The 114346-nt window shown below is 71.5% G+C and carries 104 protein-coding genes and 2 tRNA genes (2 of these 106 only partly in view); 44 read left to right on the top strand and 62 right to left on the bottom strand.

Annotation, left to right across the window (positions count from 1 at the left end; genetic code table 11):
• The 3 genes from ACT01A_RS02255 to ACT01A_RS02265 form a co-directional block, all read right to left on the bottom strand.
• Positions 1–848, bottom strand: the 5' portion of a protein-coding gene (locus tag ACT01A_RS02255; RefSeq protein ID WP_445150617.1) for a DUF4394 domain-containing protein. The gene continues 241 nt to the left of window position 1, outside the view; only the first 848 of its 1089 coding nucleotides appear in the window; it begins with the start codon at positions 846–848; its stop codon lies beyond the left edge, outside the window.
• Between the two features lie 75 nt (positions 849–923).
• Entirely contained in the window at positions 924–3632 is a 2709-nt protein-coding gene (locus ACT01A_RS02260; protein ID WP_445150618.1) for a hypothetical protein, read from the bottom strand.
• 9 nt (positions 3633–3641) lie between these two features.
• The gene (locus ACT01A_RS02265; RefSeq protein WP_445150619.1) at positions 3642–7160 is read right to left on the bottom strand and encodes a hypothetical protein; all 3519 of its coding nucleotides are present in this window, start codon (positions 7158–7160) and stop codon (positions 3642–3644) included.
• A 1488-nt stretch (positions 7161–8648) separates the two neighbouring features.
• Here ACT01A_RS02265 and ACT01A_RS02270 point away from each other — a divergent pair.
• Entirely contained in the window at positions 8649–10892 is a 2244-nt protein-coding gene (locus ACT01A_RS02270) for a putative bifunctional diguanylate cyclase/phosphodiesterase (protein ID WP_445150620.1), read from the top strand.
• Between the two features lie 21 nt (positions 10893–10913).
• Here the strand turns inward: ACT01A_RS02270 and ACT01A_RS02275 are convergent, their stop codons facing one another.
• Positions 10914–11765 carry an NAD-dependent epimerase/dehydratase family protein gene (locus ACT01A_RS02275; RefSeq protein WP_445150621.1) on the bottom strand — a complete coding sequence of 284 codons (852 nt, stop codon included), beginning with the start codon at positions 11763–11765 and terminating at the stop codon, positions 10914–10916.
• Positions 11762–12487 carry a sugar phosphate nucleotidyltransferase gene (locus tag ACT01A_RS02280; protein WP_445150622.1) on the bottom strand — a complete coding sequence of 242 codons (726 nt, stop codon included), beginning with the start codon at positions 12485–12487 and terminating at the stop codon, positions 11762–11764. The genes ACT01A_RS02275 and ACT01A_RS02280 overlap by 4 nt, the downstream gene beginning before the upstream one ends.
• Before the next feature lie 67 nt (positions 12488–12554).
• Between ACT01A_RS02280 and ACT01A_RS02285 the strand changes: the two genes are divergently transcribed.
• From ACT01A_RS02285 to ACT01A_RS02295, 3 genes are read left to right on the top strand one after another with little or no spacing between them, the layout of a single operon-like run.
• Positions 12555–13937 (top strand): phosphomannomutase/phosphoglucomutase, encoded by a 1383-nt coding sequence (locus ACT01A_RS02285; RefSeq protein ID WP_445150623.1) that lies wholly within the window; start codon positions 12555–12557, stop codon positions 13935–13937.
• Positions 13934–14923: an MBL fold metallo-hydrolase gene (locus ACT01A_RS02290; protein ID WP_445150624.1), complete on the top strand. Its 990-nt coding sequence runs from the start codon at positions 13934–13936 to the stop codon at positions 14921–14923. Before ACT01A_RS02285 ends, ACT01A_RS02290 begins: the two co-directional genes overlap by 4 nt.
• 2 nt (positions 14924–14925) lie before the next feature.
• Positions 14926–15378 carry a GNAT family N-acetyltransferase gene (locus ACT01A_RS02295; RefSeq protein ID WP_445152787.1) on the top strand — a complete coding sequence of 151 codons (453 nt, stop codon included), beginning with the start codon at positions 14926–14928 and terminating at the stop codon, positions 15376–15378.
• Here ACT01A_RS02295 and ACT01A_RS02300 read toward each other — a convergent pair.
• A complete protein-coding gene (locus tag ACT01A_RS02300; RefSeq protein WP_445150625.1) occupies positions 15375–16025 on the bottom strand; it encodes an MOSC domain-containing protein in 651 nt (216 codons plus the stop codon). The genes ACT01A_RS02295 and ACT01A_RS02300 overlap by 4 nt on opposite strands.
• Positions 16022–16984 (bottom strand): glycosyltransferase family 4 protein, encoded by a 963-nt coding sequence (locus ACT01A_RS02305; RefSeq protein WP_445150626.1) that lies wholly within the window; start codon positions 16982–16984, stop codon positions 16022–16024. Before ACT01A_RS02305 ends, ACT01A_RS02300 begins: the two co-directional genes overlap by 4 nt.
• A gap of 166 nt (positions 16985–17150) precedes the next feature.
• Here ACT01A_RS02305 and ACT01A_RS02310 point away from each other — a divergent pair, with 166 nt between their 5' ends.
• From ACT01A_RS02310 to ACT01A_RS02340, 7 genes are all read left to right on the top strand, one after another.
• Positions 17151–18464 carry a hypothetical protein gene (locus tag ACT01A_RS02310; protein WP_445150627.1) on the top strand — a complete coding sequence of 438 codons (1314 nt, stop codon included), beginning with the start codon at positions 17151–17153 and terminating at the stop codon, positions 18462–18464.
• 102 nt (positions 18465–18566) lie between these two features.
• Complete coding sequence (locus ACT01A_RS02315) at positions 18567–19724, top strand: sensor histidine kinase (RefSeq protein WP_445150628.1); 1158 nt, start codon at positions 18567–18569, stop codon at positions 19722–19724.
• Positions 19721–20326, top strand: a complete 606-nt coding sequence (locus ACT01A_RS02320; protein ID WP_445150629.1) for a response regulator transcription factor — start codon at positions 19721–19723, stop codon at positions 20324–20326. Before ACT01A_RS02315 ends, ACT01A_RS02320 begins: the two co-directional genes overlap by 4 nt.
• On the top strand, positions 20317–21561 hold the full coding sequence (locus ACT01A_RS02325) for a zf-HC2 domain-containing protein (protein WP_445150630.1): 1245 nt from the start codon (positions 20317–20319) through the stop codon (positions 21559–21561). Before ACT01A_RS02320 ends, ACT01A_RS02325 begins: the two co-directional genes overlap by 10 nt.
• Before the next feature lie 155 nt (positions 21562–21716).
• Positions 21717–23195, top strand: a complete 1479-nt coding sequence (locus ACT01A_RS02330) for an aldehyde dehydrogenase family protein (RefSeq protein ID WP_445150631.1) — start codon at positions 21717–21719, stop codon at positions 23193–23195.
• Positions 23196–23265: 70 nt separating this feature from the next.
• Positions 23266–24696, top strand: coding sequence for an MFS transporter (locus ACT01A_RS02335; protein ID WP_445150632.1), 1431 nt, complete (start codon positions 23266–23268; stop codon positions 24694–24696).
• Between the two features lie 5 nt (positions 24697–24701).
• A complete protein-coding gene (locus ACT01A_RS02340; protein ID WP_445150633.1) occupies positions 24702–25277 on the top strand; it encodes a TetR/AcrR family transcriptional regulator in 576 nt (191 codons plus the stop codon).
• Here the strand turns inward: ACT01A_RS02340 and ACT01A_RS02345 are convergent.
• The 4 genes from ACT01A_RS02345 to ACT01A_RS02360 all read right to left on the bottom strand — a co-directional run bounded on the left by ACT01A_RS02345 (position 25241) and on the right by ACT01A_RS02360 (position 28016).
• Positions 25241–25582 (bottom strand): TfoX/Sxy family protein, encoded by a 342-nt coding sequence (locus ACT01A_RS02345; RefSeq protein WP_445150634.1) that lies wholly within the window; start codon positions 25580–25582, stop codon positions 25241–25243. The genes ACT01A_RS02340 and ACT01A_RS02345 overlap by 37 nt on opposite strands.
• Positions 25579–26136, bottom strand: a complete 558-nt coding sequence (gene pdxT, locus ACT01A_RS02350) for a pyridoxal 5'-phosphate synthase glutaminase subunit PdxT (RefSeq protein WP_445150635.1) — start codon at positions 26134–26136, stop codon at positions 25579–25581. Before pdxT ends, ACT01A_RS02345 begins: the two co-directional genes overlap by 4 nt.
• An 11-nt stretch (positions 26137–26147) precedes the next feature.
• The gene (gene pdxS / locus ACT01A_RS02355; protein ID WP_445150636.1) at positions 26148–27032 is read right to left on the bottom strand and encodes a pyridoxal 5'-phosphate synthase lyase subunit PdxS; all 885 of its coding nucleotides are present in this window, start codon (positions 27030–27032) and stop codon (positions 26148–26150) included.
• A 96-nt stretch (positions 27033–27128) separates the two neighbouring features.
• Complete coding sequence (locus ACT01A_RS02360; protein ID WP_445150637.1) at positions 27129–28016, bottom strand: MurR/RpiR family transcriptional regulator; 888 nt, start codon at positions 28014–28016, stop codon at positions 27129–27131.
• A 264-nt stretch (positions 28017–28280) separates the two neighbouring features.
• Between ACT01A_RS02360 and ACT01A_RS02365 the strand changes: the two genes are divergently transcribed.
• Positions 28281–29405, top strand: a complete 1125-nt coding sequence (locus ACT01A_RS02365; protein ID WP_445150638.1) for an FUSC family protein — start codon at positions 28281–28283, stop codon at positions 29403–29405.
• Here ACT01A_RS02365 and ACT01A_RS02370 read toward each other — a convergent pair.
• The gene (locus tag ACT01A_RS02370) at positions 29402–30445 is read right to left on the bottom strand and encodes a diguanylate cyclase (protein ID WP_445150639.1); all 1044 of its coding nucleotides are present in this window, start codon (positions 30443–30445) and stop codon (positions 29402–29404) included. The genes ACT01A_RS02365 and ACT01A_RS02370 overlap by 4 nt on opposite strands.
• A gap of 103 nt (positions 30446–30548) precedes the next feature.
• Here ACT01A_RS02370 and ACT01A_RS02375 point away from each other — a divergent pair, with 103 nt between their 5' ends.
• Complete coding sequence (locus ACT01A_RS02375; RefSeq protein WP_445150640.1) at positions 30549–31589, top strand: lysylphosphatidylglycerol synthase domain-containing protein; 1041 nt, start codon at positions 30549–30551, stop codon at positions 31587–31589.
• 28 nt (positions 31590–31617) lie between these two features.
• Here ACT01A_RS02375 and ACT01A_RS02380 read toward each other — a convergent pair whose 3' ends face one another.
• The 4 genes from ACT01A_RS02380 to ACT01A_RS02395 form a co-directional block, all read right to left on the bottom strand.
• Positions 31618–31872 carry a hypothetical protein gene (locus ACT01A_RS02380; protein ID WP_445150641.1) on the bottom strand — a complete coding sequence of 85 codons (255 nt, stop codon included), beginning with the start codon at positions 31870–31872 and terminating at the stop codon, positions 31618–31620.
• 110 nt (positions 31873–31982) lie between these two features.
• Positions 31983–34337, bottom strand: coding sequence for a bifunctional diguanylate cyclase/phosphodiesterase (locus ACT01A_RS02385; RefSeq protein ID WP_445150642.1), 2355 nt, complete (start codon positions 34335–34337; stop codon positions 31983–31985).
• Positions 34338–34410: 73 nt separating this feature from the next.
• Positions 34411–36588, bottom strand: a complete 2178-nt coding sequence (locus ACT01A_RS02390) for a methyl-accepting chemotaxis protein (protein ID WP_445150643.1) — start codon at positions 36586–36588, stop codon at positions 34411–34413.
• A 45-nt stretch (positions 36589–36633) separates the two neighbouring features.
• Positions 36634–37641 (bottom strand): HD-GYP domain-containing protein, encoded by a 1008-nt coding sequence (locus ACT01A_RS02395; RefSeq protein ID WP_445150644.1) that lies wholly within the window; start codon positions 37639–37641, stop codon positions 36634–36636.
• A 179-nt stretch (positions 37642–37820) separates the two neighbouring features.
• On the opposite strand from ACT01A_RS02395, the gene ACT01A_RS02400 reads away from it, so the two are divergent.
• Genes ACT01A_RS02400 through ACT01A_RS02415 form a run of 4 tightly spaced genes read left to right on the top strand, consistent with a single transcriptional unit; the run spans position 37821 to position 40671 of the window.
• The gene (locus ACT01A_RS02400) at positions 37821–39533 is read left to right on the top strand and encodes an NAD-binding protein (RefSeq protein ID WP_445150645.1); all 1713 of its coding nucleotides are present in this window, start codon (positions 37821–37823) and stop codon (positions 39531–39533) included.
• Positions 39530–39748 carry a DUF4287 domain-containing protein gene (locus tag ACT01A_RS02405; RefSeq protein ID WP_445150646.1) on the top strand — a complete coding sequence of 73 codons (219 nt, stop codon included), beginning with the start codon at positions 39530–39532 and terminating at the stop codon, positions 39746–39748. Before ACT01A_RS02400 ends, ACT01A_RS02405 begins: the two co-directional genes overlap by 4 nt.
• Before the next feature lie 20 nt (positions 39749–39768).
• Entirely contained in the window at positions 39769–40143 is a 375-nt protein-coding gene (locus ACT01A_RS02410) for a cupin domain-containing protein (protein WP_445150647.1), read from the top strand.
• Between the two features lie 9 nt (positions 40144–40152).
• Positions 40153–40671 (top strand): carboxymuconolactone decarboxylase family protein, encoded by a 519-nt coding sequence (locus ACT01A_RS02415; RefSeq protein WP_445150648.1) that lies wholly within the window; start codon positions 40153–40155, stop codon positions 40669–40671.
• On the opposite strand, the gene ACT01A_RS02420 is transcribed toward ACT01A_RS02415, so the two are convergent.
• The gene (locus ACT01A_RS02420) at positions 40640–40870 is read right to left on the bottom strand and encodes a DUF3253 domain-containing protein (RefSeq protein ID WP_445150649.1); all 231 of its coding nucleotides are present in this window, start codon (positions 40868–40870) and stop codon (positions 40640–40642) included. The genes ACT01A_RS02415 and ACT01A_RS02420 overlap by 32 nt on opposite strands.
• A gap of 102 nt (positions 40871–40972) precedes the next feature.
• Complete coding sequence (locus ACT01A_RS02425; RefSeq protein WP_445150650.1) at positions 40973–41443, bottom strand: hypothetical protein; 471 nt, start codon at positions 41441–41443, stop codon at positions 40973–40975.
• 171 nt (positions 41444–41614) lie between these two features.
• Here ACT01A_RS02425 and ACT01A_RS02430 point away from each other — a divergent pair, with 171 nt between their 5' ends.
• Together ACT01A_RS02430 and ACT01A_RS02435 are read left to right on the top strand one after the other, a co-directional pair.
• Positions 41615–42088 (top strand): hypothetical protein, encoded by a 474-nt coding sequence (locus ACT01A_RS02430; RefSeq protein WP_445150651.1) that lies wholly within the window; start codon positions 41615–41617, stop codon positions 42086–42088.
• Between the two features lie 48 nt (positions 42089–42136).
• Positions 42137–42307 (top strand): hypothetical protein, encoded by a 171-nt coding sequence (locus tag ACT01A_RS02435; protein ID WP_445150652.1) that lies wholly within the window; start codon positions 42137–42139, stop codon positions 42305–42307.
• A gap of 3 nt (positions 42308–42310) precedes the next feature.
• On the opposite strand, the gene ACT01A_RS02440 is transcribed toward ACT01A_RS02435, so the two are convergent.
• Together ACT01A_RS02440 and ACT01A_RS02445 are read right to left on the bottom strand one after the other, a co-directional pair.
• Positions 42311–42652, bottom strand: a complete 342-nt coding sequence (locus tag ACT01A_RS02440; RefSeq protein WP_445150653.1) for a DUF1883 domain-containing protein — start codon at positions 42650–42652, stop codon at positions 42311–42313.
• A gap of 76 nt (positions 42653–42728) precedes the next feature.
• A tRNA-Ile gene (locus ACT01A_RS02445) sits at positions 42729–42802 on the bottom strand.
• A gap of 49 nt (positions 42803–42851) precedes the next feature.
• Here ACT01A_RS02445 and ACT01A_RS02450 point away from each other — a divergent pair.
• Together ACT01A_RS02450 and ACT01A_RS02455 are read left to right on the top strand one after the other, a co-directional pair.
• Positions 42852–43217 carry a hypothetical protein gene (locus tag ACT01A_RS02450; protein WP_445150654.1) on the top strand — a complete coding sequence of 122 codons (366 nt, stop codon included), beginning with the start codon at positions 42852–42854 and terminating at the stop codon, positions 43215–43217.
• Positions 43217–43627, top strand: coding sequence for a CoA-binding protein (locus ACT01A_RS02455; protein ID WP_445150655.1), 411 nt, complete (start codon positions 43217–43219; stop codon positions 43625–43627). Before ACT01A_RS02450 ends, ACT01A_RS02455 begins: the two co-directional genes overlap by 1 nt.
• On the opposite strand, the gene ACT01A_RS02460 is transcribed toward ACT01A_RS02455, so the two are convergent.
• Positions 43624–44583, bottom strand: a complete 960-nt coding sequence (locus ACT01A_RS02460) for a hypothetical protein (protein ID WP_445150656.1) — start codon at positions 44581–44583, stop codon at positions 43624–43626. The two genes, ACT01A_RS02455 and ACT01A_RS02460, sit on opposite strands and share 4 nt — an antisense overlap.
• Before the next feature lie 106 nt (positions 44584–44689).
• Between ACT01A_RS02460 and ACT01A_RS02465 the strand changes: the two genes are divergently transcribed.
• Positions 44690–45409 carry an SDR family NAD(P)-dependent oxidoreductase gene (locus ACT01A_RS02465; protein WP_445150657.1) on the top strand — a complete coding sequence of 240 codons (720 nt, stop codon included), beginning with the start codon at positions 44690–44692 and terminating at the stop codon, positions 45407–45409.
• Positions 45410–45428: 19 nt separating this feature from the next.
• On the opposite strand, the gene ACT01A_RS02470 is transcribed toward ACT01A_RS02465, so the two are convergent.
• Complete coding sequence (locus ACT01A_RS02470) at positions 45429–45899, bottom strand: hypothetical protein (protein WP_445150658.1); 471 nt, start codon at positions 45897–45899, stop codon at positions 45429–45431.
• Positions 45900–45975: 76 nt separating this feature from the next.
• On the opposite strand from ACT01A_RS02470, the gene ACT01A_RS02475 reads away from it, so the two are divergent.
• From ACT01A_RS02475 to ACT01A_RS02495, 5 genes are all read left to right on the top strand, one after another.
• Complete coding sequence (locus ACT01A_RS02475; protein WP_445150659.1) at positions 45976–47028, top strand: LLM class F420-dependent oxidoreductase; 1053 nt, start codon at positions 45976–45978, stop codon at positions 47026–47028.
• 53 nt (positions 47029–47081) lie between these two features.
• The gene (locus tag ACT01A_RS02480) at positions 47082–48224 is read left to right on the top strand and encodes a glycosyltransferase (RefSeq protein WP_445150660.1); all 1143 of its coding nucleotides are present in this window, start codon (positions 47082–47084) and stop codon (positions 48222–48224) included.
• Positions 48225–48328: 104 nt separating this feature from the next.
• Positions 48329–48574: a hypothetical protein gene (locus tag ACT01A_RS02485; protein WP_445150661.1), complete on the top strand. Its 246-nt coding sequence runs from the start codon at positions 48329–48331 to the stop codon at positions 48572–48574.
• A gap of 23 nt (positions 48575–48597) precedes the next feature.
• Complete coding sequence (locus tag ACT01A_RS02490; RefSeq protein ID WP_445150662.1) at positions 48598–48885, top strand: hypothetical protein; 288 nt, start codon at positions 48598–48600, stop codon at positions 48883–48885.
• 71 nt (positions 48886–48956) lie between these two features.
• A tRNA-Asn gene (locus tag ACT01A_RS02495) sits at positions 48957–49028 on the top strand.
• Positions 49029–49074: 46 nt separating this feature from the next.
• On the opposite strand, the gene dnaG is transcribed toward ACT01A_RS02495, so the two are convergent.
• Positions 49075–51030 (bottom strand): DNA primase, encoded by a 1956-nt coding sequence (gene dnaG, locus ACT01A_RS02500; RefSeq protein WP_445150663.1) that lies wholly within the window; start codon positions 51028–51030, stop codon positions 49075–49077.
• Positions 51031–51153: 123 nt separating this feature from the next.
• On the opposite strand from dnaG, the gene ACT01A_RS02505 reads away from it, so the two are divergent.
• The 3 genes from ACT01A_RS02505 to ACT01A_RS02515 are packed head-to-tail and all read left to right on the top strand — an operon-like array spanning position 51154 to position 52630.
• The gene (locus tag ACT01A_RS02505) at positions 51154–51663 is read left to right on the top strand and encodes a hypothetical protein (RefSeq protein ID WP_445150664.1); all 510 of its coding nucleotides are present in this window, start codon (positions 51154–51156) and stop codon (positions 51661–51663) included.
• A 32-nt stretch (positions 51664–51695) separates the two neighbouring features.
• Entirely contained in the window at positions 51696–52058 is a 363-nt protein-coding gene (locus tag ACT01A_RS02510) for a TA system antitoxin ParD family protein (protein WP_445150665.1), read from the top strand.
• On the top strand, positions 52055–52630 hold the full coding sequence (locus ACT01A_RS02515) for a zeta toxin family protein (protein ID WP_445150666.1): 576 nt from the start codon (positions 52055–52057) through the stop codon (positions 52628–52630). Before ACT01A_RS02510 ends, ACT01A_RS02515 begins: the two co-directional genes overlap by 4 nt.
• Here the strand turns inward: ACT01A_RS02515 and ACT01A_RS02520 are convergent.
• The 4 genes from ACT01A_RS02520 to recO all read right to left on the bottom strand — a co-directional run bounded on the left by ACT01A_RS02520 (position 52627) and on the right by recO (position 57740).
• Positions 52627–53670 (bottom strand): deoxyguanosinetriphosphate triphosphohydrolase, encoded by a 1044-nt coding sequence (locus tag ACT01A_RS02520; RefSeq protein ID WP_445150667.1) that lies wholly within the window; start codon positions 53668–53670, stop codon positions 52627–52629. The genes ACT01A_RS02515 and ACT01A_RS02520 overlap by 4 nt on opposite strands.
• 70 nt (positions 53671–53740) lie before the next feature.
• Positions 53741–54418: a sulfite oxidase-like oxidoreductase gene (locus ACT01A_RS02525; RefSeq protein WP_445150668.1), complete on the bottom strand. Its 678-nt coding sequence runs from the start codon at positions 54416–54418 to the stop codon at positions 53741–53743.
• A complete protein-coding gene (gene ppdK / locus ACT01A_RS02530; protein WP_445150669.1) occupies positions 54406–57003 on the bottom strand; it encodes a pyruvate, phosphate dikinase in 2598 nt (865 codons plus the stop codon). Before ppdK ends, ACT01A_RS02525 begins: the two co-directional genes overlap by 13 nt.
• An 11-nt stretch (positions 57004–57014) precedes the next feature.
• Positions 57015–57740, bottom strand: a complete 726-nt coding sequence (recO, locus tag ACT01A_RS02535; RefSeq protein WP_445150670.1) for a DNA repair protein RecO — start codon at positions 57738–57740, stop codon at positions 57015–57017.
• A gap of 27 nt (positions 57741–57767) precedes the next feature.
• Between recO and ACT01A_RS02540 the strand changes: the two genes are divergently transcribed.
• On the top strand, positions 57768–58028 hold the full coding sequence (locus ACT01A_RS02540; protein ID WP_445150671.1) for a glutaredoxin domain-containing protein: 261 nt from the start codon (positions 57768–57770) through the stop codon (positions 58026–58028).
• Here the strand turns inward: ACT01A_RS02540 and mutM are convergent.
• From mutM to ACT01A_RS02600, 12 genes are all read right to left on the bottom strand, one after another.
• On the bottom strand, positions 58012–58854 hold the full coding sequence (mutM, locus tag ACT01A_RS02545; protein ID WP_445150672.1) for a bifunctional DNA-formamidopyrimidine glycosylase/DNA-(apurinic or apyrimidinic site) lyase: 843 nt from the start codon (positions 58852–58854) through the stop codon (positions 58012–58014). The two genes, ACT01A_RS02540 and mutM, sit on opposite strands and share 17 nt — an antisense overlap.
• Positions 58855–58970: 116 nt before the next feature.
• Positions 58971–59600, bottom strand: a complete 630-nt coding sequence (locus ACT01A_RS02550) for a hypothetical protein (RefSeq protein WP_445150673.1) — start codon at positions 59598–59600, stop codon at positions 58971–58973.
• Between the two features lie 2 nt (positions 59601–59602).
• Positions 59603–59983, bottom strand: coding sequence for a hypothetical protein (locus tag ACT01A_RS02555; RefSeq protein ID WP_445150674.1), 381 nt, complete (start codon positions 59981–59983; stop codon positions 59603–59605).
• A 142-nt stretch (positions 59984–60125) separates the two neighbouring features.
• The gene (locus tag ACT01A_RS02560) at positions 60126–60923 is read right to left on the bottom strand and encodes a hypothetical protein (protein ID WP_445150675.1); all 798 of its coding nucleotides are present in this window, start codon (positions 60921–60923) and stop codon (positions 60126–60128) included.
• Entirely contained in the window at positions 60920–61489 is a 570-nt protein-coding gene (locus ACT01A_RS02565; protein WP_445150676.1) for an RNA polymerase sigma factor, read from the bottom strand. The genes ACT01A_RS02560 and ACT01A_RS02565 overlap by 4 nt, the downstream gene beginning before the upstream one ends.
• 64 nt (positions 61490–61553) lie before the next feature.
• The gene (locus tag ACT01A_RS02570; RefSeq protein WP_445150677.1) at positions 61554–62726 is read right to left on the bottom strand and encodes a phosphopentomutase; all 1173 of its coding nucleotides are present in this window, start codon (positions 62724–62726) and stop codon (positions 61554–61556) included.
• Positions 62727–62744: 18 nt separating this feature from the next.
• Complete coding sequence (locus tag ACT01A_RS02575; protein ID WP_445150678.1) at positions 62745–63269, bottom strand: hypothetical protein; 525 nt, start codon at positions 63267–63269, stop codon at positions 62745–62747.
• Positions 63270–63370: 101 nt separating this feature from the next.
• The gene (gene xerD / locus ACT01A_RS02580; RefSeq protein WP_445150679.1) at positions 63371–64309 is read right to left on the bottom strand and encodes a site-specific tyrosine recombinase XerD; all 939 of its coding nucleotides are present in this window, start codon (positions 64307–64309) and stop codon (positions 63371–63373) included.
• A 46-nt stretch (positions 64310–64355) separates the two neighbouring features.
• The gene (locus ACT01A_RS02585) at positions 64356–64760 is read right to left on the bottom strand and encodes a hypothetical protein (RefSeq protein WP_445150680.1); all 405 of its coding nucleotides are present in this window, start codon (positions 64758–64760) and stop codon (positions 64356–64358) included.
• A 40-nt stretch (positions 64761–64800) separates the two neighbouring features.
• A complete protein-coding gene (locus ACT01A_RS02590; protein WP_445150681.1) occupies positions 64801–65355 on the bottom strand; it encodes an NUDIX domain-containing protein in 555 nt (184 codons plus the stop codon).
• Positions 65352–66491, bottom strand: coding sequence for a M20/M25/M40 family metallo-hydrolase (locus tag ACT01A_RS02595; protein ID WP_445150682.1), 1140 nt, complete (start codon positions 66489–66491; stop codon positions 65352–65354). The genes ACT01A_RS02590 and ACT01A_RS02595 overlap by 4 nt, the downstream gene beginning before the upstream one ends.
• A complete protein-coding gene (locus ACT01A_RS02600) occupies positions 66488–68185 on the bottom strand; it encodes a CTP synthase (protein WP_445150683.1) in 1698 nt (565 codons plus the stop codon). Before ACT01A_RS02600 ends, ACT01A_RS02595 begins: the two co-directional genes overlap by 4 nt.
• Before the next feature lie 36 nt (positions 68186–68221).
• On the opposite strand from ACT01A_RS02600, the gene msrB reads away from it, so the two are divergent.
• The gene (msrB, locus tag ACT01A_RS02605; protein ID WP_445150684.1) at positions 68222–68644 is read left to right on the top strand and encodes a peptide-methionine (R)-S-oxide reductase MsrB; all 423 of its coding nucleotides are present in this window, start codon (positions 68222–68224) and stop codon (positions 68642–68644) included.
• 237 nt (positions 68645–68881) lie between these two features.
• On the opposite strand, the gene ACT01A_RS02610 is transcribed toward msrB, so the two are convergent.
• Genes ACT01A_RS02610 through ACT01A_RS02620 form a run of 3 tightly spaced genes read right to left on the bottom strand, consistent with a single transcriptional unit; the run spans position 68882 to position 72528 of the window.
• Positions 68882–70414 (bottom strand): Calx-beta domain-containing protein, encoded by a 1533-nt coding sequence (locus tag ACT01A_RS02610; RefSeq protein WP_445150685.1) that lies wholly within the window; start codon positions 70412–70414, stop codon positions 68882–68884.
• A gap of 32 nt (positions 70415–70446) precedes the next feature.
• Positions 70447–72102: an FAD-dependent oxidoreductase gene (locus tag ACT01A_RS02615; RefSeq protein WP_445150686.1), complete on the bottom strand. Its 1656-nt coding sequence runs from the start codon at positions 72100–72102 to the stop codon at positions 70447–70449.
• A gap of 57 nt (positions 72103–72159) precedes the next feature.
• On the bottom strand, positions 72160–72528 hold the full coding sequence (locus ACT01A_RS02620) for a hypothetical protein (protein WP_445150687.1): 369 nt from the start codon (positions 72526–72528) through the stop codon (positions 72160–72162).
• 218 nt (positions 72529–72746) lie between these two features.
• Here ACT01A_RS02620 and ACT01A_RS02625 point away from each other — a divergent pair, with 218 nt between their 5' ends.
• The gene (locus ACT01A_RS02625) at positions 72747–75020 is read left to right on the top strand and encodes a hypothetical protein (RefSeq protein ID WP_445150688.1); all 2274 of its coding nucleotides are present in this window, start codon (positions 72747–72749) and stop codon (positions 75018–75020) included.
• A 13-nt stretch (positions 75021–75033) separates the two neighbouring features.
• Here the strand turns inward: ACT01A_RS02625 and ACT01A_RS02630 are convergent, their stop codons facing one another.
• The 3 genes from ACT01A_RS02630 to ACT01A_RS02640 form a co-directional block, all read right to left on the bottom strand.
• Positions 75034–76455: an SDR family NAD(P)-dependent oxidoreductase gene (locus ACT01A_RS02630; RefSeq protein WP_445150689.1), complete on the bottom strand. Its 1422-nt coding sequence runs from the start codon at positions 76453–76455 to the stop codon at positions 75034–75036.
• Positions 76456–76521: 66 nt separating this feature from the next.
• Positions 76522–78105 carry an outer membrane protein assembly factor BamB family protein gene (locus ACT01A_RS02635; protein WP_445150690.1) on the bottom strand — a complete coding sequence of 528 codons (1584 nt, stop codon included), beginning with the start codon at positions 78103–78105 and terminating at the stop codon, positions 76522–76524.
• Positions 78106–78227: 122 nt separating this feature from the next.
• The gene (locus tag ACT01A_RS02640; protein ID WP_445150691.1) at positions 78228–78767 is read right to left on the bottom strand and encodes a hypothetical protein; all 540 of its coding nucleotides are present in this window, start codon (positions 78765–78767) and stop codon (positions 78228–78230) included.
• 144 nt (positions 78768–78911) lie between these two features.
• Between ACT01A_RS02640 and ACT01A_RS02645 the strand changes: the two genes are divergently transcribed.
• The 3 genes from ACT01A_RS02645 to ACT01A_RS02655 all read left to right on the top strand — a co-directional run bounded on the left by ACT01A_RS02645 (position 78912) and on the right by ACT01A_RS02655 (position 81217).
• Positions 78912–79445 carry a hypothetical protein gene (locus ACT01A_RS02645; protein ID WP_445150692.1) on the top strand — a complete coding sequence of 178 codons (534 nt, stop codon included), beginning with the start codon at positions 78912–78914 and terminating at the stop codon, positions 79443–79445.
• A gap of 90 nt (positions 79446–79535) precedes the next feature.
• The gene (locus ACT01A_RS02650; protein ID WP_445150693.1) at positions 79536–80606 is read left to right on the top strand and encodes a hypothetical protein; all 1071 of its coding nucleotides are present in this window, start codon (positions 79536–79538) and stop codon (positions 80604–80606) included.
• Between the two features lie 56 nt (positions 80607–80662).
• Positions 80663–81217, top strand: a complete 555-nt coding sequence (locus ACT01A_RS02655) for a dihydrofolate reductase family protein (protein ID WP_445150694.1) — start codon at positions 80663–80665, stop codon at positions 81215–81217.
• A gap of 266 nt (positions 81218–81483) precedes the next feature.
• Here the strand turns inward: ACT01A_RS02655 and ACT01A_RS02660 are convergent, their stop codons facing one another.
• Positions 81484–81888: a MerR family transcriptional regulator gene (locus ACT01A_RS02660; protein ID WP_445150695.1), complete on the bottom strand. Its 405-nt coding sequence runs from the start codon at positions 81886–81888 to the stop codon at positions 81484–81486.
• Positions 81889–82094: 206 nt separating this feature from the next.
• On the opposite strand from ACT01A_RS02660, the gene ACT01A_RS02665 reads away from it, so the two are divergent.
• Together ACT01A_RS02665 and ACT01A_RS02670 are read left to right on the top strand one after the other, a co-directional pair.
• A complete protein-coding gene (locus ACT01A_RS02665) occupies positions 82095–82487 on the top strand; it encodes a hypothetical protein (RefSeq protein ID WP_445150696.1) in 393 nt (130 codons plus the stop codon).
• Between the two features lie 11 nt (positions 82488–82498).
• Positions 82499–83524: a hypothetical protein gene (locus ACT01A_RS02670; RefSeq protein ID WP_445150697.1), complete on the top strand. Its 1026-nt coding sequence runs from the start codon at positions 82499–82501 to the stop codon at positions 83522–83524.
• A 290-nt stretch (positions 83525–83814) separates the two neighbouring features.
• Here the strand turns inward: ACT01A_RS02670 and ACT01A_RS02675 are convergent, their stop codons facing one another.
• From ACT01A_RS02675 to ACT01A_RS02725, 11 genes are all read right to left on the bottom strand, one after another.
• The gene (locus tag ACT01A_RS02675) at positions 83815–84981 is read right to left on the bottom strand and encodes a cytochrome P450 (protein ID WP_445150698.1); all 1167 of its coding nucleotides are present in this window, start codon (positions 84979–84981) and stop codon (positions 83815–83817) included.
• Positions 84982–84988: 7 nt separating this feature from the next.
• A complete protein-coding gene (locus tag ACT01A_RS02680) occupies positions 84989–85861 on the bottom strand; it encodes a VOC family protein (protein ID WP_445150699.1) in 873 nt (290 codons plus the stop codon).
• A gap of 14 nt (positions 85862–85875) precedes the next feature.
• Positions 85876–86727: an NmrA family NAD(P)-binding protein gene (locus tag ACT01A_RS02685; RefSeq protein WP_445150700.1), complete on the bottom strand. Its 852-nt coding sequence runs from the start codon at positions 86725–86727 to the stop codon at positions 85876–85878.
• Positions 86724–88259 (bottom strand): bifunctional 3-(3-hydroxy-phenyl)propionate/3-hydroxycinnamic acid hydroxylase, encoded by a 1536-nt coding sequence (locus ACT01A_RS02690; RefSeq protein ID WP_445150701.1) that lies wholly within the window; start codon positions 88257–88259, stop codon positions 86724–86726. Before ACT01A_RS02690 ends, ACT01A_RS02685 begins: the two co-directional genes overlap by 4 nt.
• Before the next feature lie 3 nt (positions 88260–88262).
• Positions 88263–89270: a fumarylacetoacetate hydrolase family protein gene (locus tag ACT01A_RS02695; RefSeq protein WP_445150702.1), complete on the bottom strand. Its 1008-nt coding sequence runs from the start codon at positions 89268–89270 to the stop codon at positions 88263–88265.
• Between the two features lie 84 nt (positions 89271–89354).
• Positions 89355–89981, bottom strand: coding sequence for a TetR/AcrR family transcriptional regulator (locus ACT01A_RS02700; RefSeq protein WP_445150703.1), 627 nt, complete (start codon positions 89979–89981; stop codon positions 89355–89357).
• A 109-nt stretch (positions 89982–90090) separates the two neighbouring features.
• Entirely contained in the window at positions 90091–92946 is a 2856-nt protein-coding gene (locus ACT01A_RS02705) for an ATP-binding protein (RefSeq protein ID WP_445150704.1), read from the bottom strand.
• Positions 92947–93008: 62 nt separating this feature from the next.
• Positions 93009–96215 carry a hypothetical protein gene (locus ACT01A_RS02710; RefSeq protein ID WP_445150705.1) on the bottom strand — a complete coding sequence of 1069 codons (3207 nt, stop codon included), beginning with the start codon at positions 96213–96215 and terminating at the stop codon, positions 93009–93011.
• An 8-nt stretch (positions 96216–96223) separates the two neighbouring features.
• Positions 96224–98212: a PKD domain-containing protein gene (locus ACT01A_RS02715; RefSeq protein WP_445150706.1), complete on the bottom strand. Its 1989-nt coding sequence runs from the start codon at positions 98210–98212 to the stop codon at positions 96224–96226.
• 132 nt (positions 98213–98344) lie between these two features.
• Complete coding sequence (locus ACT01A_RS02720; RefSeq protein WP_445150707.1) at positions 98345–98953, bottom strand: hypothetical protein; 609 nt, start codon at positions 98951–98953, stop codon at positions 98345–98347.
• A gap of 198 nt (positions 98954–99151) precedes the next feature.
• Entirely contained in the window at positions 99152–99751 is a 600-nt protein-coding gene (locus tag ACT01A_RS02725) for a hypothetical protein (protein WP_445150708.1), read from the bottom strand.
• Positions 99752–100580: 829 nt separating this feature from the next.
• On the opposite strand from ACT01A_RS02725, the gene ACT01A_RS02730 reads away from it, so the two are divergent.
• Positions 100581–102587, top strand: a complete 2007-nt coding sequence (locus ACT01A_RS02730; protein ID WP_445150709.1) for a thioester domain-containing protein — start codon at positions 100581–100583, stop codon at positions 102585–102587.
• 46 nt (positions 102588–102633) lie between these two features.
• Here ACT01A_RS02730 and ACT01A_RS02735 read toward each other — a convergent pair whose 3' ends face one another.
• A complete protein-coding gene (locus ACT01A_RS02735; RefSeq protein ID WP_445150710.1) occupies positions 102634–103341 on the bottom strand; it encodes a L,D-transpeptidase in 708 nt (235 codons plus the stop codon).
• A gap of 159 nt (positions 103342–103500) precedes the next feature.
• Here ACT01A_RS02735 and ACT01A_RS02740 point away from each other — a divergent pair, with 159 nt between their 5' ends.
• Positions 103501–105300, top strand: coding sequence for a heavy metal translocating P-type ATPase (locus tag ACT01A_RS02740; RefSeq protein ID WP_445150711.1), 1800 nt, complete (start codon positions 103501–103503; stop codon positions 105298–105300).
• A gap of 39 nt (positions 105301–105339) precedes the next feature.
• Here ACT01A_RS02740 and ACT01A_RS02745 read toward each other — a convergent pair whose 3' ends face one another.
• Positions 105340–108138, bottom strand: coding sequence for a cation-translocating P-type ATPase (locus tag ACT01A_RS02745; RefSeq protein ID WP_445150712.1), 2799 nt, complete (start codon positions 108136–108138; stop codon positions 105340–105342).
• Between the two features lie 306 nt (positions 108139–108444).
• On the opposite strand from ACT01A_RS02745, the gene ACT01A_RS02750 reads away from it, so the two are divergent.
• Complete coding sequence (locus ACT01A_RS02750) at positions 108445–111579, top strand: hypothetical protein (RefSeq protein WP_445150713.1); 3135 nt, start codon at positions 108445–108447, stop codon at positions 111577–111579.
• Between the two features lie 48 nt (positions 111580–111627).
• Positions 111628–112017: a DUF2750 domain-containing protein gene (locus tag ACT01A_RS02755; protein ID WP_445150714.1), complete on the top strand. Its 390-nt coding sequence runs from the start codon at positions 111628–111630 to the stop codon at positions 112015–112017.
• Between the two features lie 306 nt (positions 112018–112323).
• On the opposite strand, the gene ACT01A_RS02760 is transcribed toward ACT01A_RS02755, so the two are convergent.
• The gene (locus tag ACT01A_RS02760; RefSeq protein WP_445150715.1) at positions 112324–113166 is read right to left on the bottom strand and encodes a universal stress protein; all 843 of its coding nucleotides are present in this window, start codon (positions 113164–113166) and stop codon (positions 112324–112326) included.
• Between the two features lie 58 nt (positions 113167–113224).
• On the opposite strand from ACT01A_RS02760, the gene ACT01A_RS02765 reads away from it, so the two are divergent.
• The gene (locus ACT01A_RS02765; RefSeq protein WP_445150716.1) at positions 113225–113392 is read left to right on the top strand and encodes a hypothetical protein; all 168 of its coding nucleotides are present in this window, start codon (positions 113225–113227) and stop codon (positions 113390–113392) included.
• A 5-nt stretch (positions 113393–113397) separates the two neighbouring features.
• Here the strand turns inward: ACT01A_RS02765 and ACT01A_RS02770 are convergent, their stop codons facing one another.
• Both ACT01A_RS02770 and ACT01A_RS02775 read right to left on the bottom strand, forming a co-directional pair.
• Positions 113398–113634, bottom strand: a complete 237-nt coding sequence (locus ACT01A_RS02770) for a hypothetical protein (RefSeq protein WP_445150717.1) — start codon at positions 113632–113634, stop codon at positions 113398–113400.
• A 2-nt stretch (positions 113635–113636) separates the two neighbouring features.
• Positions 113637–113960, bottom strand: coding sequence for a putative quinol monooxygenase (locus tag ACT01A_RS02775; protein ID WP_445150718.1), 324 nt, complete (start codon positions 113958–113960; stop codon positions 113637–113639).
• A 282-nt stretch (positions 113961–114242) separates the two neighbouring features.
• On the opposite strand from ACT01A_RS02775, the gene ACT01A_RS02780 reads away from it, so the two are divergent.
• A protein-coding gene (locus ACT01A_RS02780; protein ID WP_445150719.1) for a low temperature requirement protein A crosses the window boundary here: on the top strand, positions 114243–114346 show its 5' end (the start). Its footprint extends 1081 nt past the window's final position; 104 of the gene's 1185 nt are visible here — the first part of the coding sequence; its start codon is at positions 114243–114245; its stop codon lies off the right edge, out of view.

Below are 114346 nucleotides of genomic sequence, written 5' to 3' on the forward strand. Positions count from 1 at the left end.
AGGAAGCCGCGGCGGCGCAGGGCGTCTTTGACGGATTGGGTTGGGATGCGGACGGTGGCTTGTGGTGCCTTGGTGTCATCCGCGACCGTGCCGGTGGCGGCGATCGCGTTCAGGCGCGTGAAGAGGAAATCGGACTGCTGGCGTAGCTTGCCGGTGGTTGGGTTGTAACGCAGGAGGCGCGATTGCGTGGGCCGGTTCGGGAGGCCGGTGAGGATCCAGGAGGCCCCGTCGGCGGCGGTCGTCACGGCGGTTGCGCCGGGCGTGGGCACGGGGAGCTTGGCGAGGACGTTGGCGTTCGTGCCATCGAGTGCGACCAGCGTCTCGGCGGTCGGATCGACGCCGCGTAGGACACCATCGGCGCCCCGATCGGCTGCGACGTCGGCGTAGGGCGCCGCGACGTCGTTGACGATGGTGCGCGTGGTGAGGTCGATCGTCTTGTCGCGCCCGTTGGCGATCACGCGGACGGTCTTGCCGTCGGGCGCGACGCTCAGCGTGGCCGCGCGCGTGCCGGGCAGCAGCCGGGCGCCGAAGCCGCCGGCGATGTTGATCACCTTGGCGTGCGCCGCGTCGATCCCGTAGATCGTGCCGGTGACGCCGAGGCCGAGCAGCGCGCCTGATGGCGTCGGCATCGCGTCGAGTGCGACCAGACGCTCGCCGCCGGGCAGGCCAGCGATGTCGCTCGCCTCGCTGATGGCCGGGATCGTGTCGGAGTGGAAGGTGATGAGACGGTGCCCGCCGGTGACGCCGGCGAATCCGTCAGCAGCGCTGGCGGCCGTGGGGACGGCGGCACCGAGCGCGCTGGCCGCCAGGGCGACGGCCAGGAAGGAGGTTTGGGGAGAGGGGGTCATGCCCGTCTAACGAGCATGACCCGGCGAAGGCGACGCTCGACGCCTCTCCCCTTCCCTTTTGCCTTCCCGCCGGCGCTACCGCTTCTTCTTGGTCTTCTTGGTCTTGGCCTTGGCCTTCTTGCAGCCGTCGATCGTGGGCTTCGCAGACTGGGTCTCGACGACGCCGTTCTGGCCGGTGAGCCGCAGCGCGAACTTCATGTCGCGGCTGCAGGTCGACTTGCCCACGACCACCAGGATGCCGTGCTTTCCGCCGTTGATCTTCAACTTGAAGGACTTGATCGGCGCGTCCGGGAGGGCGTTGAACGTCGTCACCAGACGATCGATCGAGTCCACCTGCGAGCTGGCTCGGACGTCGATCGTCACGCCGTCGCCCGAGAGCGGGATCCAGAGGTTGGGCAACGTCGCGACGGTCCTGCCCGTCTTGGTCTTGCGACGGCCTTCGACGAAGTAGACCGGGCCCTTCAGCTCGTGCGGGAGCACCGAGCGGGCGGACGCCTGGCCGACGATCGAGGTCTTCGGGCAGTTGTACACCGCCGCCTGCTCAGGCTTGCAGAGCGCCTGAGCGTTCTTGGGCTCGAGGACGAGCGCGAGCGGCAGCTTCGCCTCCACCTTCGCCAGGTTCGTCCCGCCTGGCGACTGGGCTACCGAGGCTTCGAGCGATGGCGACGTGCCGTCCTTGGTGGACTTGCTGCCGCGCAGCTTGAACTTGAACTTCTCGCGGAGGTCGAGGTCACCGCAGCCGACGGGCTCGAACGCGACCTTCTGGTCGCTGGTCGCGCCACCGAGGGCGCCGAAGCTGCCGAAGATCGACCGCTGCTTGCACCCGGTCGGGTTCATGAAGAACTTCGGCCGGTCGATCGCCAGACGGATCTGCCGCATGCGCAGCGGGATGCCCTGGATGATCGTCGGCAGCGGATCGGACTTCACCGTGACGTGCGCGTCCGTGCGATCGACGTAAATGCCCGCACGGACCGTGACGACCCCGAGGTCAAACGGCCCAGCCTGGCCGGCGGTCGGCACGGCAATCGACAGGCCGAACGGCGCGCCGTTGTAGGGACCGGTCAGATACACGCCGCCGGTCAGCGACAGCGGCGTCGCCCCCGGGCCTGAGAGAGCCGTCACCGTCCCGATCCGGCTTGCTGCGGGGCAGGACCCGGCGTTGGCCGGGGCCGGCGCGCACTGCGGCACCGAGGCGATGTCGGCGAGCATGCCGGTCGGCAGCGACGTCTCGACGCGCTGCAGGTACGGCATCCCGTCGGAGCGGGTGAGGGTGAAGATGAACGGCGAGAACTGGCCGGCGGCCGGGTTCGCCGATCCTGCGGTGAACGACGGGGCGAACGGCTTGGCGGCGCATCCCTCGTCGATCGTCATCGGCGAGTCGAGGGACACCGGCGTAGACGAGGCCCACGACGTGAGCTCGACGTGCGTCGTGTAGTTGCCGCAACGCGGCGGCGTCGCCAGCGATGCGTTGGAACCGCCGGGGAACTCCACGCGCATGCGCGAGAACGGCAGCTGCGGCGTGTTGTCGAACGTCGCCGTCAGCTGACCCGTCGACGGGTCGAGGTCGACCTTGCCCGGCAGCTTGACGTAGAACCCCGGGCCCTTGACCGCGAGGTACATCGCGATCAGCGAGCGGAACGGGTTGTCGTTCTGCGTGGCGAGGATGACGTCGCCGATGAGGGGTTCGTCGAGCAACGGCGTGTCGATCGTGACCTTGCCGAGCTTGGAGGAGTTCGGGCAGGCTGGCGGGTCGTTGGTGCCGAGGCCGATCTGGGCGGGTGCGCAGGCGCCGAGGCCGGCGGCCGAGGACGGCGAGACCGACATGCCCTGCGGGAAAGTCATGACGACCTTGCGAACGTGGGCCGACGCCAGGCCATCGGGGTCGTCGCTCTGAGGCACCTTGAGGTCAACGGTGAGACCCGTGGGCGCGTCGGCGACCTTCGACAGGGGGAGCACGTCGATTGAGGGGGCGAACGCGAGGCGATCGCAGCCCTCGAAGGCCAGCGGCGTTCCTTCGATGTCGGTGGTCAGGGCGCGCGTGTCGAAGACGCCGAGGTGCTCCCATGTGTCGCCACGGGCGGTGAAGGACGCAGGCGTCGACGAGCACGAGGTCGGAGCGCTTAGGAACGGTACGCGCAGGGCTTCGGTGGCCCCGCCGCGCTGCGCGTCGTGGCGTGGATCGGCCGGAACGCCCCAAAAGGTGATGTCCGCGCTGACGAGCGCCTCCGCTTGGGGCAGCGCGAGACTGCCGGAGGAGATCCCGTAGTCGCCGGGCCGGACCCGCGCGTCGATGATGTTGACCACGCCGAGGACGTTAAAGCCGAAGCGCGCCGGCACGTCAGGCCCGTGGGCGATGTTGTAGATGCCCACCATGTGCTCCTCGGCCAAGTTCGCGCCAGCGGTGATGGCATGGACGATCCCGAGCTGGGAGGCGACCGGGCACTGCGCCCCCCCATTTCCTGGGTTGGCCAGGTCGACGGGGTCACACGTAGCGACTCCCGTGGGGTCGCCGACGAACCCGGGAGGCAGGTCGAGGTCGACCGAATGGACCGCCTCCGTCGGGCCCGCCGGAGCCGGCTCACCGCCGATGACCGGGCTGGGATCGGACGGCACCGCGATTGAGAACGTGAAGTCGGGATGCGCTCCGGCCTGCCGGGTGAACTGCCCGTCCGCACCGGTCAGAGAGACCCCAACGCGCTCAAATCGGAAGTCGGCCTGAGCGGTCGCGACCTGCGCGAGCATCAGGCTGACCAGCGACACCATCATGGCGATCTTGCGAGTCATGGCCATCACCTACTTGCCGAGGGCCCGGGAGAACTTGGCGGAAGAGGAGCCCCAGTCACCTGTGAGCGTGACCTTCACCGACACCTTGAACTTCCGGTGGGCCGACTTCAGCGAGCGCGCCTTCTGGGTCAGCGGGACCGTGATCGAGTAGGACCCCGTCTTGGCCACGTTGCGCACCGTCTTGACGACACGCGAGCCGCTGACCTGTACTCGCCCGTATTGGGTAACGCGGAAGCTGATGCGCAGGGACCGCGATCCGACGGTCACCTTCACGACCGTGAGACGGACGCGGGGCTGCGAAGGCTTTGCCTTCGGTGGCCCTCCAGGGCTGGGTGGGGCGACGACCGGTGGGCTCTCCACCGGCCCCGATGCCGCCTCCGCGCACTCGTTCCCGGCGCACTCACCCGTCGCCGACGGCGACTGACCGGGGAAGCCACCGCCGATGCGAGCGTCGTAGACGTCGATGGACTCGTCCGTGTCCTGACCGACGAGCGACTGAACGGTCGTGAAGAACACGTCGCTCCCGTCCGGCGTCGCATCGGCGAACCGCGCAGCGAAGTTGCCGTCGCCCGGGCTGATCAGTCGCAACTGGCCGTCCTGATACGCGTACACGTCACGTGACCCGTTGTGGTCGGCCGGGACCAGCCGCGCGGCGGTGTCGAAGAACATCAGCCCCCGGTCGTTGACCACCTGCGGGATGCGGTTGCTGACTGTCCTTACCGCTCCGGGGAGGCCTCTGTCGCGCCCGCCGCCGCTGCCGTCGGGCAGGCACGAGACGCACACGTCGTTCTGGGCTTCGGCGTCATAGAAGTGCACCGCCCCCGTCGGCGGGTCGACGTAGGCTAGGTACCGGCCGTTGGGGCTGGCGAAGCGCCGAAGGCCGAAGCCGTTGCCGGTATCCAACGCCGAGGGCGTGAACGTGTGCGACACCCCGTCGCGCCACGACTGCGAGCTGCCGCTGTCATCACGGAAAAGCACGGTGTTCGCGTCGTCGCCAACCCCGTAGACAGAGCCCGAACCCGTGTTGATCGCTTGACCGATGAGCTCGACGTCTCCGGACTGCGTGTCGACGCGGTACAGCCACGCGTTGTGGACGGTCGGTGGGTTGTCGGCCGTCAGCCGCCGCTCCGTGCGGATGATCGCATAGCGCCCATCGCGGCTAATGCCGTCGAGCTTGGCCTCCACCAGGGTGCCCGGTAGGTCGTCACCGCCGGCTTCCGCGACGGAGACCGGGGTCGTAGCACCGTTCAGGTCGTGGCGGTAGACCGCGCCATCGCCGTCGGCATTGTCATAGAACATGACGTTGCCGTCGTCGGAGACGAACCGCGACGTCAGCTCGCCCCCCGCGTTGGGCCGAACGATGGACGCGTTGGGCGAGCTCTCCAGCGTGAGCCCGCCGGTGCGTGACCAGCGGTACATCGCGGTCCCGGGCGCGCCCGGGAGGAGGCTTCTCGGGGAGATGAAGACGATCCAGCTGAAGTCCGGCGCCCCGGCCATGAACTGGTTCTCGGTCTGCAGGCCGGCCATGGCCACATACGCGCTCGAGCCCCGAGCCGTGCCAACCAGGGTGTAGGCGCCGGTGCGCAGGTCGGCAACGTAGTAGTTGCCCCCGCCATCCGTCGCGCCCGGAGCCAGTGCCCGGTTGCTGACCACCAGCGCATGGTCGAAGTCCGACGAGATGGCATGCGCGGACACGCCGACGATCGCGCGTGGCACGCTGAGCGGCGGATCGGTGGAGGTCCAGCGCAGCCAGTCCGAGGACCCTCTGCGGCTCAGGTACCGCGCGTTGACCAGCACGCTCGGGGCGTCCGTCGGCGCGGCGAGCAGGTTGTAGCTCGCAGCGGACCCGTCGGCGGCGACCTGGAAGCCGAACAGGCTGTTCACCACGCCGCCCTTCTTGTCGACCGGGGTTACCTGCTCATAACCGCGTGCCGGCGGATTCGCCGCAACCGTCGTGAACGTGCGGTCGGGCCCTTCGGTCATGCCGGCCGCGTTGCGGACCACGAGCCGGTAGTGGTAGGTCGTGCCGGGTGCTAGGCCCGTGATCGGACGGCTCACCGCGCGCGGTGTGCGGCTCGTCCCAGCCGGAGCCTCCCCGTCAACGGGGACACGGCTGCCGTACCCCGTGGTCGTCCCATACTCGAAGTGGTAGGTCGTCTGCCCGCCGTAGGTGTCGATTGTGCCGGTCAGCTCGGCTGAGCTGGTGGTGATCGCCGCCGCGGCGCCGGTATCGGCGCGTGGTGGCGCGAGGGGGCTGTCGAAGGACACCGCCGCCGCCGTGTTCTCGGTGACGACGCCGTTGACGTCCGTAGCCTGCGCCGCGACACGGATGCGCCAGGAGTTGTTCGCTCCGGCCGGCACGTCGTCCTCGATCGTCACCGTGCCGGTCAGGTTGTCGTGGCTGGCCACCCGGATCCACGGATTCCCAGGATCGATGGGATTCGACACGGGGTAGTCGCCACACGCCGCCGTCGCCGGGCAGTACTCGAACCACGCCGACGTCGACTGGCCGGCCGCCGCGATCTCTGCCGTGGCGTGCACGCCGGTGGCGGTGACGGTGGACAGGGAAGGAGCGTCCACACCAGGCTGATCGGCCGGGACAAAGGTGCTCGCGTTGGCATTGCCGTCGACCACGTAGATGCGATCGCTGCCGCCATCCCACGCGACGCCCTGCACGGCCTGCGCGGTCGGGAAGCGCGTCAAGAACTGCTCCGTCCCGCCTGCGTCAAAGCCCTGGAGATAGGTCTGGCCCTGTCGGTTAATCGCGACTACAACGTCCCCACTCTGCGGGTTGACCGCCGCGCCGACCGGTTGGCTTCCGTTCGCGAGCGACAGCGTTCCCAGTGGTGTGCCCGTCGAGGAGAACTGCCCAACTTGAGCGTTGTCGATGACATAGATCGTGCCGGTCGGTCCGGCCGCGATGGCGCCCAGGTCCTGGAACGCGCCGCCAGCGCCTCCGAAGGACGAGAGAAGCGACCCATCGTTGGCCGAGAGCCGCTCGACCAGCCCCGTGCCTTGGTCGGCGACCAGCAGGTCGCGAGTGACCGGATCGACCGCCAGCGCCCTCGGGGCCGGGGACAGAAGGGAAGGCGCGAAGGTTGGATCGAGGGAATAGGCGGGCGTCGGCGCACCGTCGGAGATGTGCTTCTCGAACCCGGCGCCCCCGATGCCGTTTGCGGACACGTAGAGGGAGCCGTCGACCGGGTCCGCTGCGACATCCTGCGGGTACAGCGACGTGGACACCGAGGTGAGGGACGTGCCGCCTAGTCCTGCGTCCGGTGCGTACACCGCAACCGAACTGCCGCCCTGAAGCACGCCCTGAATCGCCAGGAAGATGTTGCCGGTCGATTGCCCGACCGCGACTCCGCTGTGCTTGGCGTCGAACTGCTGGTCTCCGCCCCCGAACGAGGTCAGGTACCCATAGGAGTCGATGACGGTCGCTCCCCGGGCGACGGACACGAATCCACACGACAGCGACAGCGCAACGCCCACTACCAAAACCAAGCGGGCGCGCACCGCTGCGTCCACAGCACTGCGCATCATTCGACCCTTTTCCTTCGTGAAAATCAGCGCCGCGTCGACTTAGGCACCGGACGCGGAAGGGCGACACTACACACCGATGATTTCTAGAGTCAACCCTGTTTCCTCAGAGAATTATTTTGCAGCAAGTCAGCTCCCCTTGTTACTAAAATAAATCTACTACTAATGCTTATAGAATTCAGGTTGCCAGGCGGCCCACCTCTGATGAGATGGGCCGCCAACGGTAGAGTTACGCGACTCCAAGCGCTTCTACGCGGGATGGACGATCACGCAGTGCGAATGATGTGCGGACCGAGGCCCGAGCCCGTGAACGTGAACCGCAGATGGCTCAGGACCGCAGTGTCATTGTTGCCGGCCGGGCAAGTCGAACCAGTGACCCTCAAATTACTCGTAGTAGTGGTAGTCAGCGTATCCGCCGTAGCTCCGGGGTTGTCGGTGTAGATCGTGTGAAGCGATCCTTCGATGTGGCACAGCTTCTCGCCGCTCGAAGCAAGAGTCAGGCCACAAGTCACGTCAAGGTCCCCAGTCGTGACCGTAGTCACGGTGGGCTGCGCGGTCGCAGTGAACACGAATGCACAGGTGGTTTCCGTACCCGTGGCGCCGCAGTCGCTAAAAGTGACCGAGCCCGTAATGCCCGTGTAGATCGGGGTGACGAACGAGCCAGCGGTGTATGAGCCCCTGGCAGTCGACGTATTGCACGAGAGGTTAAGGCCAGTCGAAGACAGCGTCCCGGCCGGCGCCGTAGCGTCGAACGACCCGCTGCTAGTGACATGCCACGTCACCGCGCTGGCCGTTCCGGCCATAGCACTGACCACTGCTGCCACCGACGCCACAAGGACGACGAGGCGAGAGATCCTGCTCATGATGATGATCTCCTGATTTGGGTTTGAGAGTGCGACGCCAGGTAGGCGCCGCAGAACGACGGGCGCGTCGCTGCGCAGGACCCTCGCTACGAGGTCGTGCGTCTTCCCCCTCCACCGCGGTCAGACGTGCAGACCGCTCGCAACGCCCTTCCGATGAAGCATCCGGCGGGTTTGCGAGCCGCGAGGATCACACCGCGTGCGGCACAGGCCCTCCAGAGCCAAAGTGACAGGACATGCCAGCCGGCAACGAGCGGGTTCGCCCGAACGCCGTTCCTGTGCTAGGCGGTGCGTTGCGCGGTTTCAACGCGTGAGACGCCTATTTCCATATACGCTCTTGTTTAGTAATCGCTGAGTAACCCACACCGGATATCGCAATCGTGGTGCGCGCTCCCTGCCGGATCTTGCCGATCCGGCAACACGAACGTCGTACTGCTGACCGTCACAGAACCGTGTCTCGCGGCTCCCGCACACCCAATGTCCGTCCTGGCGCAATCGCGGTTGAAGAAAACCGCTCACCGGCCGATCACCCAATGGGGGGATGAATCGGATTCCGGCGACATCAGCACCACGGCTGTCTCAGCGGCTTACAGGCCGTAGGGCTCGGCTGTTCAACGTGCTGGTCGGTGCCGCCATCGCCCTGGCGGCGGCGGATCTCATGGTTTTGGCCGGTGTACGCCTGGCCTCCCCCACGATCGGTACGCAGGTGCTGCCGCTGGCAACGGCGTTCGTGGCAGCGGGATTGACGTTCGCGCGGGTGCTCTGGTCCAAGGGCGATCGGCTGCTCTGGATCCTGCTCGCCGCCGGGCTCACGGCGACGCTGCTCGGCGGGATCGTGTCGGCGATCGAGGGCAACCACGTCAACCACGCAGGGCTTCCGGATCTGCTGTGGCTGCTCGCCTACCCGCCGTGGTACGCGGCGCTGGTCGTCATCTCGCGCCACTATCTCGGCAACGCGCATAAGTCGTTCTGGCTCGATGGGCTGCTCATCGGGCTGGCCTCGGCGACCTACATCGCTGCCGTCTTCTTGGACGACCTGACCGGCCTCAACGACTTCACGTTGATGGTCAACGTCGCATACCCGGCGGCGGATCTGGCGCTGCTCGGGATCCTGTTCGGCACGCTGCTGATGATCGGCCGGCCGTCGCCGCAAGGCCTCGTCCTTGCCGCAGGCCTCACCTTCACCCTGGCAGCCGACACCTTGCGCGTGGTTTCCCTGACCGGCGGCCACCACGACGCCTCCGCCGCGATGGGCGTCTGCTGGTCGCTCGGGCTGCTTCTGCTGGCAACAGCATCATGGGCCCGTCCTGCTCCAGGCCGCATGCTGCCCGTCGGCGGCTGGTGGGAGCTGACGTCGCCGGCGTCGATCGCGACGCTCGCGGCCGCCGTCCTGGTCGTCGACCACTTCGACCGGATGCCGACCGCCGCGATCATCCTCGCGGCGGCCACGTTCGCCTCCGCGCTCGCGCGGCTGGTGTGGACGCTCCGTGAGGTCAGGTCGCTCGCGCTTCACAGACGCGAAGCTCTCACCGACGACCTCACCGGCCTCCCGAACCGCCGCGCGCTGTTCCGCGAGCTCGAGGTCCTGACCGCCGCCGGCGAGCGCTCATCGCGCCGCTTCGCGCTCCTCCAGCTCGACCTCGACGGCTTCAAGGAGCTCAACGACACGCTCGGCCACGCCGCCGGCGATGAGCTGCTGATCGCGATCTCGCGGCGGTTGGAGTCGGTCGTCCCGGGCACCCTCGCGCGCCTTGGTGGCGACGAGTTCGCCGCGATCGTCCCTGAAGGCTTTGACGCCCGCGCCGTCGCTGACCTCATCGGCGCCGCGCTGCACGCGCCGGTCGGGATCGAGGGCGTCGACGTGGCGGTCAACGCCTCGGTCGGCATCGCGCACTTCCCGCAGGACGCATACGACTCGCACGAGCTGGCCCGCCGCGCCGACGTCGCGATGTACGACGCCAAGCGTCTGGGCACGGTCGTCGCCGGCTACATGGCCGAGCACGACGACCACTCGCTTGACCGCCTCGCGCTGGCCACCGACCTGCGCAACGCCTTCCACCGCGACGAGCTGTGGCTGGCGTTCCAGCCGCAGGTCGACATCGCCACGGGCCGGATCTCCGGCGCCGAGGCGCTGATCCGCTGGAAGCACCCTCAAAGAGGCGACGTCCCGCCCGGGGTCCTGCTCCCCATCGCTGAGCGCACCGGCCTAATGCCGCAGCTGACGCTCTGGGTCCTGGAAGCCGCGGTCGCCCAGGCGGCGGCGTGGCGCCGGTCCGGGCTGGACATCCACGTGGCGGTCAACGTCTCCGCGATCGTCCTCGTCGACGCGACGCTGCCGGACCGGATCGCCGAGACCCTGGCGCGCCACGCGCTGACGCCGGAGAACCTCTGCGTCGAGGTCACCGAGGACGCGGTCATGCGCGACACTTCGCGGGCGATCGCGATCCTCAACCGGATCAAGGCCTCCGGCGTCGAGATCTCGGTCGACGACTTCGGCACCGGCCAGTCCTCGCTGGAGCAGCTGAAGAACGTGCCCGCGGACGAGCTGAAGCTGGATCGCTCGTTCGTCCTCGGGATGGTCGAGGACCCGCAGGACGCGGCGATCGTCGGCTCGGTCGTCGGCCTCGGCCGCGCGCTCGGGCTGCGGGTCGTGGCCGAGGGCGTCGAGACCCCGCAGGTCTGGCAGCGCCTGGCCGAGCTGGGCTGCGACGTGGCGCAGGGCTTCGGCCTGGCGCGCCCGATGCCCGCGGCGCAGTTCGAGCGCTGGGCGCGCGAGCCGAGTGACCGCGCCCGCCTGCTGGTGCCGCAGCTGCACACGTCGCGCGCGACGTGGCGGCCGCGGCGGCGCAGCGTCGCCTAGCGGCGGCAGCGCGACGGAGCCCTACAACAACGCCCGCAGGCCGTTAGCCAGCGGGATCATCGCGCGCCACCCGGTCGCCGCGGTCACCTTGGTGATGTCAGCGACGCGCGTCGTGCCGTCCTCCGGTCCTGACTCGTAGACCGCGTGCAACGGACGCGCGGTGATCGCCTCGAGCGTCTCGACCACCTCGCGCACGGACACCGGCACGCCCGAGCCGATGTTGTAGGCCTCGCCGGGCGTGGCGGCAGAGGTGTCCGCAAGCGCGAGCGCGATGAGCGCGCGGGCCGCGTCGTCGGCGTGCAGGAAGTCGCGGCGCGGCGTACCGTCGGAGCGCAGGCGTGGCGCGCGCTGCTCGCGGGCGGCGGCGACCAGCTCGGGGATCAGTCGCGTGGCGTGGCGGTCGCCGGGGCCGTAGACGTTGGTCAGGCGCGCGACGATCGCGCCGTGCTCGCGGGCCAGCTCATCAGCGCGCGCGTTGGTAATCGCGTAGGGCGAGACGGGCGCGAACGGGGTGTCCTCGCTCAGCGCGCCGTCGGCGGGGCCGTAGACCGCCAGCGTGCCACCGACGACGACGCGCGCGCCGCCCGATCCGGACGCGGCCGCCGCGCTGACCACCGCGCGGGTTCCGTCGACGTTGACCGCCCCGCCGCCGAGCGCGTCACCGGCCAGGTGGAAGACCACGTCGACGCCCTCCAAAGCCCGCGCGACCAGCCCCGCGTCGGCGACGTCGCCGCGGACGTCGGCTTCCGGGCCACGCGCGAGCACGATCACGCGATCGCCCCGAGCCCGCAGCGCGGCCACCAAAGCGCGCCCGATGACGCCGGTTCCGCCGGTGACCAACGCGGTGGCCGGGCCGGCGCCGCTTCCGCTCACGCCCACGTCCTCCACGGCGGCGCGCCGCTCGCCCAGAGGTCGTTCAGAAGGACCGCGTCCTTGTAGGTGTCCATGCAGTCCCAAAACCCGTCGTGGCGATAGGCCCGCAGCTCCCCGTCCGCCGCCAGGCCCTCCAGCGGCTCGCGCTCCAGCACGTGCTCGGGCGCGAGGCGCTCCAGGACCGGCGCGTCGAAGACGAAGAACCCGCCGTTGACCCAGTGCTCGCTACGGGGCTTCTCGCGGAAGCCGGTGACGCGATCCCCGGCGCCGCCGAGCTCCGTGACCCCGAACTGCAACTCCGGCCGCACGACTGTCATCGTCGCCGCGCCGTCGTGCTCGGCGTGGAAGGCGATCAGCGCGCGCAGGTCGACGTCTGCGACGCCGTCGGCGTAGGTGGCGCAGAACGTCCCGCCCTCCAACAGCGACGCCGCCGCGTGCAGCCGCCCGCCGGTCGGCGTGTCCAGCCCGGTGTCGACGCACCGCACGCGCACGTCCGCCGGCCACTCGTGCCCGTCCACGAACGCCGTGATCTGCTCGCCGAGGTAGCCGGTCAGCAACACGAACTCCCGGAAGCCCGCCTGCGCGTACAGGCGGATCACGTGCCAGACGATCGGCAGTCCGCCGATCTCCACCAGCGGCTTGGGAATCGTGCCGGTGTGCTCCTGCAACCGGGCGCCGCGGCCACCGCACAGGATCGCCACCGGGGGCATCGGGTCCGTCACGCGCGGGAACTCTGCCTGACACGGCGCGGCCACGCGGTGACGTGGTCGCCGACTAGGATTCCAGGCGATGAACGTCCCCTCTGAGATCTTCAAGGCCTACGACATCCGCGGCATCCACGGCGATCAGCTGGGGCCGGAGGCGGCCGAGCTGATCGGGCGCGCGTTCGCGCGGGTGATCGCGCAGCTGGAGGGCAAGGACACGACGGAGCTGCGGCTCGGGCTCGGGCGCGACATGCGGCTCAGCGCTCCGGACATGGCCGCGCGCTACCGCGCTGGGATGGTCGCGGAAGGCGCGACGGTGATCGACGCCGGCCAGGTCGGGACCGAGATGTTGTACTGGCTGGTCGGGTCGCGCGACCTCGACGGCGGCCTGATGTGCACCGCCTCGCACAACCCGAAGGCCTACACGGGCGCCAAGCTCGTCAAGCGCGGCGCGATCGCGCTGAGCGGCGACGAGGGGATCCAGGACATCCGTAAGCTCGTCCAGGAGGACGCGTTCGGCGAGCCGGCCGCGACGCCGGGCGAGGTCGAGGAGGTCGACCTCTACGAGGACTTCCAGGTCGCCGCGCTGAAGGCGATCGAACCGACCAACGTGAAGCCCTTGAAGGTCGTCGTGGACGGCGGCAACGGCATGGCCGGCCCGATGGCGGGCCCGGTCCTGCGCGGCCTCGGCCTCGACCTGGTCGAGACCTACTTCACGCCCGACGGCAACTTCCCCGACCACGAGCCCAACCCGTTGTTGGAGGAGAACCGCCAGTTCATCATCGACAAGGTGGTCAGCGAGGGCGCCGACCTCGGGATCGCCTGGGACGGCGACGCCGACCGCTGCTTCTTCATCGACGACACCGGTCGCTTCGTGGACGGCGACTTCCTCACCGCGATCCTCGCCGAGCACCTGCTGGCCAAGACCCCGGGCGCCGACGTGCTCTACGACGCGCGCGCCTCCCGGGCGGTGCCGGACACCGTCACGGCCGCCGGCGGCACGCCGCACATCAACCGCGTCGGCCACGCGTTCTTCAAGACGCGCATGCGCGACGAGGGCGCGATCTTCGGAGGCGAGGTCTCAGGCCATTACTACTTCCACGACTTCTACAACGCCGACTCCGGGACGCTCCCGGCGCTGTTGGTCCTGGAGAAGCTCAGCGTCGAGGGCAAGAAGATGTCCGAGTTGTTGGAGCCCTACAAGGCCAAGTACTTCATCTCGGGTGAGATCAACAGCGAGGTCAACGACGGCGCCGCCAAGATGAAGGAGCTGGAGGAGCACTACGGCAGCCAGCCCGGCGCGACGGTCACGCACGTCGACGGCGTCTCGATCGACTTCGAGGACTGGCACTTCAACGTGCGCCCGTCGAACACCGAGCCGCTGCTGCGGCTCACGCTGGAGTCGTTGGTCAGCGAGGCCGACATGGAGGCCAAGCGCGACGAGGTGCTGGGCCGGATCCGCGCGTGAGCGCTGACGACAGCATCAAGGTCCTCCCCATCCCGACGCCGTTCGCGGTCGGGCGGGTCAACACGTATCTGGTCGAGGACGACCCCCTGACGCTGGTCGACGCGGGGCCGAACTCCGGTACGTCGCTGACGACGTTGGAGGCCGCGCTCGCCGAGCACGGACGCAAGATCGAGGACTTGGAGCGGATCGTCCTCACCCACCAGCACATCGACCACATCGGGTTGGCGCAGATCCTGGCCGAGCGCTCGAGCGCTGAGGTCTGCGCGCTGGACGCGCTGGCGCCGTGGCTGGCGCGCTACGGCAGCGCGATGGAAGAGGACGACAACTTCGCCTCAGACCTGATGCGGCGCAACGGGATCCCGGGCGACGTCGTCGTCGCGCTGCGGGCCGTCTCGAGCTCCTTCCGCGCCTGGGGCTCGCCGGTGCAGGTAACGACGCCGCTGGCCGCCGGATCGACGCTCGGCTTCGCCGGTCGCACGTGGGAGATCCTGCACCGCCCGGGGCACTCGCCGTCGGACACCGTGTTCTTCGACGCAACCACCGGCGACCTGATGGCCGGCGACCACCTCATCAAGCACATCTCGTCCAACCCGCTGATCTCGCGGCCGCTGGACCTCGACGCCCCGGCGGATGCGCCGCGCCCGCGCGCGCTCATCACCTACCTCGAGTCGCTGCGCGCGACGCGCGAGATGGAGCTGCGCCAGGTCCTGCCGGGCCACGGCGAGCCGATCGACGACCACCGCACGCTGATCGACGAGCGCCTCGCCGGCCACGAGCGGCGCGTCACGAAGATCGCGGGGATCATCGCCGGCGAGCCGAAGTCCGCGTTCGAGATCGCCCAGCAGATGTGGGGCAACGTCGCGGTCACGCAGGCCTTCCTCACGTTGAGCGAGGTCCTCGGGCACGTCGACTTGCTGCTGGAGCGCGGCGAGGTGCGCGAGGTCGAGGACGACGGCGTCGTGCGGTTCGCGAGCGCCGCGTCGTGAGCATGCGGCGGGCGCGACCGGACGAGGCCGGCGCCGTCGGCGCGCTGGTCGAGGCCGCGTTCTCCCGCCACATCGAGGCCGTCGGCCAGCGGCCCATGCCGATGGACGACGACCACGCGGCGCGCATCGCCGCCGGCGAGCAGTACGTGCGCGACGCCGACGAGGGCTCCGGCGCGCTGGCGTCCTCGATCGTGTTGGTGGACAACGGCGACCACCTCGTCGTCAACAACGTCGCGGTCGCGCCCGCGTTTCAAGGCCATGGCCTCGGTCGCGCGCTGCTGGAGTTCGCCGAGTACGAGGCGCGCCGCCGCGGCTTCGCCGAGGTCCGCCTGCACACCAACGCCGCCATGGCCGACAACTTGGTCATGTACCCCAGGTTGGGCTACACCGAGACCGGGCGCGAAACGCAGAGCGGCTTCCACCGCGTCCTGTTTGTCAAGACGCTGGACGGCTAGGCGCGGGTGAGCAGGTAGTCGAGCGCCAGGCGCCACTGCTCGGCGAGCTCAGGGACAGCGTGGACGTGGCGCATGGCGTCGGCGTCGTGGCGGTCGCGGTAGGTAACGCGGAGGACTTCGGCGACGGTGACGTCGGAGACGCGGTCGGTGAGGGTGAGGGTGTCGCCGAGGCCGATGGTGCCGGGGTGTAGGACGCGGAAGTAGAACCCGGCCTTCAGCTCCTCGCCCATGAGGCGGACGAGCGTCTTGGAGGACCAGCGGACGCCGACCTTGTAGCAGGGGCCGCGTGGCTGGCTGACCTGGACGACGGCGCCGTCATCGCCCAAGGTGTAGGTGTCGCCGATGTGGGCGTCGTGCTCGGTGAGGCCGGTGAGCGTGACGTTCTCGCCGAAGGCGCCGTCATCGATCTCGGGGTGGATCGCGTCGCGCCAGTACGGAAAGTGCTCGGACGGATAGGCGCAGACGGCCTTGTCAGGACCGCCGTGGACGGTGAGGTCGGCCTGCTCGTCGCCGGGCAGGCCATCGACGGTCAGCGCGAGGCGGCCGTCGACTGGATCCTTGTAGATGCCGGACTCGACCATGTGCCCGCGGAAGGGCAGGACGGGCTTGGCGGCGCCGACGCGCAACGAGATAACGCGCGCGCTCACGCGAGCACCTCGCTCAGCACGGCGTCCACGCCGCGCGCGGTCGCGTCCCACGTGAGCGGCGCGGCCTGCGGCGGGCCGGCGGCGCGCCACGCCTCCCGATCGTCCAGCGCGCGCTCCAGCGCGGCGGCGACCGCCTCGGCGTCGGTCGGATCAACGAGCTGCGCGGCGTCGCCGCAGACCTCGGGCAGCGCGCCGCGGTCGGCGGCGACAACCGGGACGCCCGCGGCCAGCGCCTCCAGCGCGGTCAGGCCGAAGCCCTCGTAGAGCGACGGCAGCACGAACGCGGCGGCGCCCGCGTACAACCCCGGCAGCAGCGCGTCGTCGACGTGGCCGAGCGTGCGGACGCCCGCGGTCGGCGCGTCGTCGCGGAACTGCGGGCGGTCGCCGCCGGCAGCGACCAGCGCGACGCCGCGCGCGGCCAGCCGGCGCGCCGCGAGGTCGAGCACGTTGAGGTTCTTGCGCGCGGTTCGGCTCGCCACGGTCAAAACATAGTCCTTGTCTTCTAGCCCGAGCGCGCGACGGGCGCCCGCGGCGTCCGCAGATGGCGTGAACCGCGCGTCCACCCCACCCGGCACGACCGCGACACGCGAATCGGGCACGCCGAGCAACTCCACCACCTCGGCCTTCGAGAACGCCGAGGGCGCGATCACCTTCGCCGCACGCTTGGCGATCTGCGGGAGCACAGCCCGCTGCCACTTCACGTACAGGTCGCTGTACCAGCCCGGTTCACGCAGTGGCGCGACGTCGTGCAAGACCACCACATTGCGTCGCCCCGCCAGCGGCGCGAGGTTCGCCGGGCAGAGGATCGCCGCCGCCCGCCGCGCGCTGACCGGCAGCACGAGCTGCTCCCACGCGTGCCCCGCCCGGTGCGCGAACGCGCCCGGCGGCCGCGCGACGACGTAGCGCGCCGGCGCGAGAACGGGAAGCCGCGCGCTCAGCTCCCGCGCCCACCGCTCCACCCCACCGAGCTCTGGCCGCGCAGCCGCGCGGGCGTCGATGACGACACGCGGAGCGCTCAGCGCTCTGCCTCGATCGTCGCCAGGTGCGCGATAGTCCGCATCTCGGCCTTCGAGTATGACGGCGGCAACGGCGCAACCTCCGACCCGGGGCGTACGTTCCCTGAACATGCGCCGCGCACTTTTCCTCACCGTCGCCATCGCCCTGGCAACGTCGGGCAGCTCCGCCCACGCCGCCACGTGGAGCGCGCCGCAGTCGGTCTCCCAACCGCATACCTTCGCCGGGCCGCTGCTGGTCTCGCCGCGCTCTGACGGCCGGATCGTCGCCGCGTGGCCGTGGCAGGACAACATCGGCAACGACGCGATCGGCGGCGAGGCGATCGCCTCCCGTCCCGCCGGCTCCACCGCGTTCGAGCCTGAAGCGCCGGCGCTCGACGGCGTCGCCGCGATCTCCGCCTACGCCCGCGACCAGACGCTCTCCCTTGCCGCCCAGGGCCTGCCGACGCGCGACCGCTCCGGCTACTTCGTCTCGCGCCTGCGCGTGTCGTTCGACAACGGCACGGCTCGGACCCTCGCCACAGCGCCCGTCTACCACGCGCCGGTACTGGCCACGGCCCAGACCTCGACCCGCGCGCTGATCGCCTACATCCAGCCGACGAAGACCTCTACCGGCGCCAACCGCCGCATCGTGCGGGTCATCGACCGCCGCAACGGCGCGTGGACGCAGCCGTCGACCATCGCCGGAACCGGCCGCGCGGACCAGCTCGCGGCCGCCGCCAACGCGCGCGGCGACCAGGTCGTCGCCTTCGCCCGCCAAGGCCAGGTCCTCGCGCGCGTGCGCCACGCCGGCCACGGCTGGGGCTCGCTGCGCACGCTGGCGACCTCGACGACCGCCAGCCAGACCACCTTCACGCTGAGCGCCGCCGTCGACGCGCGTGGCCAGGTCCGCGTCGTCTGGCGCCGCCACGTCTACCGCGGCGCGACCTCGCTGCAGACCGCCGCGATGCTCGTCGGGCGCTCAACCTTCACCACGCCACAGACGCTCATCACCGACGGCGCGTCCGCCACGTTCACGATCGTCCAGGCCCCCGGCGGCTGGGCGATCGCCACCGTCGAGACCACGGCCGCTGGGCCCCGGCCCACGCTGCACCGCACCAGCGGCGGCAGCGCATTTGGCCCCACCGCCTACGCCGCGCCCACCCAGGGCGGCCTCCGCAACGCGACCGTCGCTGCCGGCTTCGACGGCACGATCGCCGTCGCCTGGATCGTGCCGCTCCCCAACCAGAACGGCGGCGGGATCGCCCGCGGCGCCGCGATCGCGCCCAACACCACCGCCTTCGGCCCGGTCGAGGACGTCTCCCCCGCCGAATCAGTCTCCTCGGTGCGCCTCGCCCCCACCAACAACGGCATCACCGCCCTCTGGGTCGGCCGCCCAACGACCCCAACGCAGACCGTGATCCGCGCCGCCACGCGCACGCCGTGACACCTGTCACGCCCAAGACGGGAGATCGGCCCCCTACCGCCGATCGGCCTGGAGGGGGACCATCCGTCCATGCTGCTTCCCCCGACCCGCGACCATTCTCGCGTGCGCGCTCAGCCCTGCCCACCGGAGGAGGGACTGCTCATCGTCCCTCGCCGTGGGCAGTGGGCGATGATGCTGTCGCTGGTCTTCGTCGCCGGCCCCGCGTTCGACGCCTTCAACGAGCTCGACGGGATCGCCACCGCGGCAGCCCTCGCCGGCCTGATCGCGTTCGTCGCGCTCTACTGGCGCACGATGATCGGCGGCTGGGTCATCCAGGATCGCTTCGCCGACGACGACCGCCAGTCGATGATGCGCGTCGCGGGCCTCGCGGTGCTGGCCGCCGCGCTCTCCGCGCTGGCCGGCAACAGCGACTGGTCGGGCCTGTGGTGCTTTGTCGCCGCCGCGACCGGGCTGCGGGTCGCGCGCGAGATCGCGATCCCGCTGATCGTCGCCGAGGGCCTGGCGGCCGCGCTCACCGCCGGCCTGGCGGCCAACGACGGCGGCGCCGCCTTCAGCCTCTTCATCGTCACCTTCGGCGTCGGCATGCTCACCGGCGGCTTCCGGCGCCTGCGCGTCGTCAACCGCCAGCTCGGCTACGCCCGCGACGAGATCGGCCGCCTCGCGGTCGCCGACGAGCGCCTGCGCTTTGCCCGTGACCTGCACGACCTCCTGGGCCACTCGCTCAGCGTGATCGCGCTCAAGAGCGAGCTCGCCAACCGGCTGATCGTCGACCAGCCCGAAGAGGCCGCCACCCACGTCCGCGACATCGAGGCGGTAAGCCGTCGCGCGCTCTCCGAGGTCCGCGAGGCCGTCGCGGGCTACGCGCGGCCCATCCTCGCCGCTGAGCTGGCCGGCGCGCGCGACACGCTCGCCGCCGCCGGCCTTGAGGTCGACGCCGCGCCCGCGCCGGCCGTCGATCTGCCCCCGGACGCCGAGGCCGTGCTGGCCTGGGCGATCCGCGAGGGCGCCACGAACGTCCTCCGCCATGCCGGAGACGCCCGGCGCGTCCGGATCCGCGTCGCGGTAAATGCGACCGACGCGGCGCTGGAGCTGGTCGACGACGGCAGCGCGTCGTCCAGTGGCGACACGTCCGGCACCGGCCTCGCCGGACTCGCCGAGCGGGTCGCCCGCGTCCGGGGCCGCATGGACGCCGGCCCCGCGCAGGACGGCGCCGCCGGGTTCCGCCTGAGCGTGACCGTCCCGCTGGAGGCCGCGCGATGATCCGCGTGCTGATCGCCGAGGACCAGGCGATGGTGCGCGGCGCGCTCGCGTCGCTGCTGACGCTCGAAGGCGACATCGAGGTCGTCGCGCAGGTTGCGCGCGGCGACGAAGTCGTGGCCGCCGCGCGCGATGCGGCACCAGACGTCGCCCTGTTGGACATCGAGATGCCCGGCGGCGACGGCCTGTCCGCCGCGGGCGAGTTGGCCGACGCGCTCCCCGACGTGCGCGCGGTCATCCTCACAACCTTCGGCCGTCCGGGCTATCTGCGCCGGGCGATGGAGAGCGGCGCGCGGGGCTTCGTCCTCAAGGACGCCCCGGCGACCGAGCTGGCGACCGCGATCCGGCGCGTCATGGACGGCGAGCGGGTCCTGGACCCGGCGCTGGCCGCGGCCGCGCTGGCCGACGGCGAGTCACCGCTGACCCCGCGCGAGGCCGAGGTCCTGGCCGCGGCGCGCGGCGGTTCCCCGGTGGCCGACGTCGCGGAACGCCTGCACCTGTCTCAGGGCACGGTGCGCAATTACCTGTCGAGTGCGATGCAGAAGCTTGGGGCCCACTCACGGGCCGAGGCCGTCAAGGTGGCGGAGGACAAGGGATGGCTGTGAACGAGGCGCTGGAGTACATGCCGCTGGATGGCCGTCTAGGCTCCGCGGCGATGGAAGGCAGTTCCGACAAGGGCGTCACGCCGGAAGGCGTGAAGGCCGGAGACCGCGCCGCTTTGGCGGCGCTCGTAGAGCGTCGTGGACCGGCGGTGGTCGCGTTCTGCACGCAGGTCTGCGGCCCCCGAATGGCCGATCGCGCGGCGGCTGAGGCGTTCGCCCGCTTCCGCGCTGCGGTGCGTGACGCGCCCGACCTGACCGCGCTCGATCCGGAAGGGCTGCTGCGCGGCGCCACCCGGCACGCGGCCGCGTCGCTGGCCCGCCAGCCCAGCGGCCCGCCGCCGTCCGGCAAGCTGCGCTCGCGCGGCACCCAGACCTGCCAGCACGTGCCGACGATGCTCGCCGCGCGGGCCAACGGCGCGCTCGGCAAGGCCGACCTGGAGCGCCTCGCGCGCCACCTGGAGCGCTGCGAGCGCTGCGATGCGCTCGCCGAGATCTTCCGCCGCGCGGAGCTGGCCTACCAAGACCCTGCGGTCGACACGCTGGGCACCGACACGTCGTCGGTGCTGATCGAGGCGCTGGAGGCCGTGTCGCTGACGCCGCACGGGGTCGCGCCGGCGCCTGCGCCGGACGCGCCGGTCGGCGAGACGCTGACGGGCGCCTACCCGCAGCTGCCGGACCTCGACGACGAGGTCCCGATCGTGGTCGAGGTGCCGGTCCCGGCCGCGGTTGAAGCCGAGACGCCCGCGGACGCCGAGGCCGACGCCTTGCTGGAGGACGTCGAGGCCGGCGTCGCCGCGCCGCTTGACGCCGGGGACGAGCTCGACTTCGGCGCCACCGCCGAGTGGAACAACGAGCTGCCGGACGCCATCGCCGACGAGCACGACGCGCTGCCAGAAGCCGAGCCCGGGACCGTCCTCACCGGCGGCAAGAAGGCCCGCCGCTCCGGCGCGCGCCCGCTGGTCATCCTGCTCCCGGTCCTGCTGGTGCTCGCGCTCGGCGCGGCCGCCGCCGCGCTCGGCGGGGTCTTCAGCGGCGACGACGGCGCCGCGACGGTCTCCAAGCCGCCCGCCCCGCAGGTCGAGGCGCCGGTCACGACGCCGCTGCCGATCAAGGTCAAGGCGAAGGCCAAGACCACGACGTCGACCACCGCCGCGACCGGCACCACCACCGCCGAGCAGGCCGACTCGCTGGGCACGAGCGCGCCCGAAGTCACCGACGCGACCGGCACGACGCCCTAGCCCCCGCAACACCCAGCAACCGGTCCAGATGTACGCTCGCTGACATCGAGCTGCCGCCGTTCCACAACGAACCCGTCCTGGATCTGGACGACGCGACCCATCGCGAGCAGCTGCTCGAGGGCCTCACATGGCTTGACGGCCAGCTCCCGCTCGCGGTGCCGGTGTGGATCGGGAGCAAGCGCCGCGACGGCGCGCAGCTGAGCTCGACCGACCCGGCCACGCCGTCACGCCGGGTCGGCGCCGCGCCGATCACCACGGCGCTGGAGGTCACCGCCGCCGTCTCGGCCGCCCAGCACGGGTTCGCCGAGTGGGCGTCGCTGCCGGCGCGCGAGCGCGCACAGGTCCTCTCGCGCGCCGCGACCTGGCTGCGCGAGCGCCGCACCACGCTCGCGGCACTCTGCGTCCGCGAGGCCGGCAAGCCGTGGCCCGAGGCCGACGCCGAGGTCTGCAAGGCCATCGACTTCTTGGAGTTCTACGCGCGAGGAGCCGTCGTGCTCGGCCGCGGGCGCGCGCTCTTCCAGGTCCCGGGCGAGCGCAACTTCATGCACTACGCGCCGCGCGGCGTGGTCGGGGTCATCAGCCCGTTCAGCCTGCCGCTCGCAGGCCCGGCCGGGATGACCGCCGCTGCGCTGGCGACCGGCAACGCCGTCGTCCTCAAGCCCGCCCACCAGACGCCGCTGTGCGCGTTCGTGCTGGTCGAGGCGCTGCGCGACGCGGGCGTCCCGCCCGACGCGATCGGGCTGCTGCCCGGCGGCCCGGAGACCGGCGCACACCTGGTCCGCGACCCGCGCGTGGCGACGATCGCGTTCACCGGCTCCACCCGTGCCGGGCTGGACATCGTGGAGGCCGCCGCGCAGCTCGCGCCCGGCCAGCGCCACCTCAAGCGCGCGGTGGTCGAGATGGGCGGCAAGAACTGCGTGATCGTCGCCGCGGACGCCGATCTGGACGTCGCCGTCGGAGCGATCCTGCGCTCGGCCTTCGACTACGCGGGCCAGAAGTGCTCGGCGGCGTCACGGATCCTGGCCGACGAGACGATCGCCGACGAGCTGCTGGAGCGCCTGGCGACCGCGGTTGACGAGCTGGTCGTCGGGCCGCCGGAGGACTTCGCCACCGAGGTCGGGCCGGTGATCGAGGCGGCCGCCCAAGACCGCATCGCGCGCTACGCCACGCACGCCGCGCGCTCCGGGAGGGTCGTCGCGCACCGGCGTCTCGGCGGCGACGCCAACGGCGGCTGGTACTGCCCGCCGATCGTGATCGCCGACGTCGACCCGTCGGCGCCCGCGCTGACCGACGAGGTCGGCGGGCCGCTGCTGACCGTCGAGCGCTACGGGTCGCTCGACGAGGCCTGCGCGCGCGTCGACGCGCTGCGCTACGCGCTGACCGGCGGCCTGTTCTCGTCGGATCCGGACGTGATCGACGCGGTCGTCGCGCGCACCCCCGTTGGCAACCTGTACGTGAACCGGCCGATCACAGGGGCCATGGTCGGACGCCAGCCGTTCGGCGGCAACCGGCTCTCCGGGACGGGCACGAAGGCCGGCGGCCCGGACTACCTATTGCACTTCGTCGAGCCGCTCGTGGTGAGCGAGCACACGGTCGAGACGGCCAAGCGGACTCCAGAGTCCACTTCACGCTAGGCTAGGTGGACCCCAAGGTCCACTTATGTCTCAGACTCCTTCCTCACACGCTCTCGATCGTCCCCACCCCATGCGCAGCCTGCTCATCCTGAGCATCGCCGCGCTCGCCTTCGCGCTCGCCCAGACCACGCTGATCCCCGCGCTCGGCGTCCTCAAGGAGGAGCTGCACACCGACTCCTCCGGCGTCGCCTGGACGCTCACCGGCTACCTCCTGGCTGCCGCCGTCTTCACGCCGCTCTTCGGCCGGCTCGGCGACATGTTCGGCAAGCGCCGGCTGCTGGTGATCTCGCTGATCTTCTTCACGCTCGGCTCGGTCGTCGCCGCGCTCGGCTCGTCGCTGGGAGTCGTCGTCGCCGGCCGCGTCCTGCAGGGCGTCGGCGGCGGCATCTTCCCCTTGTGCTTCGGGATCATCCGCGACGAGTTCCCGCGCGAGCGCGTCGGGCAGTCGATCGGCCTGATCTCCGCGACGCTCGGTATCGGTGGCGGCCTCGGCCTGGTCATCGGCGGGTTGCTGGTGGACAACGCCAGCTACCACGACATCTTCTGGCTGAGCGCGGCGATGTCGGCGCTCGCCGCGGTCGCGGTCCAGATCTGGATCCACGAGTCGCCGATCCGCACGCCCGGCAAGGTCGACCTGCGCGGCGCCGCGGTGCTCGGCGTCGGCCTCGTCCTGCCGATGGTCGGGATCGCCCGCGCCAACGTCTGGGGCTGGGGCTCACCCAAGGTCATTGCCTTGGTCGCGATCGGCCTGGCGATCCTCGCGTTCTGGGTGTGGTTGCAGAAGCGCACGGCCGAGCCGATGGCCGACATCGTCACGCTGCGCCGCCCGCCGGTGTTGATGACCAACGTCGCGACGATCCTCGTCGGCTTCGGGATGTTCGGGGCCTACATCTTGATCCCGCAGCTGGCCGAGGCTCCGGAGTCGACCGGCTACGGCTTCGGGCTGAGCGCCACCGCAGCGGGGGTCCTGATGCTGCCGTCGGCGCTGGCGATGTTGTTCGTCGGGCCGATCTCCGGCATTCTGGGCGCCCGCAGTGGCAACAAGCTGCCACTCGCGCTCGGCGGCGCGACCACCGCGCTGGGCCTGATCCTGATGGGGATCTGGCATGGCTCGGAGTGGGAGATCCTCGTGTTCAACACGATTGCCTCGGTCGGGATCGGGCTCGCCTACGCGGCGATGCCGAACCTGATCGTCGACGCGGTGCCGCCGGAGCAGACCGGCCAGGCGACCGGGTTCAACGCGGTCGTGCGGTCCGTCGGGTCCTCGCTGGGGTCGCAGATCACCGCGGCGGTGCTGGCGGGCAGCGTGCTGGCGAGCACGAACCTGCCGTCCGACAGCGGCTACGCCGACGCGTTCTTCATCAGCGGCGGAATTGCGCTGATCGCGGCGATCGCGGCGTTCTTGATCCCGACCGACGGCGGCCACCAGCACGTGTCGATCGCGTCGGAGATCGGCGCGGCGTCGCCGCTGCCGGACCCGGCGCTGGCGGCGGAGGTCTGAGCCGGATGCCGTCCGCCACCGCCACCGCCGCGCGTCCCCGCCGCGCTGACGCGCTGCGCAACCGCGAGCGCGTGATCGAGGCCGCGACCGAGGTCTTCGCCGCCAAGGGCATGGACGCCGGGATCCCGGAGATCGCGGCGGTCGCCGGCGTCGGCAAGGCCACCGTCTACCGCAGCTTCGCTTCCAAGGAGCACCTCGTTGCGGCGGTCGCCGTGCAGCGGCTGGCGTGGATCACCGGCCGGGTGACCCAGGCTCTGGTCCAGGACGACGCGGGCCGCGCCTTTGAGGACGTGCTCGTGGAGATCGCCGAGCGCCAGGCCGAGGACGGCGCGATCGCAGCGTCGTTGGCCTCCGAGATCCATCTGCCTGAGCTAGAGGCCGCGCGAGCGACCACGCATGCCGCCTTCGAGGCCCTGATCGACCGCGGCCGCGCCGAAGGCGCCCTGCGCGCCGACGCCACCGCAGCCGACGTGCGCGTGCTGTTCGCGGGCGTCTCGCAGGTGCTGCGTGCCGAAGGCGAGCGCGACCCCGTGACCTGGCGCCGCTACGGCCGCCTGGTCGCCGATGCCCTGCGCGCGTAGGCCAGCGCCTCGTCGGCCAGCGCGTCCCACTCGAACGCGCGCTCGGGGCCGATCACGACCCACTCGCGCATCTGCCGGCCGCCCATCGCGAACGGCCGCGCGTACCCGTCGGAGGCCAACTCCTCGCAGCGCCCTTCGGCGAGCTTGACCACCAACTCGCCCTTGACGTCCATCGCGAAGATCTTGTCGTCGAACCGCAGGCCGGGCGAGCTGAACGCGTGCTTGAGCTCGATCCGCTCATCCTCGGCAAGCAACCGCTCGACGATGCCGCGCCAGATCTCGTCGGCCTCGTCGTCGTCGCTCATCGCCGAGCCGCCGAGCGTACGCGATCCAGGAACAGCCGATGGAGGCGATCCTCACCGCTTAGCTCCGGGTGAAACGCCAACACCATGATGTCGCCTTCGCGCGCCGCCACCGGATGGCCGTCGACCGCCGCGAGGACCTCGACGCCGGGGCCGTGCTCCTCGATCCACGGCGCGCGGATGAAGATCGCGTGGACGGAATCGCCTTCGAGGTCGGCGAAGTCGAGGTCGGCCTCGAAGGAGCGGACCTGGCGGCCGAAGGCATTGCGCTTGGCGACGATGTCCATCACATCAAGATGGTCGCGGTCGAGCATGATCAGGCCCGCGCAGGTGCCGAGCACCGGCAGGCCGCCGCGGATCGCGTCGCGCAGCGGCTCGGCGAGGCCCTCGCGGGCGATGCCGAGCGTCATGGTGGTGGACTCGCCCCCGGGCATCACCAGCCCGTCGAGTCCCTCCAGGTCCGCGACCGTGCGGACCTCGCGCGCCTCCTCGCCAAGCGCGCGCAGGACCTTCAGGTGGGCGTCGAAGCCGCCCTGAAGCGCGAGGACCCCGATCACGCGTGCCGCGCCTACCAGCCGCGGTTCGCGAAGACCTGCGAATCGTCGAGCTTGCGCGCCTCGAACGACTGCATCGCATCGCCCAGGCCGGTCGACGCCGCCGCGACGCGCTCGGCGTCGGCGAAGTGCGTCGTGGCCTCGACGACCGCGCGAGCCATCGCCTCCGGGTTGGAGGACTTGAAGATGCCCGAGCCGACGAAGACCGACTCCGCGCCCAACTGCATCATCAACGAGGCGTCGGCCGGCGTCGCGATACCGCCCGCGGAGAACAGCGGGACCGGCAGCTTGCCGTTCTTCGCGACCTCGCGGACGATGTCGTAGGGCGCCTGCAGCTCCTTGGCGGCGACGAACAGCTCGGTCTCGTCCAGCGTGCCCAGGCGACGGATCTCACCGCGGATCGAGCGCATGTGGCGCACGGCCTCGACGACATCGCCCGTGCCGGCCTCGCCCTTGGAGCGGATCATCGCCGCGCCCTCGCCGATACGCCGCAGCGCCTCGCCGAGGTTCGTCGCGCCGCACACGAACGGGACCTTGAACGCCCACTTGTCGATGTGGTGCGCCTCGTCGGCGGGCGTCAGGACCTCGGACTCGTCGATGTAGTCGACCTCCAAGGCCTCCAGCACCTGCGCCTCGGCGAAGTGGCCGATCCGGGCCTTGGCCATGACCGGGATCGTCACGGCCTCCTGGATGCCCTTGATCATCTCCGGGTCGCTCATGCGAGCGACGCCACCATCACGGCGGATGTCGGACGGCACGCGCTCCAGCGCCATGACGGCGGCCGCGCCGGCGTCCTCGGCGATCTTCGCCTGGCCGGCGTCGACGACGTCCATGATGACGCCGCCCTTCAGCATCTCGGCCAGACCGGCCTTCACCCGGAACGTCGCTTCGTCGCGCATAGCGCGAATCTAGCGCACTTTGGCCCGCGTTCAAGGGCCGCCCAAGCGGACCAAATGCGGGCCAAGTTGGGGCCAACCGGGGTTGGCCCCGCCGAACTACTTCAGCCGGAACGCCTTGATGCGATCCGCGTACTGCTCAGTGTCGCGGGCGTACACGCCATAGGCCAGCGCCTGCAGCTGCGAGAGCAGCGCGGTGTGCGAGCGCACGTAGGCCGGGGAGTTGGACGAGTAGTACAGCTTGATCTGCGCGAGCTTGGCGACCTCGGACAGCGTCGCGTCGACAACCGCGAGCGTCGGGGCCTTGCGGTGGCGGGCAAGCTTCATCGCGCGGACGACGAGCGGGTGCGGGCGACCGGCGCTCAGGCCGATGACCAGCGTGCGCTCGTCGATCCGGCCCAGGCGCGACAGCGCCTCCTGTGACGGCGACGCCACGATCTCGGCGCGCAAGTCCAACAACATCAGCAAGTGGCGGAAGTAGCTGGCGAAGAACGCCATCTGATCGGTGCCGCAGACCAGCACGCGATCGGCCGAGGCAATGGCATTGATTGCCGCCTCGACGTCGGAGCGCGAGACGCGGCGCGCGGTCTCCTCGACGTTGTTGTAGTCGGCAGCGATCGCGGTCTCGAACTCGTTCTGATCCAGCGAGAACAGCGGCTCGGGCGACGCGGCGCCAGCCCCACTGACCTGGCCGGAGGCGACCTTGCGGCGGTACTCCTCACGAGCCGAGTGCTGCAGCTCCGGGAATCCCTCGAAGCCGAGCGCCTGCGAGAAGCGCACGACCGTCGACGACGAGGTGTTCGCGCGGCGCGCGAGCTCCTCGGCGGTCTGGAACGCGACCTCGTCGAGGTGGTCGACGATGTACTGCGCCACATCCTTCTGGCTGCGCGAAAACTCGTCGAAGCGCGCCTGGATGTAGGCCGACAGTGTCTGGTGGCCACGCGCCTCGTGCGGCGGGGCGGTGATGGTCGCGGACGTCCTCTTCATGGGCGGTCGGTCTTTCGACGCTCCGGCCGCGGTCTCCTCCAAAGACAGTCCTAGAAGACCCCTACAACGCGACGCGCCCGGCGAATGGCCGGGCGCGCGGAGGAGGGCGAAGAACCGGCGGCGGGGGATATGGCGCCAAAGGCCGGCCTTCGCAACTTGGTGTACGAAGAAGGTCCCCGGCACGGTGCCTAGGAAACCGGCGATCGCCCTCTGCGTGTCCGCTGTGGGACGACCAAGGCGCCAATGGGTAGGGCCAAGATCAGAGTGAGTTCCTCCCGCGACGTGATCGAGGCGGCGGCCGAACGCTCGCGGGTCACGGTGCGGGACCGGTGGGCGCGGCTGCGGCGCCTGGCCCCCACCCTGCTGATGGGCGCGATCGCCGCGGGCGCGTCGTGGCTGATCGCCCGCGAGCTGTTCGGGCAGACCGGCGCGTTCTTCGCGCCCGTGGCGGCGATCATCACGCTCGGCCTCACCGTCGGGTCTCGCCTGGAGCGCGCGATCGAGCTGTCGGTCGGCGTCCCGCTGGGGATCGCGCTGGCCGACGTCCTGGTGCTCGAGCTCGGCAGCGGGGTCCCGCAACTCATCGGGATCGTCTTCCTGGCGACGTGCACCGCGGTCTTCCTCGGCGGCGGCCCGCTGCTGGTGACCCAGGCCGCGGTCTCGGCGATCCTCGTCGTCACCCTCCAGCCGCCGACCGATGGCCTGTCGTTCACGCGCGCCGGCGACGCGCTGATCGGCTGTGGGGTCGCGCTGCTGCTGAACTTCGTGATCGCGCCGATCGACCCAATCGCATTGGTCCGGCGCGAGGCCGCACCGGTCCTGCGCGAGCTGGCCGACGTGCTGGACGGGATCGCCCGTGCGCTAGAGGATCGCGACCGCGAGGCCGCCGTGGCCGCGCTGCGCCGGGCGCGCGACATCGACGCCTCGACCCAGCGGTTCTTGGAGGCCTTGACGATCGGGCGCGAGACCGCGGCCGCCGCGCCGATCCGCCGCGACCAGCGCGGACCGCTGGCGGTCTATGGCGAGGCGGGCAGCCAGATCGACCTCGCGGTCCGCAACGTGCGCGTGCTGGCCCGCGGCGTGGTCCGGGCGATCGAGACCGGCGATCGCGTCCCACCCGCGGTCGGCGACGCGATCCAGGAGCTGCGCCAGGCGGTCGTGTCGCTCGCGCCGTGGATGGAGGACCCGCGGCGCGTCGACGGCGTGATCGATCCCGCCGTCCAGGCCGCGCGGCACGCGTCCGCCGTGCTGGAGCAGACGACCAACTTGAGCGTCTCGGTGATCGTCGGGCAGATCCGCTCGACGGCGGTCGACCTGCTGCGCACGGTCGGGATGGAGCCGGAGGCCGCGCGGGCGCGGATCCGGGGAACGCCGTCAGCAGTGGGCTAGACGGCCCGGGCGGAGCGGCGCGGCAGGACCACGCGGTCCTTGCCCAGCGCTTTGGCCGCGAGCAGGCACTCGTCCGCGGCCTTGAAGAGCGTCGCGACCGTCGCGGCGTCGACCGGCGCTACCGCGATGCCCGCCGACGCGGTCATGCGCCCGATGTTCGGCCACTCGGCGTCGCGGACCGCGGCGACCAGGCGCTCGGCGGCGCGGGTCGCCTCGGCGTCGTCGGCGTTCGGGAGCACGACGGCGAACTCCTCGCCGCCGGTGCGGCAGACGACGTCGCCAGCGCGCACGTGCGCCTCCAGCACCTCGCCGAACTTGACCAGGACGGCGTCGCCGACCGGGTGGCCGTACACGTCGTTGACGCGCTTGAAGTCGTCGACGTCGAGCAGGACGAGGCCGACCGACGACTCGTCGCGCTGGGCGCGGGACAGCTCGGCGGCAAGGCGCTCGTGGAAGTGGCGGCGGTTGAAGAGGCCGGTCAGCTCGTCGGTCCGGGCCTGGGCGGAGAGCAGCTCGCGGCGGCGCGCGTTGTCGTAGGCCAAGGCGGCGAGCGAGGCGAAGCGCTTGATCAGCTGCGCCTCCTCGGGCGTGAAGGTCGGCACCGCGCCGTGCAGCTCGGGGGCGGAGTCCTCGCGCCAGACGTTGAGCGTCCCGATCACGCGGTCGGAGACGATCAGCGGGCAGAAGACGATCGCCTCGACGTCCTGGGGCGTGTCGGCGATCTGGTGGCGGCCGAACCACGGGTGGCCGGGCTCGAGGTGCACGAGCTGACGGGAGCGGACGACCTTGCCGGAGATCGAGTTGTCGATCTCGGGCGCGTCGGCGAGCGTCTCCTGCACCCACAGGCCCTCGGCGAAGACCGGCCGCAGGCGATTGTGCTCGGCGTCGACCTCGTAGATCGCCAGCGAGGTGTAGGGCACGATGCCGTTGAGCGCGCGCGCCATCGACTGAAGCGTCGCATCGAGCGACTGCTCAGCGAGCACGCCGGCCACGGCGTCGATGATCGACTCCAGGCCTCGTACGACGCGGGTGGCGGACACGGTTTGCATCGGCTCACCGAAGACATCGGCCACAGAGCGGCAGAGATTGAGAGAGTTGGTCCGATTGACGCTCCTTGCTCAGGCAACTATTGTTTGAGCAACGGTGTCCGAGACCCTCTCCCCACGCAGTCTGATCCGCGTCGCCATCCCGCTGGCGATCGCCGTCTTGCTGCTGATCACCCTCCCTGGCCTCGGCGATGTGCGCGAGCGCTTCTCCGACGCCCGGCCGGGCTGGGTGGCGATCGCGCTGATCCTCGAGGTCGCCTCGGTCGTCTCGTTCGTCGTGGTCTTCCGCGGCGTGTTCTGTGCCCGGATGCCCTGGAGCTTCAGCGCGCAGGTCGGCCTGTCGGAGCAAGCGGCCAACGTGCTGCTGCCCGCAGGCGGCGCCGGTGGCCTGGCGCTCGGCGCCTGGGCGCTGAACCGCGTGGGGATGAACGGCGAGCACATCGCGCGCCGGACCGTGGCGTTCTTCTTGATCACCTCCTCGGCGAACTTCGTCGTGGCGATCCTCGCCGGGCTCGGTCTCCTGCTCGGCGTGTTGCCGGGCGACGCGAACTTCGCGCTGGCCGCCGTGCCCACGGCGCTGGCGCTGGTCGTGATCGCCGGCGTGATGCTCCTCGGCCGCGTCCTGCCCGAGCAGGCCGCGATCCCCGAGGAGCCCGGCCGCTTCGCGCGCGCCCGCACGGCGGGGGCCGCCGTCGGAGCGGGCGTGCGCGATGCGCTGGCCCTCCTGCGCTCCGGCCGCCCCGCGGTGGTCGGCGGCGCGGCGGGCTACCTCGTCTTCGACGTGCTGGCGCTGACCGCGGCGTTCCACGCGTTCGGCCACTCCCCCGCGTTCGGCGACTTCCTGATGGCCTACGTGCTCGGGCAGCTCGGCGGGCTCGTGCCGCTGCCGGGCGGCGTCGGCGGGACCGATGGCGGCCTGGTCGCCGCGCTCGCGCTTTACGGAACCCCCTTGGCGACCGCGACCGCCGCCGTCTTGGCCTACCGCGCCTTCCAGCTCGGCGTCCCCGCGCTGGCCGGGACGGTCGCCTTCGCCCGCCTGCGCCGCACGCTCGCGCGCCACGAGGACGACGGCGAGCCGCTCGTCGAGGAGGTCCTCGTCGAGCCCTCTACCGCTGTGGCTTGGCGCGTAGCCGCTTGATCCATTCGCGCGATCGCCGCGCTAAGCCCTACGAGACGGCTGAGGCGCCACCGCCGCCGTCGACGGAGCCTGACGGGTGGGGATTGCTCGTCAGGCGCTCCGGCGGCGGTGGTGCTCGTCTTCCACGCGCCTCTAGCACCCGCAGGTCGCCGGTGCGGCGGGCGTGCGCGATCCGCATGCGCGCTAGCGCCTCGCGCTCCAGCGTGCCGGCCCGATACCGCCGCAGGCGGTAGAAGGCGAAGGCGATCATGAAGACCCACATGATCACCGAGGGGACAATCACGGCGGTAGCCTGGTCTAACCGCTGACCCTTCGCATAAGTTTGAAGGGTCTTGAGCGCTCAGAGCACGAAAGGTGCGCAGAACCTGCCAGACCGGCAAGTTTTCTCAGCGGCTAAGCGCGTTCCGGTGTGTCGGGCGCGAGCACGTTCGCCAGCTGGGCGAACGGCATCGGACGCCCGAGGAGGTAGCCCTGCGCCAGGTCGCAACCGAGCGCCTGCAGGAACGCGAGCTGCTCGGAGGTCTCGATGCCCTCGGCGGTGACGGTGCGGCCCAGCGCATGGGCCATGCCAACGACGGCGGCGACGATCGCGCCGGAGGACGCGTCCGAAGGCAGGCCGGCGACGAACGAGCGGTCGATCTTGATGCCGTCGATCGGGCGCTCCTTCAACATCGACAGCGACGAGAAGCCGGTGCCGAAGTCGTCGAGCACCAGGCGCGCTCCGAGGCCGCGCAGCTCGGCGATCGCGTGGGCGGTCGCGGGATCGCTGCCCAGCAGCGCGGTCTCGGTGATCTCCACGATCAGCGCGCTGGCCGGGAGACCGGAGTCCTCCAAGGCGCCCTCGAGCGCTGCCAGGAACGCCGGGTGGCGCAGCTGCCGCGGCGACACGTTGACGCCCAGCTCCAGCGGGCGGCCGGTCGCGCGCGTCACGGCGACGGTCGCCGCGCAGGACTCGCGCAGCACCCACGCGCCGAGCGCGTCGATGTAGCCCGTCTCCTCGGCGATCGGGATGAACTCGTCGGGTCCGACCGGCCCGAGCGCCGGATGCGTCCAGCGCAGCAGCGCCTCGACGCCGACGATCTTCTGCGAGTTGAACTCCGCCAGCGGCTGAGCCACCAGGTGGAACTCGCCCCGGTCCAGCGCGCCACGCAGCGCGGCTTCGACCTCCAGCCTCCGCCCTGCGCCGTCGCCGTCCGCGAAGCCGCGCCGGTGCCGGTTGCCGCCCTCGTCCTTGGCGGCGTACATCGCCTCGTCGGCGCGCCGGACGGCCTCGTGGGCGTCCACGTCTCCCCCGACGATCACGGTCATGCCGACGCTCGCGGTCGGCGACAGCCCGTCGGCGCCGCCCGGGACCGCCTCGGCCACCGCGCCCACGATCCGTTCGGCGATCATCGCCGCGTCGTCGGGCTCGATGTCCTCGGCCACGACGATGAACTCGTCGCCGCCGAAGCGCGCCACCGTGTCGCCCGGCCGCACGCTGCCTGCGATCCGCTCGGCGACGTCGCGCAGGACCTCGTCGCCGACGTCGTGCCCGAGCGTGTCGTTGACCAGCTTCAGCCGATCGAGATCGACGAACAGCACCGACAGCGTGGTCCCGGACCGCCGCGCCCGCGCCAACGCATGGGTCAGGCGGTCGAACAGCAGCGTCCGGTTCGGCAGCCCGGTCAGCGGGTCGTGCGTCGCGCGGTGCACCAGCTCCTCGGTCGCCCGCTGGCGCTCGATCGCGATGCCCGCCAGGCGCGCCGCGTCACGCAGGAACCCGCGGTGCTGCTCGGTCGGCGTCCGCGGCTCACTGCCGTAGACGCCGAACGTCCCCAGCACGTCGCCCGCCGCCCCCAGGACCGGGAACGACCAGCAGTGCCGCAGCTCGTGCTCGCGCGTCAGCGGCAGGAACGTCGCCCACTTCGGGTCGAGCTCCAGGTCGCCGCTGACGATCTCGGTGCCGTGGTAGGCCGCGGCGCCGCAGGATCCGACGTCCGGCCCGATGACCAGGCCCTCGATCTGCGCGATGTAGGACGCCGGTAGGGACGGCGCGGCGCCGTGGTGGATCGTCCGCAGGACCGGGTCTAGCAGCAGCACGGACCCGCGCAGCCGCGGGTCGAAGTTCTCGATCGACAGCACGACCTCGCGCAGCACGTCTTCCAGCGGCGCGTCGGCGGCGATCAGCTCGTGGATGCGGTTGTGGTCCTCGACCACCGTGTTGGCCCGTTGCAGGTCCATCGCCGCGATCCGCAGCGAGATCTCCGACGCGATCGCCTCCGCGAAGTCCGCGAGCATCTCGAGGTCCTCACCTTGCCACTGCCGCGGGTCGTGCTGGGCGACGCAGAGCGATCCGATCGCCTGACCGTCAACGCAGATCGGCGTTCCCGCGTAGGCGTGCAGCCCGAGGCCGCGCGGGCCGCGGATCTCGCCGAGCTCCGGGTGCTCGCGCGCGTCGTCGACCGCCAGCGGCGCGCTGCCGGAGATCACGTATTGGCAGATCCCCAGCTCGGGCGCGATCGTCCGGTTCGTGGGAACCGCGCCGTCGAAGCCGATGATGCTCTTCAGGTACTGCCGCTGCTCATCGAACAGCGAGACCAGGGCGACCGGGGTGCGCAGCGCGCGAGCGGCGAGGGCCGCCCAGCGATCGAAGGACTCCTCCGGCGTGCCGTCGAGCATTCCGGTGCGGTGCAGCACGTCGAGACGGTCAGGGTCCGCAAGGGCGGCCGCGAGGCGCTCGGGGTGGAAGCGTTCCGGATCGTAAGGCACCGCTCCCCGGTTCATCGACTTGTCTTACCCCGACCGGCATCCCGCGATCGGGGGACGTCGCGTGGAAGACGCTCTACAGCTGGAAAGCGGCGATCGCTTCGCGCAGCTCACCGGCGGTGCGTGCCAGCTCCGCCGCCGACGCCGCCACCTGCTGGGTGGACGCCGACGTCTGCTGGGTCGACGCGCTGACCTGCTCGGACGCGGCCGAGGAGTCTTCCGCCACGTTGGCGATCTCCGCGACCTCGTCCTGCACGCGCGCCAGCTCGGCCACCACGCGGTCGGCGTTGTCGGCGATCGTGCCGACCTGCTCGGTCACGTCGTGCACCGCGGTCCCGATCGCCTCGAACGCGGCCGCGGCCTGCTCGACGGTCGCGGTGCCCGCGCCGGTCTGCTCGGCGCCGTGCTCGACGGCGGCGACCGCGCGGCCGGTGCCGTCCTGCATATCGGTGATCAGCGCCGCGATGGACCGCGCCGCCTGCTGGCTCTCCTCGGCGAGCTTGCGGACCTCTTCGGCGACGACCGCGAAGCCACGGCCCTGCTCGCCTGCGCGCGCCGCCTCAATTGCCGCGTTCAGCGCCAGCAGGTTGGTCTGCCCGGCGATGCCGCTGATCGACGCGACGATGCTGCCGATCTGCTCGGACTGCGCGGCCAGCTCGCGGATCGCGGCGGTCGCGTCGCCCGACGCCTCGCGCACCGCGGCCATCGCCTCGGTGGCGCTGCGGGCCGCCGCGACGCCCTCGCCGACGACCTCGGCCGTGCGGTCCGCCGCTTGGGCGGTGGCCGCCGCGACGCCCGCGCTCTCGCGGACGACGTCGCCGACCGCGTCTGTGCGCTGGCGGGCGCTCGAGACCATCTTGACCTGGCGCTCGGCGCCGTGCGCAACGCCCTCGACCGCCGTGGCGATCTCCTGGACCGCGCGGCCGGTCTGCTCGGCGGTGGTCGACATCTCGGCCGACGCGGCGTTGAGCTCGTCGGCGGAGCGCGCGACGCCGCCGATCATCGACGCCAGCGCGCCGCGCGTGCGCTCGTAGGCGCGCAGCGACTCGCCGGTGCCGTCGACGGCCTCGTTCAGCGCGTGGCCGGCACGGGCGATCTCGTCGGCGCCATGCACGTCCAGCGGCGCGGTCTGCGGCGTCACGGCGTAGGTCAGGTCGCCCTTGGCCATCGCGCCCATGCCCTCGCGCAGCGCGGCGACGTCGACCGACGACAGCTGCTCCAGGCGCTCGACGAAGCCGCCGATGGGCCGCGTCAGGCGGCGGGCGACCAGGACGATCGCGCCGACCAGCAACAGCAGCGCGACGAGCGCGACGACCAGCAGCTTGGTGCGCATCGCGTTGACGGAGGCGAAGACCTCGTCCTTGGGCGCGACCGTGATGAAGCCCCAACCGCCGGTCGTGACCGGCGACCACGTGATGATCGCGCGGCGGCCCGGGTGGAACGGGTCGTCGGCCTCGACCTGGCCGCCACGGTGCGACTTAACGCCCGCGGCGATCGTCTTCAGGACGGAGGCGTCGGAGACCTGCGTGAGCGTCTTCTTGCCCACGATCTTCGCGTCCGGCGCGCTGGCGAACGTGCCGTTGTTGGACACCAACATCGCGTAGCCCGAATCCAGGACCTTGACCTTGCGAACCTGCGCGTTCATCGCGTTGAGCGAGCGGTCGATGCCGACCACGCCGACGAACCGGTTCCGGTACAGGATCGGCGTCTGGTAGCTGGTCATCAACGTGCCCTCGTAGACGTAGGGCTGGACGACGAACGGCTTCTTGGTGGCCTTGGGGACGTCGTAGTAGGCGTTGCCGTCCATCGCGTCCACGGGCATGTTGGTGACCTTGCCCTCGACGCGCGTGAAGTACGGCGAGAAGCGCCCCGACTTGGTCTGGTCGGCGGCGCCGGCAAAGCGCGCGTCCTGGCCGTCAAAGGCGTTGGGCTCGTAGCCGAGCCAGAAGCCGAGCAGGTTCGGGTGGCCGATCGCGACGCGCTTGAGCATCGCCTCGGCCTCGGGCCGCGAGCCGCTGCGGTAGCCGGCCATCAGCGCGGCGAGGTTCTTGGAGGTGTCGGCCTGCTCGTGGAAGGCGCGGTCCTCCTGGGCGGCGCGGCGCGCGGTCTCCTCGGTCAGGCGCGCGGTCACTGCCCGGCGCTCGTTGCGGTCGGCCGTGCGGATCGCCAAGACCGTCAACAGCGCGATGGCGCAGACGGCGAGCGGGACGATGGCGAGGATCAGCTTCAGGCGGAGCGAGCGGATGACGGGCATACGACCCTGGAGGTCGGCAGCTCGGCCATTCGGTTGAGCTGGTGCCTAGGCGACGTCGGGCAGTGCCCAGAGGTCCAGCAGCGGCACGAGCGGCTCGTCGACCGGGCCGCGGGTGTCGCGGTCCAGCGCGGCGAAGGCGCGCACGCAGACCGGGTCGAACTGCGTGCCGGCGTCCGCGTGCAGGCGCGCGATCGCCTCGTCGTGGCTGAGCGCGGGGCGGTAGGAGCGGTCCGAGGTCATCGCGTCGTAGGCGTCGGCGACCGCCAGGATGCGGGCGTCGAGCGGGATCGCCTTGCCGGCGAGGCCGTCGGGGTAGCCGCGGCCGTCGTAGCGCTCGTGGTGGTTGCGCGCGCCGGGGACGAACGGGGCAAAGCGCGAAACCGCGCCGATGATGTGCGCTGACAGCGCCGGGTGGTCACGCACCTGCTGCCACTCGTCGTCGGTGAGCTTCCCGGGCTTGTGCAGGATCGAGCGCTCCAGCCCGACCTTGCCGACGTCGTGCAGCATCCCCGCGAGGTGGATGCGCTCGCAGTCGGCCGGCGGCAGCCCGAGCGTGCGGGCCAGGCGGACCGCGTAGCCGGCGACCTTCTCGGAGTGGCGCGCGGTGTACGGGTCGCGTGCGTCGATCGCGCGGACGAACGCGAAGATCGTCTCCTGGTTGAGCGTCTCCAGCTCCTCGACGCGGTTCAGCAGCGACGCGGTGAGGCGTCCGCAGACCCAGCCGACGAGCATCATGGCGCCCGCGCGGACGAGCCAGCCGTAGTCGATGGAGTCGAAGTGGCCGAGGAGCGCCAGCGCGAACGGCTCGGCCAGCGCGGCGGCGAAGGCGCCGACCAGGACGCCGGCGCGCGGGCCGTAGAGCACCGCGGCCAGGATGACGGCGAGGTAGTAGAGGTGGGTCGCCGGCGATGGCGGTCCGCCGACCGCGACGAGCACCGCGGTCGTGGCCGCGAGCAGCACGACGACGACCGCCGCTGAGGCGGGCCGGGTGCGCCATTCCTGAAGGACCTGCGCGGTGTCGGGGGGACGTGTGCCGGGGCGGCTCCAGAGCACCTCCCCGTTGTCGGCTGGTGACGACCGTCGCTTTATGGGTTCCTAGGAAACACCAGCGTCTTGGCGCGTCGCCGCGGCAGGGCGTCGGCGCGGCAGGGGCGTTCGACATGTCGTACAGCGCAATGCTGACCATTTGGCGGAAGACGCGGGCGTTTTGCGCTGCCACCATCGTTGACCAAGTGACACGGCCCCCGGCGCCGGACGACTCCGACCCCAACGTCCCGCCGCCTGCGCTGGTGCTGCTCGCGGGCGATGACGGCGTGCCGCTGCGCGTCCGCGAGGAGCTGTCCGGTGCCGGGGTGCCAATCGTGTCTTTGTGCTCGTCAGCCGACGCGCTGGCCGCACGCGACGCCTCGCGCGTCGTCCTCGGAGACTGGCTCGACCCGGCAGTCTGGGACGAGGCCGAGTTGGCCTCCGCGTCGGCGGTCGGCCTGCTCGGGCCCGACGACCTCGCCAACTTGAACGCGGCGCTGCTCGTCGCCGAGCGCAACGCCACCTGCCGGATCGTCGTGCGGCTGTTCAGCGCCGACCTGGCGACCGGCGTCGCGCGGATGCTCGGCGGGCGCGGCGTCGTGCTGAGCGACACGCAGGTCGCCGCGCCGGCGTTCCTGCGGGCGGCGCTGAGCGGGAACACGGGCCAGCAGATCACGGTCGCCGGGCGCGTACTGGAAGTCGCGGAGGTCGACCGCGACGATCCGCGCCTGGTCGTCGCGCTGAGCAACGCCGACACGCCGACCGACGTCCTGCCGCCGCGTGCCGCGCTCGCCGCGCACGTGCTCGGCCTGATCGATCCGCGCGGCGTGGTCGAGGGCGCGCGCGGCGCGCTGCCGTCCGTGGTCGCCGCGCAGCACCGCGCCCGGCGCGCCGCCTCTGAGCCGCGCCACTCCCGTGCCTCCCGCCTGCGCGCCCTCGCCGCGCTGATTCCGCGCCGCGCCGAGTGGCTCGCGCTCGCGATCCTGGTGGTCTTCTCGACGTCGACCGCCGTCTTCGCGTTGTCCAAGCACCTGGACCTCGTCGACTCCATGTACTTCACGGCGACGACGATGGCGACCGTCGGCTACGGCGACGTCAACCTCGCGACCGCCGCCGATTGGCTGAAGTTGTACGACATCGGGCTGATGGCGGTCTCGGCCGTCCTGCTCGCGTCCGTCCTCGCTTTCGTGACGGATCTGCTCGTGCGCTCGCGGATCGATCGCGCGCTCGGTCGCTTCCCCCGCCCCACGCGCGACCACGTGATCGTCTGCGGCCTGGGCAAGGCGGGCGCGGCGATCATCACCGGTCTGCGCGAGCTGGGCGTGCCGTGCGTGGGCGTCGAGCAACACCCGGACGCGGTCGGGATCGCGGTCGCGCGCGCGTTGGAGGTGCCGGTCGTCTTCGCCGACGCGCGTACGCCCGGCGTCCTCACCGACCTGCGCGTCGACCGGGCGCGCGCGGTCATGGCCATCACCAACGACGACCTCGCCAACCTCCAGTGCGGGCTGACGGCACGGGAGCACAACCCGGACCTGCGCGTGGTCCTGCGGATCTTCGACCCGCACTTGGCGGAGCGGTTGGATCGGAGCGTCGAGCTGGACCTGACGCGCAGCGTGAGCGGGTTGGCCGCCCCCGCGTTCACCGCCGCGTTGCTCGGCCGTGAGCACGCTGCCGAGCCGCTGTCGCTGTCCAACGTGCCCTTGCGCGTGCTCGAGGCCAACGTCCCGCCGGGCGCGTCCTTCGCCGGCCTCACGGTCGGCGAGCTGCACCACGGGTCGGCGCTGCGCGTGCTCGCCGTGGACGGCCGCTGGATGCCGCGCGAGGACCTGGTGCTGTCGCCCGGCTGCGCGGTCGCCGTCGTCGGGACCCGTGAGGCGTGCGATGAGTTCCTGGCCGTTCTACCGTCTGTGCCGGCATGAACGAGACCAAGGTGAAGGGCCCCGCCTCCTACTTCCCGTCGATCGAGGCGAAGTACGGCAAGCAGATCGACGAGTGGATGGACGTCCTGGCGGCCTCGCCCGCCGACGCCAAGCACATGCAGTTGGTGACGTTGTTGAAGGACGAGCACGGCATGGGCCACGGCCACGCCAACGCGCTCGTCGCGCATTACCGGGCTTCGCGCGGCGGTGCGTAGCGGCGTGCGACGCTACGGGCATGAAGTTCGACGAGTACCAGTGGATCACGCGGCCGCATGAGGACGGCGAGCCCGCCCGGCACATCGCGGAGCTGAGCGAGGCAGCCGGGCAGACGTGGGCGCGCACAAACGTGTGGCGCTATGAGCCGGGGGCGTTCGGCAAGCGCCACGTCCACGAGATCCAGGACGAGACGTTCGTCGTCGTGCGCGGGGAGTTGACGATGTACTTGGGCGAGCCGCCCGAGCGCGTCGACGCCACGCCCGGCGACGTGATCCACGCGCCGCACGGCACGCCCTTGCAGACCGCCAACCACGGCGAGGAGGACCTCGTCGTCTACGTCCACGGCTGGCCGCCGGAGGACGTCAACGCCACCCTCCTGCCCTCCGCGATCTGAGACCAAGGCATGTTCCTCGACAACCCGCCGGCCGACGCCCCCAACTACGAGCGCGCCTTCGCGCAGCGGCCGGAGGTCTACGCCACGTGGGTGGCGCTCAACACCACCATCAAGGCCGGGATGGACGCGCGGCGCTACGAGCTGGTGAGCATCGCGACGGCCCGCGCCTTGGGCAGCACCTATTGCGCCGTCGCCCACGCCACGGTCGCGCTGGACCGCGCGCTCGTGACGGAAGACGAGATCCTCGACCCCGCCTTGCTGCCCGAGGACGAGCGGGCCATCGTCGCCTTCGCCGAGCAGGTCGCCCGCGACGCGACGAGCGTCTCCGAGGCCGACGTCGCCGCGCTCCGCGCCCACGGCCTCAGCGAGCAGGACATCACCGACGTCATCCTCGCCACGACCGCCCGCTGCTTCTTCGCCAAGACCCTCGACGCGACCGGCGCCCAGGCCGACGCGCGCTACGCGGCCCTCGAACCCGCTGCGCTGCGCGAGTCGCTCACCGTCGGTCGCCCGATCGCCGCAGCCTGATCGGCCCGCGCACGCCGTCGAGGTCCACGACCTCGCCCTTCTGCGTCACCACGATCTCGCCCTCGTCCACGAGCTTGCGCGCCTCGTCGCGCACCGTGTCCATCGACGCACCGCTCGCCCGCGCAGCCTCCGACGGGCAGATCGTCTTGCCTTCGTCGCGCTGAGCCAGCAGGTCGAGGATCGCGGTGCGTGGGTCCATCAGCCCTCTCATACCCAGGGCCCCATCGGGAGATCCAAGTCGTCTACGCCGCGATATGCACGGACAAGACGACTTGGAGCCCGGATCCGGGCGTGGACCCACTTAGCCGACCGCCGCTCCGGTCTCCCTCGCGGCGACCCGCGCCGCCCAGGCGCCGAAGAGCCGATCGAGCGCCCACGCCTTCTGGCGGTTGGGCTCCAGATCGGCGATCGTCCAGTCGCTCGTGTGCTCAACGCGGTCGATGTTCGCGTGGCCCAGCTCGAACCGCCGGGCGCGGAGCTGCTCGACGTGCCCGGGCGTGAGCGGCACGGGCACGCGCTCGTCGTCCGCGCCCGCGTCCGCCGCTCCGCCCTCGCCCGCCGCCGGCGCGTCCCATCCGATCGCATCCAGGACGTCAAACGCCTCGCGGTAGATCCGCGCCAGCGCCTGCCGCGCCTCGCCCCCGAAGGCCTCGACCTCCTCGAAGTAGTGGTGGTTGGCCTCGAGTGTGAGGAGGGACTGCTCGCGAACGGCTGCAAGATCGTGACGATCGACGAGAACCGTGAGGGGGCTGTTACGTTGGGAATCGCTCATGGATAACGCCGATCCTTGGGCCATGCCCCCGGCCGTTGATGCGGTGCGGGGGCGCTTTTACTTGGATATGTCGCTGCATATGAACGCGACTCCCGCGCTTCGTCAAGGCCCGATCTCACCTTGCCCGTTCCGCGTAACATCCCGACCCTACGCACGTTCGGGTGATCAAAGATGAACGATGACGAGACCTACCTCGAGCTGGTGCTGGCAGCCGAAGCGTCGGTCCGCGCGCTGCTCCTGCGGACCGAGCCGGGCACCGGCCTGCTCCTCCACCAAGCGCTCGCCGAGCTCAAGCAGCTGCGCGCGGACGAGCAGCGCACCGCCGACATCGGCGCGCTTCGCGAGCACCAGTCCGAATGGCGCCGCCTCGACCTCCAAGAGCGTCACCGCCTCATCCTCATCGTCCTCGGCACCGGACACCTGACGATCCGCGAGATCACCGTCGCCCTCAACGACCTGCGCGAGGACTGGACCGTCTACCTCTCCCACGTCACTTCCACGGTCAACCGCCTCCACGCCCGCGGCGACCTCGCCCGCCTGCCCGACCGTGCCGACGGCCGCCTGCGCTACCGCTACTTCCACCCCACCACGCTCTCCGGCCCGATCGCCGACCTCGACCGCGCCTTCCACGACGACCGCCCCTGACGCAAGACCGCTTGCTGGCGGTCCGGCACGCGCCCTACCGTCGTCTCCGTGGCCGACGATGACGACGCCGACCCGGATCTCGCCGGGGAGCTCGAAGAGCGCGACGAGCTCCTGCTCTCCTGCCGCGAGCTGCTGCTCACGATCGGCACGCCCGCCGCGGCGGCGCTCGTCTCCCACATCAACGCCGTCCTGGACCTCGATGACGGCTTCGCGCGCTAGCGGCTAGCGCTTCAGCAGCTCCTGCGCCGACAGCCGCGATGCCACGGTGTCCGTGATGTCCGCGTCGACCGTGGCCGGATCGAGCGTGCGGACCGCCGCGCGGATCTTGCCGCGCATGCCGCCGCGGTCGACGATCACGAACCACGAGCCCTTCTGCGGCACGATCAGGCGCACCGGGACGTTCGCGGTCGCCGGGCCGCCGATCGCGCGGCCGTGCCGACCGCTGCGATAGAGCTTCAGGTTGTGCGGGTCGACGAGCAGCACGTTGCCCGGCTGCTCTGGCGTGACCTCGACGATGACTCCAGGCTGCAACTCCCCGAGGTCGTGCGTCACGAAAGCAGGCATGCGCGCAGGTTCTCGCAGCACGCCCGTGCTCGCCACACGGGCCCTCGCCGATCCGGCAGAGCGCACCACCGTCAAGTAGGCCGGCCAGGATTCGAACCTGGATCGGACGGATTATGAGTCCGCGGCTCTAACCAGTTGAGCTACCGGCCCGGGTGACGCTGGAGCGATCTTATGGGGCGATCCGGGGTAGATCCGGGCTGTGCCTACGGAACCTCATGATCTGACGTTGGCCGAGGCGGTCCGGAGGGCCGCGGAGGTCGTGGACCCCGAAGGAGGCGACGACGCGATCGCCCGGCTGGTCGTCCGGTTCGAGGACCGCGACGAGCCAATCAAGGCCATCGACGACGTCGACGGGCTGATGGCCGAGGCCGTCCGGTCGATCGACGTCGACGCCGAGGACGTCGACCCGGCGCTCGCGGTCGTCGGCGCTGTCGTCACCTACCTGCGCTTCCGCACGACGGAGGCCGACGACGATCCCGACCGCCTCATCGAGCTCGCAGTCGACGCGGAGTACAAGGGGTCGCCGCCGCCGGGCGTCGCGGCGTGGCTGGCCACCGAGGCCTGATGCTCGACGACATCCGCACCATGCTGACCGCCACCAAGACGTGGGCGGTCGTCGGCTGCTCGCCGAACCCCGCGCGGGACTCGCACCGGATCGCCGCGATGCTCCAGCAGCGCGGCTTCGACGTGATCCCGGTGAACCCGACGGCCGACGAGATCCTCGGCGAGAAGTGCTACCCGAGCGTCGCCGCGATCCCCGAGGACATCGCCGTCGACGTGGTCGACGTCTTCCGCCGTGCCGACCAGGCCGGCGCGCACGTCGACGAGGCGATCGCGCGCGGCGGCGTCAAGGGCGTTTGGCTGCAGCTCGGCGTCATCGACCCCGACGCCGCCAAGCGCGCGCAGCGCGCCGGGCTCCTGGTCGCGATGGACCGCTGCCCGGCGATCGAGCTGCCGCGCCTGCGGACCGGCTAAGAGACCTTCGTCACCGCGCGCTCGAGCTCGCCGGACGAGAACGCGCCCTCAAAGCGCGTCGAGACCACGCCGGCCTTGTCGATCACGAACGTCCACGGCTCGCTCTGCAACTTGTAGGTCGTCAGCTGCGGGCGGACGCCCTTGGCGACGTCGTTGTCCACGTAGACCTCCTGGTGGATGAACGACACCTTGTCGCCCACCTTCGCCGCCACCTGGTCCACCACGTCGACGACCGGGCCGCACACGCGCGACTGGCACAGCTGCGGCGTCGCGAACGTGATCACGATCGGCTTCTTGCCGACGACGTCGGCGAAGTCGTCCTTCAGCAGGTTCTCGGCCGGGGGCAGCCGCGTGTCGATCTTCGCCAGGTTGCCTGCGACGTCGGCCGGCGTCTCCGTGTGGATGACCGGCGCCTTGTCTCCGACGTCCGGCGGCGTGACCTTGTCCAGCCCGACCTTCACGCCGATCGGCGACGTCGCGACCATCCGGCCGTCCAGCCGCGCGATCGCCAGCAGCGCGTACTTGCCGTTCTTCTTGAACGGCACATCGGCGACGTAGACCGCCCGCGCGCTGTCCGGATCGGTCGCGGTCTGCTTGCTCTCGAACTGCGGCGCGACCTTCAAGGACTCGCTGCGCGCCGTGAACGGGCCGCGCGCCGACGAGCCGTCGGTCGACCCGATGTACAACGCGACGTCCGCGCCCGCGAGCTGCTTGCCGGCCGTGTCGAACAGCGCGAAGCCGATGCGGTTGGTGCCCTTGTTGAGGACCGAGACGCTCGGCGCGAGCACCGGGCCCTCGGACAGGTTGGAGGTGATGTCCACCAGCGTCTTGCCGGTCGTGGGCGGGAAGACGGCCTTCGGCGCGGCCGCGGGCTGCGCGGGCGTGGCAGCGCCGGTGTCGTCCCCGTCACCGGAGCTGCCGCAGGCGGCGGCGAGCAGCGCGCAGCAGGACACCATCAGGACCGGGAGTAGACGAGAGCGTGGCATCAGCGTCGGGAAGGCTAGTGGCCTGATTGGATACCACGCGCCGGTGTCGTGTTAAGCGGAGATGGAGGAGAACGGCGTGAGCGAGCAGCGTGCAGCGATCGTGACGGGCGCATCGAGCGGAATCGGCCTGGCGATCGCCGAGATGCTGGGCGAGGAGGGCTACGGGCTGACCGTCGCCGCGCGCCGCCCCGAGAAGCTCGAAGGCGCAGCCGCAGGGCTGCGCGAGAAGGGCTACGAGGTCGAGGTCGTGTCCGGCCCGCTGGGCGACGAGAGCGGCGTCAAAGCCGTGGTCGACGCCCACCGCGCGCGGTTCGGGCGCCTCGACGTGTTGGTCAACAACGCCGGCGTCGGGATCGGCGCCTCGGTCGCCGACATCGACACCAAGAAGCTCGACATGCAGCTCGGCGTCAACCTGCGCTCGATCATCCTGTTCTACCGCGAGACGGTGGACCTGCTGCGCGCCGCGGCGGCCGAGCACGGAACCGCGCAGGTCGTCAACACGGCGTCGATCGCCGGCAAGCGCGGCCAGCCGTGGCTGTCGGTCTACAGCGCGACCAAGGGCGCGGTCGTCAACTTCACCGAGGCCATGCACAAGGAGCTGTCGACCGAGGGCATCAAGTCGACCGCGCTCTGCCCCGGCTTCGTCGACACGCCGATGACCGAGTTCGTGAAGGGGTCGGTCCCGGCGGAGGAGATGATCACGCCGAACGACATCGCCGAGGCGGTGCGGCTACTGCTGAAGGTCTCCCCGGCGTGCATCATCCCGGAGATCCAGTTCATCCGGCCCGGGGAGTGACGGGCCGGCGCCGCGCGCGCTAGCGCTTGACGAGGTGGCGGCGGCGCTCGACCTGCGCGAGCGCCCCCTCCGCGGCCGCGTCGGCGCGCCGCTCGCTCAGCCAGCCGAGGCCGACGCGGCGAGCCTCCTGCGTCTTGCGCTCGCGCGCGATCCGCTGGTGGTCGGCGATCGCGCCGCCCAGATCGGCCTCGCTGAGGATCGAGTCCTCCAGCTGCGCAGTCAGGACGTGCAGCTCACGGGCCGTCGCGCGGCGGGCGCGCTTGGCGCCGCTGAAGCGGTCCCACGCGTGGGCGAAGGAGACGAACGACGTCCGGCCGCCGTGGCGGTGGGCGGCGAGCATCGGGCAGACGCCGCCGTCGCGGTCGGAGTACGCGCCGACGATGATGTCGTTGGCGCGGATCCCCTCCAACATCGCCTCGCGCGTGCGCAAGGGCAGGCAGTCGATCGCCAGGCGGAGGTCGTTGAGGGGCGTGTCGCGGCGGGCTCGCATAGGGTGCCGGACAAGCGTACGCCGGTCGGATCGCCATGGGAAGGCGATCTCCTCTTCCTGAAAGGGTCGTTGCAAAATGAAGCTGGGTGTCCACATCGGCTACTGGGGCCTTGGCCTCACGAGCGCCGATCAGCTCTCGATCGTCCAGGAGGCCGAGCGCCTCGGCTACGACAGCGTCTGGACCGCGGAGGCCTACGGGTCCGACGCGGCGACGATCCTCGCTTGGCTGGCCGGGCAGACGTCCACGATCAAGCTCGGCTCGGGGATCTTCCAGATGCCGGGCCGCAGCGCAGCGATGACCGCCATGACGGCGGCGACGATCGACCAGCTGTCTGATGGCCGCATGCTGCTGGGGATCGGATCGAGCGGGCCGCAGGTGTCCGAGGGCTGGCACGGCGTGCGGTTCGGCAAGCAGATTCAGCGCACGCGCGAGTACATCGAGGTGATGCGCAAGGCGCTGGCGCGCGAGCGCCTGGAGTACCACGGCGAGACGATCGAGCTGCCGCTGCCCAACGGGCCGGGCAAGGCGCTGAAGCTGACGATCGCGCCGGTGCAGGAGCACATGCCGATCTACCTGGCCGCGATCGGGCCCAAGAACACCGCCTTGGCCGGCGAGGTCGCCGACGGCTGGATGCCGACGCTCCTGTCCCCCGAGCACCTGCCGATGTTGAAGGAGTCGCTCGAGGAGGGCGCGGCCTCGGTTGGCCGGACGCTCGACTATGTCAATGGCTTTGACATCGCCCCGACCGTCAACGTGAACATCACCGAGGACGACGTCGCCGGCGCGCGCGACGCGATGCGCCCGTTCCTGGCGCTGTATGTCGGCGGCATGGGCTCGCGCGAGAAGAACTTCTACAACACGCTCGTGCAGCGCTACGGGTTCGAGGACGCGGCGCGCAAGGTCCAGGACCTCTACCTGGAGGGCAAGAAGGAGGAGGCGGCCGCGGCGCTGCCGGACGAGCTGATCGACCTGGTGTCCTTGGTCGGTCCGCGCGACCGTGTGCGCGATCGCCTGCGGGCCTACCGCGACGCGGGCGTCGGGACGCTCGGCGTGTCCCCGATGGCGTGGACGCGCGACGAGCGCATCGCACAGCTGCGCGCGGTCGCCAAGTTGATGGAGGAGATCTGAGAGTCCTCCTCGGCGCGTTCGGGGACGCGGGGCACGCGTTCCCGATCATCGCCTTGGGCCGCGCGCTGCGGGCGCGCGGCCATGATGTAGTGGTCGAGACGTGGACGCGGTGGCAGGAGGACGTGGAGCGCGAAGGCATGCGCTTCGCACCGGCGCCGGAGTACCACGTGTTCCCGACGCAGGAGCGGCCGCTGAAGCCGTATGAGGCGGTGCGGAGGGCGACGGGGGTAACGCGGGAGCTGGTCGCTTCAGTGGCGCCGGACGTCGTCGTGAGCGACATCCTCACCCTGGCGCCGGCGTTGGCCGCCGAGCTGGAGGGCGTGCCGTGGGCGACGCTGATCCCGCACGTGGATCCGCGCAGCGACGCCGGTTGGCCGCCGTACTCGATCGGAGCGCGTCTCCCCCGCACCGCGGTGGGCCGGAAGTGGTGGTCGCTGTTCGATCCTTTGGTCGGGCGCGGCCTGGCGTTGGGGCGGTCTGAACTGAACGAGACACGCTCGCGGTTGGGGTTGGCGCCGCTGGCCCACGTCCACGGCGGGATCTCGCAGCAGCTCGCGCTCGTCGCGACGTTCCCGCAGCTCGAGTATCCGCGCTCGACGCCGCTCCCGAACACGCACATCGTCGGGCCCTTGCAGTGGGAGCCGCCGTTCGGGGACGTCGAGCTGCCGCCCGGCGACGCGCCGCTCGTGTTGGTGGCTCCGTCCACCGCCCAGGACCGCGACGGCCGCATGCTGCGGGCGGCGTTGGCGGGGTTGTCGACGCTGCCGGTCCGCGTGTTGGCCTCCACCAACCGCCGCGGCGAGACCGCCGGCTTCGACGTCCCGCCCAACGCGCGGTTGGTCGACTGGGTGTCCTACTCACGGACGATGCCCTTGTGCGACCTCGTCGTCTGCCACGTCGGCCACGGCACGCTCATGCGCGCGCTGGCCGCCGGCGTCCCCGTCGTCGCCTGTCCCGCCGCGGGCGACATGAACGAGAACGCCGCCCGCGCGGCATGGGCCGGCGTCGGCGTGCGGTTGCCGCGCCGCCTCGTGACCGCCACGGGCCTGCGCCTCGCGGTCGAGCGCGCCCTCGCGACGCCATCGCTCACCACCCGCGCCCGCGCGCTCGCCGGCTGGGCCACCGCGAACGACCCGGGCACCCTCGCTGCCGAGCTGGTCGAGCAGCTCGCCGTCGCGTCGCACATCTCCCGCTGAAGCGGAACACAACGCGGCAGTTCCGTCACGCGCCACCGCGTAGCGTGCCTCCCATGCTCCTCGCACCTACACATCCCGTGCCCTCCCGTGTACCCTCCATCCCCATGGAGCGTCTCAACATCACCCTGGACGACGACCAGGCCGTCAAGCTCAATCGCCTCGCCGAGCGCATGCACGTGCAGCCGGGCACCATCGCGCGCTCGCTGCTCTCCAGCGCCATCGACGACGCCGATCCGGACCCCCGCAACGTGGTCGCCCTACTCGACGGCATTCCCGGCGCATGGGACCGCGCCCAGCTCGGCCGCGAGCAGGCCCGTACCGGTCAGACGATCTCGCTCGACGCGCTCTAGTCGTCTGCGCACGCTAGGTCGTCATGCCCGTCGTCGAGCTCGCCCTCGCGGCCGTCGAGGACCTCGACGCGCTGGTCCGCACGCACTCGCTGCCAGCGGACACGCGCGCGAGGGTCGTGCGGTCGCTGCGCCCGTTGGAGCAGTTCCCGTTGCTCGGTCCGGAGCTGACGGGCCGCTGGGCCGACCACCGCTTCTTGCTCGGCCCTTGGCGCTGGATGGTCATGGTCTACGTCCACTTGGCCGACGAGGATCGAGTGGTCGTCGTGACCGTCCAGGACGCCCGCGCGTCCGCCGCCGCGCACGGCGACTGAAGTCGAACGCGGCCCGTCCGATGTTCCCGTAAGATCAGGTGAGCCCGTTCGCGCGGGCGAAGCCGTGCCATTCCGGGGTAGCTCAATGGCAGAGCATTCGACTGTTAATCGAAGGGTTGTGGGTTCGAGTCCCACCCCCGGAGCTTTGAAGGACCGAGGCCCGCTGCTAGCAGCGGGCCTTCGTCGTTCTCAGAGGACGATCGACTCGTCGATGCGTTCGGCGAGGTGCGCCTGGAGCCGCTCGTTGGCGGCGGTGCGCTGGACGACGAGCGTGGCGACGGGTTCGCCCGCGGCGCGTGCGGCGGTGATCTGGCGGTTGATGTGGGCCAGCTCGACGCGGGCGAGTTGGGATTGCAGGCCGGCGCGGGTCAGCGGCTCGGCCCCGCCGCGGACGATGATGCCGGTGACGAGGCTGCGCAGGCGCGGGTCGGCGTCCTCGGTGAAGGCGTCGGCGGGAGCGTCCCAGTTGTCGCGTAGGTGCTCGGCCGCGCTGCGGGCGAGCTCGTCGCTGAACGCCTCGGCGGAGAGACGCTGAAGTGTGGCCAAGCCCTCGGCCCCGGCCGCGACGCAGTAGGCGAGCAGCGCGCGCTCCGCACGCGCCGACGGGTCTTGCGGGATCGGCGGAGCCGGGACGTCATGGCGCGGGCCGCCGCCGAAGCCGCCACCACCACCGCCGCCACGGCCTCCGAAGCCGCCGCGTCCGCCGTCTCGACGCCCGCCGCTGCCAGCGCCACCGCTCCCCCAGCCGCTGTCCGCGCCGTCCCAGCCGCCGCTCGCGCCGCCATCGCTCCAGCTGTCACCGCCGCTCCAGCCGCCCGCGCCGGCGTCCGCCGGAAGCTCCTCGGTCACGGCCAGCCACGACGACACCATCGAGGGCTGGAGGTCCAGCCGATCCGCCGTCAGCGCCAGCAGCTCTTCCCTCAGCGCGCTCGGCGGCAGCGTCGCGAAGACCGGGCGCAGCGCGGCGATCGCCGCGTCCTTGCCCTCGGCGTGCGACAGGTCGGCCTGGTCGAGCTCGCGCTCGATCTGGAAGCGCACGAAGGGCACCGACTCCTTCACCATCGCCCGTGCCGCGTCGACGCCGCGTTGCTGGACGACGTCGGCCGGGTCCAGCCCCTCGGGCAGCGGCACGACCCGCAGCGAAACGCGGGAGCCCGCCGCGACCTTCGCCGCGCGCAGCATCGCCTCCTGGCCAGCGGAGTCGGCGTCCAAGGCCAACAACACGGTCTTGGCGAGCTTGGCCAGCTCCCCGACCTGGCGGTCGGTCAGCGACGTGCCCATGATGCAGACCGCGTTCTCCATCCCGGCCTGGTGCAGCGCGAGGACGTCCATGTAGCCCTCGCACGCGATGACCTCGTCGGCCTTCGCCGCCGCGAACCGCGCGTGGTGGGCGGCGTAGACGATGTCGCCCTTGTGGAAGATGTCGCCGTCGGGCGAGTTGAGGTACTTGGGTTGCTGATCGGCGCCCAGGGCACGCGCGCCGAACCCGAGCACCCGCCCGCGCGCGTCTTGCAGCGGGAACGTGATCCGCCGCCGGAAGCGGTCGTACAACCGCCCCTGGCCCTTCTGCCCGCGCGTCACCAGCCCCGCGTCGTACAGCTCGCGGTGCGTGAAGCCGCCGCGGTGCGCCGTCATCATCAGGGTGTCCCACGCGCTCGGCGCGTAGCCGACCCGGAACGTCCGCAGCGTCTCCTCGGTCAGCCCACGGTCGAGCAGGTACTTCCGCGCCGGCGCCGCCTCGTCCGATTCCCACAGCAGCCGCTCGTAGTAGGACGCCGCGCGCTCCAGCAGCTCCAGCAGCCGCTCGCGCCGCTGACGGCGCTCCAGCGCGGCCGGATCCTCGTCCTCGACCATCAGCTGCACGCCGAAGCGCTGGGCCAGCGACTCCATCGCCCCGACGAAGTCCAGGCCCTCGGTGTCCATCACGAACTTGAAGACGTCGCCCGCCGCGCCGCAGCCGAAGCAGTGAAACAGCTTCTTGTCGGCATCGACGCTCATCGACGCCGTGCGCTCGTCGTGGAAGACGCACCGCGCCATGTACTGGCCCGGACCGCTGCGGCGCACGTCGGTGCGTGCCTCGACCAGCGCGACCATGTCGGTCGCGTCGCGGACCTTCTCCTTGCTGTCTTCGGCGTAGCGGGGCATGCGTGGCGGGACGTTGAGCATAGGCCGCCGAGAACCGAGAACGACGTCCGCCACGGTCCTGCGTTCCCGCACGCTGCGGGCGTTCGGACGATCTGACCAGGGGCGTTGCGACACTCCGCACCGATGGATGGGCTTGAGAGCTACCACGACTTCTTCGTCGCCTCCGCCGGCATCGCGGGCGCGCTGATCGGCCTGCTCTTCGTCGCCCTGTCCGTGGCGCGTGAGCAGCCCACCGAGCGCGAGCGCTACGTCCACCGCTTCCGCGGTGCGAGCGCGTTGACCGCCTTCACGAACGCGTTGACCGTGTCCTTGTTCTTGCTGATCCCCGACATGACCGCGGGCTATCCGGTCCTGACGGTGGCCATCATCGGCCTGGGCTTCGTGTTGCGGTCGCTGCGCGAGCTCGTCGCCGCCCGCGGGTCGCACCGCCCCACCTGGCAGGACCTCTCCGCCCTCCTCGGGCTGCTCGCCGTCTTCGGGATCCAGGCCTCCGCCGGCGTCAGCCTTCTCGATGACCACGACGCCACCTCGCCGTTGGACACCGTCTCGATCCTGATCGTGGTCTGCTACCTCATCGGGATCGCCCGGGCGTGGGAGATGATCGGCGGGCCGCACATGTCCTGGCGGGACTAGAGCGCGCTGTAGCAGAGTGCTACGCTTTTGTCATGGCGACGATGCCCACGCGGATCGACCAGACGCTGTTCGAGGCGGCGAAGGCGGCCGGGGAGCTGCACAGTCGCAGCGCCGCGCAGCAGCTCGACCACTGGGCGCGCGTCGGTCGGGAGCTGGAGGCCTCGCCCGCCGTCACGCACGACGAGATCGCCCGCGTCCTTGCCGGCCAGGCCTCCTACGACGCGCTGACCGACCGGGCGCAGGCGTTCGTCCGCGTGTCCTGGAACGACCAGGTCGCCGAGCGCATCGCCGGGTTGGATCTCGCCGATCAGCTGCGCTCCACCGGGCAGCCCTGGGTCGAGGCCGACGCCGACGGCAACGTCGTCGTGCGTGAGCCCGGCTCGACCGGTGCGTGAGCACCCCGGTCCTCCACGTACTCGCCGGACCTAACGGCTCCGGGAAGTCCACGTTCGTCGCCAAGGTCCTCGGGCCGGTGACGCACCTGCCGTTCATCAACGCCGACGAGATCGCCCGGGAGCGCTGGCCGGGCCACGAGCAGGAGCGCGCTTACGACGCCTCCACCGCCGCGGCGCAGGCCCGCGAGCAGGCGATCGCCGACCGCCGCTCCTTCATCACCGAGACCGTCTTCAGCCACGCCAGCAAGGTCGATCTGGTCCGCCAGGGCCTCCAAGCCGGCTACCTCGTCGAGCTGCACGTCATGCTCGTCCCCGAAGACCTCGCCGTAGCCCGCGTCGCACATCGCATCACCCTCGGCGGCCACACCGTCCCGGAGGACAAGGTGCGCCAGCGCTACCGCCGCCTCTGGTGGCTCGTCCTCCAAGCCCGCCAGATCGTCGACCGCGCGACCTTCTACGACAACACGACCGCCGCCCGCGCCTTCCGGACCGTCGCGGTCTACGAGCGCGGCCGCCCAGTCGGCACGCCCGCGTGGCCGGCGTGGGCGCCGGCGGAGATCACGACCGGCTAGACGACCGAGTCCGGGATCGTCAAGGACTCGAAGATGCGGACGGCGTAGCGGTCGGTCATGCCGGCGAGGTAGTCGATGACGCGTTGGGCGGGGTCGGTGGAGGGTGTGCCGGCGTCGGGGATGAGAGTCGGGTCGGAGATGTAGTGGTTGAAGAGGGTGCGCAGGAGGCGGTCGATCTTGGTGGCCTCGGCGCGTTGGCGGGCGCCGAGGTAGACCGTGTCGAACATGAAGGTGCGCAGCTCGTCCATGGCGGTGGCGGCGCGTGGGGACTGGAGGATGGTCCCGGTGGCGGAGGAGTGCTCGACGAGGTCGTGGACGAGGGCGTCGATGCGGTGAGAGCCGGTGTCGCCGAGGGCGGCGATGGCCTCGGCGGGGAGCTGATCCTCGTGGAGCAGGCCGGCGCGGATGGCGTCGTCGATGTCGTGGTTGATGTAGGCGATGCGATCGACGATGCGGACGATCGCGGCCTCCAGCGTGGTCGGCTCGGGCGAGCGGCCGGAGTGGCTGAGGATGCCGTCGCGGACGTCGCTGGTCAGGTTCAGCCCACGGCCGTCCTTCTCCAGCACGTCCACGATACGCAGCGAGTGCTCCCAGTGGCGGAAGCCGCGCTCGGGCCCGAAGTGCTCCTTCATGCAGGCGTCCAGGACGGCCTCGCCGATATGGCCGAAGGGCGAGTGGCCGAGGTCGTGGCCCAAGCCGATGGCCTCGGTCAGGTCCTCGTTGAGCGCCAGCGCGCGGGCGACGGTGCGAGACACCTGCGTCACTTCGAGCGTGTGGGTCAGCCGCGTCCGATAGTGGTCGCCCTCGGGTGAGACGAAGACCTGGGTCTTGTGCTTCAACCGCCGGAAGGCCTTGGAGTGCGTGATCCGGTCGCGGTCGCGCTGGAGCGGCGTGCGCAACCCGCAGTCGGTCTCCGGCACGCGCCGGCGCCCCGGGTACGAGCGGGCAGCCGACGGCGAGAGGTGCTCCTCCTCCCACGCCTGCTGGCGGGTGGCGAAGGCTTCAGCGACCTTCCCTGGTGCGGCAACGACGTCCATCATCTCGCTCCGAGTTTCGCACTGGGTCTCCCCCATCCTGCCCGGCCGACGCGAAGTCGGCACTGGCGCTGCGTCACTCGTCCACGCCGCGTGCGCGCCGGCGCATCGCGCGGAACGCGAAAGGGTCCTCGTGGGTGCGCTGCTCGGTCCACGGATCGCCGTCGTTGTGGTAGCCGTTGCGCTCCCAGAAGCCGGGCTCGTCGTGGTCCATCAGCTCGATCGACTGGACCCACTTCGCGGACTTCCAGAGGTAGCGCGAGGGGACGACCAACCGGGCCGGACCGCCGTGGTCGGGCTCCAGGGGCGCGCCGTCGGCGTGGGTGAGGATCAGGACGTCGTCGTCGCGCAGAGCGCTGAGCGGCAAGTTGGTGGAGTAGCCGCCGTAGCAGTGGATCAGCGCGTGGGTGGCGGAGGCGCGCGGCGCCGCGCGATCGAGGAGCGGCGCGAGGCGAAAACCACTCAGCGTCAGGTCGAAGCGCGACCAGCGCGTGACGCAGTGCAGGTCGCTGACCTGCTCGACGCGCGACAGAGCAGCGAGTTCCTCCCACCTCAAGGCATAGGGGTTGTCAACCTCGCCGTAGAACGACAACGACCACGTCGCGGTGTCGACCGACGGCGTCGGCCCCACCGTCAGCACCGGCCACTTGACCGTCGGCGACTGCCCCGGCGGCAGCCGGTCCGGGTCGATCCCCAGCTTGACCGCGCGCTTGCGTCCGCGGTCGCCGAACATCTTCGAGGTCAGCTTCGCCATGCGAGGTCCGGGTCGACGTCGCGGATCGCCGCCTGCGCCGCCGCCACGCGCGCGACCGGCACGCGGTAGGGCGAGCACGACACGTAGTCGATCCCGCTGTGGTGGAAGAAGTCGATCGAATCGGGATCGCCGCCGTGCTCGCCGCAGACGCCGAGCTTCAACCCCGGCTTCACCTTGCGCCCCAGCCACGCCCCCATCCGCACCAACTGGCCCACGCCCGGGACGTCGAGCGTCTCGAACGGCGAGCGGTCGAAGACCTTCATCTCGATGTACCGCGACAGGATCCGGCCTTCGATGTCGTCGCGCGAGAACCCGAGCGCGGTCTGCGTCAGGTCGTTCGTCCCGAAGGAGTAGAAGTCGGTCTCATTGGCGATGGAGTCGGCCCGCAGGCACGCGCGCGGCAGCTCGATCATCGTGCCGATGGAGTAGTCGGTTCCGCGCACGAGCCCGCGCGCGTCCGCCAGCCCCTCGATCTGCTCGCGCAGCAGCTCCAGCTCGCGCCGGTAGTCGACCAAGGGCACCATGATCTCGGCGTGCACGTCGACGCCGCGCTCCCGAGAGGCGGCCAGCGCGGCGAAGATCGCCTCCACCTGCATCGCGTAGATCGCCGGGTAGAGGATGCCGAGCCGCACGCCGCGCGTGCCGAGCATCGGGTTGACCTCCTGCAGCGAGACCGCGCGGTCGCGCGCCGGGCCTTCCGGCATCGACTCCGGGTTGGGGAGGAACTCGTGCAGCGGCGGGTCCAGCAGCCGGATCGTCACCGGCAGCCCGTCCATCGCCTCGAAGATCCCCTCGAAGTCGCCCTGCTGCAAGGGCACCAGCTCGGCCAGGCAGCGCTCGCGCTCCTCGTCGTCCTCGGCGAGGATCACCCGCACCATCTTCTCGTGGCGGTCCTCGCCGAAGAACATGTGCTCGGTCCGGCAGAGGCCGATGCCCTGGGCGCCGAACTCCCGCGCCTTCGCGGCGTCGTCAGGCGTGTCGGCGTTGGTGCGGACGTCCAGCCGGCGGAGCTCGTCGGCCCATTGCAACACGGTGAGGAACTCGTCGCTCATGTCGGGGTCGATGAGCGTGACGTCCTCGGTGGTGACGCAGCCGGTGGTGCCGTCGATGGCGATGAGGTCGCCGGCATTGAGCGTGGTGTCCCCCACGCGCAGGGTCCCCGCCGCCGAGTCGATGTCCAGCTCGCCCGCGCCTGTGACCGCCGGGACGCCCATCCCGCGCGCGACCAGCGCCGCGTGCGACGCCTTGCCGCCCTCGGCGGTCAGGACGCCCTGGGCCGCGTGGAAGCCCGCCACGTCGTCGGCCTCGGTGAACTGCCGGACCAACACCACGTCCTTGCCTTCCTCGGCGGCGGCCACCGCGTCAGCCGCGCTGAAGACGATCGCGCCCTTCGCCGCGCCCGGCGACGCCGCCACGCCGCGGGCCAGGACGTCGTAGGAGGCGTCCGGGTCGAACGTCGGGTGCAGCAGCGCGTCGAGCTTCTCGGCGTCGATCGTCATCAGCGCCTGCGACTTGTCCAACAAGCCTTCGCCCACCGCGTCGACCGCGAAGCGCACCGCCGCTTGCGCGGGGCGCTTGGCGTTGCGCGTCTGCAACATGTACAGCTTGCCCTCTTCGACCGTGAACTCCGTGTCCTGCATGTCGCCGTAGTGCTGTTCCAACTGGCGCAAGATGGAGAACAGCTGCTCGTGGACCTCCGGCTGCCACTCGCGCAGCTCGCGGATGTCGCGCGGCGTCCGGACGCCGCTGACGACGTCCTCACCCTGGGCGTTGGGCAGGAAGTCGCCAGAGGGCTCGGGCGCGCCGGTGACCTCATCCCGTGAGAACGCGACGCCAGAGCCCGACGTGTCGCCCTTGTTGCCGAAGACCATCTGCTGGACGTTGACCGCGGTGCCCCAGTCATCAGGGATCCGGTTGATGCGCCGGTACTGCACGGCGCGGTCGCCCATCCACGAGTCGAAGACCGCGCGGACCGCGCCCGCGAGCTGCTCCTGCGGATCGGACGGGAAGTCGTAGAACTCCTTGAACGTCGCGGTCAGCTCGCGCAGGGCGTCCACGTCGAGCTCGGTGTCGTCCTTGACCCCGCGCGCCTTCTTGGAGGCCTTGATCGCGTCCTCGAACTTCTCGCCCGGGATCCCGACGACGACGTTCCCGTACATCTGCACGAAGCGCCGGTAGGAGTCCCAGGCAAAGCGCTCGTTGCCGGTCTTGTCGGCCAGTCCGGCGACCGAGTCATCGTTCATCCCGAGGTTCAGGACCGTGTCCATCATCCCCGGCATCGACTCACGGGCGCCGCTGCGCACGGACACCAACAACGGGTCGTCCGGATCGCCGAGCGTCTTGCCGGCGGACTCCTCGAGCGCGCGCAACGCGGTGGCGATCTGCTCGTCCAAGTCCTCCGGGAACGCCCGGTCGGCGTTCATGTAGGCCACGCACGCCTCGGTCGTGATCGTGAACCCCGAGGGCACGCGCTCCGCTCCGAGGACGCGCGTCATCTCCGCGACGTTGGCCCCCTTGCCGCCGAGCAGGTCGCGCATGTCGCGCGATCCCTCGCTGAACTCGTAGACCCACTTCTCGGCGCCCATGGCGCCGAACCCTATCCGTGCGACGCCGCGCGCAAACGGACGTGCGCGTGGTGCTCGACGGTCTCGGCGATCGCGCGCTCGGCCTGCTTCAACGCACGCTCGGAGCCGGGCGGCGCCTGCGCGAGCGGTTGCGCGAGCGCGGCCGTGAGGAACTCGTGCGTCTCGGCCGCCAGCGGGAAGCCGCCGCCCTCACACGATCCGCAGACCACGCCGCCCGCGGCGCCGGAGAACCCGACGAGGTGCTCGCGCTCGCCGCACGACGCGCAGGCGGCGAGATACGGCGCGAAGCCCCCGGCGACCAGCAGCTTGAGGCGGAACGCGAGCTGGTTGGCGAGGCCGGCGTGCGTGGCCGCGTCGGCGTCCAGGAGCGTCATCTCGTTGCAGAGCAGGTAGAAGACCGGCTCGGAGGGCTCGGCCTCGCCGAACAGGCGGTTGACCGCGTCACAGGCGCGCGCGGCCGCGTCGATCGCCGCGCCGCTGGACCGCAGCCGCGAGAACGGCGCGATGGCCTGAGCGCCGGTGACCGTCATCAGGTCACTGCGGCCCTCGTGCAGGACCAGCTCGACGTGGCAGAACGGCTCCAGCCGACCGCCGAAGCGCGACTTCGTCTTGCGGACACCTTTGGCGATCGCGGAGATTCGGCCGCGATTCGGGGTATAGACATGGAGGATCCGGTCGGCCTCGCCGTAGCGCATCGAGCGCAACACGACGGCCTCGGTCTTCAGCGAAGCGCCCACGAAACCCTCGCTATACTTGATGAAGTAATGGCCGCCGTCACCGTCTACACCACCGACCCCTGCTCGTTCTGCGTCCGCGTGAAGCAGCTCCTGGCTGCCCGCGGCGTCGAGTACGACGAGATCAACCTCGCGCGCGATCCCGAGGGCCGGGCAGAGCTGCTGAACCGCACCGGCATGATGAGCTTCCCGCAGGTCATCATCGGCGGCGAGCTGGTCGGTGGCTTCCAGGAGACGTTGGCAGCGGACCAGTCAGGCCGGCTGGCCGAGATGCTCAAGGCCGCCGCCTGACCCGCGGCCGGGGCTGGCAGGACTCGCACACGTAGGTCCCCCGCCCGGCCGCGACCAGTTTGATCACCGTCGTGCCGCACGTGTGGCACGGCTCACCCTTGCGCAGGTGAACCAGGAAGTCGTTCTGGAACGCGCCCGAAACGCCGTCCGGATGGCGGAAGTCGTCGATCGTCGAGCCGCCGGCGTCAATGCCCGCCGCCAGGACGAGCTTCACCGCGTCGGCGAGCGCCGCGCACTGCGTCAGCGTCAGCTGCCCCGCGGGCCGCAGCGGATGGATCCCGGCGCGGTGCAGCGCCTCGTCGGCGTAGATGTTCCCGACGCCGGCGATGTGCCGCTGGTCGAGCAGGAACGCCTTGATCGGGGCGCGGCGGTTCTTGGCGAGCTTCCGGAGCGCGCGACCGTCGAAGTCGTCCGAGAGCGGCTCGATCCCGAGCTTGCCGGCGAAGAACTCCTCCAGGCCCTCCGGCCCAAGCGCCAGCTCACCCGTGCCGAACCGCCGCGGATCGCAGAACCGCAGGATCTGGCCGTCGTCCAGCGTGAAGATCACGCGCTGGTACGGCGTATCGGGCGCGGGATCGAGCAGCAGGTTGCCGGTCATCCGCAGGTGCACGAGCAGGTAGACGTCGTCGGTCAGCTCGAAGATGAAGTACTTGCCCCGCCGGCCGAGCTGCTCGACCTTCCGGCCCTGAACCGCGTCGACCAGATCCTCCGGCGGCCGCCCGACCGACCACCGCCCATCGAGGATCTCGACGCGATTCAACGTACGCCCCTCCACGTGGGGCGCCAGCTGACGGCGAATCGTCTCAACCTCGGGAAGCTCGGGCATCGCTCTCGCCCTCAGGGTAGGGCGCGGCCCGGCGCGATCGCACCGAGGCCGCCACCCAGGAGGTGACGGCCTCGGGCACTCTCAGGGCCGGTCGGTCAGGACGACCGGCGCGACGCTTAGAGCGTCGGGATCTGAGCCTTTGCCGGCTTGGCGCTCGCTGGCATCAGGTCGATCGTGTGCGACTCGGAGGCGTCGCTGTAGCTGACGCTCAGGGCGTCCGCGGGAGCCGTGAATACGCCGTCCGTCCCTGGCTTCGCCTCGATCTGGCGCCCGCTGGTCAACGTGTACGTCAGCTGCTCGACCGAGGCGGGCACGACCCCGATCGCCTTCCCGTAGGTGACGAGGATCGGAGCGTCACCGGTCGAGTTGCAGTTGGCGCCCGCACCGCCCTCGGCGAAGAGGACCTCCAGGCAGACCTGGCCGTCGGTGCGAGGGACGATCAGCACCGTCCGAGCCTCATCACGCGACACCAGCCGGCCGCGCTCGGGAATCAGCTCCGGGACGTGCTCGGCGAACTCCGCCGAGGTGACCGGACGGTCCGCGGCCAGGTCCTTGCCGGAGCCCGGGCGGCCGAGCAGCGGGAAGTCCTGCGCCAGCTTCTGAACGACGGCGTCCTTGTCCGGAGCCGCAGCCGCGTGCGAGGTCGTGTGCGAGCCGCCAAGCAGCAGCAGCGATCCGGCGGCCGCGCCGCAGACCGAAAGGCCGGCGAGCAACCGGCGCGTGGAGATCGAGATCGAGGAGCTCATGGCTACCACCCCACGTAGGCGTCGTAGATGTAGTCGGTCGTGGCACCGTTGGGGTTGAAGGCGGCGCCGTGCCAGGAGCCGCCATGGCTCACGTTCCAGTACGACGTGCCCGGGCCGCACGTCGACAGCGTGAAGTCCGCCGGCGCGCCGCTGAAGTAGCCGCCGTGGCCCACGTCGTACGAAGGGCAGGCGGTGTGATCCGACGTCGTCGCGGACTGCCACGGGTTGGTGTGGGCGTTGTATCCGGCGAACGTGTTGCCCGGCCCGATGTTCTGCCCCTGCAGGTAGTGGTCAAGCGTGACCGCTCCGGCCGTCCCGGCCATGGCCAGCGCCGCGACCGAGGCGGCGATCGCCGCCCTGATCGACTTCCTGATACTCAACATTAAGGCTCCAGTGTTGATACGCCTCGACTTTCATAGTTGAGGCTTTGTTACTGAGGAATACTGCGCGCCGGAGCCTAGGAGTCGGGTTTGGGTGCGTCAAGCGCCTCTGCCCTGCCAATTGGCAGGGCAGAGGCGACGCGGATCAGGGAGCCGAAGGGAGCGGGTTACCCTGGGCGTCGAGCCAGCGAAGACCCTCGCGGTCGAGCGAGCCCGCCGCGTCCGTCGCTTCGACGCGGAAGCCGTTGTCGGCGATCTTGGCCGTGATCGACGGTCCGCCTCGCATCGGGATCCGGACGGCGGCCGCGCCATCAGGTGCGATCCCGGTCAGCTCGAGACGGCCACCCCACTGAGCGCCGGAGACCAGCTTCCCGGCACGGATGTCGGCCAGGTCACCGCAACGGTAGGTTGTGCCCGCGCCGACCTCGCGGCCCGCGACGGTGTGCGCGGGCGTGGCCGTGGCCAGGCAGATGACGTCCTCCCGCACGACATCCGGCGTCCCGTCGGTCACCTGGCGGGTGACAGGGACCAGGAAGGTCACGCCCTCGCCGGAGGTGCTCAGTACCCGGACCCCGTCGGTGTGGACTCCGCCGACGTTCCGCGCACGCAGGCGGTTGATCGCCGCGCTGACCTCGGGGCTGCGGTCCGCGTCCGTCTGGGCGCGGCGCAGGACGCCGAGCGCGGCGGTCTGCTCGCCGGGCACGGCCGCCGTGGCCACCGTCGGGGGATCGGGGTTGTCGCCGCCGAAGGGGTTCCAGCCGCTCGTCGCCGCGACGGCGGCGGTGCCGCTGCACAGCACCGCTGCCAGGGCGAGGCCGCCGGTACGCAGCCGCCTGCGACGCTGGATCGCGCCCTGCGGGCGCTCGGCGCGCACCGCCTGGGCGAGCGCCTGTTGAAGCTCGGGCATCAGCAGCTGCGGATGTGGGTCACGGTCGTAGGTCATCGCTGAGGTCCCTCCAAGGTCGTTCTCATTCGGGCAAGTCCACGACTGACGCGTTGCCGCACGGTCGGCTCGGACACTCCGAGCTCGGCCGCGAGCTCCGGATAGGGCCGCTCGTCCAGGACGTGTCCGCGCACCGCCGCCCGTTGGTCCGGGGACAGGGCATCGAGCGCGTCCTGCAGCCGTTCGGCCTCGGCGGCCGAGTCGATCAGCGCTTCGATGCGCTCGAGCGCCTCGTCGCTGACGGATACCGTCACGCCGAGACGCGCCCGCGCGCGGGTCTCCGCGCTCCCGCGACGCCAGCTGTCCAGGAGTAGGTTGCGGGCGATGCCGAGCAGCCAGCCGATGGCGGACTCCCCGGTGTCGTGGTACTTCCCGGCCGACAGCAACGCTCGGCAGAACGTCTCGGCGGTGAGGTCGGCGGCGAGCTCCGCATCCCGGCTTTGCCGGGCGAGGTACGTCGCGACGACCCGCTCGTGCCGGGCGTACAGCTCGGCGATCGCGTCCGGGTCGCTGGTGGCGGCTCGGAGCAACTCCCCGTCGGTACGTGATGTCGGCCGGATGGTCATGCAAAAGGAACTTGCCGCAGCGAGAATTCTGTGACAGCGCGTGTCGCGCTGCGCCGCACCGCGGTCAGATCTCGAGGAACGGCACGCCCGGAAGCTCGGGCGTCTCGCGGCCGGTGAGCCACTGGAGGACGGTCGCGCCGACGTCGGACATCGGGCCGTCATGGCGGTGGCCGTCGGTGGCGGCGGGTGAGGCGGCGAGGAGGGGGACGTGCTCGCGGGTGTGGTCGGTGTGGGAGGAGAGCGGGTCGACGCCGTGGTCGGCGGTGAGGATGAGGAGGTCGTCGTCGCGCAGGAGCGAGTGCCAGAGGCCGACGGCGGTGTCGATCTCCTTCAACGCGGCGGCGAAGCCGGCGGTGTCGTGGCGGTGGCCGTAGAGCTGGTCGGTCTCGACGAGGTTGGTGAAGGCGAAGCCGTGATCGAGGTCGCGGATGAGGGCGGTGGTCGCCTCGATGCCCTGGGCGTTGGTCTTGCCCTTGTGGGCTTCGGTGATGCCCTTGCCCGCGAAGAGGTCGAAGACCTTGCCGACGGCGTGGACGGGCACGTCGTCGGCAGTGAGCTCATCCAGATACGTGCGCGACGGCGGATCGACGGAGAAGTCGCGGCGGCCGGTGGTGCGCTCGAAGGCGCCGGGCTCGCCCGTGAACGGTCGGGCGATGACGCGGCCGACGGCGTAGTCGCCGGTCATGATCGCGCGGGCCTTCTCGCACACCGCGTGGAGGTCGGCCTCGCTCAGCACCCGGTCGTGCGCCGCGATCTGCAGGACGCTGTCGGCCGACGTGTACAAGATGAGCTCGCCGGTCTTCAGGTGGTGCTCGCCGAAGTCGTCGATGACCTCGGTGCCGGAGTACGGCTTGTTGCAGCAGAACTCGTGGCCGGTCGCGGCGCGCAAGGCGTCGAGGATCTCCGAAGGGAAGCCGTCGGGGTACGTGGGCAGCGCGCGCGGCGTGATCGCCCCCATGAGCTCCCAGTGGCCCGTCGTGGAGTCCTTGCCGGGACCGAGCGGATGGAGCCGCCCGTGGACGACCGGCGCGGCGGCCGGAGGGACCCCGAGGATCGATGTGATGGAGCCGAGGCCGAGCGCGCCGAGGTTCGGCAGCGACAACCCATCGACGGCCTGCGCGACGTGCGTCAGCGTGTCCGCGCCCGCATCCCCGTACTCCGCGGAGTCGGGCAGCTCGCCGACCCCGCAGGCATCGAGGACGACGACGAAGGCGCGACGGGATGTTCCGGGACTCACTCCGGAGACGATACGTCCTTACTGGGCTGCGGATACGCGCAGCGACCGCAGCAGCGGCCGGAACACCTTCGCGTCGACGGCCCGGAAGCTGTCGGCGTCCGCGTAGGCGTCGATCACGTACTCGGCCCCGTGCGCGTAGATGTGCGTGGAGCGCACGGTCCGCGGCTGGCCGGCGATGTGCTCACGCGCGCGGATCTGCACGGCGGGCTGGCCGGCGATCGTCGTCGCGGCGGTCTTGATCTGCTCGAAGGTCGCGTCGCGCTTCTTGGACAGACCGAGGAGCGAGTCGCGCGCGGCCTGGAGCTGCAGCTTGGACGCAGGCAGCTTCTCGGACCGTGGATAGCGCCAGACGGCGACCGTCGCGGAGCCCGCCTGCGCGGTGGCGACCAGGTGGCCCTTGCCCTCGTTGACCGACCAGTCCGACGGCGGCGTGAACGACACGCCCTGCTTCGGGAACGCGCCGGAGTCGGCAGCGCTCTTGGGCGCCGTCGAGTCCGACGAATCGCTGCCGCACGCCGCCACCGAGAGGGTGAGGGCGGACACGGCCACAACGGTCAGGGCGCGCAGACGCATGGGCCGGGGATCGTGACATGGGCCCCGGTCGGTCTGGACGTTCGGCCGATGCGCCGGAAAGCGGCTACGCGCTACGCCGCCCGCGGATGTGCGCTGAAGTACACGTCCTTCAGCCGCTCCGCGCTCAAGTGCGTGTAGATCTGCGTCGTCGCGATGTCGGCGTGGCCGAGCATCTCCTGCACGGCGCGCAGGTCGCAGCCGCCCGCGAGCAGGTGCGTGGCGAAGGTGTGGCGCAGCGTGTGCGGCGACATCCGGTCCTCCAGCCCGACGGCGCGCGCGTGGCGCTGGACGATCTTGTAGAGGCCCTGCCGCGTCAGGCCAGTGCCGCGGCGGTTGACGAACAGGTGGCGGTCGTCGGAGGTCGCGGTCAGCATCGGCCGCCCGCGCTCCAGGTACAGGCGCACGGCGGTGATCGCCTCGCGCCCGACCGGCACGAGCCGCTCCTTGGAGCCCTTGCCGCGTGCACGTAGGACGCCGGCCTCGAGGTCGACGTCGCCGACCTCCAGGTCGGTGGCCTCGGAGGCGCGCAGCCCGCAGGCGTACATCAACTCCAACAACGCGCGGTCGCGCAACGCGCCCGGGTCGGTGCCGTTCGGCGCGCGCAGCAGGCGATCGACGTCGCCGCGCGACAGGACCTGCGGAAGCTTCTGGGACTTGCGCGGCGCGCGCAGGTCGGCGGTCGGGTCGTGCTGGATGATGTTCTCGCGGCGCAGGTGCCGGTAGAACGAGCGCAGGCACGCGGCCTTGCGCTGCAGCGTCGCCGGCCGCGAGGCGGGGCGGTCGTCGTGCGGCTGGGCCAGCGAGTCCAGGAAGCCAGCCAGATCGGTGTGCTGGGTCTCCAGGACGTCGACCCGGACCGAGCGCAGGTAGGCGCCGAACTGCAACAGGTCGCTGCGGTAGGCCTCCAGCGTGTTGCGCGACAGGCCGCGCTCGAATTCCAGGTAGGCCAAGAAGTCGAGCACGTGGTGCTCGAGCGCGCGTGCGTCAAGGGGTGCCGGTGCGACCGCCATGGCCCGTTGTTCGGGGCCGACCGGCACCCTCCTGGCGGTGCAAGGCCTACTGCAGGAAGCCGGCGAGGTCCGTGGACGACGGCAGCCCGGCGACCTTCTTGGTGGCCTTGGACGAGACGCGGTACTCGATCGCGCCCGGCGAGATGCGGAACGTGCGTGCCTTCTTGGTCAGCACGTAGTGCGCGGTCTTGCCGTCCTTGGACAGGTCGAACGAGCCGGTGCACTTGCCCTTGTCATCGACCTTGGGCACCGCGACGCACGTCACGGAGATGTTGGAGGCCTTGGCGCCATCGCCCTCCAGGCGGGCGACGTCGCGGATGCCCTTCTTGAACGCCTGCAGCGCCTGCGGGTTCTTGACGGCGGCGTTGGCGGGGGAAGCGATGGTCAGCGCCGGCGCCACGATCGAGGCGGCGACGACGAGGGGGAGGATCTTGTTCGGGGAGAGGGTCATGCTCCTTCAACGACCTCTCCCCTGCGAAGGTCACGGTCGGTCAGGAGCGGCGGCGCCGGGCGAGCAGCAGCAGCCCGATCACGGTCTTGCTGTCGCTCGTGGCCTCAAGTGCGCCGTCGAGGTCGTCCAGCGGCCACTTGACGATCTCGATGCGCTCGTCCTCGCCGGAGTCGTGCTCGCCGACCGCCGGGCTCAGGCCTTCGGCGAGGAAGAGGCGGACGGCCTCGTTGGTGAACCCGACCGACGAGTTGTAGGTCTTCAGGTGCGTCCAGCGCGCGGCTTGCAGGCCGATCTCCTCGGCCAGCTCGCGCTGCGCGGCGGCCAGCGGCTCCTCACCTTCGACGTCCAGCCGCCCGGCGGGCACCTCCAGCGAGTCGGGGTCGCCGATCGCCTCGCGCGGCTGGCGCACAAGCCAGACGTGCTCGTCGTCGGCCGCGACGATCGCGACGGCGCCGGTGGTCCGGACCATCTCGCGGTCGGCGGTCTTGCCGTCGGCGTAGCGGTAGGTCTCGTCGGTGACCGTGATGATCCGGCCCTCGTGGATCGTGCGCGTGGCGATCCGCTCGAAGCTGCGGTCCTCGTGCTCGGGGCTCATAGCGCGGCGGTCTCCTGGAGCAACGCGTAGGTGATGTCGAGCATCGCCTCCAGCGCGGCGACCGACACGCGCTCGGTCGGCTCGTGGTTGCGCTCGGTGCCGTTGGCCAGGCAGACCGTGTGGAAGCCGTTGACCGCGAACGCGTTCGTGTCGGCGGCACCGCCGGAGACGATGTGGCGCGGCGCGTAGCCGCAGGCGTCCAGCGCGCGCTCGGCGGCGAGGATCGCCGGCGACGTCGGCTTGTGGCGGTAGCCCTCGAAGAGCCGCTCGACGGTGATGTCGAGGTCGCACTCGCACTCGGGGTCGTTGGCGGCGTCGTGGCAGCGGTCGACCATCTCGGCGACGACGTCCTCGGCGACCGAGGCGTCCAGCGAGCGCGTCTCGGCCAAGATGGTGCACTTCGGGGCGACCACGTTGGTGGCGTTGGCCAGGCCGCCCTCGATGTGGCCGACGTTGGCGGTCGTCTGCTCGTCGAGCCGGCCCAGGCGCATGGAGGCGATCGCGCGCGCTGCGGCGAGGATCGCGCTGCGGCCGTCCTCGGGCCGGATGCCCGCGTGGGCGGCGCGGCCGCGGAACTCGGCGGTCAGCTTGTAGTAGGTCGGCGACGCGACGACGATCTCGCCGATCGGCGTGGCGTGGTCGTAGACGTAGCCGAAGGGGCTGGCCAGCCGCGAGACGTCGAACTGCTTGGCACCGGCCAGCGCGGTCTCCTCCTCGACGGTCAGCAGCAGCTCGAAGGGCGCCGCCTCCCCGCGCGCCGCTCGCTCCGCCGCGACGAGCATCACCGCGACCGCGGCCTTGTTGTCGGCGCCGAGGATCGCGTCGTTGGCGTTCTCCCAGCCCTCGTCGACCAGCACCGGCACGATCGGCGTGCCGCCGTCCGGGACCGTGTCGAGGTGGGCGCAGAGCAGAACGCCGGGCGGGCGGGTGGGGTCCGGGTTAACGCGGGCGAGCGTGTTGCCCGCTGCGTCGACGTCATAGGACACGCCCAACCCCTCCAACAACACGTGGACGCGCTCCCGCACCGCGGCCTCGCTGCCCGAGACCGACGGGATCGCGCAGAGCTCGGCGAACAGCCCGTTCAGCCGCTCGCGCTCGGCCTCCGTCGAGCGACGCGCCGGCGGCGCCTCGCTCACCGTGCTTCGGCTGCGGCGGCCTCGGCCGACCGCGACGCGCGCACCTCGCCGTCCGGGTGCTCCTCCTCGGCGCGGCGCAGCGCGGCGCGCACGAACTCGCGGAAGAGCGGCGCCGGGCGCTCCGGGCGCGACTTGAACTCCGGGTGGAACTGCGAGGCGACGAAGAACGGGTGGTCGTGCAGCTCGATCATCTCGACCAGGCGCTCGTCCGGCGAGGTGCCGGAGACGACCAGGCCCGCGGCCTCCAGCCGGCGGCGCAGGGAGATCGAGACCTCGTAGCGGTGGCGATGGCGCTCGTAGATGACGGCCTCGCCGTAGATCTCGTGCGCGGCGGTGCCGGCGTGGACCTTCACCGGGTCGGCGCCCAGGCGCATCGTGCCGCCGAGGTCGGAGACCTCCTTCTGCTCGGGCAGGAGGTCGATGACGGGCCACTCGGTCTCGATGTCGAACTCGGTCGAGTTGGCGCCCGGCATGTCGGCGACGTGGCGCGCGAACTCCGCGACCGCGATCTGCATGCCCAGGCAGACGCCCAAGTACGGGATCTTGCGCTCGCGGGCGACGCGCGCGGCGCGGATCTTGCCCTCGATGCCGCGGCCGCCGAAGCCGCCGGGGACGAAGATGCCGTCGGCGTCGGCCAGGCGCCGGAGGGCGGCCTCGTCGGAGTCGAGCGTCTCGGAGTCGACCCAGTCGATCTCGACCTTGCACTCGTGCGCGAAGCCGCTGTGGTTCAGGGCCTCGGTGCACGACTTGTAGGCGTCCTCCAAGGCCACGTACTTGCCGACCAGCGCGATCTTCACCGTCTGGCTGGCGCGCGCGGCGCGGTCCATCAGGTCGGCCCAGTCGGAGAGGTCCGCGGCGGGCGCGTCCTCGATCCCGAAGTACTCGCAGATGAAGTCGTCGACCTTCTTGTCCGCGTACCAGAGCGGCACCTTGTAGATGTTGTCGACGTCGATCGCCGACACCACGGCCTCGACCGGCAAGGACGCAAACAGCGCGATCTTCTTGCGGATGTCGAGGTCCAGCTCGTCCTCGGCGCGGCACAGCAGCATGTCCGGCTGGATGCCGATGCGGCGCAGCTCGTTGACCGAGTGCTGGGTGGGCTTGGTCTTCAGCTCGCCCGCGTGGCCGATGTAGGGCACGAGGGTGAGGTGGATGAACATCGTGTTCCGACGGCCGGCGTCGACCGGGAACTGGCGGATGGCCTCCAGGAACGGCAGCGACTCGATGTCGCCCACCGTGCCGCCGATCTCCGTGATGACGAAGTCGACGTCGTTGGTCTCGCCGATGAGCTTGATGCGGTGCTTGATCTCGTCGGTGATGTGCGGGACGACCTGGACGGTGCCGCCGAGGTAGTCGCCGCGGCGCTCGCGCCGGATGACCGAGTTGTAGATGCCGCCCGCGGTGACGTTCGACGCGCGCGAGGCGTTGGAGTCCGTGTAGCGCTCGTAGTGCCCGAGGTCGAGGTCGGTCTCCGCGCCGTCCTCGGTGACGAAGACCTCGCCGTGCTGGTAGGGCGACATCGTGCCCGGGTCCACGTTGATGTAGGGATCGAACTTCTGGATCCCGACCGTGAAGCCCTTCGAGACGAGGAGCCGTCCGATCGAGGCGGCGGCGATCCCCTTGCCGAGCGAGGAGACGACACCACCCGTCACGAAGATGTAGCGGGTCTTGCGGTGGGCGTCAGGCACGGGCATGGAGGGTAGCCGGAAAAGCGGACGGCGTAATGTGCGGTGCCCGACCTGAGACTGATGAGCATGGACAAGATCGCAAAGACCGAGGATCAGTGGCGCGAGGAGCTCTCGCCCGCCCAGTACGCCGTACTGCGTCAGCAGGCCACGGAGCCGCCTTTCACGGGCGAGTACGTGGACACCGAGACGCCCGGCGTCTACAAGTGCGCCGGCTGCGGAGCCGAGCTGTTCCGCTCCGATGACAAGTTCCACTCCGGCTCCGGCTGGCCGTCCTTCACGGACCCCGCCGTCGCCGACGTGGTCGAGCTGCGCCAGGACACCTCCCACGGCATGGTCCGCACCGAGGCCCTATGCGCCAAGTGCGGCGGCCACCTGGGCCACGTCTTCGACGACGGCCCGGCCGACAAGGGCGGCATGCGGTACTGCATCAACAGCTGCGCGCTGCAGCTGGACGCCGGCAACTAGCCGCCGGCGCTAGCCCGATTCGCCTCGCGCAGGGCCGCCCCGGAGAACGGTGGCGGCCCGGCGCTCGAGGCCGGATGGCGCCCTGAACTTCGCCATCCGGCCGCGACCGACGGACCTTAGGCCGACCTATTCCCACCTAAGTACGTTCTGTCACCGGTTCTGTGACGGCGAGGTCCGACGAAAGTTTCGCGCCGGCCGCGCAAGCGGCACGTGGGCGTTCCGCTCGGCGGAAGATCGCTAGCCGCGCACCGCGATCGAGCGGCTGAGCACCGTGCGGTTGCCGGCCGCGTCGGTGGCGGTGACGCGCAGGCGCGCGGTGAAGCGACGCTTGGCGTGCGCGACGAGCTTGGCCGACGGCTTCAGGCGCACCGTGCGCTTGCCGGCCGCGCGCGGGAGCGCCTTGGAGGCGAGCGTCACGTCGCCCGCGCGCGCAAGGGTCGCGCGGCCGGTGCTGCCGAGCAGCTCGACCTCCAGCGCGCTGGCCTCGCTCGGCGTGAGTTCGATCGTGACGCCGCGCAGGAACGCGGCGCGGGTCATGGTCTTCGGCGCGCGGCCGAGGACGATGCGGGGCGCGGCGCGATCGCCCGCTGAGGCCACCGGCGCGACGGGGGTCGGCGTCGGCGTGGGCGTGGGCGTGGGCGTCGCGGGCGGCGCGGGCGCGACCGGCGGGCGGTCCACGATCGTCAGCGTCGCGTTGGACGGGTTGGCCAGCGCGCCGCCGACCGGGTTGACCAGCGCCAGGTCGACGGTCTCGTCGCCCTCGGTCAGGGCGTCGGCGGCCAGCGGGACGGTCACGGTCTTGACGGTCTCCTCGGGCCCGAAGGTCAGCGTGGCGGGCGCGGGCGTGTAGTCCTGACCACCGGTCGCCGAGCCGCCGCCGAACGCGAGCGAGACCTTGGCCGGGCCGCGGCCCGAGCGCACGACCGACACGTTCGCCGTCCCGCCCTCCGCGCCGGTGACCTTGGCGTCGGCGAAGCGGAAGCTGCTCGGGTCGGCCTGTGGCTCGCCGTAGATGAGGTCGTCGAGCGCGACGACGTCGACGCCGGCCGTGCCGTCCACCGACCCGGACGCCAGCGTGTGGTTGCCGAGCGTCATCTCGACGCGGGCCACGCGCTCACCCGCGTTGAACGAGGTGCCGATGAACGACAGGCCGTTGTTGATGGTGTTGAGCGAGTTGCCGGACAACTTCTTGCCGTCGGCGCCGTAGTACTCGATGTAGGTGACGCTGCTGTCGACGTCCGCGAACACCGCGCCGAACCCGTTGACGGTGGCCGGGATCGTCGTCCCGGGGACGTAGAAGTACACGTCGATCGTGGTCGCGAAGCGGGGCGCGAAGAGCCGCTGGCCGCTGAACGTCTGGAAGATGGCGGAGTAGCTCGCGTCGACGTTGCCGAACCGCACGGCCGTCCCCGACGGGTTGAGCGTGGCGGCACTGACCCGGAACTGGTGCTGTCCACCGATGTTGGCGACCGACTCGAAGACCACGCCGCGCGGCGAGGTCTTGTTGAAGTAGTCGTAGGGCAGCGCGGCTGGCTCGGCGAGGCTGTCGGGCACGTCGTCCCAGTTGATCTCCCGGCGGCCGGTCGGAAGCGGAGCGGCCACGCCGTTGTCGGGCCCGCCGAGATCTGTCCGGAACTGGCCGACCGCGGTCTGAAGCGCGGCGGCGTTCGTGCCCGACGCGACGCGGAGCACCGACGCCCCGTACGCAGTCCCGCCAAGGAGCGGCGCCGCGAGCGCGGTCAGCGCGAACACCATCCGGGTCCGTCTCATGCCGCCAACGTACGGCGATCTGGCCCTCACGGTCAATGCGCGGCGCGCAACGCGTGAACGAATCGCACCGCGATCGACCCCTCACCGACCGCCGACGCTACGCGCTTGACGGAGCCATGCCGGACGTCCCCGGCCGCCAGCACGCCGGGCAGGCTGGTCTCCAGCGCGAACGGCCGGCGGTCCAGCGGCCACGCGGCGTCGCCGTCGCCCGGCACGTCGTCGCCGGTGCGCAGGAACCCGTGGTCGTCGCGCGCGATCTCCGCGGGCAGCCACTCGGTGTGCGGGTTGGCGCCGATCAGGACGAAGAGCGCGTCGGCCGCGACCGTCTCCTCGCCGCCGCTGGGGCCGTCGCGGAGCACGAGCTCGCGCAGGCGGCCGTCTCCTCCCCCGCCGGTGATCGTCGTGCCCGTGCGCACCTCGATGTTGGCCGTCGCCCCGATCTCCTGGACCAAGTAGTGCGACATGCCGGCCTCCAGCGCGGGGCCGCGCACGACGAGCGTGACGCGCCGCGCGTAGCGCGCCAGGTGCAGCGCCGCCTGCCCGGCGGAGTTTGCGCCGCCCGCGACGAAGACGTCGGTGCCGCTGAGCGCGTGGGCAAGCGAGGCCGGCCCGCCGTAGAAGACGCCGGCGCCGGTGAGCGCCTCTAGCGACGGGACGTCCAGGCGCCGGTAGCTCGCCCCGGTGGCGAGGATCACGGCGGCGGCGTTGACGCTGCGGTCGTCGGCCAGCGTCAGCGTGAGCTGATCGTCCGCGCGGGTCAGCGTCGTCACGTGGTGCATGAACACGAAGCTCGCGCCGAAGACCGCGGCCTGCTCGTGGGCCAGCTCGGCCAGCCGGCTGCCGCTCACGCCGCGCGGGAAGCCGAGGTAATTGCGGATCGCGGAGCTCGACCGCGCCTGTCCCCCGATCCCGCGCTCGTCGATCACCAGCGTGCGCAGGCCTTCGGAGGCGCCGTAGACGGCGGCCGACAGACCGGCGGGCCCGGCGCCGACGATCACCACGTCGAAGTCGCTGCCGTCGAAGTCGGTCGGCGCGCCCGCCGCCTCGGCAATCTCGGCGTTGGACGGATCGCTCAGCGCGCGCCCGTCCGGCAGGATCATCACCGGGAGCGTGATCGGGGGCGACGTCCGGGCCAGGAGGCGGCGTCCCTCCTCTGAGTCGGCCAGCGAGAAGGTGTGCGGCGCCGCGCAGCTCTGGAAGGTCTCGCGCAGCTCGTGGGCGCGGCCCGACCACTCCGCGCCGATGATGTGCACGGTGTGCGGGACCTTGCGCTGCTCGGTCGCCCACTCCAGCAGGAAGGTCGCGATGGTGTGGTGGAAGACCTCGTCAGGCCACGCCGCGGGCAGCGGGACGTAGTAGTCGATGGCGCCGAGCGCGATCGCGTCGACGATCGCCGCGGCGGTCGGCGGATCGGCCAACGCGTCCCACGCGACCATCAACCCGCACTTGGCGTGTGGATGGAGCTGGCGCGCACGCTCCAGCAGCCCGCCGCCCGTTACGCCGGCCAGCGTCCGGGCGATCAGGATCAGCGCCACCTCCTCCCCCGTGGCCAGCGTGTCCAGCGCGGTGTCAGGATCGTTCGCCGCGACGACGCGGTAGTCGCCGCCGTAGCGCCGGTCGAGCTGCGCCTCGACAGCGTCGAGCACAGCCGTGTCACCGTCGATGACCAGGATCAGGGGAAGCGGCATCGTGCACGCCTCAACGGCGCTCCGCGCACGCGCTTACGCGAGCGGGCGCGTCCGGGCTCAGCCGGCTTCGCGCAGGGCGAGGACGCCCATGACGATCGCGCTGAGCGCCACCGCCGTGACGACCGTCGACGTCGACTTGGGCAGGTAGCCCGCGCGACCTCCGGCGATGCCGGCCAGCGCGTCGGCGGCATCGCAGCCGACGCCGATCATCAGCCACTGGCGGCGCGCGTCGCCCGTGCTGGTCAGGATCCCGATCCCCAGCGCGGCGTCACGGACACCGAACAGCCGCGCGAGGTAGGGCGCCTGCGGGTTGGCCTCCGCGTCGAGCCCGAAGGCTCCGCCGGCCAGGCGCGGCGTCGCGAACGCCGATCCGCCCACCGCCAGTCGCGTGATCGCCAGGGACTTGATGTGACTGAGGCGGGCCATGGCGAGACCCTATCCGGGCTGGCGAGTCTTAGGCAGATGGGTCGACGACCGTCAGCGACACGCTGCTGGAACACCATTCGTCCAGCGACCCGGGCCCGCGATGCACAGGCTGACTCGATCACTTGACAAGCCTTTCCTTCTGAGTTTTCCTGCACGCCGCGCCACGGAGCCATGTCGGCGGCGCAAGCCACGAGAAGGAACTCGGAAGGGGATTCGCCATGGATGGGGTTGTCGCAAGCACGCGCCAGGACGGCGCGCTGTGCCGGATCGTCGCGTTCGTCGCCGTCGCGCTGGCCGCGGTCCTGGCACTGGGTGCACCGGTTGCCGCGGCCGCCCCGCCGGCCGCCGCGGGCCCGATGACGCAGGTGTTCGGAGACGAGTTCAACGCCTCGGCCCTCGACACGTCCGTCTGGACGCCGGGATGGATGAGCGCTGCGGCGATCTCCGGGCCGATGTCCGACCGCTGCGTAGCGAAGGACAACGTCACGCAGAGCGGTGATGGGGTCCTGCGGCTCAAGCTGACGCTGCCCAACGGCACCTGTGCCCTGGACTCCGGGACTGAGACCGGCGCGCTAGTGGAGTCGAGCCCGGCCGATGGCGTGGCCGGCCACGCGGGCTTCTCCTTCACCTACGGCTACGTCGAGTGGCGCGCGCAGCTGCCGGCCGGCAACGCGGAGTGCCCCACCACCAGCTGCGTCGCCGCCACCCCTCAGCTGTGGAGCATGCCGGGAGACGCCGTCTTCCACTCCTTCGAGATCGACACCATGGAGGGCCAGCACGGCAACGCGTGCTGGAACACGCACGGCGTGGTCGCCGACCCCGGCACGCCGCCGTTCGGCGCTCCCGCGCCCGGGTGCGCGGCGGGCTCGCCGTTGGTCACCGGCTTCCACACCTACGGCGCGCTGTGGACGCCGAGCGGGGTCGAGTTCTTCTACGACGGGCAGAAGGTCGGGGACGGGCGACCCGGCATCCACTCGACCAACGAACCCCAGTTCCTGGTGATGGACCTCATCAACGCCACCAGCTTCGTGATGACCTCGACCAAGGAGCTCCAGGTCGACTGGGTCCACGTGTGGCAGACCGACAGCGACGGAGACGGCGTGCCGGATGCCTCCGACCGCTGCCCGTCCGTGCAGGGTCCTGCGGCCTCGCACGGGTGCCCGCCGCCAACGGCGACGACCGGGACCGCCACGGGGATCGGGGAGGCCAAGGCGACGCTGACCTCAACCGTTGACCCGTACGGCGACACGGATGCGTCCTACCACTTCGAGTACGGCCTCACGACCAGCTACGACCACTCGACCGCCGCGGAGGGCACCGGCTCGGCGCTCGGCTCGCACGCCTACAACAAGACGATCTCCGCGCTCGCCCCGAACAGGACCTACCACTACCGCATCGTCGCGGAGGGCACGGGCGGGAGGACGAACGGCGCCGATCACACCTTTACGACACTCGCCCCTGAGAGCAGCCCGCAGTGGCTCGTTCGTGACTCGAGCACCAACAACCAGTGGTTGTACTTCCGCGGGAGCAGCGGCGTGATCTGCGCCGATGACTTCGACGCGCTGGGCTGGCACACCGGCTGCCCAGGCTCGGGCGCGCAGGCGGCCGCGGCCGGCAGCGTCCCGGTCGCCGTCCGCGACAGCGCGGGCAACCAGTGGGTCTACTACCGAGGGACCAACGGCGCGGTCTGTGCCCTGGCCTTCGCGGCCGGCAGCGGATGGTCGTCGGGCTGCCATACCGAGGCGCAGGCGATCGCCGCCAACTCGAGCCCCACGGCCGTGCGCGACGCCAGCGGCAACCAGTGGATCTACTACCAGGGCACCAACTCGGCCATCTGCGCGCTGACCTTCTCCGCCGGCGGCGGCTGGTCCTCAGGGTGCCAGGCCGGTCTTGCGGCGCAGCCCGCCTCGACCGGGTCGTCCCCGAGCGTGGTCCGCGACCCGCAGACGGGGAACCAGTGGATCTACTACGCCGGCTCGAACGGAGCGATCTGCAACCTCAGCTGGGACTCGAGCTCCTGGTCGAGCGGGTGCAGTGCCGGCTTGGCCGCGCAGGCCGTGGCGTCAGGGACGAGCCCGGCAGTGATGCGCAATCCCGGGACCGGTGCCCAGTGGATCTACTACCACGGCACCAACAACGCCATCTGCGGCATGAGCTTCGATGCATCCGCAGGATGGAGCTCGGGGTGCCAGGCAGGCCTGGCGGCGCAGCTCGCGGCGACGGGAACGAGCCCGACGGCACTGCGTGATGCCTCGAGCGGCAACCAGTGGATCTACTACCAGGGCACGTCCCACGCGTTGTGCGGGCTGAACTTCGACGGGTCATGGCACTCCGGATGCCAGACGGGCCAGGCCATCGGCTCGGCCAACAGCCCGATCGCCGTTCGCGACGAGACGTCCGGCAACCAGTGGATCTACTACCAGGACTCCGCCGCTTCGGTCTGGGGATACAGCTTCGACGCCGCAGGCTGGCAGAACGGACAGATCAGCTGAACCGTCGCCCTCGTCACCAGGGCGAGGGCTTGTAGTCCTTCAAGAACACGCCGTGGATGTCCTCGCCTGCTTCACCGCGGACGATCGGGTCATAGACGCGCGCGGCGCCGTCAACGAGGTCGAGAGGTGCGTGGAAGCCCTCGTCGGCGAGCCGCATCTTGGTCGGGTGCGGCCGCTCGTCGGTGATCCAGCCGGTGTCGACGCTCGTCATGAGGATGCCGTCGGAGAGCAGCTCGGCCGCGCTCGTGCGGGTCAGCATGTTCAGCGCGGCCTTGGCCATGTTGGTGTGCGGGTGGCCGGGACCCTTGTAGCCGCGGCTGAACTGGCCCTCCATCGCCGAGACGTTGACCACGTAGGTCCGGCGGGCGCTCGACGCCGCCAGCGACGGGCGCAGCTGGCTGATGAGGATGAACGGCGCGGTCTGGTTGCAGAGCTGGACTTCGAGCAGCTCGACGGGATCGACCTCGCTCACCACCTGGCTCCAGCTGTTGTGCGGGTGCAGGTCGGGGATCAGCCCGCCCGCGTCGATCGCGGTGCCGGCGGCGACGCGCGCCGCCGAGGCCGAGCCGGACGTCAGCGCCAGCGCGGCGAGCGCGCGTGGCGTCGGCGTCCAGTGCCCGCCGCCGATTGCGCCGGTGGCGGGAGCCTCCTCGGTCCGCCGGAGCGTCACGATCTCCGGCAGCGGCCCGCTCGGCAACGGCACCTGCGCGGTGGCGGCGAGGTGCGCGTACGCCTCGGGAGAGCGGCGCACGGTCTGGGCGGCGTTGTTGATGAGGATGTCCAGCGGGCCCTGGGCGGCGATGTCATCTGCGAGCGCGATGACTTGGCCGGGATCGCGCATGTCGATCCCGACGACGCGCAGGCGATCAATCCATTCAGCGCTGTCGTCCATCGCGGTGAAGCGCCGGACCGCGTCGTTGGGGAAGCGCGTCGTGATCGTCGTGTGCGCGCCGTCGCGCAGCAGGCGCAAGGCGATGTACATCCCGATCTTGGCGCGGCCGCCGGTGAGCAGCGCGCGGCGCCCCGTCAGGTCGGTGCGCGCGCTGCGCCGCTCGTGGTTGTCCGCCGCGCAGGATGGACAGAGCTGGTGGTAGAACGCGTCCACCTCGGTGTAGCGCTGCTTGCAGACGTAGCAGCCGCGAGCGCGCAGGAGGGTGCCCGCGCGGTCGCCGGCGACGCTGGGCTTCAAGGCGAGCCCGCGTGTCTCGTCGTCGATCCGCCCGGGCGCGCCGGTGCCGGTCGCCGCCGTCACGGCGTCGTCGTGCTCGCGGACCGTCGAGCGCCGCTCGGCACGTCGCTGCTGCTTGACGGCCTTAAACAGGCGGCCAACGGCGCGACGCACCGCCACCGCATCGGGGTGCTCGCTGGGAAGTTGCTCGACCTCGGCGATGACGCGGAGCGCGTCGGCGAGGCGATCGGGAGCGATGCTGTCCATAGTCGCGTCACAGCGTAGAGCGACGCGCCTCGCGCCCTGAGTCACATCGGTCCCGAAAAGACGGGCTCAGCGCAGGGTGCGGCGCAGGATGAGCGTCTTGGCGTGCGCCGCGCTCACGCGGATCTCGAGGCGTGCGGTCTTCGCCCGGATCGTCCGGCGGGCCTTCTCGGTCAGGCGCACGTGCCCGCCCTTGGGTACGCGGGCGCGCGCGTGCCAGACGACCTTGCCGCCGGCGCGCACGATTGCGTCGGCGGTGGCGCCCGGGCGCGCGCCGGCGATGGTCAGCGTGAGGCCGTGCCGACGCAAGAGGCCGAGCCGCGTGGCGTGGACCGTGACGCGGCGGGCGGCGGCGGGCAGCACGACCGACGCGGAGGTTGCGTGCGTTGGCTTCGGCGTGGTGAAGGGGATCGGCGTCGCGCCCGGGGCGCCGCCTGGGGGCACCGGCGTCGGCGTCGACGTCGGCGGGATCGTCGGCGTGTCCGCTCCCGGAGGCGTAGGCCCACCGGCGCCCGTCACGCCCACGACGCGTCCGTCGGTCGTCGCCACCGCGATCACGCCCCCAGCCACCGCGATTCCGCCGCTGCCCTCCACCGGCGGGTCGTTCGGCGGGGCCAGCTGCACGTTGAGGTCGACGTCGGCGCTCACCGCAGCGGTCGCGCCGTCGACGCCGATCAGGTGATGGCGGTTGTCCTGCACGAACGCGCGGTCGCCGACGAAGAACGGCCGGCCGAGGATCTGGCTGACGTCCGGGTTGTCGGCCGTGTAGGTCAGGGTCGGCGTCAGCGTCGCCCGGTCGGCGAACGTCAGGCGGCCGTGTTCGCCGAGCCAGGCCACGTGCCCGACGCCGAACGCGGGGACGCTCGTCCGCGTGAACGTGTCGACGATCGCGCCGGTCGCCGTGCTCAGCACGGCGCCGCTGCGGGAGTCGGTGAGCGCGCGCCCGTCGGCGACGACCACCTGCTCGCCGAACCCGGACGCCTGGCCAGGACACGACGTCTGCGTGCTCCAGCGCTGGGCTCCGGCGTGCGTGAACGAGAAGCCGAAGCCGCACTCGTAGCCGAGGTAGACGCCCTGGTCGTCGGCGGCGACGCCCGCGTCGGCGAGGTAGGTCGTAAACGGCGCGTGCCAGCGCAACGTCCCGTCCTGCGCGCCGAGGGCGACAAGCGCCGAGCCTTCGTCGCCGGTCAGGCCGACGTAGAAGATGGTGCCCTTGGCGTAGACGGGCGACTTGTACACGCGGGAGATGTCCAGCGACGCCGGCCCCTTGGCCCAGCGCGTGACGCCGGTGGCCGGGTCCAGCGCGGTGACCACCCCGTGCTGGTCCAACGCGTACAACGTGCCCTCGCCGTAGGTCAGGTCCGTCGCCCTCGCCAGCGACCGGCGCCAGAGCGGCGCTCCCGTCGCGGCATCGAGCGCCACGACCTCCCCCACCGGGCTGTCCCCGGGCACGGGTGAGACCACGAAGACGCGACCGCCGGCGGCCAACGGGTACGACAAGCTCTTGCTCAGCCGCTGGGTCCAGAGGACGTGCAGCGGCCCGTCGAGCGCCGGATCCAACACGCCGCCGGAGTGCCCGGCGTCGCCTTGGAAGGTCGTGGTCTCGGACGCCGCCGCGCCGCCTGCGGCGCCCGCCCCGGCCACGAGGGCCACTGCGGTCGCCAGGGCACGCCGATCGTCCGGATCCGGTTCATGAGCGCGCGTGGCGTACCCCAGCACGCAGTGCCGTTAACGCAATCCGGCCCGGCCGCGGGGCTGCATGGCCGATGTCCGGCCTAGTCGGCCGGGATGATCTCGACGACTACCGAGGAGACGCGCTTGGAGCTCTGGTCGACCACGAAGCTCGTCTCGATCCGGCCCGGGCTCTTGATGACGAAGTAGCCCTTCGACGGCGAGGTCGCCTTCGGGTAGGCCTTCTTGAGCTTCGCCTCGGTCGAGCCGATGCCGATCCCCTTGGCGGTCTTCGGGGTCGTGAACGGCGCCTTGAACGCGTGGCCCTCCCCGGAGGCCAGCGGGGCGGTGATCTGAATGCGCGTGATCTTGCCCTTCTTCACCGAGAAGAGGCCCTCGCCCTTGTCGCCGCTGACCGCGCCCTTGACGCGGAACAGGCACAGGAACGGATCGGAGCAGTCGCCGTTGGCCTTGCCCCACGCCGCCTTGCCGGAGGCGAGGCCGGCGCCGAGCTTCACGCCCGCGATGCTCTTGCCGACGACGATCGTCTTGTCCTTGAACGTCGGCAACGCCGCATCGGCGGTCGGAGCGACCCAGAGGACGGCGCCGAGAGCGAGCAGGCTGAAGGGGGTGCGGGTGCGCATGACGCGCGACCCTACGGGCTGCGGCGGAGGATGCGAGCGCCAGGTTCGACAAAGCACCACCGACCTGTACCAACGTAGAGGTTCACCTGGTGAGCCTCGTCCATCATTCGCACGCGCCGCGGGTTCGTGGCGTATGGTCGAGAGATGCCCACGCGTGCCGTCCCCGCTCTCCTCGCCGTCGCCGCGGTGACCGCCCTCGCCGCCAGCGCCGGGGCCGCGACGCCGGGCGCCACCGCCGAGAAGGTCAGCTGCGCCGCTGAAAAGAAGGCGGTCTCCAAGGCGACGGGCAAGAAGAAGACGACGGCGAAGCGACAGCTCAAGCGCTGCACGGACGTCAACACCGCCAACAAGAAGACGCTCGCGCTCGTCAAGGGCAGCCACTTCGTCGCGGCCACCTCCTTCAAGCAGGAGGACTGGACGTTCTGCGCCAACGGCAAGTACTCGACCGCCACCACCAGCGGCGGCTCCACCGGCCGTTCGACCGGAACCCAATGGCGGACCGCCGATGCGACCTACAAGAGCGCCGGGACCTTCACGGTCATCCTCGAGGACCCGAAGGAGGGCACCTCCGTCGGCGTCGCGCGCAAGGGCGGCAAGTGGATGATCGGCGTCTCGCGCTCCTTCGGCGAGATCGAGGATCTCATCCCGGCCACGCGCACGGCCGCGACCGACTGCTGAGCCGGGCCGCGCGCGGTCGGCGCCTCTGACCCCGTCCAAACGGTCAGGTCCGGCCCGTCGGGCGCCGCCCGGCCTTGTACGTTGGGCGCAATGCGCCTCGTCTCTCGACTAATCGTCTGCCTGTCGCTTTTGGCGGCCGCTCCCGCCTCGGCCTCGGCGGCGATCTCCTACACGCTCGACATCAAGGCCCACCCGAGCGTCTTCAAGGCCAACACCGTGGTCGACGTGCCGCTGTACTTCGTCGAGACGCGCGGCGCCGGGGACCCGGTCGGGATCACGAGCGGAAGCACCCTGCGCAACGTGCGCGCGGACTTCTACAGCTCGCACTCGAAGTTCCTGGGCTTCACGCCGGTGGCGGCGTTCGACGAGGACGGGTGCGACCTCTACTGCATCAACAAGATCCAGTACGTCCACACCTACCAGGAGGGTGTGAAGAGCTCGATCTACTTCAACGCCCAAAGCAAGACGGGCGTACCCATCACGCTCGACAACTCCGGCATCACGGGCCGGACCGAGGTGCTCATGGGCACGTTGAAGATCCAGGTCGGCCCGGTCGTCGAGGTCGCCGGCCACAAGGTGGTGCTCGACGTGGTCTTCCACGACGACCCGATCGGCGGCAACATCATCGTGCCGACGGTCTTCACCCCGGATCACGGGACGCACGGCCTCACGAACATGGTCACCAAGCGGATCATGGTCTTCAACGACGACGTGGTCCCCGAGGGCACCGCGCCCGGTGATGGCGGCGGGACAGGCGGCACGGGCGGCGGCGGCAGCGGTGGTGACGGGACCGGCGGCACGGGCGGCGGCGGGACCGGTGGCGGAAGCGGCGGCGGCTCGGGCGGGACCGGCGGCGCGGGTGGCGGTCCGACCGCAGGCGGTGGCCCGGCGGCCGGTGCTGGCGGACCGGCCAGCGGCAGCGGCTCGCCGACCTCGGCGACGGCCAAGGCGTGCTCTACCGCCAAGACCAAGCTCCGCAAGGCCACCGCGACGGTGAAGAGCGCGAAGAAGCTGGCCGCCAAGCGCGCCCAGCAGGCCAAGAGCGCGCCCGCCGCCAAGCGGACCGCCGCACGCAAGAAGGCCAAGCAGGCGCAGTCCGCGCTCAAGCAGGCCCAGAAGGCGCAGACGACCGCGCAGCGCGCGGTCCGGACCGTCTGCTGATCAGCCCGAGCCATCGCTGGGCGATGACTTCTCGCGAGGCGGTCGGTCTCTATGACATGAGCGATCGCAAAGTGGTTCTCAAGATGGTCCTGTCCCTCGACGGCTTCGCCACCAGCCCCGACGGGACCCACGAGTGGATGTTCGAGTTCTTCGGTGACGACTCGAGCGAGCGCAACCTCCGGGCGCTCGACGAGGCCGGCGTCCACGCGATGGGTCGCCGCAGCTACGAGATCATGGGCCCGCACTGGGCCGCGTCCGAAGGGCCGATCGCGACCGCGATGAACGAGAAGCCGAAGGCGGTCTTCTCCAACACCTTGGAGAAGGCGGACTGGGGACCGGTCGAGATCTTCGGGGATCTGGGCGCGGCGATCGCGGACCTGAAGGCTCGCGACGACGAAGGAACGATCCTCGTCCACGGCGGCCCCACCCTCGCCCAGTCGCTGACCCGCCTCGGCCTCGTCGACGAATTCCAGCTGTCGACGGTCCCGATCGCGATCGGTGCGGGACGCAGCCCGTTCGCGGACCTCGAGCAGCACTTGAAGCTCGAGGTCGTCGATGAGCAACGCTTCAAGAGCGGCGCCCTGGCGCAGGTCCTGGTGCCGAAGCGATAGCAGTAGCGATCGAGGACCGTAGCCCGGGCCTGGCCAGGTCGACGGCCGCGCGCGGGTTACCGCACCGCGGCGTGCTCGCCATCGCCGGGCAGGTCCCGCGAGTGTCGCCGAGGAGGCGCTGCGGCGGATCCGCGTCAGGCGACTACGACGCCGGTTGGCGCTACGGCGCAAGGGCGGCCGGCCTCGTGCCGCATGCCGTGCGGCCCGGAGCCGGGAGGCCGACGCGGTCTTCTCGGGCTACGCAGCAGCCCCGAAGTCAGGCTGGCTCAACTAACTCGCAGCGCCCCTACTCGCTCCAACGCTTTGCCGGTGTGTAGCGCGAGCATCGCGCCGCCGCGGGTTAGGGCTGCGGTGACCGCTTGCTCGTCCGTCACGATGTCGACGTCGCCATTAACCAACAAATAGACGGGCGTCCCGAGGTCCTCACGATGCTCTTGAAGCCGTTCCGCAGCGCGGCGGAGGAGATCCAACGTGACGCCGGCCTCGCGTAGTTCGGACAGGATGGCGACCGTGAGCGCGTCTTGCCGGTCGAAGAGATTCGCTCTGCCGGTGCCGGTCGCGCGGTGGACGCTAGGAGAGACGAGGTCGCGCTCGACCCATGAATGCAGGGTGCGGTACGGAGCGCCGAACGCCTTGGATAGCTGCGGCAAGGTAAAGGCATCGACAGGCACGGCAGTCGCAGGCTATGTCACCGCCGCGAGCGGTTCGGCTCCTCTCGCCCTCAGCGTCCGCATCGAGGCCGCAAGTTCCGGTAAACGCTTCGGGAGCGAAGCAATTTGAAGCCCTGCCGTGCTGGGCTTGCGCGGTAATGCGGCTCCTGCATTCTTCCGTCTGAGCCGCGGTCCACTATGTGCTCTCCGGCAGAAAGGAGAGCGAGATGGGTGGTGGCAAGCGATACGGCAGAGATCAGCCGAAGGCGGCGGCAGTCGACATCGTCACGGATACGAGGGCGGCGGTTGCCGTTGCGGGTGGGATCGGCGCGATGGACGATGCGCCGGACGTATGTCAATTGGTCCGTCGAGTGGCCTTCAAGGTTGCGGACGGCGCTGATCCGCCACCGGTAGGTGCTCCAGTCGTGTTACGGGTCGGTGTGGGGTCCGCGCTGCGGATCTATTTGGCCGTCGGGGATCCTGTAGGACCGGTAACGAACTCGTCGAAGTTGTTGTTGATCGACTGCATGCGCCGTGGATACGCGATGAAGGGCAAGATCGAGTCGGTCGATGCCGATCGGAGCTCCGGAGTCGCGCTCCTCCGTGGCAACCAACTCTGAGGAGGTGTCGTGTGCACGGGGTCGACTCACTGTTTGCCGTTTGTGAACAACATGTCGAGTGTCCCGCCGCGTCGGTCTGCGGCCTGGCGTACACGGAGCATGCATGTCGTGCGCACCAGCATCCTTCCGACCCTGGCGGTGAGCATGTGCTGCACCCGCGGTCGAATGCCTTCAACGACTGGTTTCGGGCGCTCGGAGGCCTGGATTTCGAGGACGTTGGTGCGCGGCCTTTGACATTGCCAACGCTCGGGGCGTACATCCCGCAGATCGACAACCACAGAGGGCTCCGCGGAAGCCTCGACGGGTCTGTGTACGCCGTCCGAGTGCGCAGCGTGCTGCGCTCCAAGGGTGTAATGCGTGCTGCGGAGGTCCGTGAGCGCCACGAGCTTCGGGCCGATCAGCAGCTGATCCTACTGTTGTTCGACCGGGACGAACTACTCGAGCGTCTATGGACCACCGACATGGTGATGTCGATCGCGCTCGCGCGGTACGACGTGGTTATAGCGCCATCCTACTCCGGGTGGATGCCTCGGCCCCCCGTCGAGTCGCTGGTCAACGCGAAGCGCTCGCTGGCGTACTACGCAGCGCTGAACGAAGCCGGAGCAAATGCTGTCCCGCGGATGCTCTGGCAGGCCGAGCACGACGTCGATCGCTGGGCTGACTGGGTGCTCAGCAATCTCAGCGCGGTCCGTTTGGTGGCCATCGATCTGCAGACCTATCGCAGCGCGTCGGATTGGGCTATGCAGATGGAGGGATTGACGCGATTCGACGAACGAACAGGACGACACCTCTCGTATCTGGTCAACGGGCCGACGACGCGGCCGCGAATCGAAGAACTGCATGATGCCGTGACGGCCGAACGGCTGCACTTGACCAACGCAACAACCCAGTGGGGTCTGCGTCCATTGCGCAGCGGCCAACGATCGCCGCTGTTGGACATCCGGCCGCGTGGAAGCCGCTTCGTCATGCAGGTCGCAGGTCAGGAAGCGATGCTCGCTGAGGCGGTAGCGGCAACCCGTCTTGCCGCCACCGGTTGAGTGTCTTCCGTTAGCTGTTCGCAATGGGATCGAGGAGGTCTTGGGCGTCACGCCGGGCAACCTCGAAGCCGTGGACATGTGAGCGAGCACGACGCCGGCCGATGGGCAAACGGCACCACGACGACCTGCGCGAGCCGCTGCGGCGGGCGCGTGCTCTCGATGACCGGCTGGTCTCAACGATTGACATTGCTGAACGTGTCCTGCAACTCAGCGACTGGCGTGATCGCCAGCGCCCGCCGCGGGCATCTGTGTAAATCGACCTTCCCGCTGAACCCGCAGCAGGGATCCCGCTACGAGAAGCAGGCGCGGAGCGAGCGGAAGCCCTGGAGCGTGTTGTTGCGCAGCCGTCGCGGGGTGTGGACGCTGACCGACTGCACGCACGGCAGCATCGCGCGCAGCAGCGCCTGTAGCTCGAGCTTGGCCAGGAAGATCCCGACGCAGGTGTGTGGGCCGTTGCCCCAGCCGAGGTGGGCGTTGTTGGGGCGGTCGAGGTCGAAGCGCTCCGGGTTAGGGAAGCGCCGCTCGTCGAGGTTCGCCGCGGCGAAGAGCAGCACCACGCGCGACCCCTTCGGCAGCGTCACCCCGTTGATCTCGTGGTCGCGGGCCACCGCGCGCGTGAACCCGCGGATCGGGGCGCCGAGGCGGACCGACTCGACGACCGCGGCGGGGACCAGCGTCGGGTCTGCACGGACGCGCGCGTAGACGTCGGGGTTGTGCGCGAGGTCCCAGAGCAGGTGCGTTGCCGCGAGGATCGTGGTGTCCAGCGACGGCGCGACGAAGTCGATGACCAGGGCGCGCGCCTCGCGGGCGCTGATCTCGCCGCGGTCGCGTGCGGCGAAGACCGAGGCTGCCCAGCTGCCCGGGGCGACGCGCCCAGGCCCGAGCCGCAGCATGTACAACAACATGCCCAGCGAGGTCGGCCCGGTCGTCGCGGAGCGGAAGTTGACCGGGCCGAGCGCGTTGAACGACGCCCCCGCCCAGCGCAGCAGCCGGTCGGCGCCGCCGCGGACGCCAACGAGGTCGGCCACGACGTTGACCGGCACGTGCCGCGAGAACGCCCCGGCCGCGTCGAACTCCCGGCCGACGCCCAACTCGGCGACCACGCGCCGCGCCTGCTGCTCGACGTGCCCCTCGATCTCCTTCAGCGCCTTGGGGTTCAGCGACTCGCGCAGGACCTTGCGGCGCGCGTCGTGCGTGGCGCCGTCGCTGAACAGCGTCGTGTCGCGGGCCAGCAGGTTGGTGACCGGGTTGGCCGCCACGCCGCGACCGCTGACGAAGACGTCGTCGTCGCGCAGCGCGGCCTTGACTTCCTCGTAGCGGCCGATCGCGAACATCCGGTGGCGCGGCAGCCAGACGACCGGGCCGGCGTCGCGGATCCGGGCGAACAGGGCGCGCGAGTCGCGCAGCGCGGGCGCGCCGTAGAGATCCTCGTCGATGACCGGCGCGCTCGTGGCCATCAGCCGCTCAGCCCCGCGGCGCGATCGGGCAGCCGGCGAGCAGGAACTTCAGCGGCGGCGGTCCACCCCACTGGTTGATCGTGCCCGGGTCGATCGGCCACTTGCGCGGCTGGTAGCTGCCCGCCGGCTCCATCTGGGCAAGGTCGGAGCACAGCTCGACCATCGCGCCGTCGTCGTCGTTGAAGTAGGCGAACTGGTTGTTGCCGGGTCCGTGGCGGCTCGGGCCGAAGATCAGCTTGCGGTCGCGGTGGAGCTTGAGGCGGTCGGCGGTCCGGCCCATCGCGTTGAGATCGGCCAGCGTGTAGGCGTAGTGCGACAACTCGGCCTTCGGCGCCCAGACGACGGCCATCCCGTGATGGTCGGGGTCGCAGTGCCACCAGCTGGCCAAGAACCCCATGCGGTCGCTGAAGCGGAAGCCGAGGCCGGCGGACAGGAAGCGCTCCAGGCGGCGCGTGTTGCGGACCTTCAGCGAGACGTGCTCGAACTTCAGCGGGCGATCGCCGGGCGGCGGCGGGGCGACCGTCTCCATCCCGCAGAAGAGCTTGAACACGTGGCCCTCAGGCCCCTCGACCAGCAGCGCGCGGTCGAGGCCCGGGCCGCCGTCGAAGACATCACCCAGCACGCGCCCGCCCGCGTCGGTGACCCGGCGCTTGGCGGTTTCCAGCGCGGCGGCGTCGGCGACCTGTAGGCCGACGTGGTCGTAGCCGCGGCGGACCGGGTCCTGGACCAGCACCAGCTCGTGGTGACGGTCGTTGCAGGTCAGGTAGGACACGTTGTTGACGCGCTCGGTCTCGACCAGGCCGAGGACGTCGCGCTGGAAGTCGACGGCGGCGTCGAGGTCGGGGACGCGGAACGTCACGTGGCCGATGCGGGTGACCATCGGGGGTGAGCCTTTCATGCGGGGGCGCGGGACAGGAGGCGAGCGACGCCGCGGTGGCGGCGCGTGCCGAAGGCGGCGTCGTGCTCGGCCAGGAACGCCGCGACCGCGCGCGGCGGGCGGCCGGTGAGCTCGGCGACCGCGCCGGTCGGCGCGCCGTCGGCGCCGCTGGCGAAGTAGGCGGCCATCCGCAGGGCGTGGTCGACCTCGTGGGCCGAGGCGCCCTGGCGGCGCAGCGCCCGACCAGCTGCGCGCGGCCGCAGCGCGACGTAGTGGACGCCCAGGAGCCGGGCGACGTCGTCGTAGGAAACCGCGGCCGGCCCGGTCAGGTGCCAGGCGCCGCCGGGCCGATCATCGTCGGCGAGCAGCGCGGCGACGGCGACGCTCGCGACGTCGCGCGCGTCGACCATCGCGATCGGCGCGTGCCCCATCGGGGCGAGCAGCAGGCCCAGCCGCGCCACGGTCGGCGCCGCGGTGGCCAGCAGGTTCTGCATCATGAACGAGGAGCGCAGGAAAGCGAACGCCAGGCCGCTGGCCTCGATCGCCTGCTCGCTGGCGAAGTGGGCGACGGCGGTCGGCGTCGGCCCGTTGGGGCCCAGCGACGGCGCGCCGCCGGAGACCTTCACGATCCGCTGGATCCCGGCGTCGCGCGCGGCAGCCAGCGCGTTGGCCTCCAACAACGCCTGGTCGGGGTCGTGCGGGGTCAGCAGGAAGAGGCGGTCGGCGCCGTCCATCCCGGCGCGCAGGCTCGCGACGTCGCGCAGGTCGGCGGCGGGTCGCGACAGGACGCGGACCGGGACGCCGCGTTCCTGGAGCTCGGCGGCGACGTGGCGGCCGATGGTGCCGGTCGCGCCCAGCAGCGCGATCACGCCGCCACCGCCGCGGCGAGCGCCGATGCCGGCTCCGGTCCGCTGCGCACGCCGGTGCCTAAGGTGCGCCGCAATGCGGCGATCGCCCGGGCGGTGTCCCGTGGGCCGGCGCCGCAGGCGAACACGAACCGGTCCGGACGCAGCAGCGCCCACGAGAGGCCGCGGCGCTCCAGCCAGTCCACGTCGCTGAGCGTTCGCGTGGCGATGCCCGCGGCGCGCAGCGCGGCCGTCGCGTCGTCGGCCGTCGCGACGGCCGCCCAGCCGCGTGGGAGCAGGTCGTCGAGCCGGACGCCGTCGATGATCGGCTGCGGGAACAGCGATCCGATCGTGCGCCGCCAGGGCAGCCGGCTCGGGCGCTGTGCGAACGCGCCGGCGCCGTAGGTCGGCAGCGGCTTGGCGCGATCCTCCAGCCACGTCGCGACGCCAGCCCGATGCAAGACCTCCAACGTGCGGTCACGGACGCGGCCGGTGCGCGGATCGGCGGTCTGGACGATCCCGCCCCAGCGCACCGCGAGGTTCTGCATGCTGGTCACGTGGGGCCGCCGCTCCTGCTCGTAGGTGTCGAGCAGGCGGGCGGGGGCGCCACGCAGCACGGCGTCGAGCTTCCACGCCAGGTTGGCGGCGTCGCGCGCGCCCGAGGAGAAGCCCTGGCCGACGAACGGCGGCATGACGTGCGCGGCATCGCCGGCCAGCAGGACGCGCCCCGCCCGCCAGCGCGCGGCCGTGCGCGCGTGGAAGGTGTAGATGACGGCGCGCTCGATCTCGACCTGCTCGTCGCCGATCCATGGCGCCATCAGCTCTGCCATCCGCGCGGGCTTCAGGAACGGCGCGGCGTCCTCGCCCGGGTGCAGCATGAACTCCCAGCGGTGGCGGCCAGGTGACATCGGCAGGCAGACCGTGGGACGGCGCGGGTCGCCGTGGAAGTGCGGATGCGGGGCGCGGGCCAGCGGACGATCCAGCAGCGCGTCGATCACGACCCAGCGCTGGGCGAAGGTCGAGCCGCCGAACGGGATCTGCAACCGGCTGCGGACCGCGCTGCGGCCGCCGTCGCAGCCCACGAGGTACCGCGCGCGCAACCGCTCGGTGCGTCCGCCGCCGGTCGGCCGGACCCAGACCGTCACGCCCTCGGCGTCGCGGTCCAGCGTGTCGAGGCGCAGGCCCCAGCGGGCGTCGACCGCCGGGCGGTCGGCCAGCGCGGCGACCAGCGCGCGCTCCATCGAGGGCTGGTGGATCGAGACCAGCGGCGGTTGGCCGAGATCGCCGGACTCGGTGCGCAGGACCTGGAGGGCTTGACCGGCCGCGGTGACGAACGAGATCGCCGGCTGCACCTGGGCGGCCTCGAGAACCGTCCCGTCGAGGGCCGCCGACTGGAAGATCCGCAGGACCTCGTCGTCGACGACCGCGGCGCGAGGCAAGTTGTAGGGCTCGCTTGCTTCGTCGAGCGCGATGACCGACACGCCGAGGTCGCCGAGCAGCAGCGCCAGCAACTGGCCGACAGGCCCCAGGCCGCAGATCAGGACGTCGGCGTCCACGGGTCAGGCGGCGACCGCGGTGCTCGGCCCAGCATCGGGGGTGATGCGGTTGGTCACCGTGCCGATGCCGTCGATCTCCAGCTCGACGGTCTGGCCGGGCCGGACGAAGCGCTCGATCTCCAGGCCACAGCAGCCGGGCATCGTGCCCGTAGAGAAGACGTCGCCCGCGTCGAGGCGCTCGCCGGCCGAGGCGTAGGCGAGCATCGCGCCGACGTCGTGGGCGGCGCCGGCCGTGGTCCCTTCGCACCAGACCTCGCCGTCGACGCGCACGCGGCCGGTCGCGCGTTGCCAGTCGCCGAGCTCGTCGGCGGTGAGGACGTCACACCCCAGCGAGTTGGCGAAGGTCTTGGACTTGATCACCGGCCCGAAGACGTTGTGGCGCGCGTCGTCGGCCTGCACGTCGCGCGCGGTCCAGTCGTTGAGCACCAGCCAGCCGCCGATCGCGTCGACCGCCTCCTCGGGCGTGGCGTCGATCAGCGGCTTGCGCAGGACGAAGGCCAGCTCGAGCTCGAAGTCCAAGGCCTTGGTGTGGCTCGGCCACCACATCGCGTCGCCGTCGGCGAGCGTCATGGTGTGGTTGGCCATGTACATGGTCGGCGCCGACCAGAAGCGCTGGTTGGGCTTCAGCTTGGGGAACGTGCGCCCGGTGAGGCGCTCGTAGCCGCTGACGACCTTCCACACGGGGGTCGGGAAGTAGTGCTTGACGAGCATCCGGCTGGACTGGATGACGTGCGACTCATACAACATGAACGCGCGGACCGAGCGCGGGCTGAACGGCAGCCCTGCGGCGGCTGGATCGCCGGCGACCGAGGGGTCGTCGCGCACCTCGGCCAGGACGGCGGCGGCCGCGGCGCGCGTGTCGTCGCCGGCGCGCAGGAAGCTCAGCACGTCGGTCGCCGCCGCGGCCAGCTGCGCGTCACGGGACCCGGTGGCCTCCAGGGCCGCGGGCAGCGACACCCACCGGTCCTGGTCGGCGATCAGCAGCCCGTCAGGGGCGGTTCTCAGACGCATGGCCGAGACCGTAGGCCAAAACTGAGAGCTTTGTCAATTCTGATCTGCTCGACCAGGTATTGAGATCCGCGCGGACGCGCTCGCCTAACGCTCGGGCATCGGGCGGCGCGCGATCTTGGCCGCCTGCGCCTTCGGGACACCGAGGCTGCGCAGCACGCCCTCGGCGTGCAGGACGTCGGCGTCAGGACCGACGGCACCATCGATGACGCCGCGCATGACACCCAGCAGCGCCCCGCCCATCGCGTGCAGGGCAACGCCGACGTCAGGCACGTCGAAGCGCCCAGCCTCCACCCCGGCCTCCAGGTCCTTCGTGGCACGAGGCCCCAGCGTCGCACTCAGCAGGCGGTGCGACAGATCCAGACGGACGACGAGTAGCGCGAACGTCGGGTCGACCTGAGCCAGTCGCACGAAGTGCCGATGAGCAACAGCCATCACTTCTGCCGGATCGTCCAAGCTGCCGGTCAGCTCGTCGACGTGCCGACCGTTGGCCTCGGCGGCCTCCGACAGCACCGCCTCGACGATCGCGTCCTTGTCGGCGAAGTGGTTGTAGAACGAGCCCGCCCCCACATCGGCCCGCTCGCTGATGTCGCCGACGCGGGTTGCGTCGACACCTTGGGCCGCGAACAGCTCGCGTGCGGCCTCCAACAGTCGCGCACGCGTCTGGGCGCGACGTCGAGCGCCGCGATTGGGGGTCGAAGCCGAGGTCGCCATCACGCAAAGGCTACATCAGCGATGGTGGCGCCTTCACAGTTGAGGATCACCTCAGTTAGCTATCGGCGCGCGCGACGCATGGCGCGCAGCCCTGCACAACGGCAATCCCTCACGTCACGTCGAGGACCGTAGCCAGTCGCCCGCGCGCGCCCTGGCCGGAAAGGCCGAGCTTGGCGTAGGCGTGCGACAGGTGCGTCTCGATCGTCTTGACGCTCACGTAGAGCTCTTGGGCGATCTCGACGTTGGCGCGTCCCGCGGCGGCCAGGCGGGCCACGCGCAGCTCCGACGCGGTGAGCGCGTCGGCGCCGCTGCGGGCGACGCGGCGCGGCCGGCCGCCGGCCGCGCGCAGCTCCTCGTGGGCGTGCGCGGTGAGGCGGTCGGCGCCGCAGCGGTGCGCCAGCTCCATTGCGGCGGCGAGGTGCTCGCGCGCCTCCACGCGCCGGCGCCCGCGGCGCAGCGCGGACCCGAGCGCGGCCAGCGAGCGCGCGCGCTCCAGCGTCGCCTCCGAGCGCTCGAGCGCCGCGAGCGACTCCTCCAGCAGCGCGACCCCCTCCGCCCCGGGCTCCAGCAGCGCGCGCCCGCGCAGCGCGACGCCCAGCGCGCGCGGCAGGCCGGTCGCGCGCGCCATCCCCAGCTCCTCGTCGGCCAGGGCCACCGCCGCGTCGCGGTCTTCCGCCGGCAGCGCGAGCGCGAGCGCGGAGCGCCAGGGGAAGTAGTTGGGGCCGAAGCCCAGCGGTCGCAGGACCTCCTCGGCCGCGCGCAGGTCCGCCAGGCCGCCCTCGCGGTCGCCACGCGCGACGCGCAGGCGCCCACGGGAGTAGGCGAGGATCCCGCCCGAGGTGGAGGCCATGAAGGCGGGTGGGAGCGTGAACGCCTCGACCATCGCGACGACGTCGTCCAGCTGCTCGCGCTCCAGCAGCGCGTCCAGGTACATCAAGAACAGGCTGACCGACCACATCGCCATCCCGGTCTGGTTGGCGAGGTCGAGCACCGTGCGCAGGTCGGCCTCGGCGGCGCGCAGGTCGCCGCGCAGATGGGCGACCTGCCCGCGGTAGGCCGGGCCGCCGAGCAGCCCGATCAGCGACCCGCCGCGGCGCCCTTCGCGCTCGATGTCGGCGGCGACCTCGAGCGCCCGGTCGTAGCGCTCGGTGTAGGCGAGCGCCATGATCACCTGCGTCCCGGCCCAGCTGCCGGCGTCGCGCTCGCCGATGAGGACGCCGTCGCGCAGCGCGCGCTCGGCCCAGTCGCTCGCGCCCGTGGGCTCCTCGCCCGACAGCGCGACCTGGGCGGCCAGCAGCGCGGCCAGCGCGTGGGCCGACCAGCTTGGCCCGGCCGCCAGCGCCTCGAACCGGGCGCGCTCGGCCGGGAACAGGGGCGCCAGCTCCGGGTCGTTGGTCATCAGCGCGGCGCGCAGCGCTTCGAGGTCGGTGATCGGCTCGACGTCCTCCTCGTCGATCTCGCGCAGCCCGTCGAGGATCAGCGACCGCGCGGCGTCCCACTGGCCCGCGGCGGCCAGGACGGAGGCCAGCTCGACGCCCACGACGGCGCGCCGCGCCGGGTCGGACGTCAGCTCCAGCGCCTCGGAGAGGTGCGCCACGCAAGCCGGGTCACGGACGACCAGCTCGGCGCGGCCGAGCGCCAGCAGCAGCTCGCCGCGCGGCGGCGTCGCCGCGCCCTCCTCCAGCGCGCGGGTCAGCAGCCGGATCGCGGCCTCGGGCGCGGCGCGCGCCGTCGCGGCCTCGGCGGCGGCCAGCAGCCCGGCGACGACCGCGTCGTTGCCCGCCGGGCGCAGCGCGGAGAGGTGCGCGGCGATCGCCTCGGGCGGTGCGCCAGCCTTCTGGAGCAGGCGGGCCGCCTCGGTGTGCGCCGCGTCGCGCTCGGCGATCGACAGCTCGTCGTAGACCGACCGACGCACCAGCGGGTGGACGAACGCAAAGGGATCCTCGGTGTCAAGGACCTCGATGTGGCGCAGGCGCCGCGCGATGCCCGCGGCGGCGCCGGCGTCCAAGCCGGCCAGCAACGTGGCGTTCTGCAGCGACTCGCCGTCGCCCAGCACGGCCATCGCCACGGCGAGCGCGGGCGCGCCGGCAGCGACCTTCGCGACGCGCCGGCCGACGCGCGCGGCCAGCGTCGGGACCGACGCCTCGGCGACCAGCGCGGCGGTCTCCGGCGCGCCGAGCGCGGCGCCGTCACCGCCGTCGAAGGTGCGCAGCAGCTCGCGCAGGTACAAGGGGTTGCCCGCGCTGGCGGCGTGACAGGCCGCGCAGGTCGCGTCGGTCGCCTCGGGCGCACCGGCCCGGACGATCGCGGCGACCCCGCGCTCGCTCAACGGCCGCGGCGTGAGCCGCGTGACGCCCGGGATCGCCCGCAGGTCGTCGATCAGCGCGGCGGGCGCGCCGGGCTCCTGTGGCCGCAGCGCGACGACCAGGACGACCGGCAGGTCGGCGATCCGCCGGGCCAGGTGGCCGAGCGCCTGCACCGAGGCGTCGTCGGCCCAGTGCACGTCGTCGACGACCAGCAGCAGCGGACCGGCGGCCGCGACGTTCGCCGTCAGCCAGTAGATCCCGTGCAGCGCGGCGAAGCCCGCGGCGGCGTGCTCGACGCCGGCGCCGGCGGGCGGGGCCACGACCCACTCGGCGGGCGCCGCCGCGCCGGCCAGAAGCTCCGCGCGCTCCTGGGCGGAGGCGGAGCGCAGGAGCGGCTCGAAGAGCTGGCGAACACAGCCGAAGGCGTACTCGCGCTCGTACTCGCCGGCGATCGCGTGGCGCACGCCGAGGTCGTGCAACTCGGCCAACGTCCGGATCGCGCCCACCAGCGCGCTCTTGCCGCTGCCCGCCGCGCCCTCGACGAGCAGGACGCGGCCGCGGCCCTCACGGGCGTCCGCGAGGGCCGTCTCGGCCGCAGCGAGCTCGGCGTCACGCTCGAGGAGCGGCACCGTTGCGCTCGCCAGCTCTGGTCTGCCCATGCTCTGGATAAGGGTGAAGCCTAACCAGAGCGGACAGGGCGCCGCGCGCGTGTCGCCGAAAGCTAGGTGAGCTTCACCGTCACGTTCGTCGTGCGCTTGGCCAGCGCCGGGACGACGCCGCCCTTGGCCGTCGAGCCGATGACCAGCGCGACCTTCACCTTGTAGGTGCCCTTCGGCGCCCCGACGCGGAAGCTCAGCGCCTTGCCGTTGGCGACCGCGGCCAGGTCGTCGGCGCCGATCGCGACGCTCCCCTTGCGCACGGCGCGCGTACTCTTGCCCTTGCGCGCCTGCCAGACCAGCGTGCCGGTCGCCGGGACGCCGCCGGCCGGGAGCTTGGCCTTGGCGGTGACCGTGACCTGGCCGCCCTTGCCGGCCTTGGCCTTCAGCGCCGTGACCTTGGACAGGGCCTTGGCGGCGTGGCCGCGCAGCGTGAGCTTGCGGGTCTTGCCGCCCTTGCCCCGGATGGAGACCTTCACGGCGCCCGGCGTCGACCAGGAGGCGGGACGGACCGTCGCGGTCTCGCCGCCGCGCAGGCGCAGGCCCGCCACCGTCATCGACCCGGCGCCGCGCGGCCCGACCTGGCCGAGCGTGAGCGAGACGGCGCCACCGGCTGCGCCGGCCTTGACGGTCAGCGCCGAGGCCGTCCCGAACCCGATGGCGTCATCCCCGCCGCCCGGGAACGTCGCGGCCGCCGTGCGCGTCGTCGCGCCGCTGGCGCTCGTCGCCGTCAACCGCAGGTTCTTGCTCGCGCCGCGCACGCCGACGATCTCGCCGGCGGCGTCGAGCGTCAGCGTCTTGCCGCCGCCCGCGACTTGGAAGGAATGGTCCTTGCCCAGCAGCGCGACCGTCTCTCCCGCGCCGGCCAGCGAGGTCGCGAGCGCCTCGCCCCGCGGGATCAGGTCGGTGCTCGGCCCGCCCTTGCCGCCGGTCTCGGCGGGCAGCCGGACCGCGTCGTCGATCGGCTTGCCGTCGGGCCCGGTCGGCGCGGCGTCGACGCCCATCGAGACGAGGAGGTCGTCGAGCCCCACGGGCGGCGAGAGCGACTGCGGGGTCTTGCTGATGTCGTACGCGCCGATCTTGTCGAAGCCGCCGCCGTAGCCCAGCTCGGTGAACGACCACGTGTTCTTGGCGGTGTCGACGTGCACGCGGCTGTTCTCGAGGTTGAGGGCGTGCGTGCTGGGACGCGCGTCGTCGTCCGCCGTGTGCGGGTCGTTGGGGTTGTAGACCTCGACGTCATAGCCCGTGGCCGTCGGCGTCAGCCCATAGGCGACGACCGAGTGCCCGGAGTCCTCGCCCTTCAGCGACAACATGACGGGGTGGTTCTGGGCCAGCCCGGCGGCGATGGCCTGGTACATGGAGCCGGCGTTCTGCTTGCCGACGATCGTGCGGAGCCTGAGCACCTCGCTGGAGTTCTGCGCGAGCATCATCAGGCGCACGTAGGCGCGCAGCGGTCCCGCCGGCCCGGCGGCTCCGTCGAGCCCGAACGGGTTCTCCGCGCCGGCCGGCGCGAAGTCCGACAGCGCCCGGCCGCGCGACCACAGGCGGTAGGCCGCGAGGTTCAACCCATAGCAGTTGCCCTTCTCCCCGAGGTCCTTCTGCGTGCCGAAGTAGATGAGCACCTCGGCCCGCGGGACGAACGACGTCACGCCGCAGCTGACCAACCCGAAGGTGATGTCCTCGCAGACGTTGACGCGGACGTTGGTCTTGTCCGTGCCGTAGAGCTTGACGATGTCCTCCCACGCCGGGCCCGCGGAGTTGAAGTTCGCAAACGGGAACCCGAAGGTGTTGGCGAACGTGATGATGCCCAGCGGGGACGTGCTGGTCAGGCTGCCGTCCGGGCCGCTGACCTTCACGGGGCCGCTGGTGGCGGTGATCGGGACGTGGACGAAGCCGTGGCTGCCGTCGGGTGCGACGTTCTCCAACGGCGCGCCCGTGGGGTCGCCACCGCCGAACTTGACGGTCTGGTTGGGGCACAGGCCGCGGCCGTTCAGCCGCAGGAAGCTGCCGGGCCGGCCCATCGACGGGGCCAGCGCGTTGGTGACGCGGCCGCCGCCGGGCATGAGCAGGACGCTGGTCACCTCGCCGGTGGAGCGGCCGACCGTCACCGTGCCGGTGGAGGAGAAGGAGCCGGAGCGGGCGGTGACCGTGAGCGTGGTGCTGGTGCTGGCCGTGGTGTCGGCGCTGACCGGGATCGATGTCGGCGGCGTCCCGAAGCCGGGTGTGAACGTGGCCGGCAGGTCGGCCTTGACCGCGTCATTGGACCGCGTAACGGTCAGGTTGATGGGATCGGCGAAGCCGGTCTCGACGTCCAGGCGCATCGGGATCGAGGACGGCGAGCACGGCGCCACCGCCGGTTGCGTGTCCTGCAGCGTCAGCGCGAACGGGCGGACGACGTCGACGGCGAAGCTGGCTTCGGCCCCTACGTCGCCGGCGCTCGGGGAGGGCGTCGCGGTGACCTTGGGCTCGAGGTGGCGCAGCACCGCGTTGCTGTCGGCCGTGAGGTGCAGCGTCGCCTTGGTGAGGAACGCCGAGCCGGTGGCCGGGTCGGGCGAGATCGTGCCCTTGACGTCCGCCGGCAGGCCGGTGACGTTGAGGTCGACGGCGCCGGTGGAGCCGCCCAGGCGCAGGATCCGCAGCGTGATGTCGATGCTGCCGCCCTGCCGCAGGTGGCTGCTGGGGAGGTCCTCGATGCCGAAGCCGATGTGCGGGTCCGGCGGGACGGGCGGGTTGTCGAAGGTGAAGTCGTCGACCGTCGGCGGGTTGGAGCTGATGCCGTCCCGGACGATCGTGAAGTAGTAGATGTCGGGCGTGCCCCGGGTGATCGAGAGCGTGCGCCCGGCGACGGTGTCGGGCACCGTCGCGCTGGCGACCAGGTTCTTGGAGTAGTTGAAGACCCTGAGCGTCGTCGTCTCGTCGGCGCTGTCGCCGGTGCCGGGCGCCGAGAGGCGCATGCTGATCTTCCCGCGTGGGCTGCCGAAGGCGCCCATCGTCGCGTAGAACGGGAACTCGTTGGTGCCGCCGCAGCGGCCGAGCTGGAGCTGGTTCTCGAAGGCGAGGGCCTTGCCGGGCGAGCAGTCCGTGTAGGCGGGCGGGAACGTGAAGGCCGACGCAGGACCGAAGAGGACGCCCTGGTCGGCGTACTGGTCGCGGATGTCGGTGCCGGCGGCCAGCCCGTTGAAGGTGATCGTGGTGTCGGCGGCGTGCGCGACGGACGGGACGGCGAGGGCGCCCAGCGCGAGCGCGAGCCCCAGGAGACGGCGGACGGACATGGGTTGGACTAGCCCTTCTTGCGCTTGTTGGAGGTCTTCTTGTGCGCGGCCGGGATCCGGCGCGACGCGCTGGTGGCGGTGCCTGCCGGGCGGCCGGCGATCGTGGCGGTGACGCGGCAGCTGACGCGGTGGCCGGCGTCGGCCCTGGCGATGCGGTGCCGGCTCGATTTGGCGTTCTTGATGGCCTTGCCGTCGCGCAGCCAGCGGTAGCTGAACTTCGGCTTGCCCTCCCACTGGCCGGACGTGCAGCGCAGCAGCTTGGGGTCCTTCTTGTCGACGCTCAGCCCGGGCTTCTTCAGGTTGTGCGGGGCCTTGGGCTTGGCGGCGGGCGGCGGCCCGCCGCTGGGCGGGACGAAGCCGGGCGGCGTCGGCGCCCCGGGGCCTGGGACTGGCGCGCTGACGTCCACCGTCGTCGTCTGCGTGCTCGTCGCGCCGTCGTTGTCGGTGACCGTGAGGACAACGGAGTAGCGGCCGGCCTGCGCGTAGCGGTGCGGACCGGTCGGCCCCGCCGCCGTCGTGCCGTCGCCGAAGGACCACGAGTAGCCCTCGACCCAGCCGTCGGGGTCGGTCGAGCCGGTGCCGTCGACCTGGACCACCAGGTCTCCCGGCGTCGCGGTCGCCTTCGGGACCGACGTCGGCGCCGAGTTGAGCGCGTTGTCGCGCAGGTAGGCGTCGCCGCGGCCGTTGGTGTCGGTGGGCACGAACGCGCCGAGGCTGTCGAAGAGGACGAAGCGGCCGGTGGCGGAGATCGCCAGCGCGTTGGTCGCCGCGGTCGACACCGACGGGCTGCCGTCGGTCACGACCGAAGCCCGCGTCAGGGCACCGGTGTCGCGGTCGGCCATGTACACGTCGTTGCCCGGGGTCGCCTCGCTGTCGGAGCCCAGCAGCGCCGCGGGCGTCAGGAACGCCACGAAGCGGCCGTTGGCCGAGACCACCGGCGCGATCGACCCGAAGGTCGCCTCGTCGCCGTTCTGCTTGACGCTCACACGGCTGGTCTGGGCGGAGCCGAGGTCGCGCGCGAAGACGTCGGTCACGCCGTTGGTGTCGCCCGCGACGAGGTTGGGCGCCGAGCTCTGGAAGACGACGACCGTGCCGTCCGCGCTGATCGCCGGGTCGTCGGCTTCGCCGGTGCCCTGCGTGCCGCCGCTGGACAAGGACGCCATCCTGGTGGTCTGCAGCTGGCGGTCGCGGACGAAGACGTCGCGCTGGCCGTTGACGTCGCCGGCGACGATGGTGGTGGCGCCGGTGGCGAAGGCGACGAAGCGGCCGTCGCGGCTGATGGTCGGCGAGGTGGCGGCGGAGACGCTGCCGCTGGGAGCCCCGCCGGACGTGCTGGCGTCGATCCGGTCGGCGCCGGGTTGGTCGAGGCGGCGGGCCCACAAGTGGTCGAGCGTCGAGGACGAGCTGGTCATCGCGCGCTCGACGGAGATCCAGGTGACGGTGGTGCCGTCGCCGCTGATCATCGGCCGCAGGTTGTCCTGGCCGCTGCCTTGGTTGAGGGTCACCGGCGTGCCGTCGACGCGGACGCCGGCACGGGTCGTGGTGCCCGCCGCGACGTCGCGCACGAAGACGTCGGCGCCGCCGTTGTCGTCGGCGGGGACGAGGCGGCCCGACGCCGACTCAAAGGCCACGCGGTTGCCGTCGTCGGAGATCGTCGGACGCGAGCTGGGGCCGTCGATGGCGCCACCGCGCCCTGGGTCCGGGACGTCGATCCGGATCACGGCGCCGGTGCGGCGGTCGCGCCGGAAGACGCGCCGCGGGCCATCGGCGCCGCCCCCGTCGACGTCCGTGGTGTTGGAGAGGAAGACGACGTAGCGGCCGTCGGGCGTCATCGTCGCCCCGACCTGGCCGGAGGTCGACGCCAGCGGCCCGCCGACGGCGTTGCCGGTGGCCAGCGTCGTGGTGGGCGTTGGAGCCGCGAGGGTCGGCGCGGCGAGGATGGCGAGGACGGTCGATGCGGCGACGACGCCGGCCTGGACCCCGAGCAGAGCGCGCATGGCCGGGCATCGAAACAGACCGGTGGGCCCCCGATGGGGGAGAACTCTCACCGAATGCGCCCGTGGCGCTTAATCTCAGTGGAGCACCCTGATGCGAGCGGGGCCGCCGGCGGCTGGAGCGGCCACGGGAGATTACTGGGAGCAGTCGCTGCTGAAGGCCTTCTTGGCCTTCGACAGGTTCTTCTTGGCCTTGGCCTTGGCCTTCTTGGACTTGGCCTTCTTGACGGCCTTCTGCGCCTTGGTCAGCTTGTCGAACTTGGTCGCGCACGTGCTCGTGCGGCGGAAGGACGTCGTGACCTTGTGGTCGGGGATCACGGCCTGGGACCGCGTGAGCATCGCCTGGCAGTCGGCCTCCGCCGGCGGCGGCCCGGCGCGGTAGCTGCCATCGCCGATCAGCACCCAGTGGCTGCCGTTGGGCGGCGACACGACGTTCCCACCGTACTTGAGCTCATCGTCGTACTTGGGCGGCGGGGACACCGGGAAGCTGTCGGTGCGGGACGACGGCGGCGTCCCCAAGGTCACCGAAACCTGGAAGGCCTCCCAGCCCTTGAACTTGGCGGCCTCCCACTGGGAGAACCCGAGGACCGCGCAGTTCCCGGGGATCTCCTGGCTGTAGGAGATGCGGTACTGGATGTCCGTGACCGTGGTCTTCTCGTTGGGGTTGTCGGTCTGAGCGACAGCGGCCGACGAGGCGCCAAGCACGACGGCGAGCGTGGTCAGGGCAAGGGCAGGTAGGCGCACGATCAGCGAACCATAGCTTGGTAGATGTAATTGGCGCACGAGTGCCGGCGCATCGCAGCCAAGCGCCACTGGCGACAAGACATCGATGATCTTCCATCATTCCGCGTCGGTGCGGCCCGGCGGCCCACCCCAGAGAGGGTGGGCCGCCCGTCGGAGCAGAACCGCGCGAACCGCGACCACCGCTTCGGGGTCAGGCGATCACGGAGTGCGCACGATGTGCGGGCCGTTCCCGCCGTTCGAGGTCACCGTGTACACCGTCGCGGCGATGTGCGTGAAGTCGTTCGGGCCAAGGACACAGCCCAAACCAGTCGATCGCAGGGTCGACGAAGTCGCGATGACCAGCGTGTCCGCGCCTATGGCGTTGTTCGTGTAGATCGCGGGCGCCGTACCTTCGACATGGCAGATCTTAATCGAGCTGAACAGAGTCACGTCACAAGTCAAGTCCATTGTTCCTGTCGTCACCACAGTCACGGTCGGCTGCGCCGTCAAAGTCAGGGCGTACCCGCATCTGGCTGACGTGTTCTGACCGGCGAGGGAGCAGCCCAGGTAAGTGAACGAGCCCGTGACCCCGCTGTAGGTAGCCCCAGCGAACGAGCCGGCGGTGTACGTGCCTGTGCCAGAGGAGCTCGGGCAAACCAGGTTGCTGTTAGTCGCCGAAAGCGTCACCTGGGGGCCCGTGACGGCGAACGACCCGGTTCCGCTGACGTGCCAGGTAAGGGCGCTGGCCGTCCCGGCCAGCGCGCCGACGACCGCCGCCATCGACGTCGCCAAGACGACGAGGCGAGAGATCCTGCTCATGTTGATCACCTTGATCCTGATTCTGAGTCGCGGTGCACGAGCACCGCAGGGCGACGAGCGCGCCGTGGCGCTAGGACCCTCACAACGAGATCAGGTGATCGCTCTCCATCGCCGACCGACCGGCCTCACCGCCCGTACGCCCTTCCGGCCTAGACGCCGGCGGTTCGCGAGCCGGCGATGATGTCACCGCACGCCTAATACGCCAACCAGAGCCAGAACGGCAGGACGTGCCGATGGGCCGCCAGAGCGCCTCGACCGAACGCCGGTCTCCCCCGGCGCGCGCTGCGTACCACTCACCGGCCAACTGGCAGGTCACCGCTTCCGGATCGCCTTCGGTCCTGCCGCACTGGCACGCGCATGCTGGTCCGGCACCGCCAAACGGCGGCGACGTACTCGCGGGAGGCGGCCGCTGCGCGAAGGTCGCGTCGACGAAGCTCTTGCGAAAGGACCTCGACGCCCAACCGCTGCCAAGTCAGGCGAACATCCCACCGGCGATGGCGCGACGCAACGGCGCCAGCGTCGATGAGCGCTGCAAAACGATGTGGAACACGGCTGTCTCCTGCGTCCAATGGTTCTTCAGCGGACAGACGCCGACCACGGTCAGGGCGCCGCCGTCCCATGACTGCGCGATGGACCGCGTTGCGGTCAATGCGGACGCGCCGAATGCGGGCGGCCAGGGGCCAAGATGGCGCGGGTTGAGGAAGGTCGGGGTTTTCCGTGACGGCCAGCGGTGAGATGCTCGGCGTGCTGCCTCGCCGTTCGCCGTGCGGCGCCGAGGCGGATGCAACCCCACATCGCTCGGCATATCCCAATAGTGGAGGTAGATGGCATGAGCCGTCTCATCCGGCGCGGATCCCTCGCCCTGGTCCTCACGTGCGCGGTGTCGCTGCTCGACGCGAGCGGCGCGATGGCGGTGGGCGGTGCAGGGCCGGAAGCCCCGGCCTCGAGTCGTTCGAACACCGACCTGGTGATCAACCGCCTCGGGTCGGGTCAGAGCGTCCGCGGGTTCATCCCCAACGCCGCCAATCCCTTTGACCCGGTGGCCGACGGCTACCCGGCAAGCAATCCGTCGACCGGCCCCGGATCCGGGTGGTCGACGCTTAACGAGGGCTTTGCGGGCATCATCCACGCCAAGCCTCCCCCGGGCGGAGACGAGCTCAGCCTCTACTGCATCGACATCTCCACGGGCACCAACATCGGGTACGGCTACGCGCTGGGCACCTGGGACGCCGGCAACGTGCCCAACGTCGGGTACGTGGCGCGCCTGCTGAACCGGTACTACCCGCACACCGAAGAGCCGGCCTCACTGACCAACCTCAACCAGCGGGCCGCGGCCGTGCAGGCGGCGATCTGGTTCTTCACCGACCGGTACGTCCTCAGCACCAGCGACCCGCTGCACGCCGCCGTGGTGGCGATCGTCAACGAGATCCGTGCGGCGGGGCCGGTGGTCGAGCCCGATCCGCCGACCGTGTCGATCGATCCGCCGTCGCGCTCGGGCTCCGGGGTGCTCGGGCCGTTCACGGTCACCACCGACAAGCCGCCCGCCGCCCTCGCGGCGACGGGCGCCGACATGTTCGCCGACGCGGCTGCGACCGAGCCGATCGCCAACGGCGACCAGGTGCCGTCCGGTCAGCGGATCTGGCTGCGGTCCAGCTCGCCGGGGACCGCGGTGCTCGAAGCCTCCGCGCGCGCCACGGTGCCCAGAGGCAACGTCTTCCTCTATGACGGCAACATCCGAGACGTCGAGGACGCTCAAAAGCTGATTCTCGCTGAGACGGGCGAGCTGTTCACGACCGTTCGGGCCAGCGCCGAGTTCCGCGCGTCCGGAGCGCTGCGGGTGACGAAGACCATCGCCGGACCGGCGGCCGGATCGCAGGGCCGCGTCGTGATCCACGTGGAGTGCGACGACGCCGTCGACCGGCCGGACTTCGTGAGCGACGCCGGGGCCACCGGCACGCAGACGCGGACCTACTCCGGCATCACCGAGGGGACGCGGTGCGTGACAACCGAGACCGCCGACGGATCGGGCGGGACCACCGCCGTCAACGTCGTGGTCGTCGGCAGCGACCGCACCGTGACCATCGACGCCGACAGGACCGCGACGGCGCAACTGACCGACACCTACAGCTTGGTCGACGTCCCGGTCCCCGCGCCGGGGACCGGAGCCCTGCTGGTCACCAAGTCCGTGACCGGGCCGTCGGCCGGGCGCCAGGCGGCCGTCACCCTTCGCGTCACCTGCGATCTGGCGGGCTTCACCCAGGACGTCGCCATCCCTGCCGGGACCGCCGCCGGCAGCGTCACGCGCCAGATCGCGGTGCCGGCGGGCGCGGTATGCACGGTGGCTGAGGTCGACGGCGGAGACAGCGGCGCCATCACCACGACCGTCAGTGGCAGCGGCCAGACGGTGGCGGTGCTCGGCGGGACGACGGTCCCGGTGACCGTGTCCAACCGCTACGACGCGCCCACCGAGGTGGCCGCGGCCAGCGTCGGGTCGGGGTCCTCCGGGGCGCTGCGGGTGTCCAAGACGATCGCCGGACCCGCGGCGGGCCGGCAGGGCCCGGTCACCATCAAGGTCTCCTGCGGCGGACCGCTGCACGCCTACGTGTTCCGCATCCCGGCGCGCACGCGCGCACGGACCGTGTCGCGGGCGTTCCCCGAGCTCTCGCCCGGCGACCGCTGCACGGTCATCGAGACCGCGCATGGTGCCACCCGCACGATCCGCGCGATCACGAACCGCTCGCGCCGGACCGTGACCATCCCCTCCAGCGGAGAGGCGACCGTCGCGCTGCGCGACAGCTTCTTCCCTCGCCGGCGAGCAGCGCCGGTCACCGGTTGACCCCACCCCACGCCAACCCGGCGGCCCGCCTCGGCGGGTCGCCGGGTCAGCGGATTGCCACCCGCACCCCCGGCAGCGCGTCCGGTCCGACGCGGCGCACGAGCCGATCGATCACGCGGTTGGGCAGCCGCACGCAGCCGTGGCTGCGAGCGCTCCCGAGCGGGTCGAGCAGGCTCTGCGCTCCGCGGCCGTGGAGCGCGATCCGCCCGTCTCCCCCGTCGAAGGTGTCCAGCACGCGGCTGTGGGCGGTCAGCCCGATCACCCATTGGCCGAGGAACGACCGCGCCGACCCGGGCTGGACCCACAGCACGGCGAAGTGGCCGCCCGGCGTGGGCGTGGACGGCGCGCCGATGACCACCCGGGACCGCAGCACCGGCGTGCCACGACGCAGCAGCGTGAGCGTCCGGTGCGTGCGCGACACGACGATCCGCCAGCGGGTGGGCTGTAGGCGAACGCGCTTCGCGTTGACCCAGCCCGAGGCGCTGCTCGGCCGCCACGGCAGGCGGACCCGCACCCAGCACCGCCCGCGCGCGTCCTCGGCGGCGCGCGTGACCATCAGCCACGAGGCGTCCCGCGGGCGCACGGCGCGCGCCGGCCGGCGCCCGTTCCCGGGCAGCCTGGCGTACACCGGGACCGGTCGCACGACGCGCGCGCGCCAGGCCAGCGCGGCGGTCGGGCGCCCGGCCGCGGCCGTGGTCGCCTGGGCGGACGTGCACCCGACGCGCGGCCGCGCCGCCGCAGGAGCCGCCAGCATGCACACGATCGCTGCGCATACGCCGCTTCCGAGGCTGGCTCGCCGGACGAGCATCTCCACGCGAGCGTACCGGCGTGTGGCGGGCCCGTTTCGCCCGGGTGCTCTCCAGCTGACCGACAACCCGCCGGCGTCCGCACGGCGGACCTACGCTCAGCGCTCATGAGCGGTCGCGCATATGTCGTCGTCGCCGGCGCCGCGCTCGCGGCGATCGTCGCCGGCCTGGTGCTGTCGAGCTTCGGCTACGACGACGCCGCGACCGCGCTCTGGACGGCGATCGTCGTCGGCCTGCTCTTGCCGCTGGTGTGGTCGGTGCTCGCGACGCTGCGGCGGGGACGCGTCGGCGTGGACGCGATCGCGTTGATCGCGATGGCCGGGGCGCTGGCCCTGGGCGAGGAGCTCGCGGGCGCGGTGATCGCGCTGATGCTCGCGGGTGGCAACGCGCTCGAGGCGGCGGCCGATCGACGGGCGCGGCGGGAGCTGACCGCCCTGCTCGCACAGGCGCCGCGGACCGCGCACGTCCACCGCGGTGATCGGCTCGAAGACGTCGAGGTCGAGGAGGTGATGCCGGGCGAGATGCTGATCGTGCGTCGTGGCGAGATCGTGCCGGTCGATGGTCTGGTCGCATCCGGCGAGGCGCTGGTCGACGAGGCGGCGCTGACGGGCGAGCCGATGCCGGTCGCCTACACGCGCGGTGAGGAGGTGCGCAGCGGTGTGGCCAACGCGGGCGCGCCGTTCGACCTGCGCACGCTGCGCAGCGCCGGGGACAGCGCCTACGCCGCGCTGGTCCAACTCGTCGCGCAGGCGCAGGCCGACCGCGCGCCGTTCACCCGCCTGGCCGATCGGTACGCAGCGCTGCTGCTTCCGGTCACGCTGGTGATCGCGGGAGCGGCCTGGGCGGCGTCCGGGGACGCCGTGCGCGCGCTGGCCGTCGTGGTCGTCGCGACGCCCTGCCCGCTGATCCTCGCCGCGCCGATCGCCCTGACCTCGGGCATCTCACGCGCTGCCGCGGCGGGCGTCGTGGTCAAGGGCGCGAGCGTCGTCGAGCAGCTTGGGCGCGTCCGCGCCGTGCTGCTGGACAAGACCGGGACGCTGACGCTGGGCACCCCGCGCCTGGTGCGGACCGAGGTGGCCGACGGCGATCCGAGCGAAGCGCTGCGGCTTGCCGCGTCGCTGGACCAGATGTCGGCCCACCCGCTCGCCGCCGCGCTCGTTCGGGCGGCCGGCGAGCAGCGGCTCGCGCTGACGTTCCCGGTCGACGTGCAGGAAGCTCCCGGCGAGGGCATCGTCGGAAGCGTGGACGGTCGCCGCGTCGCGATCGGACGCGCACCCGATGCCGACGGCGGCGCCACGCCGGACGGGGAACGCGGCTTGGCGCGCGTCGGCCTGGCCGTCGACGGCGTCCACGCGGCGACGTTCGTGATGGGCGACCGCGTCCGGGAGGACGCGGCGGCGCTGGTGCAGGCGCTCCGCGACGAAGGCGTGGGCCACATCGCGATGGTCACCGGCGACCGCTCGGCGATCGCCGAGCCGATCGGCGTTGCACTCGGGCTCGACGCCGTGCACGCCGACTGCACGCCCGAGGGCAAGCTCGAGATAGTGCGCACGACCGCTGACCGGCCGGTGATGATGGTCGGAGACGGCGTCAACGACGCCCCCGCCCTGGCTCTGGCCGACGTGGGCGTCGCGATGGTCGCCGCCGGCGGCAGCGCCACCGCCGCCTCCGAGGCAGCCGACGCGGTGATCGTCTCCGGGGCGATCGGGGCCGTCGCCGCGGCCGTGCGCGTCGGTCGCGGCTCGCTGGCGATCGCGACCCAGAGCGTTGTCGTGGGCATGGGCCTGAGCTTCGCCGCGATGGCGGTCGCGGCCGTCGGCGCCCTGCCGCCCGTGGCCGGGGCGCTGTTGCAAGAGGGGATCGACGTCGCGGTCATCCTCAACGCGCTGCGCGCAAGAAGGCTCTAGGCGATACGCAGTCGTCGTCTCGCTCGTCGTCTCACTGTCTCACCGGTGCCCGTCGCCGGCGGCGCGCTGGGCGAGCTTCTTGAGCTCGTCGGCCCACAGCACGCAGCTGGCCAGGCCAAGGCAGATGAGCCAGTCGTCGATCCCCAGCGGCGCGGTGTCGAAGGCGTCGTTGAGGAACGGCAGCTCGACGACGAGGAGCTGGAGGACGACCGAGAGCGCGATCGCGCCCCACAGCCAACGGTTGGTGAACAGGTGGTGGAAGGCGCTCGTCCGGTCCGAGCGGGCGTTGAAGCAGTTGAAGAGTTGGGCGAGCACGAGCGTGGTGAACGCCATGGTGCGCGCCTCGTCGATGTCGCCATGGCCGCCGAGATAGCCGCCCTCCAGGCGCAGGTCCAGGGCGACCAGCGTGACGATCGCCATGACGAGGCCGACCCACAGGACGCCCGCCCACATCCGGCGGTCGATGACGCGGTCGGTCACGGCGCGCGGCCGGCGCCGTATGAGGTCGTCGGGCGCGGGGTCCACGCCCAGCGCCAGCGCCGGCGTGGTGTCGGTGAGCAGGTTGACCCAGAGGATCTGCGTGGCGAGCAGCGGCACGGCGAGCGCATCGCCGGTGTCACGCAGCCCGAGCCCTGCGGCGAGCACGACGCCGAGGAACATCGTCAGCACCTCTCCGATGTTCGACGAGAGCAGGAACCGGAGGAACTTGCGGATGTTCGAGAAGATCCCTCGCCCTTCGCGGACCGCCGCGACGATCGTGGCGAAGTCGTCGTCGGCGAGGACCATGTCCGCCGCCTCCTTCGTCACGTCGGTGCCGGTAACGCCCATCGCGACGCCGATGTCCGCGGCCTTCAGCGCGGGGGCGTCGTTCACGCCGTCACCGGTCATCGCGACGATCATCCGGTCGGCCCGCAGCGCATCGACGATCCGGAGCTTGTGCTCGGGCGCGACGCGGGCGCACACCGCCGTGTCGCGCATCGCGGCGCGCAGCTCGTCGTCGCCGAGCCGCCCGATCTCGGCACCGGTGAGCACGCCGCCACCGTGCTCGGTGATGCCCAGGTCCTCGGCGATGCGGGCGGCGGTCCGCGGGTGGTCGCCGGTGATCATGATCACCCGGATCCCGGCCGCGGTCGCCTCCGCGATCGCCTGCTTGGCCTCTTCTCGCGGCGGATCGATGATGCCGACGAGCCCGAGGTGGATGAGCTCGCGCTCGACCTGCTCGCCCTGCGGCGGGTCTGCGGTCCGAGGAAGCTCGCGGTAGGCGACGGCGAGCGTACGCAGCGCGAGGTCGGCGAGGTGCTCGACGGCCGCGAGGATCTCAGTGCGGCGCCTGTCGGTGAGCGGGCGGACCTGGCCCGCGACGCGCTCGGCGGCGCAGCGGGCGAGCAGGACGTCGGGCGCGCCTTTGGTGACGATGTCGACGTCGCCTTCCTCGGCGTCGGCCTGGATCGTCGTCATGAGCTTGCGCTCGGACGTGAACGGCACCTCGCCGATGCGGGCGAAGCGGCTCGTCCGGACGTCGGTGAGCCCGTCGACCTTGGCCTCGGCGACGAGGAACGCGGCCTCGGTCGGGTCGCCCTGGATCGTCCAGCTGCCGTCAGGGGCCGGCTCGAGGACGGCGTCGTTGGCGAGGCTGCCCCCGGCGAGCACGGCCATGACCTCGTCGCGGAGTGGCCCGTCGGGCAGCGGGTCGCCGTTGGTCCGCAGTTCGCCTTCGGGCGCGTAGCCGGTGCCGGTGACATCGACCTCCCCCGACCCGGTGACGACCTTCTCGATCGTCATCTCGTTGCGCGTCAGCGTGCCGGTCTTGTCGGTGCAGATGACCGACGCCGAGCCCAGCGTCTCCACTGACGAGAGCTTCTTGACGATCGCGTGGCGAGCGGCCATGCGCCGCACGCCGACCGCCAACACGACCGACAGGACGGCCGGCAGCCCTTCGGGCACGGCGGCGACCGCCAGCGACACGCCGACGAGCAGGACCGCGACGAGGTCGGCCGTGTCCTCGACGTCGGCGGTGAGCAGGATCGCGACGACCACGACGACGGCGATGACGATGACCGCCACTCCGAGCGCGCGACCGATGAGCGCGACCTCGCGCTGGAGCGGCGTGCTCTGGGCCTCGGTGCGGCCGAGCAGCCGGGCGACGTTGCCCATCTCGGTCGCCATGCCCGTCGCGGTCACGACGGCGCGCCCGCGGCCGCGGGTGACCGCGGTGCCGCTGAAGACCATGTTGATGCGGTCGCCGAGCGCGGGGTCGCCGGCGAGCGTCCGCGGATCCTTGAGGACCGCCTCGCTCTCGCCGGTGAGCGACGCCTCCGCGACCATGAGCGAGGCGGCCTCGACGAGCCGGGCGTCGGCGGCGACCGCGTCGCCCTCGGTGAGGACGAGCACGTCGCCGGGCACGACCTCCGGTGCCGGGACGCGCTGCTCGCGCCCGTCGCGGATCACGCCCGCCGACGCGACCGCCATGCGCTGTAGGGCGGCGACCGCCTGCTGGGCCCGCGCCTCCTGGACGTAGCCGAGGATGCCATTGAGGACGACGATGACCGCGATGACGATCGCGTCCCACGGGACGCCGCCGGCGCCGTCGGCGATCCACGCGACGAGCGAGACGATCACCGCCGCGACGAGCAGGTAGATCAGCGGATCCTTGAACTGGGCGAGCATCCGCTTGAACGCCGGGACCTCCTCGGCCGCCGCCAACGCGTTGGGCCCGGCCTGCCGCAGGCGGGCTCGGGCCTCGTCAGACGTCAGCCCGTCGTCGACGTCGGTTTGCAGCTCCGCTGCCACCTGCGCGACGTCCTGGCGCCACCGCGGCAAGCGGGCGCTGGCGATCATCTTCAGGTCTTGCCCGATCGCGACGCATCCATGTCCACCTCGCCGCGTTCGTCACGACGGGTCTGTCGGCCCGCAGAGGGCGATGACGCCAGCCGACGGCTGAAATGCGTCTGGCCCGCGTACTCCGGGATTCGCTCCTGCTGCTCGGGCAGCGACGGGATCGCGGCGCAGGTCGAGGCGCTGACGGAGATTCGATCCCGCATCGAAGTCGCACGAGCGCTGCGCGCCGAACAGGCGCGTGACGTCCCCGCGGTGGCGGAGCCACGACCTCGTTAGCGCCACACCGCATCCGGGTACGTGCCCGCGATGTTTCGCAAGGTCCTCGGGGCAGCCCTCGCCGTCGTCGCTGCCGCGGCATGCTCATCTGCCGCGCAGGCCGCCGCCCCACCGGTGCCCGGCTTCTACACGGGGACGTCGGCGAGTGGGATCACCGCGGCGCTCTCGGTCGAGGTCGGCGCGAAGGGGCCGTACGTGTCGCGGATCGGCGCAATCTGCCGGACGTCGGATCCCATGGGGAACCTCGTTGACACGCCGACCACCGGCCAGGACGGCGACGGCAACGACGCGGCGTTCACGATCGAGGCCGACGGGCTGTGGGGCTATTGGGGCGACGACTCGCCGGTCGACCGCGAGTACGGCGGCAGCGTGGACGGGTCGACGGCGGTGTTCAACCTGTCCAACAACGCGTCGGTCGTGCGCGCGTGCGACCCGGGCGCGGATCCGGAGCACGCCAACGGCGTCCACCGCTATCCGATCACGCTGACGCGGACGGCCGACAAGCCGCCGGCGGTGTCCCCGGGCCGCTGGACGCGCCAGGAGCCCGGCGGGCAGCCCGGCCACTTCTACGTCTGGGCGGGCGGGGCGTTCGCCGGGCGCTTCGACGGCTCGCCCTACGTCGGCCAGGAGGACCCGCCGCAGTGCGCGGTCACGCCGGCGTCGCTGGTCGGCGGGGCGCAGATCGCGGCCGGCGGCGCGTTCACGCTGCCGTGGGAGATCCCGGTCAGCCTGCCCTCCTTCCAGCCGGTCACGCCGACCAAGGGCCAGCTCAGCGGCGGGTCGGGGACCTGGACCTACATCATCGACTCGCCCTATGTGAAGGACACGCAGCTGTCGGGCTGCACGCCGCCGGCATCGACCACCGTCCAGGTCTCGCTCGACACGCCGCAGAACGAGGGCGCGCCGCAGCCGGTGACGCGCCCGCCCGGGCCGCCGCCCACGACCACGCCGCCGGCCGCCGGCCCGGCGGGCGGGACCGCCGCGTCGACGACGTGCCCGAACGGGACGTTCAAGACCACCGCCGGGCCGTTCGTCCTGTGCAGCGCCGCCAAGCCGGCGGTCTCGGGCTCGACCGCGACGCTCAGCGGTCGCGTGACGATCAACGGCTTCCTGTTCCTCTCGACGTCGAAGATCTCCGTCGACGTCTCGCGCGCGGCGATCCGGACGAGCGGCGACGCCGACTTCGGGGTGATCGTCGGCGGGACCGACCTGCGCCTGGCGCGCACGGCGTTCGACGTCACCGCCGCCGGCCTGCGCGGCTTCCACCTGCCGGGCCTGAGCTCGCAGCTGAAGCTCGGCGGCCTGCCGATCGAGCTGTCGCGGGTCGGCGGTCAGGCGCCGTCGGTGTCGATCGACCTCGGCGCCGGGACGATCGCGCTCAGCGCGGGCATCTCCTACAAGTTGGCGGGCGCGGCGCTGGCCGCCAGCGGCAAGGTGTCGTTCGGCACGCCGGGGATCTCCGGCGAGCTGTCGACCAAGGGCTTCTCGGCCCCGTTGCGGATCGCCGGCCGCCAGCTGTTCGAGCTCAAGGAGCTCGGCTTCTCCTTCAACCAGGCTGACGCGAGCTGGAAGGTCAGCGGCGGCGGTTCGATCTCGCTGCCGACGGCCGGGACGGTGTCGGCGAGCGCCTCGGGCGGCGTGAAGGACGGGCGCTTCGACTCGCTGTCGCTCGCGCTGGCGGCCGGCGCCGGGGGCGGCGTGGCGGGACCGTACGGGACGTTCTTCTCGGGCGGGTCGTTCGACCTCGCCAACGCGGCGCAAGGCCTCGCCTCGATCACGGTCGGCGTCGGGATCGACGGCGGCTGGCCGTTCAAGGTCAAGAAGGCCGTCGGGATCGGCTTCCACGGCGAGGGGTCCTTCGACGTCGCCGACCTGCAGCTGCACCTCGGCGCGACCGCGCAGGTCACCGCGACCGACGTGACGCTGGCCAACGGCGAAGGCTCGATCGACATGGACTTCGACGACGGCGAGTTCGCGCTGGCGACCAACGTCAACGTCCTCGACCTGGTCCACGGCTCGACGACGCTGCAGGTCACCGGCAGCTCGTTCCTGTCGCGCGGGAAGCTGTCGGTCGAGTTCGGGCCTAGCTCGGAACCGATCAAGTTCATCCACGACCACTGGCCGTTCGGCTTCTTCCACGACGCGCCCGACCATCTCGGGCCGCTGCTGACCGGTGACGCGCTGATCTCCAACCTCGGCGCGGGCGCGCGCACGTCGATCGACGTGTGGAAGCTCCACGCCGGCGCGACGGTCATCAAGAAGTGGGGGTCGCCGCTGGACTACGACGTCGGCTGGGGCTCGACCAAGACGCTGACGTCGATCGACCCGACGGCCGCGAGCGCTGCCCAGTCCGGCGCGGTCAAGCGTGGAGCCGTCCGCGTGCCGCGTGGGCTGCAGGCGCTGGTCCTGCAGGCGCCGGGCAGCGGGCAGATCGTCGTCCGCGACCCGAAGGGCCACGTGGTGGCCGACACGTCGAAGGTGACCACCCCTACCCAGGAGCTGGCCGGAGGCCGCGTGCTCGTCGGGCGGCTCAACGGCCTCGTTGGCGTGGTCGTGCGCTCGCCCGCCCGCGGGCGGTGGCGCGTCCAGGGCGCCGGCGTGACGTCCACGCTGCTCGCGGCGCGCGCCGGCGAGCTGGCGCGCATCGCGAAGATCAGCGGCAGGCGCGTGCGGCCGGGCTCGCGCCTCACGTTGCGGCTGCGCCGGCCCGCCGGGACGAGCGTCGAGATCCGCGCCGCGCGCCGCAAGGGCGACGACGGCGTGCCGATCGCGACGACCACGCGGTCGGCCGTCCGCGTGCGCGTCCCCAGGACGTTCCGCGGCGCACGCCTGCGGCTCGTCGCGGTGACGCGCCGCGCCGGCGTGCCGATCGGGCGCCGCAACGGCCCGCGGACCGTCCGCGTCTCCCAGCCCAAGCCGACCCGCGCCTCACGCCTGCGGATCACCCGCGGGTCGAAGACCACCACCGTGCGCTTCCGCCGCGGTGGCGCCTCCGTCCGCTCGATCGTCACCGTGACCGTCGCCGGCCGCCGCTACGAGCAGCTCGTCCGCGGCTCCCACGCGACGTTCCGGTTCAGCACCCGCAAGCGCCGCGTGACCGCGACCGTCTCCCCCGTCCGCGCCGACGGCCGCGTCACGAAGGCGACGAGCAAGACGGTGCGGTAGGCGCGGCGGGGCCCGCGAGGATCACGACTACTCCAAGAGAAGCCGACTATGAGCTACGAGCTGAGCGATGCCGAACGCGATGGCGTGCTGGCGTCCGATGGCGACAAGCAGTACTGGCACTTCGTCAAGAAGACCGCGGACTGGGGCGAGGTGTGGGTCATCAACAACGGTGACCACCGGGGCCACGTGACGGATGAGGGCGTAAAGCTCCTCGCCGCGTGGCCGCACCCGGGGTTCATCGAAGGCCAGCTCGTCGGAGCGTGGAAGGGCTTCGAGCCCGAGAAGATCGAGGTCCACGACTTCCTCGACGTGTTGGACGAGGCGGAGTCCGGTGGGATGGAGGTCGCGGTGATGCCAACGGTGGATGGGACCCACCTGCGCCAGCCGGCGCCCGTCGTCGCCGGCGACCTGCGCGAGGAGCTCGAGCGCATCGAGTGATCGCCCGCCCCCCACCACCCGGGCGCGCTCGTAGAGTGCAGTGAGTCGCAGAAGGGGTCGTACCGGTTGACGGTGCGCGTCGAGTGGAGCTAGGGGGACTCGAAGCCCACGACCTCCTGGGTGCGATGCAGAAGAGCTGCGCCGTAAAAAGCGCGCTATTTGCAGGGTCTTCGTACGGGATCCATTGGCGGTGCTGGCCTCGGATACCGGCCGATACGGGGCGATTCCGGGCGATCCAGGCACTGGCGGTGTTCTAGTGCCTGGGAAGGTCGTCGGGCCGGAGGGCGCCTGCTCGACATCCATACGTCAGTCGCCGAGGAGCTCCTCGAACCGCACGTCGGGCCTGCGGGCCATGACGATCACCGGGCCGGCCGCCTCGGCCGTCACGTGCCGCGTGACGCCGCCGCGGAGGGTCGCCGGATGCGGGCCGTAGCAGCGCGAGCCGCACACGAGGACGTCGACCTCCGACGACGCGGCGACGAGGAGGTCGCGGGGGTCGCCATCGTCGACGTCGATGTCGATGCGGACCCCCGGCTCTGCGGGGAGCACCGCGCCCGCGTACTCCTCCACGCGCCGGTGCAGGTCCGCGTTGCCCGGCCGCACCGCGCACAGCACTCGCAGCCGCGCACCGGCGCGGCGGGCCAGCAGCTCGGCGCCGCGCACCGCCGCCTCGGCCTCCGGCGTCTCGACGAGACCGACCCCGATCGCGACGAATGTGACGCCGTGCTCCGCGTCGTCCTGGCTCTCGCCGCCGGTCTCGGTGGGCACGACGGCCACTGCGCACGGCGCGCCGTCGAGGAGGCGCTCGGCCGTCGTGCCGGGCGGGACGACGAGCAGCCCCGCTCCGAGCTCCACCGCCGCCAGGTGGAGCGCGCGCGGTGCGGTCGTCGCGCCCAACGCGGCCGTGTCCACATGCTCGCCGTCGATGCCGAGCTCGCGCACGACGGCCTCGAGCGCGGGGCGCGGATCATTCCGCGGCAGCCCTTCGCCCATCTGGACGTCGGCGAGCGGGTCGACGACGTCCTCGCCGGCGTACGCCGCGCCGATCACCAGCGGCGCGCCCATGACCGCGGCGACGGTCGCCGCGAAGCGCAGGGGCGCGAGCTGGGGCCGGTCGGGGTCGTACTGGGTCAGGATGGGGGCGCTCATCGCGTTCTCCTCGACGGTCGGTATTTGGCATCCGCGCGAAGGGGGCTAGTACAGGGCCATGGCCGATCGCCACGTGGTTGGGATGCTCATGCTGCACTTCGGGACGCCGCGCGACCAGGAGGCGCGATGGCAGCTCGCCGACGCGCTGCCCCCGGGGTCTGAGGTCGCCGAGCCCGACCTGCCCCGAGCACTGGCGCGCCCGCAGCGGGCGCCTGCCGCGGCCTGATCCCGTCACCCCACGACGATCACGGCCAAGAGCGTCGCGACGAGCAGGAGGCCGATGATGGCCAGCAGGCCGCGGATCCGGCGCATCATCTCCTCGATCTCCTGCTCGGCCACCCGCGCGCGCAGCTCGTCGAAGTAGACCGTCGACCGGTGGGTCGCGTCCCCGACGTCCTCCGCCGCGACGGCGTCGTGGCGCCGGATCAGCTCATCGTCGGTGAGCGCGCGCAGGTGGGCGACGTCCACGGCTACTCGACCGTGGCCAGCGCCGGGATGTCGATCTTGCCGGCGAGCACGTCGATGCGCTCGATCGTGGGCTCTTGGGCCAGCAGCTCCGGCGCCTTCTCCTTGAGCCCGGCGGCGACCTGGCCCGAGAGATGCGCCTCGCGCGCGTCCTCATCGGGGAACGCGTCGAAGATGCCGAACGTCGACTGGTCGAAGCGCAGCGCGAACCACAGGGGCGTGCCGTCCTCCGTGTCGACGATGTCCAGCGCGCTGCGCAGGAAGCTCTCGACCTCCTGGTCGCGGCCGGTCTTGGCCTCCAGACGTACGAACAGCGCTCGGGTGATCATGCTCCGAGAAGTACGACGCTGGCCCGCGCGGACAAGGCCCCGGGGGCGTTCGGACGAGACCGACGCGGCTCCTACAGTGCAAGCCGATGCCCGAGCCGGCGTCGATCGACTCCACGCTGCGGGCCCCGCGACGCGACGACCGTCGAGCTCACGGCCGACGAGCAGGCGTACGCCGTCGACGTCATCTGCCGCTGGATCGAGCAGGAGCTCGTGGCGGCCGGACGGCGCGCACCATGCTGAGGCGCGGTTGCGCCGGGCCGGCGGCGCCCTACCGCAGAAGCGGTGAAGTCGATCCGCCGGCCGCCGGACCACGAAGCGCGTGCGACCTCGATCGAGCTGTTCTTCGACCTCGTCTTCGTCTTCGTCATCACCCAGCTGTCGAGCCG

This window comes from Baekduia sp. Peel2402 (genome assembly GCF_052567285.1).

Coding starts and splice junctions, on each gene's coding strand:
- ACT01A_RS02260 (WP_445150618.1), bottom strand. CDS start 3,632: ATGACTCGCAAGATCGCCATGATGGTGTCGCTGGTCAGCCTGATGCTC.
- ACT01A_RS02285 (WP_445150623.1), top strand. CDS start 12,555: ATGAACGTCCCCTCTGAGATCTTCAAGGCCTACGACATCCGCGGCATC.
- ACT01A_RS02295 (WP_445152787.1), top strand. CDS start 14,926: ATGCGGCGGGCGCGACCGGACGAGGCCGGCGCCGTCGGCGCGCTGGTC.
- ACT01A_RS02310 (WP_445150627.1), top strand. CDS start 17,151: ATGCGCCGCGCACTTTTCCTCACCGTCGCCATCGCCCTGGCAACGTCG.
- ACT01A_RS02320 (WP_445150629.1), top strand. CDS start 19,721: ATGATCCGCGTGCTGATCGCCGAGGACCAGGCGATGGTGCGCGGCGCG.
- ACT01A_RS02325 (WP_445150630.1), top strand. CDS start 20,317: ATGGCTGTGAACGAGGCGCTGGAGTACATGCCGCTGGATGGCCGTCTA.
- ACT01A_RS02335 (WP_445150632.1), top strand. CDS start 23,266: ATGCGCAGCCTGCTCATCCTGAGCATCGCCGCGCTCGCCTTCGCGCTC.
- ACT01A_RS02340 (WP_445150633.1), top strand. CDS start 24,702: ATGCCGTCCGCCACCGCCACCGCCGCGCGTCCCCGCCGCGCTGACGCG.
- ACT01A_RS02345 (WP_445150634.1), bottom strand. CDS start 25,582: ATGAGCGACGACGACGAGGCCGACGAGATCTGGCGCGGCATCGTCGAG.
- pdxS (WP_445150636.1), bottom strand. CDS start 27,032: ATGCGCGACGAAGCGACGTTCCGGGTGAAGGCCGGTCTGGCCGAGATG.
- ACT01A_RS02360 (WP_445150637.1), bottom strand. CDS start 28,016: ATGAAGAGGACGTCCGCGACCATCACCGCCCCGCCGCACGAGGCGCGT.
- ACT01A_RS02390 (WP_445150643.1), bottom strand. CDS start 36,588: ATGCCCGTCATCCGCTCGCTCCGCCTGAAGCTGATCCTCGCCATCGTC.
- ACT01A_RS02405 (WP_445150646.1), top strand. CDS start 39,530: ATGAACGAGACCAAGGTGAAGGGCCCCGCCTCCTACTTCCCGTCGATC.
- ACT01A_RS02410 (WP_445150647.1), top strand. CDS start 39,769: ATGAAGTTCGACGAGTACCAGTGGATCACGCGGCCGCATGAGGACGGC.
- ACT01A_RS02415 (WP_445150648.1), top strand. CDS start 40,153: ATGTTCCTCGACAACCCGCCGGCCGACGCCCCCAACTACGAGCGCGCC.
- ACT01A_RS02420 (WP_445150649.1), bottom strand. CDS start 40,870: ATGGACCCACGCACCGCGATCCTCGACCTGCTGGCTCAGCGCGACGAA.
- ACT01A_RS02425 (WP_445150650.1), bottom strand. CDS start 41,443: ATGAGCGATTCCCAACGTAACAGCCCCCTCACGGTTCTCGTCGATCGT.
- ACT01A_RS02430 (WP_445150651.1), top strand. CDS start 41,615: ATGAACGATGACGAGACCTACCTCGAGCTGGTGCTGGCAGCCGAAGCG.
- ACT01A_RS02440 (WP_445150653.1), bottom strand. CDS start 42,652: ATGCCTGCTTTCGTGACGCACGACCTCGGGGAGTTGCAGCCTGGAGTC.
- ACT01A_RS02455 (WP_445150655.1), top strand. CDS start 43,217: ATGCTCGACGACATCCGCACCATGCTGACCGCCACCAAGACGTGGGCG.
- ACT01A_RS02460 (WP_445150656.1), bottom strand. CDS start 44,583: ATGGTGTCCTGCTGCGCGCTGCTCGCCGCCGCCTGCGGCAGCTCCGGT.
- ACT01A_RS02470 (WP_445150658.1), bottom strand. CDS start 45,899: ATGCGAGCCCGCCGCGACACGCCCCTCAACGACCTCCGCCTGGCGATC.
- ACT01A_RS02475 (WP_445150659.1), top strand. CDS start 45,976: ATGAAGCTGGGTGTCCACATCGGCTACTGGGGCCTTGGCCTCACGAGC.
- ACT01A_RS02485 (WP_445150661.1), top strand. CDS start 48,329: ATGGAGCGTCTCAACATCACCCTGGACGACGACCAGGCCGTCAAGCTC.
- ACT01A_RS02490 (WP_445150662.1), top strand. CDS start 48,598: ATGCCCGTCGTCGAGCTCGCCCTCGCGGCCGTCGAGGACCTCGACGCG.
- dnaG (WP_445150663.1), bottom strand. CDS start 51,030: ATGCCCCGCTACGCCGAAGACAGCAAGGAGAAGGTCCGCGACGCGACC.
- ACT01A_RS02505 (WP_445150664.1), top strand. CDS start 51,154: ATGGATGGGCTTGAGAGCTACCACGACTTCTTCGTCGCCTCCGCCGGC.
- ACT01A_RS02510 (WP_445150665.1), top strand. CDS start 51,696: ATGGCGACGATGCCCACGCGGATCGACCAGACGCTGTTCGAGGCGGCG.
- ACT01A_RS02520 (WP_445150667.1), bottom strand. CDS start 53,670: ATGATGGACGTCGTTGCCGCACCAGGGAAGGTCGCTGAAGCCTTCGCC.
- ACT01A_RS02525 (WP_445150668.1), bottom strand. CDS start 54,418: ATGGCGAAGCTGACCTCGAAGATGTTCGGCGACCGCGGACGCAAGCGC.
- ppdK (WP_445150669.1), bottom strand. CDS start 57,003: ATGGGCGCCGAGAAGTGGGTCTACGAGTTCAGCGAGGGATCGCGCGAC.
- ACT01A_RS02540 (WP_445150671.1), top strand. CDS start 57,768: ATGGCCGCCGTCACCGTCTACACCACCGACCCCTGCTCGTTCTGCGTC.
- mutM (WP_445150672.1), bottom strand. CDS start 58,854: ATGCCCGAGCTTCCCGAGGTTGAGACGATTCGCCGTCAGCTGGCGCCC.
- ACT01A_RS02550 (WP_445150673.1), bottom strand. CDS start 59,600: ATGAGCTCCTCGATCTCGATCTCCACGCGCCGGTTGCTCGCCGGCCTT.
- ACT01A_RS02555 (WP_445150674.1), bottom strand. CDS start 59,983: ATGTTGAGTATCAGGAAGTCGATCAGGGCGGCGATCGCCGCCTCGGTC.
- ACT01A_RS02560 (WP_445150675.1), bottom strand. CDS start 60,923: ATGACCTACGACCGTGACCCACATCCGCAGCTGCTGATGCCCGAGCTT.
- ACT01A_RS02565 (WP_445150676.1), bottom strand. CDS start 61,489: ATGACCATCCGGCCGACATCACGTACCGACGGGGAGTTGCTCCGAGCC.
- xerD (WP_445150679.1), bottom strand. CDS start 64,309: ATGGCGGTCGCACCGGCACCCCTTGACGCACGCGCGCTCGAGCACCAC.
- ACT01A_RS02585 (WP_445150680.1), bottom strand. CDS start 64,760: ATGACCCTCTCCCCGAACAAGATCCTCCCCCTCGTCGTCGCCGCCTCG.
- ACT01A_RS02590 (WP_445150681.1), bottom strand. CDS start 65,355: ATGAGCCCCGAGCACGAGGACCGCAGCTTCGAGCGGATCGCCACGCGC.
- ACT01A_RS02600 (WP_445150683.1), bottom strand. CDS start 68,185: ATGCCCGTGCCTGACGCCCACCGCAAGACCCGCTACATCTTCGTGACG.
- ACT01A_RS02610 (WP_445150685.1), bottom strand. CDS start 70,414: ATGAGACGGACCCGGATGGTGTTCGCGCTGACCGCGCTCGCGGCGCCG.
- ACT01A_RS02615 (WP_445150686.1), bottom strand. CDS start 72,102: ATGCCGCTTCCCCTGATCCTGGTCATCGACGGTGACACGGCTGTGCTC.
- ACT01A_RS02620 (WP_445150687.1), bottom strand. CDS start 72,528: ATGGCCCGCCTCAGTCACATCAAGTCCCTGGCGATCACGCGACTGGCG.
- ACT01A_RS02625 (WP_445150688.1), top strand. CDS start 72,747: ATGGATGGGGTTGTCGCAAGCACGCGCCAGGACGGCGCGCTGTGCCGG.
- ACT01A_RS02630 (WP_445150689.1), bottom strand. CDS start 76,455: ATGGACAGCATCGCTCCCGATCGCCTCGCCGACGCGCTCCGCGTCATC.
- ACT01A_RS02640 (WP_445150691.1), bottom strand. CDS start 78,767: ATGCGCACCCGCACCCCCTTCAGCCTGCTCGCTCTCGGCGCCGTCCTC.
- ACT01A_RS02645 (WP_445150692.1), top strand. CDS start 78,912: ATGCCCACGCGTGCCGTCCCCGCTCTCCTCGCCGTCGCCGCGGTGACC.
- ACT01A_RS02650 (WP_445150693.1), top strand. CDS start 79,536: ATGCGCCTCGTCTCTCGACTAATCGTCTGCCTGTCGCTTTTGGCGGCC.
- ACT01A_RS02655 (WP_445150694.1), top strand. CDS start 80,663: ATGAGCGATCGCAAAGTGGTTCTCAAGATGGTCCTGTCCCTCGACGGC.
- ACT01A_RS02665 (WP_445150696.1), top strand. CDS start 82,095: ATGGGTGGTGGCAAGCGATACGGCAGAGATCAGCCGAAGGCGGCGGCA.
- ACT01A_RS02675 (WP_445150698.1), bottom strand. CDS start 84,981: ATGGCCACGAGCGCGCCGGTCATCGACGAGGATCTCTACGGCGCGCCC.
- ACT01A_RS02680 (WP_445150699.1), bottom strand. CDS start 85,861: ATGGTCACCCGCATCGGCCACGTGACGTTCCGCGTCCCCGACCTCGAC.
- ACT01A_RS02695 (WP_445150702.1), bottom strand. CDS start 89,270: ATGCGTCTGAGAACCGCCCCTGACGGGCTGCTGATCGCCGACCAGGAC.
- ACT01A_RS02700 (WP_445150703.1), bottom strand. CDS start 89,981: ATGGCGACCTCGGCTTCGACCCCCAATCGCGGCGCTCGACGTCGCGCC.
- ACT01A_RS02705 (WP_445150704.1), bottom strand. CDS start 92,946: ATGGGCAGACCAGAGCTGGCGAGCGCAACGGTGCCGCTCCTCGAGCGT.
- ACT01A_RS02710 (WP_445150705.1), bottom strand. CDS start 96,215: ATGTCCGTCCGCCGTCTCCTGGGGCTCGCGCTCGCGCTGGGCGCCCTC.
- ACT01A_RS02715 (WP_445150706.1), bottom strand. CDS start 98,212: ATGCGCGCTCTGCTCGGGGTCCAGGCCGGCGTCGTCGCCGCATCGACC.
- ACT01A_RS02725 (WP_445150708.1), bottom strand. CDS start 99,751: ATGAGCAGGATCTCTCGCCTCGTCGTCTTGGCGACGTCGATGGCGGCG.
- ACT01A_RS02730 (WP_445150709.1), top strand. CDS start 100,581: ATGAGCCGTCTCATCCGGCGCGGATCCCTCGCCCTGGTCCTCACGTGC.
- ACT01A_RS02735 (WP_445150710.1), bottom strand. CDS start 103,341: ATGCTGGCGGCTCCTGCGGCGGCGCGGCCGCGCGTCGGGTGCACGTCC.
- ACT01A_RS02740 (WP_445150711.1), top strand. CDS start 103,501: ATGAGCGGTCGCGCATATGTCGTCGTCGCCGGCGCCGCGCTCGCGGCG.
- ACT01A_RS02745 (WP_445150712.1), bottom strand. CDS start 108,138: ATGATCGCCAGCGCCCGCTTGCCGCGGTGGCGCCAGGACGTCGCGCAG.
- ACT01A_RS02750 (WP_445150713.1), top strand. CDS start 108,445: ATGTTTCGCAAGGTCCTCGGGGCAGCCCTCGCCGTCGTCGCTGCCGCG.
- ACT01A_RS02755 (WP_445150714.1), top strand. CDS start 111,628: ATGAGCTACGAGCTGAGCGATGCCGAACGCGATGGCGTGCTGGCGTCC.
- ACT01A_RS02760 (WP_445150715.1), bottom strand. CDS start 113,166: ATGAGCGCCCCCATCCTGACCCAGTACGACCCCGACCGGCCCCAGCTC.
- ACT01A_RS02765 (WP_445150716.1), top strand. CDS start 113,225: ATGGCCGATCGCCACGTGGTTGGGATGCTCATGCTGCACTTCGGGACG.
- ACT01A_RS02775 (WP_445150718.1), bottom strand. CDS start 113,960: ATGATCACCCGAGCGCTGTTCGTACGTCTGGAGGCCAAGACCGGCCGC.